General features: G+C 70.9%; 110 protein-coding genes and 3 tRNA genes (1 of these 113 running past the window's edge). 55 read left to right on the forward strand and 58 right to left on the reverse strand.

Annotated features, from left to right (window positions below; all coding sequences use genetic code 11):
- Positions 1-133 precede the first annotated feature (133 nt).
- The 10 genes from dnaA to CVS47_RS00050 all read left to right on the forward strand — a co-directional run bounded on the left by dnaA (position 134) and on the right by CVS47_RS00050 (position 10874).
- Complete coding sequence (gene dnaA / locus CVS47_RS00005) at positions 134-1558, forward strand: chromosomal replication initiator protein DnaA (protein WP_127094246.1); 1425 nt, start codon at positions 134-136, stop codon at positions 1556-1558.
- Positions 1559-2005: 447 nt separating this feature from the next.
- Positions 2006-3157, forward strand: a complete 1152-nt coding sequence (dnaN, locus tag CVS47_RS00010) for a DNA polymerase III subunit beta (RefSeq protein ID WP_127094247.1) — start codon at positions 2006-2008, stop codon at positions 3155-3157.
- 52 nt (positions 3158-3209) lie between these two features.
- Positions 3210-4370 carry a DNA replication/repair protein RecF gene (recF, locus tag CVS47_RS00015; protein ID WP_127094248.1) on the forward strand — a complete coding sequence of 387 codons (1161 nt, stop codon included), beginning with the start codon at positions 3210-3212 and terminating at the stop codon, positions 4368-4370.
- Entirely contained in the window at positions 4363-4893 is a 531-nt protein-coding gene (locus CVS47_RS00020) for a DciA family protein (RefSeq protein ID WP_127094249.1), read from the forward strand. The genes recF and CVS47_RS00020 overlap by 8 nt, the downstream gene beginning before the upstream one ends.
- Before the next feature lie 120 nt (positions 4894-5013).
- The gene (gene gyrB / locus CVS47_RS00025; RefSeq protein WP_127094250.1) at positions 5014-7053 is read left to right on the forward strand and encodes a DNA topoisomerase (ATP-hydrolyzing) subunit B; all 2040 of its coding nucleotides are present in this window, start codon (positions 5014-5016) and stop codon (positions 7051-7053) included.
- Positions 7054-7095: 42 nt separating this feature from the next.
- On the forward strand, positions 7096-9696 hold the full coding sequence (gene gyrA / locus CVS47_RS00030) for a DNA gyrase subunit A (protein ID WP_127094251.1): 2601 nt from the start codon (positions 7096-7098) through the stop codon (positions 9694-9696).
- Positions 9693-10097 carry a DUF3566 domain-containing protein gene (locus tag CVS47_RS00035; RefSeq protein ID WP_127094252.1) on the forward strand — a complete coding sequence of 135 codons (405 nt, stop codon included), beginning with the start codon at positions 9693-9695 and terminating at the stop codon, positions 10095-10097. Before gyrA ends, CVS47_RS00035 begins: the two co-directional genes overlap by 4 nt.
- An 83-nt stretch (positions 10098-10180) precedes the next feature.
- A tRNA-Ile gene (locus CVS47_RS00040) sits at positions 10181-10254 on the forward strand.
- A 15-nt stretch (positions 10255-10269) separates the two neighbouring features.
- Positions 10270-10342: transfer RNA gene (locus CVS47_RS00045), tRNA-Ala, on the forward strand.
- Between the two features lie 97 nt (positions 10343-10439).
- Positions 10440-10874 carry an NUDIX hydrolase gene (locus tag CVS47_RS00050; RefSeq protein ID WP_127094253.1) on the forward strand — a complete coding sequence of 145 codons (435 nt, stop codon included), beginning with the start codon at positions 10440-10442 and terminating at the stop codon, positions 10872-10874.
- Between the two features lie 3 nt (positions 10875-10877).
- On the opposite strand, the gene CVS47_RS00055 is transcribed toward CVS47_RS00050, so the two are convergent.
- Together CVS47_RS00055 and CVS47_RS00060 are read right to left on the reverse strand one after the other, a co-directional pair.
- A complete protein-coding gene (locus CVS47_RS00055) occupies positions 10878-11297 on the reverse strand; it encodes an aminoacyl-tRNA deacylase (RefSeq protein ID WP_127097099.1) in 420 nt (139 codons plus the stop codon).
- A 53-nt stretch (positions 11298-11350) separates the two neighbouring features.
- On the reverse strand, positions 11351-11935 hold the full coding sequence (locus CVS47_RS00060; protein WP_127094254.1) for a DNA helicase: 585 nt from the start codon (positions 11933-11935) through the stop codon (positions 11351-11353).
- 93 nt (positions 11936-12028) lie between these two features.
- On the opposite strand from CVS47_RS00060, the gene CVS47_RS00065 reads away from it, so the two are divergent.
- Entirely contained in the window at positions 12029-12586 is a 558-nt protein-coding gene (locus CVS47_RS00065) for a peptidylprolyl isomerase (protein ID WP_127094255.1), read from the forward strand.
- 18 nt (positions 12587-12604) lie between these two features.
- Complete coding sequence (locus CVS47_RS00070; protein ID WP_127094256.1) at positions 12605-13516, forward strand: rhomboid family intramembrane serine protease; 912 nt, start codon at positions 12605-12607, stop codon at positions 13514-13516.
- Positions 13517-13641: 125 nt separating this feature from the next.
- On the opposite strand, the gene CVS47_RS00075 is transcribed toward CVS47_RS00070, so the two are convergent.
- The gene (locus tag CVS47_RS00075) at positions 13642-13878 is read right to left on the reverse strand and encodes a cell division protein CrgA (protein ID WP_127094257.1); all 237 of its coding nucleotides are present in this window, start codon (positions 13876-13878) and stop codon (positions 13642-13644) included.
- Positions 13879-13940: 62 nt separating this feature from the next.
- Between CVS47_RS00075 and CVS47_RS00080 the strand changes: the two genes are divergently transcribed.
- The 3 genes from CVS47_RS00080 to CVS47_RS00085 are packed head-to-tail and all read left to right on the forward strand — an operon-like array spanning position 13941 to position 15519.
- The gene (locus CVS47_RS00080; RefSeq protein ID WP_127094258.1) at positions 13941-14726 is read left to right on the forward strand and encodes a class E sortase; all 786 of its coding nucleotides are present in this window, start codon (positions 13941-13943) and stop codon (positions 14724-14726) included.
- Positions 14726-14881, forward strand: a complete 156-nt coding sequence (locus CVS47_RS16695; protein ID WP_164734566.1) for a hypothetical protein — start codon at positions 14726-14728, stop codon at positions 14879-14881. The genes CVS47_RS00080 and CVS47_RS16695 overlap by 1 nt, the downstream gene beginning before the upstream one ends.
- A complete protein-coding gene (locus CVS47_RS00085; RefSeq protein ID WP_127094259.1) occupies positions 14878-15519 on the forward strand; it encodes an anthranilate synthase component II in 642 nt (213 codons plus the stop codon). The genes CVS47_RS16695 and CVS47_RS00085 overlap by 4 nt, the downstream gene beginning before the upstream one ends.
- Positions 15520-15534: 15 nt before the next feature.
- Here CVS47_RS00085 and pknB read toward each other — a convergent pair whose 3' ends face one another.
- From pknB to CVS47_RS00120, 7 genes are all read right to left on the reverse strand, one after another.
- Positions 15535-17253 carry a Stk1 family PASTA domain-containing Ser/Thr kinase gene (gene pknB, locus CVS47_RS00090; protein ID WP_206502682.1) on the reverse strand — a complete coding sequence of 573 codons (1719 nt, stop codon included), beginning with the start codon at positions 17251-17253 and terminating at the stop codon, positions 15535-15537.
- A 62-nt stretch (positions 17254-17315) separates the two neighbouring features.
- Positions 17316-19064 (reverse strand): serine/threonine-protein kinase, encoded by a 1749-nt coding sequence (locus CVS47_RS00095; RefSeq protein WP_127094261.1) that lies wholly within the window; start codon positions 19062-19064, stop codon positions 17316-17318.
- Positions 19061-20515 carry a peptidoglycan D,D-transpeptidase FtsI family protein gene (locus CVS47_RS00100; protein ID WP_127094262.1) on the reverse strand — a complete coding sequence of 485 codons (1455 nt, stop codon included), beginning with the start codon at positions 20513-20515 and terminating at the stop codon, positions 19061-19063. Before CVS47_RS00100 ends, CVS47_RS00095 begins: the two co-directional genes overlap by 4 nt.
- 1 nt (position 20516) lies before the next feature.
- The gene (locus CVS47_RS00105; RefSeq protein ID WP_127094263.1) at positions 20517-21902 is read right to left on the reverse strand and encodes an FtsW/RodA/SpoVE family cell cycle protein; all 1386 of its coding nucleotides are present in this window, start codon (positions 21900-21902) and stop codon (positions 20517-20519) included.
- Complete coding sequence (locus CVS47_RS00110) at positions 21902-23140, reverse strand: PP2C family protein-serine/threonine phosphatase (RefSeq protein WP_127094264.1); 1239 nt, start codon at positions 23138-23140, stop codon at positions 21902-21904. The genes CVS47_RS00105 and CVS47_RS00110 overlap by 1 nt, the downstream gene beginning before the upstream one ends.
- A gap of 16 nt (positions 23141-23156) precedes the next feature.
- Positions 23157-23696 (reverse strand): FHA domain-containing protein FhaB/FipA, encoded by a 540-nt coding sequence (locus CVS47_RS00115; protein WP_127094265.1) that lies wholly within the window; start codon positions 23694-23696, stop codon positions 23157-23159.
- The gene (locus CVS47_RS00120; protein WP_127094266.1) at positions 23693-24433 is read right to left on the reverse strand and encodes an FhaA domain-containing protein; all 741 of its coding nucleotides are present in this window, start codon (positions 24431-24433) and stop codon (positions 23693-23695) included. The genes CVS47_RS00115 and CVS47_RS00120 overlap by 4 nt, the downstream gene beginning before the upstream one ends.
- A 264-nt stretch (positions 24434-24697) precedes the next feature.
- Between CVS47_RS00120 and CVS47_RS00125 the strand changes: the two genes are divergently transcribed.
- Positions 24698-24784, forward strand: a tRNA-Leu gene (locus CVS47_RS00125).
- 63 nt (positions 24785-24847) lie between these two features.
- Here CVS47_RS00125 and CVS47_RS16700 read toward each other — a convergent pair.
- The 3 genes from CVS47_RS16700 to pdxH all read right to left on the reverse strand — a co-directional run bounded on the left by CVS47_RS16700 (position 24848) and on the right by pdxH (position 28195).
- A complete protein-coding gene (locus tag CVS47_RS16700; protein ID WP_164734567.1) occupies positions 24848-25510 on the reverse strand; it encodes a pentapeptide repeat-containing protein in 663 nt (220 codons plus the stop codon).
- A gap of 184 nt (positions 25511-25694) precedes the next feature.
- Positions 25695-27428, reverse strand: a complete 1734-nt coding sequence (gene poxB, locus CVS47_RS00135; RefSeq protein ID WP_127094267.1) for a ubiquinone-dependent pyruvate dehydrogenase — start codon at positions 27426-27428, stop codon at positions 25695-25697.
- A 107-nt stretch (positions 27429-27535) separates the two neighbouring features.
- On the reverse strand, positions 27536-28195 hold the full coding sequence (pdxH, locus tag CVS47_RS00140) for a pyridoxamine 5'-phosphate oxidase (RefSeq protein ID WP_127094268.1): 660 nt from the start codon (positions 28193-28195) through the stop codon (positions 27536-27538).
- Between the two features lie 86 nt (positions 28196-28281).
- Between pdxH and CVS47_RS00145 the strand changes: the two genes are divergently transcribed.
- The gene (locus CVS47_RS00145) at positions 28282-28848 is read left to right on the forward strand and encodes a dihydrofolate reductase family protein (protein WP_127094269.1); all 567 of its coding nucleotides are present in this window, start codon (positions 28282-28284) and stop codon (positions 28846-28848) included.
- A 42-nt stretch (positions 28849-28890) separates the two neighbouring features.
- Positions 28891-30252 carry a hypothetical protein gene (locus tag CVS47_RS00150; protein WP_241240373.1) on the forward strand — a complete coding sequence of 454 codons (1362 nt, stop codon included), beginning with the start codon at positions 28891-28893 and terminating at the stop codon, positions 30250-30252.
- 386 nt (positions 30253-30638) lie between these two features.
- On the opposite strand, the gene CVS47_RS00155 is transcribed toward CVS47_RS00150, so the two are convergent.
- The 4 genes from CVS47_RS00155 to CVS47_RS00170 form a co-directional block, all read right to left on the reverse strand.
- Positions 30639-31181, reverse strand: coding sequence for a hypothetical protein (locus CVS47_RS00155; protein WP_127094270.1), 543 nt, complete (start codon positions 31179-31181; stop codon positions 30639-30641).
- Positions 31178-31900, reverse strand: coding sequence for a hypothetical protein (locus tag CVS47_RS00160; protein WP_241240216.1), 723 nt, complete (start codon positions 31898-31900; stop codon positions 31178-31180). The genes CVS47_RS00155 and CVS47_RS00160 overlap by 4 nt, the downstream gene beginning before the upstream one ends.
- 67 nt (positions 31901-31967) lie before the next feature.
- Complete coding sequence (locus CVS47_RS00165; protein WP_127094271.1) at positions 31968-32459, reverse strand: GNAT family N-acetyltransferase; 492 nt, start codon at positions 32457-32459, stop codon at positions 31968-31970.
- Positions 32460-32518: 59 nt separating this feature from the next.
- Positions 32519-33181 (reverse strand): GntR family transcriptional regulator, encoded by a 663-nt coding sequence (locus tag CVS47_RS00170; RefSeq protein ID WP_164734568.1) that lies wholly within the window; start codon positions 33179-33181, stop codon positions 32519-32521.
- A gap of 309 nt (positions 33182-33490) precedes the next feature.
- Between CVS47_RS00170 and CVS47_RS00175 the strand changes: the two genes are divergently transcribed.
- On the forward strand, positions 33491-33697 hold the full coding sequence (locus CVS47_RS00175; protein WP_127094273.1) for a cold-shock protein: 207 nt from the start codon (positions 33491-33493) through the stop codon (positions 33695-33697).
- A gap of 96 nt (positions 33698-33793) precedes the next feature.
- Here the strand turns inward: CVS47_RS00175 and CVS47_RS00180 are convergent, their stop codons facing one another.
- From CVS47_RS00180 to CVS47_RS00200, 5 genes are all read right to left on the reverse strand, one after another.
- Positions 33794-35863 carry a bifunctional lysylphosphatidylglycerol flippase/synthetase MprF gene (locus CVS47_RS00180; RefSeq protein WP_127094274.1) on the reverse strand — a complete coding sequence of 690 codons (2070 nt, stop codon included), beginning with the start codon at positions 35861-35863 and terminating at the stop codon, positions 33794-33796.
- Between the two features lie 50 nt (positions 35864-35913).
- A complete protein-coding gene (locus CVS47_RS16705; RefSeq protein WP_164734569.1) occupies positions 35914-37176 on the reverse strand; it encodes a hypothetical protein in 1263 nt (420 codons plus the stop codon).
- A complete protein-coding gene (locus CVS47_RS00190) occupies positions 37169-37852 on the reverse strand; it encodes an HAD hydrolase-like protein (RefSeq protein WP_127094275.1) in 684 nt (227 codons plus the stop codon). The genes CVS47_RS16705 and CVS47_RS00190 overlap by 8 nt, the downstream gene beginning before the upstream one ends.
- 21 nt (positions 37853-37873) lie before the next feature.
- Complete coding sequence (gene nucS / locus CVS47_RS00195) at positions 37874-38569, reverse strand: endonuclease NucS (RefSeq protein ID WP_127094276.1); 696 nt, start codon at positions 38567-38569, stop codon at positions 37874-37876.
- Between the two features lie 66 nt (positions 38570-38635).
- Positions 38636-39865 carry an MFS transporter gene (locus CVS47_RS00200; protein WP_127094277.1) on the reverse strand — a complete coding sequence of 410 codons (1230 nt, stop codon included), beginning with the start codon at positions 39863-39865 and terminating at the stop codon, positions 38636-38638.
- A gap of 58 nt (positions 39866-39923) precedes the next feature.
- Between CVS47_RS00200 and CVS47_RS00205 the strand changes: the two genes are divergently transcribed.
- From CVS47_RS00205 to CVS47_RS16830, 8 genes are all read left to right on the forward strand, one after another.
- Positions 39924-40982: a LacI family DNA-binding transcriptional regulator gene (locus tag CVS47_RS00205; RefSeq protein WP_127094278.1), complete on the forward strand. Its 1059-nt coding sequence runs from the start codon at positions 39924-39926 to the stop codon at positions 40980-40982.
- Positions 40983-41114: 132 nt separating this feature from the next.
- On the forward strand, positions 41115-44036 hold the full coding sequence (locus CVS47_RS00210; protein ID WP_127094279.1) for a Na+/H+ antiporter subunit A: 2922 nt from the start codon (positions 41115-41117) through the stop codon (positions 44034-44036).
- Entirely contained in the window at positions 44036-44581 is a 546-nt protein-coding gene (locus CVS47_RS00215) for a Na(+)/H(+) antiporter subunit C (RefSeq protein WP_127094280.1), read from the forward strand. Before CVS47_RS00210 ends, CVS47_RS00215 begins: the two co-directional genes overlap by 1 nt.
- A gap of 2 nt (positions 44582-44583) precedes the next feature.
- A complete protein-coding gene (locus CVS47_RS00220; RefSeq protein WP_127097103.1) occupies positions 44584-46140 on the forward strand; it encodes a Na+/H+ antiporter subunit D in 1557 nt (518 codons plus the stop codon).
- Positions 46137-46715 carry a Na+/H+ antiporter subunit E gene (locus CVS47_RS00225; protein WP_127094281.1) on the forward strand — a complete coding sequence of 193 codons (579 nt, stop codon included), beginning with the start codon at positions 46137-46139 and terminating at the stop codon, positions 46713-46715. Before CVS47_RS00220 ends, CVS47_RS00225 begins: the two co-directional genes overlap by 4 nt.
- Complete coding sequence (locus CVS47_RS00230) at positions 46712-46981, forward strand: MrpF/PhaF family protein (protein ID WP_127094282.1); 270 nt, start codon at positions 46712-46714, stop codon at positions 46979-46981. Before CVS47_RS00225 ends, CVS47_RS00230 begins: the two co-directional genes overlap by 4 nt.
- Positions 46978-47382, forward strand: coding sequence for a monovalent cation/H(+) antiporter subunit G (gene mnhG / locus CVS47_RS00235; protein ID WP_127094283.1), 405 nt, complete (start codon positions 46978-46980; stop codon positions 47380-47382). Before CVS47_RS00230 ends, mnhG begins: the two co-directional genes overlap by 4 nt.
- Positions 47383-47671: 289 nt before the next feature.
- Positions 47672-48421, forward strand: coding sequence for an aggregation-promoting factor C-terminal-like domain-containing protein (locus tag CVS47_RS16830; RefSeq protein ID WP_206502689.1), 750 nt, complete (start codon positions 47672-47674; stop codon positions 48419-48421).
- 65 nt (positions 48422-48486) lie between these two features.
- Here the strand turns inward: CVS47_RS16830 and CVS47_RS00245 are convergent, their stop codons facing one another.
- The 4 genes from CVS47_RS00245 to argG all read right to left on the reverse strand — a co-directional run bounded on the left by CVS47_RS00245 (position 48487) and on the right by argG (position 53708).
- Positions 48487-50424 (reverse strand): YhgE/Pip domain-containing protein, encoded by a 1938-nt coding sequence (locus CVS47_RS00245; RefSeq protein WP_127094284.1) that lies wholly within the window; start codon positions 50422-50424, stop codon positions 48487-48489.
- Positions 50421-51422 (reverse strand): hypothetical protein, encoded by a 1002-nt coding sequence (locus CVS47_RS00250; RefSeq protein WP_206502690.1) that lies wholly within the window; start codon positions 51420-51422, stop codon positions 50421-50423. Before CVS47_RS00250 ends, CVS47_RS00245 begins: the two co-directional genes overlap by 4 nt.
- Positions 51422-52072, reverse strand: a complete 651-nt coding sequence (locus CVS47_RS00255) for a TetR/AcrR family transcriptional regulator (RefSeq protein WP_127094285.1) — start codon at positions 52070-52072, stop codon at positions 51422-51424. The genes CVS47_RS00250 and CVS47_RS00255 overlap by 1 nt, the downstream gene beginning before the upstream one ends.
- Before the next feature lie 193 nt (positions 52073-52265).
- Positions 52266-53708: an argininosuccinate synthase gene (gene argG / locus CVS47_RS00260; RefSeq protein ID WP_127094286.1), complete on the reverse strand. Its 1443-nt coding sequence runs from the start codon at positions 53706-53708 to the stop codon at positions 52266-52268.
- A gap of 97 nt (positions 53709-53805) precedes the next feature.
- Between argG and CVS47_RS00265 the strand changes: the two genes are divergently transcribed.
- Positions 53806-55137 carry an LPXTG cell wall anchor domain-containing protein gene (locus tag CVS47_RS00265; protein ID WP_127094287.1) on the forward strand — a complete coding sequence of 444 codons (1332 nt, stop codon included), beginning with the start codon at positions 53806-53808 and terminating at the stop codon, positions 55135-55137.
- Positions 55138-55573: 436 nt separating this feature from the next.
- Here CVS47_RS00265 and CVS47_RS00270 read toward each other — a convergent pair whose 3' ends face one another.
- From CVS47_RS00270 to CVS47_RS00300, 7 genes are all read right to left on the reverse strand, one after another.
- Positions 55574-56329 carry an ABC transporter ATP-binding protein gene (locus CVS47_RS00270; RefSeq protein ID WP_127094288.1) on the reverse strand — a complete coding sequence of 252 codons (756 nt, stop codon included), beginning with the start codon at positions 56327-56329 and terminating at the stop codon, positions 55574-55576.
- A complete protein-coding gene (locus tag CVS47_RS00275; protein WP_127094289.1) occupies positions 56326-57258 on the reverse strand; it encodes an ABC transporter ATP-binding protein in 933 nt (310 codons plus the stop codon). The genes CVS47_RS00270 and CVS47_RS00275 overlap by 4 nt, the downstream gene beginning before the upstream one ends.
- Complete coding sequence (locus tag CVS47_RS00280; RefSeq protein WP_127094290.1) at positions 57255-58127, reverse strand: ABC transporter permease; 873 nt, start codon at positions 58125-58127, stop codon at positions 57255-57257. Before CVS47_RS00280 ends, CVS47_RS00275 begins: the two co-directional genes overlap by 4 nt.
- Positions 58124-59086, reverse strand: coding sequence for an ABC transporter permease (locus CVS47_RS00285; RefSeq protein ID WP_127094291.1), 963 nt, complete (start codon positions 59084-59086; stop codon positions 58124-58126). Before CVS47_RS00285 ends, CVS47_RS00280 begins: the two co-directional genes overlap by 4 nt.
- Positions 59087-59145: 59 nt before the next feature.
- Positions 59146-60648, reverse strand: a complete 1503-nt coding sequence (locus CVS47_RS00290) for an ABC transporter substrate-binding protein (protein ID WP_127094292.1) — start codon at positions 60646-60648, stop codon at positions 59146-59148.
- Between the two features lie 57 nt (positions 60649-60705).
- Positions 60706-61416 carry a DUF1684 domain-containing protein gene (locus CVS47_RS00295; RefSeq protein ID WP_127094293.1) on the reverse strand — a complete coding sequence of 237 codons (711 nt, stop codon included), beginning with the start codon at positions 61414-61416 and terminating at the stop codon, positions 60706-60708.
- Between the two features lie 135 nt (positions 61417-61551).
- Positions 61552-62283, reverse strand: a complete 732-nt coding sequence (locus CVS47_RS00300) for a Pr6Pr family membrane protein (RefSeq protein WP_241240218.1) — start codon at positions 62281-62283, stop codon at positions 61552-61554.
- Between the two features lie 73 nt (positions 62284-62356).
- Between CVS47_RS00300 and CVS47_RS00305 the strand changes: the two genes are divergently transcribed.
- Entirely contained in the window at positions 62357-63643 is a 1287-nt protein-coding gene (locus CVS47_RS00305) for an adenylosuccinate synthase (RefSeq protein WP_127094294.1), read from the forward strand.
- Positions 63643-64932 carry a lactonase family protein gene (locus tag CVS47_RS00310; RefSeq protein WP_127094295.1) on the forward strand — a complete coding sequence of 430 codons (1290 nt, stop codon included), beginning with the start codon at positions 63643-63645 and terminating at the stop codon, positions 64930-64932. Before CVS47_RS00305 ends, CVS47_RS00310 begins: the two co-directional genes overlap by 1 nt.
- Positions 64933-64947: 15 nt before the next feature.
- On the opposite strand, the gene CVS47_RS00315 is transcribed toward CVS47_RS00310, so the two are convergent.
- Positions 64948-66117, reverse strand: coding sequence for an AI-2E family transporter (locus CVS47_RS00315; RefSeq protein WP_127094296.1), 1170 nt, complete (start codon positions 66115-66117; stop codon positions 64948-64950).
- A 117-nt stretch (positions 66118-66234) separates the two neighbouring features.
- Between CVS47_RS00315 and CVS47_RS00320 the strand changes: the two genes are divergently transcribed.
- Positions 66235-66534, forward strand: coding sequence for a chorismate mutase (locus CVS47_RS00320; protein ID WP_127094297.1), 300 nt, complete (start codon positions 66235-66237; stop codon positions 66532-66534).
- 21 nt (positions 66535-66555) lie between these two features.
- Here CVS47_RS00320 and CVS47_RS00325 read toward each other — a convergent pair whose 3' ends face one another.
- The 4 genes from CVS47_RS00325 to CVS47_RS00340 form a co-directional block, all read right to left on the reverse strand.
- The gene (locus CVS47_RS00325; RefSeq protein WP_127094298.1) at positions 66556-66909 is read right to left on the reverse strand and encodes a hypothetical protein; all 354 of its coding nucleotides are present in this window, start codon (positions 66907-66909) and stop codon (positions 66556-66558) included.
- A gap of 210 nt (positions 66910-67119) precedes the next feature.
- Positions 67120-67815 carry a hypothetical protein gene (locus CVS47_RS00330; protein WP_127094299.1) on the reverse strand — a complete coding sequence of 232 codons (696 nt, stop codon included), beginning with the start codon at positions 67813-67815 and terminating at the stop codon, positions 67120-67122.
- Positions 67812-68756: an ABC transporter ATP-binding protein gene (locus CVS47_RS00335; RefSeq protein ID WP_127094300.1), complete on the reverse strand. Its 945-nt coding sequence runs from the start codon at positions 68754-68756 to the stop codon at positions 67812-67814. The genes CVS47_RS00330 and CVS47_RS00335 overlap by 4 nt, the downstream gene beginning before the upstream one ends.
- Entirely contained in the window at positions 68753-69142 is a 390-nt protein-coding gene (locus tag CVS47_RS00340; protein WP_127094301.1) for a GntR family transcriptional regulator, read from the reverse strand. The genes CVS47_RS00335 and CVS47_RS00340 overlap by 4 nt, the downstream gene beginning before the upstream one ends.
- Before the next feature lie 470 nt (positions 69143-69612).
- Between CVS47_RS00340 and CVS47_RS00345 the strand changes: the two genes are divergently transcribed.
- The 4 genes from CVS47_RS00345 to CVS47_RS00360 all read left to right on the forward strand — a co-directional run bounded on the left by CVS47_RS00345 (position 69613) and on the right by CVS47_RS00360 (position 73327).
- Positions 69613-70920, forward strand: a complete 1308-nt coding sequence (locus tag CVS47_RS00345) for a quaternary amine ABC transporter ATP-binding protein (RefSeq protein ID WP_241240219.1) — start codon at positions 69613-69615, stop codon at positions 70918-70920.
- The gene (locus tag CVS47_RS00350; RefSeq protein ID WP_127094303.1) at positions 70920-71849 is read left to right on the forward strand and encodes an ABC transporter permease; all 930 of its coding nucleotides are present in this window, start codon (positions 70920-70922) and stop codon (positions 71847-71849) included. Before CVS47_RS00345 ends, CVS47_RS00350 begins: the two co-directional genes overlap by 1 nt.
- 53 nt (positions 71850-71902) lie before the next feature.
- Positions 71903-72796, forward strand: coding sequence for a glycine betaine ABC transporter substrate-binding protein (locus CVS47_RS00355; RefSeq protein WP_127094304.1), 894 nt, complete (start codon positions 71903-71905; stop codon positions 72794-72796).
- Positions 72797-72934: 138 nt separating this feature from the next.
- Positions 72935-73327, forward strand: a complete 393-nt coding sequence (locus tag CVS47_RS00360; protein WP_127094305.1) for a DUF2256 and DUF3253 domain-containing protein — start codon at positions 72935-72937, stop codon at positions 73325-73327.
- Positions 73328-73386: 59 nt separating this feature from the next.
- Here the strand turns inward: CVS47_RS00360 and CVS47_RS00365 are convergent, their stop codons facing one another.
- Together CVS47_RS00365 and CVS47_RS00370 are read right to left on the reverse strand one after the other, a co-directional pair.
- Complete coding sequence (locus tag CVS47_RS00365) at positions 73387-74253, reverse strand: hypothetical protein (RefSeq protein WP_338142377.1); 867 nt, start codon at positions 74251-74253, stop codon at positions 73387-73389.
- Between the two features lie 39 nt (positions 74254-74292).
- Positions 74293-75147, reverse strand: coding sequence for a hypothetical protein (locus CVS47_RS00370; protein WP_127094306.1), 855 nt, complete (start codon positions 75145-75147; stop codon positions 74293-74295).
- Positions 75148-75278: 131 nt separating this feature from the next.
- Between CVS47_RS00370 and CVS47_RS00375 the strand changes: the two genes are divergently transcribed.
- Positions 75279-76226: a DUF389 domain-containing protein gene (locus tag CVS47_RS00375; protein WP_127094307.1), complete on the forward strand. Its 948-nt coding sequence runs from the start codon at positions 75279-75281 to the stop codon at positions 76224-76226.
- A 10-nt stretch (positions 76227-76236) separates the two neighbouring features.
- On the opposite strand, the gene CVS47_RS16975 is transcribed toward CVS47_RS00375, so the two are convergent.
- Both CVS47_RS16975 and purL read right to left on the reverse strand, forming a co-directional pair.
- Complete coding sequence (locus CVS47_RS16975; RefSeq protein ID WP_277600948.1) at positions 76237-76371, reverse strand: hypothetical protein; 135 nt, start codon at positions 76369-76371, stop codon at positions 76237-76239.
- Complete coding sequence (purL, locus tag CVS47_RS00380) at positions 76361-78730, reverse strand: phosphoribosylformylglycinamidine synthase subunit PurL (RefSeq protein WP_206502691.1); 2370 nt, start codon at positions 78728-78730, stop codon at positions 76361-76363. Before purL ends, CVS47_RS16975 begins: the two co-directional genes overlap by 11 nt.
- An 81-nt stretch (positions 78731-78811) precedes the next feature.
- On the opposite strand from purL, the gene CVS47_RS00385 reads away from it, so the two are divergent.
- The 3 genes from CVS47_RS00385 (at position 78812) to CVS47_RS00395 (ending at position 80986) form a co-directional block, all read left to right on the forward strand.
- The gene (locus CVS47_RS00385; RefSeq protein ID WP_127094308.1) at positions 78812-79366 is read left to right on the forward strand and encodes a hypothetical protein; all 555 of its coding nucleotides are present in this window, start codon (positions 78812-78814) and stop codon (positions 79364-79366) included.
- Between the two features lie 266 nt (positions 79367-79632).
- A complete protein-coding gene (locus CVS47_RS00390; RefSeq protein WP_127094309.1) occupies positions 79633-79971 on the forward strand; it encodes an ArsR/SmtB family transcription factor in 339 nt (112 codons plus the stop codon).
- A gap of 43 nt (positions 79972-80014) precedes the next feature.
- Positions 80015-80986, forward strand: a complete 972-nt coding sequence (locus CVS47_RS00395) for an SRPBCC family protein (RefSeq protein ID WP_127094310.1) — start codon at positions 80015-80017, stop codon at positions 80984-80986.
- 28 nt (positions 80987-81014) lie between these two features.
- On the opposite strand, the gene CVS47_RS00400 is transcribed toward CVS47_RS00395, so the two are convergent.
- From CVS47_RS00400 to CVS47_RS00415, 4 genes are all read right to left on the reverse strand, one after another.
- Positions 81015-81779 (reverse strand): ABC transporter permease, encoded by a 765-nt coding sequence (locus tag CVS47_RS00400; protein ID WP_127094311.1) that lies wholly within the window; start codon positions 81777-81779, stop codon positions 81015-81017.
- A gap of 8 nt (positions 81780-81787) precedes the next feature.
- Entirely contained in the window at positions 81788-82552 is a 765-nt protein-coding gene (locus CVS47_RS00405; RefSeq protein WP_127094312.1) for an ABC transporter ATP-binding protein, read from the reverse strand.
- Positions 82553-82687: 135 nt separating this feature from the next.
- Entirely contained in the window at positions 82688-83050 is a 363-nt protein-coding gene (locus tag CVS47_RS00410; protein WP_127094313.1) for a DUF1048 domain-containing protein, read from the reverse strand.
- Position 83051: 1 nt separating this feature from the next.
- Positions 83052-83381 carry a PadR family transcriptional regulator gene (locus tag CVS47_RS00415; protein ID WP_127094314.1) on the reverse strand — a complete coding sequence of 110 codons (330 nt, stop codon included), beginning with the start codon at positions 83379-83381 and terminating at the stop codon, positions 83052-83054.
- Between the two features lie 131 nt (positions 83382-83512).
- Here CVS47_RS00415 and CVS47_RS00420 point away from each other — a divergent pair, with 131 nt between their 5' ends.
- From CVS47_RS00420 to CVS47_RS00455, 8 genes are all read left to right on the forward strand, one after another.
- The gene (locus CVS47_RS00420) at positions 83513-83701 is read left to right on the forward strand and encodes a hypothetical protein (protein ID WP_127094315.1); all 189 of its coding nucleotides are present in this window, start codon (positions 83513-83515) and stop codon (positions 83699-83701) included.
- Positions 83698-83787, forward strand: coding sequence for a K(+)-transporting ATPase subunit F (kdpF, locus tag CVS47_RS00425; protein ID WP_127094316.1), 90 nt, complete (start codon positions 83698-83700; stop codon positions 83785-83787). The genes CVS47_RS00420 and kdpF overlap by 4 nt, the downstream gene beginning before the upstream one ends.
- 1 nt (position 83788) lies before the next feature.
- On the forward strand, positions 83789-85471 hold the full coding sequence (gene kdpA, locus CVS47_RS00430) for a potassium-transporting ATPase subunit KdpA (protein WP_127094317.1): 1683 nt from the start codon (positions 83789-83791) through the stop codon (positions 85469-85471).
- 1 nt (position 85472) lies between these two features.
- Entirely contained in the window at positions 85473-87626 is a 2154-nt protein-coding gene (kdpB, locus tag CVS47_RS00435) for a potassium-transporting ATPase subunit KdpB (RefSeq protein ID WP_127094318.1), read from the forward strand.
- A gap of 11 nt (positions 87627-87637) precedes the next feature.
- Positions 87638-88243, forward strand: coding sequence for a potassium-transporting ATPase subunit KdpC (kdpC, locus tag CVS47_RS00440; RefSeq protein ID WP_127094319.1), 606 nt, complete (start codon positions 87638-87640; stop codon positions 88241-88243).
- 194 nt (positions 88244-88437) lie between these two features.
- Positions 88438-90978, forward strand: coding sequence for a DUF4118 domain-containing protein (locus tag CVS47_RS00445; RefSeq protein ID WP_127094320.1), 2541 nt, complete (start codon positions 88438-88440; stop codon positions 90976-90978).
- Positions 90975-91652, forward strand: a complete 678-nt coding sequence (locus CVS47_RS00450) for a response regulator (RefSeq protein WP_127094321.1) — start codon at positions 90975-90977, stop codon at positions 91650-91652. Before CVS47_RS00445 ends, CVS47_RS00450 begins: the two co-directional genes overlap by 4 nt.
- Positions 91653-91705: 53 nt before the next feature.
- Positions 91706-92215 carry a gluconokinase gene (locus CVS47_RS00455; protein ID WP_127094322.1) on the forward strand — a complete coding sequence of 170 codons (510 nt, stop codon included), beginning with the start codon at positions 91706-91708 and terminating at the stop codon, positions 92213-92215.
- An 11-nt stretch (positions 92216-92226) separates the two neighbouring features.
- Here the strand turns inward: CVS47_RS00455 and CVS47_RS00460 are convergent, their stop codons facing one another.
- Positions 92227-94347 carry an APC family permease gene (locus tag CVS47_RS00460; protein WP_127097106.1) on the reverse strand — a complete coding sequence of 707 codons (2121 nt, stop codon included), beginning with the start codon at positions 94345-94347 and terminating at the stop codon, positions 92227-92229.
- Between the two features lie 183 nt (positions 94348-94530).
- On the opposite strand from CVS47_RS00460, the gene CVS47_RS00465 reads away from it, so the two are divergent.
- Positions 94531-95616, forward strand: a complete 1086-nt coding sequence (locus CVS47_RS00465; protein WP_127094323.1) for a VanZ family protein — start codon at positions 94531-94533, stop codon at positions 95614-95616.
- 31 nt (positions 95617-95647) lie between these two features.
- On the forward strand, positions 95648-96346 hold the full coding sequence (locus CVS47_RS00470) for a GntR family transcriptional regulator (protein WP_127094324.1): 699 nt from the start codon (positions 95648-95650) through the stop codon (positions 96344-96346).
- Positions 96347-96786: 440 nt separating this feature from the next.
- Here the strand turns inward: CVS47_RS00470 and CVS47_RS00475 are convergent, their stop codons facing one another.
- The 3 genes from CVS47_RS00475 to CVS47_RS00485 all read right to left on the reverse strand — a co-directional run bounded on the left by CVS47_RS00475 (position 96787) and on the right by CVS47_RS00485 (position 100028).
- The gene (locus CVS47_RS00475) at positions 96787-98013 is read right to left on the reverse strand and encodes an amidohydrolase (RefSeq protein WP_127094325.1); all 1227 of its coding nucleotides are present in this window, start codon (positions 98011-98013) and stop codon (positions 96787-96789) included.
- 67 nt (positions 98014-98080) lie between these two features.
- Complete coding sequence (locus CVS47_RS00480) at positions 98081-98527, reverse strand: GNAT family N-acetyltransferase (protein WP_127094326.1); 447 nt, start codon at positions 98525-98527, stop codon at positions 98081-98083.
- A 58-nt stretch (positions 98528-98585) separates the two neighbouring features.
- Positions 98586-100028: an HNH endonuclease signature motif containing protein gene (locus tag CVS47_RS00485; protein WP_127094327.1), complete on the reverse strand. Its 1443-nt coding sequence runs from the start codon at positions 100026-100028 to the stop codon at positions 98586-98588.
- 118 nt (positions 100029-100146) lie between these two features.
- Here CVS47_RS00485 and CVS47_RS00490 point away from each other — a divergent pair, with 118 nt between their 5' ends.
- A complete protein-coding gene (locus CVS47_RS00490; RefSeq protein ID WP_127094328.1) occupies positions 100147-100647 on the forward strand; it encodes a GNAT family N-acetyltransferase in 501 nt (166 codons plus the stop codon).
- 97 nt (positions 100648-100744) lie between these two features.
- Here CVS47_RS00490 and CVS47_RS00495 read toward each other — a convergent pair whose 3' ends face one another.
- The 4 genes from CVS47_RS00495 to CVS47_RS00510 form a co-directional block, all read right to left on the reverse strand.
- On the reverse strand, positions 100745-101281 hold the full coding sequence (locus tag CVS47_RS00495; RefSeq protein ID WP_127094329.1) for an MOSC domain-containing protein: 537 nt from the start codon (positions 101279-101281) through the stop codon (positions 100745-100747).
- A 118-nt stretch (positions 101282-101399) separates the two neighbouring features.
- Positions 101400-101747, reverse strand: coding sequence for a hypothetical protein (locus CVS47_RS00500; protein WP_241240375.1), 348 nt, complete (start codon positions 101745-101747; stop codon positions 101400-101402).
- 160 nt (positions 101748-101907) lie between these two features.
- Positions 101908-103113, reverse strand: a complete 1206-nt coding sequence (locus CVS47_RS00505; RefSeq protein WP_127094331.1) for a LacI family DNA-binding transcriptional regulator — start codon at positions 103111-103113, stop codon at positions 101908-101910.
- A 31-nt stretch (positions 103114-103144) separates the two neighbouring features.
- Positions 103145-104827 carry a glycoside hydrolase family 13 protein gene (locus CVS47_RS00510; protein WP_127094332.1) on the reverse strand — a complete coding sequence of 561 codons (1683 nt, stop codon included), beginning with the start codon at positions 104825-104827 and terminating at the stop codon, positions 103145-103147.
- An 86-nt stretch (positions 104828-104913) separates the two neighbouring features.
- On the opposite strand from CVS47_RS00510, the gene CVS47_RS00515 reads away from it, so the two are divergent.
- The gene (locus CVS47_RS00515; RefSeq protein ID WP_127094333.1) at positions 104914-105435 is read left to right on the forward strand and encodes an adenine phosphoribosyltransferase; all 522 of its coding nucleotides are present in this window, start codon (positions 104914-104916) and stop codon (positions 105433-105435) included.
- Positions 105436-105448: 13 nt separating this feature from the next.
- On the opposite strand, the gene CVS47_RS00520 is transcribed toward CVS47_RS00515, so the two are convergent.
- From CVS47_RS00520 to purS, 4 genes are all read right to left on the reverse strand, one after another.
- A complete protein-coding gene (locus tag CVS47_RS00520; protein ID WP_206502693.1) occupies positions 105449-106384 on the reverse strand; it encodes a 2-hydroxyacid dehydrogenase in 936 nt (311 codons plus the stop codon).
- A 22-nt stretch (positions 106385-106406) separates the two neighbouring features.
- On the reverse strand, positions 106407-107801 hold the full coding sequence (locus CVS47_RS00525) for a hypothetical protein (protein ID WP_127094334.1): 1395 nt from the start codon (positions 107799-107801) through the stop codon (positions 106407-106409).
- Positions 107802-107889: 88 nt separating this feature from the next.
- The gene (gene purQ, locus CVS47_RS00530) at positions 107890-108597 is read right to left on the reverse strand and encodes a phosphoribosylformylglycinamidine synthase subunit PurQ (RefSeq protein ID WP_127094335.1); all 708 of its coding nucleotides are present in this window, start codon (positions 108595-108597) and stop codon (positions 107890-107892) included.
- A complete protein-coding gene (gene purS / locus CVS47_RS00535) occupies positions 108594-108842 on the reverse strand; it encodes a phosphoribosylformylglycinamidine synthase subunit PurS (RefSeq protein WP_127094336.1) in 249 nt (82 codons plus the stop codon). The genes purQ and purS overlap by 4 nt, the downstream gene beginning before the upstream one ends.
- A gap of 257 nt (positions 108843-109099) precedes the next feature.
- Between purS and CVS47_RS00540 the strand changes: the two genes are divergently transcribed.
- The 4 genes from CVS47_RS00540 to CVS47_RS00555 all read left to right on the forward strand — a co-directional run.
- A complete protein-coding gene (locus tag CVS47_RS00540; RefSeq protein ID WP_127094337.1) occupies positions 109100-110377 on the forward strand; it encodes an ABC transporter substrate-binding protein in 1278 nt (425 codons plus the stop codon).
- Between the two features lie 98 nt (positions 110378-110475).
- Complete coding sequence (locus CVS47_RS00545) at positions 110476-111507, forward strand: carbohydrate ABC transporter permease (RefSeq protein ID WP_206502695.1); 1032 nt, start codon at positions 110476-110478, stop codon at positions 111505-111507.
- Positions 111504-112418 carry a carbohydrate ABC transporter permease gene (locus CVS47_RS00550; RefSeq protein ID WP_127094338.1) on the forward strand — a complete coding sequence of 305 codons (915 nt, stop codon included), beginning with the start codon at positions 111504-111506 and terminating at the stop codon, positions 112416-112418. The genes CVS47_RS00545 and CVS47_RS00550 overlap by 4 nt, the downstream gene beginning before the upstream one ends.
- 56 nt (positions 112419-112474) lie before the next feature.
- Positions 112475-112928, forward strand: partial view of a GH1 family beta-glucosidase gene (locus CVS47_RS00555; protein WP_127094339.1) — the beginning only. The gene runs 1004 nt beyond the window's last position; the window shows 454 of its 1458 coding nt (coding positions 1-454); it begins with the start codon at positions 112475-112477; its stop codon lies off the right edge, out of view.

Raw genomic sequence — 112928 nt, forward strand, 5'->3', positions numbered from 1 at the left:
GACACGCGGGGCGGTTCTACAGTGGAGTTTGCTCCCGACGCGCCCGCTGACTAGCGTGGCTCCGGCAGTTATCCACAGGCTCGAGGTCTTCTCGCCGTCGGTCCTGCGGAACATCGATCACCCCGGGGGGGCCATGTCACAGCACGACGCACCAGACGTTCCGATCTGGGCGAAGGTGCTGTCCGAGCTCACGGCCGACGACCGCGTCACGCCGCAGCTGCAGGGCTTCCTCAGCCTCGCCGTGCCGCAGGGCGTCATGGGCGGAACGCTCTACCTCGACGTGCCGAACGACCTGACCGCGGCGCAGATCAACAAGCGCATGCGCCTGTCGCTCATGGAGGCCCTGGCCCGCGTCGGCGACGACGACGTGTCCAGCTTCCGGGTGGTCGTGAACCCCGACCTCATCGATCAGCCGCCCGTCAGCTCCTCCGCGCCCGTCTCGGCTCCCGCGTCGTCGCCGGCCCCGGTGCTCGAGCGGCCCAGTCTCGATGAGCAGCCGGATGCCGCGGCATCCGGTTCGCGGAGCGACACCCGCCTCAACCCCAAGTACACGTTCGACAACTTCGTCATCGGCCAGTCCAACCGCTTCGCGCACGCGGCCGCCGTCGCTGTCGCCGAGGCGCCGGCCAAGGCCTACAACCCGCTGTTCATCTACGGGGACTCGGGTCTCGGCAAGACGCACCTGCTCCACGCCATCGGCGACTACGCCGTCAGCATGTTCCCCGGTGTGCGGGTGCGCTACGTCTCGAGCGAAGAGTTCACCAACGACTTCATCAACTCGATCGCGAACAACCGCGGCTCGGCCTTCCAGGCCCGGTACCGCGACGTCGACATCCTCATGATCGACGACATCCAGTTCCTGCAGGGACGTGCCGAGACGCAGGAGGCGTTCTTCCACACCTTCAACACCCTGCACGACCATGACAAGCAGGTCGTGATCACCAGCGACGTGCCGCCCAAGCACCTCACCGGCTTCGAGGACCGCATGCGCAGCCGCTTCGAGTGGGGCCTCATCACCGACGTGCAGGCGCCCGACCTCGAGACGCGCATCGCGATCCTCCGCAAGAAGGCGCAGAGCGAGCGGCTGCAGATCCCCGACGAGGTGCTCGAGTACATCGCCACCGTCGTGTCGAAGAACATCCGTGAACTGGAGGGTGCGCTGATCCGCGTCTCGGCCTTCGCGAGCCTCAACCGCTCGAGCCTCGACATCTCGCTGGCGCAGACCGTGCTGCGCGACATCGTCGATCAGGACGAGGGCAACGTCATCTCGCCGACGGACATCATCACGGCGACCGCGGCGTACTTCAAGCTGACGGTGGACGACCTCTACGGCTCGAGCCGTTCGCAGGCCGTCGCCACCGCGCGCCAGATCGCCATGTACCTGTGCCGGGAGCGCACGAGCCTCTCCCTCCCCAAGATCGGTCAGCTCTTCGGAAACCGCGATCACACCACCGTGATGTACGCGTACAAGAAGATCAGCGACCTCATGAAGGAGCGGCGCTCGCTCTACAACCAGGTCACGGAGATCACCACGCAGCTCGGCCGCGCCGGCCGCTGAGCAGCATCCGATCATGCCTCTGCGGGCATGACGCTCGTCGATCCCGCATTCGTCGCGCTCCGCACGAGGCGGCCCCGAATCGTCCTTGACAGCGACGTCGGCGGACGCCATCATCGCGTTCTGCACAGTGTGGATAACTTGTGGATAAGTCCGCCGACGAATCACACACCTGTGCACGGATGTGGACAGCGGGTGAATCCGCGCCGACGCGTCGATGATCGGATGTCGACTCCTCCGCAGCGCGTCCACATCTCACACGCGTGTAGTTCCCAGCGGACGACAACGATCCACCGACTTATCCACAGTTTCCACAGCGGTTAAGAAGATGACACTTAACTCTCTGATGAAGCGACGTCGATCACCTCGACGGCGGAGAGCCCGATCCGCTGGCGCGTCTCGGCGCGGGCACTAGCATGGGTAAGCCATGCCGTCGTCGAGGGAGCCCGCGTGAAATTCCACGTCAACCGTGATGTGTTCAGCGAAGCAGTGTCCTTCGTCGTGAAGCTGCTTCCCCAGCGCAACCCCCAGCCGATCCTGGCCGGTGTGCTGATCGAGGCGGGCGACGCCGGACTCTCGCTGTCGGCCTTCGACTATGAGGCCTCCGCACGCACCACGATCGAGGCGACCGTCGATGACCCGGGCACGATCCTCGTGCACGGACGTCTGCTGTCCGAGATCGCCAGCCGTCTGCCCAACGCCCCGATCCAGATCGAGGTCGACGACGACGGCGGGATCCTCCTGAGCTGCGGGTCCGCGCGCTTCACGCTCGCCTCGATGCCGGTGCAGGAATATCCCGCCATCCCCGAGGTGTCGGGAGAGTCCGGCCTCGTCCCGGCCGAGGACTTCGCCACCGCCATCGCCCAGGTCGCCTTCGCCGCCTCGCGCGACGACGTCACCCCGGTGCTCACGGGCGTGCAGCTCGAAGTCAGCGGCACGAGCCTGAGCCTCGTCGCGACCGACCGCTACCGGGTCGCCCTCCGGGAGATCCCGTGGGACGGCGGCACCGCGGCGTCGGCGGAGACGATGACGGCCCTCGTGCCGGCACGGACGCTGCAGGAGGTCGGCAAGACCTTCGCGCACGGCGGCGACATCTCGATCGCCTTCTCCGGGGCGGGCGACCGCGAGATCATCGCGTTCACCGCCGGCAACAAGACGGTGACGTCGCTGCTGATCAAGGGCAACTTCCCGCCCGTGCGGCGGCTCTTCCCCGAGGCCACCGAGCACGCCGCGGTCGTCAACACCGCCGAGCTGGTCGAAGCCGTCCGTCGCGTCGCGCTGGTGCTGGACCGTTCGGCGCCGCTGCGCTTCACGTTCACGACCGACAGCGTGTCGATGGATGCCTCGGGCACGGAGCAGGCGCGGGCCACCGAGTCCGTCGACGCCAACCTCGTGGGCGAGGACGTGACGCTGGGCCTCAATCCGCAGTACCTGCTCGAGTCCCTCTCGGCTGTCCGGAGCGAGTTCGCGCGCATCACGTTCACGTCGAGTGAGAACGCGAACAAGCTGAGCCCGGTGCTCGTCACCCCGCAGACCTCGGTCGACAAGGGCGGCGACGGCTCGTTCAAGTACCTGCTGCAGCCGAACCTCCTCCTGCGCTGATCCGGTTCCTCGTCCCGGAGCGGGTGTGGGTGGCGCCGAATAGGGTGTCACAGTGATCGTGGAGCACCTGAACCTCATCGACTTCCGCAACTACGCGGTCGCCGATGTCGCGCTCGTGCCCGGGCCGAACGTCTTCGTCGGCCGCAACGGCCAGGGCAAGACGAACCTGGCCGAGGCCATCGGCTTCTTCGCGACGCTCGGCTCCCACCGGGTCTCGAGCGATGCGCCGATGGTGCGCGACGGTGCCGATGCCGCCATCATCCGCGCTCGCCTCCGCCATGGCGAACGCAGCGTGCAGCTCGAGGTGCAGCTCAACCGGCAGGGGGCGAACAAGGCGCGCATCGGCGGTGCTCCGGTGAAGGTGACCGAGCTGCCGCGCTATGCGCAGGTCGTCCTCTTCGCCCCGGAGGATCTGCAGATCGTACGATCCGATCCCTCCGCCCGCCGTCGCTTCGCCGACCAGCTCCTCGTGCAGCGCTCACCGCGGCTGGCGGGTGTCTTCGCCGACTACGACCGCGTGCTGCGCCAGCGCACCGCGCTCCTCAAGTCGGCGCGGGCCCGCGGCATACGCGGCGATGCGCTCTCCACGCTCGATGTGTGGGACGACAAGCTCGTCGCGCTCGGCACCGAGGTGATCGTCGCTCGGCTCCGTCTCGCAGAAGATCTCGCCGAACCGCTGTCGCGCGCCTACACCGCGATCGCCGGCGCCGACCACGAGCCGCGCATCGAGTGGGCGCTGTCGGTCGGGGGCGGCGATCCGGAGGAGGACGAAGAGGGCGCGGATGCCGCGGCATCCACTCCCGCGCAGATCGCCGAGCTCTTCCGCGCGGCCCTGACGGCCAAGCGCTCGGCCGAGCTCGAGCGCGGCATCACCCTCGTCGGACCCCACCGCGACGACCTCGTCCTGCGGGTGCGCGGCCTGCCGGTCAAGGGATACGCGTCGCACGGGGAGTCGTGGTCGGTCGCCCTCAGCCTGCGTCTCGCCTCGGCCGACCTGCTCCGCGCCGAGTCGCAGCTCGGCGACCCGGTGCTGATCCTCGACGACGTGTTCGCCGAGCTCGACGCCGATCGCCGAGCCCGGCTCGCGACATTGGCGGCCGACTACGAGCAGGTCATCGTCACCGCCGCGGTCGAGGCCGACGTGCCGGCGGGCCTTCGCGCCCGGATCGTGCGGGTGGAGGCCGGGCGCATCCTGGAGGCGGCGGATGTCTGAGCCGGCAGACGGCGCCGCACCGGCTGCGCGCACCGAGGCGTCCGGCATCGACGACATCCCCGAGACGATCGCGACCTACATGCGGCTGCGCGGCATGGCGCCGTCGCCCCGCCGGTCGCGACGCACCCGCGTGCGCCGCGACGACGAGAACGAGCCGTTCAGCAAGGGTCGCGACCCGCACGGCGTCGGCGACGTGCTCGCCACACTCACCCGGACGGCCGGCTGGGACCCGCAGCTGGCCCGCGAGGACCTGGTGCTGCAGTGGGAGGACGTGGCCGGTGCGGACACCGCGCGGCACACGAAACTCGTCGCGCTCTCCGACGGCACCCTCACCGTCCAGGCCGACTCCACGGCGTGGGCGAAGCAGCTCCAGCTGATGCGCGCGCACATCCTCTCGGAGGTGCTTCGGCGCTTCCCCGAGGCAGGGGTCGAGAACGTCCGCTTCATCGGGCCTGACGTCCCCTCCTGGAAATGGGGTCCCAGAGCCATTCCAGGGCGCGGTCCGCGCGATACCTACGGCTGAGCCACGTCCGGACTCCTCCACAAGCATTTGATCGCGGCACAGAGGCGCAGAACCGGTGCCGGCCTCACGTCTTTGATAGACTGGAAATGACCGACGAACCGATGTGGAGCGCTCGAACCTATGACGTCACTCACCCCCGACAGCGTTCCTGAAGAACCCGAATCGCAGCCCGCACCGAAGGTTCACAACGAATACGGGGCCGACGAGATCCAGGTCCTCGAGGGACTCGAGGCGGTTCGCAAACGACCCGGCATGTACATCGGCTCCACGGGGCCCCGCGGTCTCCACCACCTCGTGCAGGAGATCGTCGACAACTCGGTCGACGAGGCCCTCGCCGGCTACTGCGACACGATCCTCGTCACGATCCTCGCCGACGGCGCCGTGCGCGTCGTCGACAACGGTCGCGGCATCCCGGTCGACGTCCACAAGACCGAGGGAAAGTCGACCGTCGAGGTCGTGCTGACCGTGCTGCACGCCGGCGGCAAGTTCGGCGGCGGCGGCTACGCGGTGTCGGGCGGCCTGCACGGCGTCGGCTCCTCCGTCGTCAACGCCCTGTCCACGCGCCTCGAGGTCGAGGTGCGCCGTCAGGGCTACGTGTGGCGCCAGTCGTACCGCGACGGCGGTGTTCCGCAGGCGCCACTCGAGCGCGCCGAGGAGAGCGACGAGACCGGCACGACCATCACGTTCTGGCCCGACGCGTCCATCTTCGAGAGCGTCGACTTCGACTACGAGACGCTCCGCACGCGCTTCCAGCAGATGGCCTTCCTCAATAAGGGGCTGCGCATCGACCTTCTCGACGAGCGCCCGCAGGCCGCGATCGACGAAGAGGTCGAGCCCGGCACGACCGTGCTCGTGCAGCGGCACGACACCTTCCTCTACGAACGAGGGCTCGTCGACTACGTCGAATACCTCAACAAGGTGCGCCACGCCGATCACGTCAACGAGGTGATCATCGACTTCGAGTCGGAGGACACCGAGCGCAAGATCGCCCTCGAGGTCGCGATGCAGTGGACGACGAGCTACACCGAGAACGTCTTCACCTACGCGAACACCATCAACACACACGAGGGCGGAACGCACGAAGAGGGCTTCCGCGCCGCGCTGACGACGCTGGTGAACAAGTACGCCCGCGCCAACGGGCTGCTCAAGGAGAAGGACGACAACCTGTCGGGCGACGACGTGCGCGAGGGTCTCACCGCCGTCATCTCCGTCAAGCTGTCCGAGCCGCAGTTCGAGGGCCAGACCAAGACGAAGCTCGGCAACACCGAGGCGAAGGCCTTCGTGCAGAAGGTCGTCGGCGACCGGCTCGGCGACTGGTTCGACCGCAACCCGGCGCAGGCGAAGAACATCATCCGGAAGGCCATCGACGCCGCCACCGCCCGGCTCGCTGCGCGCAAGGCGCGCGAGACCGCGCGACGCAAGAGCGTGTTCGAGAGCGCCGCGATGCCCGACAAGCTCAAGGACTGCACGAGCAAAGACCCGTCGATCAGCGAGATCTTCCTCGTGGAGGGCGACTCGGCCGGCGGTTCGGCGGTGCAGGGACGCGACCCGCACACGCAGGCGATCCTGGCGCTGCGCGGCAAGATCCTCAACGTCGAGCGGGCCCGGCTCGACCGCGCGCTCGGCAACAAAGAGGTCCAGGCGATGATCCAGGCCTTCGGCACGGGCATCGGCGAGGACTTCGACATCACCAAGGCCCGGTACCACAAGATCGTCCTGATGGCCGATGCCGACGTCGACGGCCAGCACATCACGACGCTGCTGCTCACCCTCCTGTTCCGCTACATGCGCGGGCTCATCGAGGCGGGCTTCGTCTACCTCGCCCAGCCCCCGCTCTACCGGCTGAAGTGGTCGAACGCCCCGCACGAGTACGTCTACAGCGATCGCGAGCGCGACGCGCTGCTCACCGAGGGCGTCGCCGGCGGGAAGCGCATTCCGAAGGACAACGGCATCCAGCGCTACAAGGGCCTCGGCGAGATGAACGACAAGGAGCTGTGGGAGACGACCATGGATCCGGAGACCCGCACGCTGCTGCAGGTCACCATCGACGACGCCGCCGCGGCCGACGAGATCTTCTCGGTGCTGATGGGCGAAGACGTCGAGTCGCGGCGCTCCTTCATCCAGCGCAACGCCAAAGACGTCCGCTTCCTCGACATCTGATCCCTCGACGAGCTCAGCGACCGGTACACAGAGAAGAATCACATGACTGACGACGCACTGCCCGACGCTCCCGAGCACAATCACGGCCAGATCGACCAGGTCGATCTGCAGTACGAGATGCAGCGCAGCTATCTCGACTACGCGATGAGCGTGATCGTCGGTCGCGCGCTGCCGCGCGTCGAAGACGGACTCAAGCCCGTGCACCGCCGGGTGATCTACGGCATGTACGACGGCGGCTTCCGGCCCGACAAGTCGTTCTCGAAGTGCGCCAGAGTCGTCGGCGAGGTGATGGGTCAGTACCACCCGCACGGTGACGCCCCGATCTACGACGCGCTCGTCCGTCTCGTGCAGCCCTGGTCGCTGCGCTACCCGCTCGCGCTCGGCCAGGGCAACTTCGGCTCGCCCGGCAACCAGGGAGCCGCCGCCCCGCGGTACACCGAGACCAAGATGTCTCCGCTCGCGCTCGAGATGGTGCGCGACATCGAGGAAGACACGGTCGACTTCCAGGACAACTACGACGGGCAGACGCAGGAGCCCACGGTCCTCCCGGCCCGCTTCCCGAACCTGCTGGTCAACGGATCGGTCGGCATCGCGGTCGGCATGGCCACCAACATCCCGCCGCACAACCTCCGCGAGGTCTCCGCCGGCGCGATGTGGGCGCTCGAGAACCCCGACGCCTCCCGCGAGGAGCTGCTCGAGGCGCTCATGGAGCGCATCCCCGGACCCGACTTCCCGACGGCCGCCCAGATCCTCGGCACGCGGGGCATCAAGGACGCCTACCGCACCGGTCGCGGCTCCATCACGATGCGTGCGGTCGTCAACGTCGAGGAGGTGCAGGGACGCACCTGCCTCGTCATCACCGAGCTGCCGTACCAGGTGAACCCCGACAACGTCGCGGTCAAGATCAGCGATCTCGCGCGCGAGGGCAAGATCACCGGCATCGCCGACATCCGCGACGAGTCCTCGGGTCGCACCGGTCAGCGCCTCGTCATCGTCCTCAAGCGCGACGCCGTCGCGAAGGTCGTGCTGAACAACCTGTACAAGCACACGCAGCTGCAGGAGAACTTCGGCGCGAACATGCTGGCCATCGTCGACGGCGTGCCGCGCACGCTGCCGCTCGACGGCTTCGTGTCGCACTGGATCGATCACCAGATCGACGTCATCATCCGCCGCACGCGGTTCCGGCTCCGCAAGGCCGAGGAGCGCATGCACATCCTGCGCGCGCTTCTGAAGGCGCTCGACGCGCTCGACGAGGTCATCGCCCTGATCCGTCGCTCACCGACGGTCGACGAAGCCCGAGGGGGGCTCAAGACACTCCTCGAGATCGACGACATCCAGGCCGAAGCGATCCTGACGATGCAGCTGCGTCGTCTCGCCGCGCTGGAACGACAGAAGATCCTCGACGAGGCCACAGAGCTCGAGGCGCAGATCACCGAGTTCAAGGCGATCCTGGCCGACCCCGAGCGTCAGCGCACGATCATCCGCGACGAGCTCTCGACGATCGTCGACCGCTTCGGCGACGACCGCCGCACCGAGATCCTCTACGGATACGAAGGCGGCATGACCAATGAGGACCTCATCCCCGAGGAGGAGATGGTCATCACCGTCACGCGCGACGGATACATCAAGCGCACCCGCAGCGACAACTACCGTCAGCAGCACCGCGGCGGCCGCGGCGTCAAAGGCGCGCAGCTGCGCGCCGACGACGTGGTCGAGCACTTCTTCGTCACCACGACGCACCACTGGCTCCTCTTCTTCACCGACAAGGGCCGCGTCTACCGCTCGAAGGCCTACGAGGTGCCCGAGGCCGGCCGCGACGCGAAGGGCCAGCACGTGGCGAACCTCCTCGCCCTGCAGCCCGACGAGGAGATCGCGCAGATCCTCGACATCCGCGACTACTCGGTCGCCACCTACCTGGTGCTGGCCACCCGCCGCGGGCTCGTGAAGAAGACACGTCTCCTCGAGTACGACACCAACAGGCAGGGTGGCGTCATCGCCATCAAGCTGCGCCCCGAAGCAGGCGAGGTCGACGATGACGGTGCGGGCGAGGCATCCGATGAGCTCGTCAGCGCGCTGCTCGTCGACGAGGGCGACGACATCCTGCTCATCAGCCGTCAGGGCATGTCGCTGCGGTTCTCGGCCACGGATGAGGCGCTCCGCCCCATGGGCCGGTCGACCTCCGGTGTGCGGGGCATGTCCTTCCGCGAGGACGACAGCCTGCTCTCGGCATCGGTCGCCGCGGACGACGCCTACGTGTTCGTCGTGACGGAAGGCGGCTACGCCAAGCGCACCGCCGTCGACCAGTACCGGGTGCAGGGCCGAGGCGGTCTGGGCATCAAGGTGGCCAAGCTGAACGTCGATCGCGGTGTTCTCGCGGGCGGTCTGATCGTCAGCGAGGACGACGAGGTCTTGGTGGTTCTTGCCAGTGGCAAGGTGGTACGCTCTGCCGTGGCCGAGGTGCCCGCCAAGGGTCGCGACACGATGGGTGTCGTGTTCGCCCGAGCCGGAGACGATGACAAGATCATCGCGATCGCGCGCAACGGCGAGCGTGGCCTGACCGAGGAGACGGAGGCCGCCGCCGAAGACGCGCAGGCAGCCCCCGACGGCTCCGCAGACAGCCCCGAAGGAAGTACGCACGCATGAGCACGGTAGCCGACAAGCTGGCGAAGAAGTCGTCGCACAAGACCAGCTCCAAGCAGGTCCGACTGCGGCTGGTCTACGTGGACTTCTGGTCGGCGGTCAAGCTGTCGTTCCTGGCGGCCGTCGCCCTGGCGATCGTCACGATCGTCACCTTCTTCCTGGTGTACATGGTCATCCAGACGACCGGTCTGGTCGGCAAGGTCGATGAGTTCTTCACGAGCTTCTCCGACGGCGGAGTGTCGATCACGCAGTTCGTCGGCCTCCCGCAGGTGATGGCGTTCGCGGCGGTCGTCGCGATCCTCAACCTGATCGTCGTGACGGTGCTCGGCGCCGTCATGGCCGGCATCTACAACCTGGCGGTGAAGGTGACCGGCGGACTGCTGGTCGGGTTCACCTCCAACTGACGACGGAGCCCGGCCGATTCGAGAAATCGGGTCGCGTCGGGTAAAGTCTGGGAGGTTGACGGCGCGCAGCGTCGCAGCGTTTCGGGGCTATAGCTCAGGCGGTTAGAGCGCTTCACTGATAATGAAGAGGTCCCAGGTTCAAGTCCTGGTAGCCCCACACACAGATCCCTCGGGGGCCTTAGCTCAGTTGGTAGAGCGCCTGCTTTGCAAGCAGGATGTCAGGAGTTCGAATCTCCTAGGCTCCACAGTGAGACGGAAGCCGGCCCGCGGGCCGGCTTCCGTCGTTTCCGGCCCCTCTTCCGCCCCGGGCTGCCGTCGGGCCCCTTCGCTAGGGTGAGCGGCATGGACATGCGGGTCGCGGCGTACGCGGTCATCACCGACGACGCCGACCGCGTCCTGCTCGCCCACTGGAACGAGGGCCGCCGCTCGGCGTGGACGATGCCCGGTGGCGGACTGGAGGCCGGAGAGGACCCCGAGCACGCCGCGCGCCGCGAGGTGCGGGAGGAGACGGGCTACACCGTGGTCCTCGACGCGCTGCTCGGCATCCACTCCCGCGTGATCCCCGCAGGCCGTCGCATCGTTCCGGGCACCGCGGGGCCTCTGCACGCGCTGCGCATCGTCTACCGCGCCCACATCACCGGCGGCCACCTGCGCAACGAGACGGACGGCTCCACCGATCGTGCCGACTGGTTCCCGCTCGACCGCCTCGCGGCGCTGCAGCGCGTCAAGCTCGTCGACATCGCCCTCGAGATGGCAGGGCTCAGCGCGGTCGCCTGAGGCTCAGGACGCCGGCTGCGAGATGTCGGCCACGGTCGCTCCGTAAGCGCGGATCAGGTCGTCGGCGTCGACGAAGAGACTGCGGCCGTGCGCGCCGGCGCCCATGGCGATGCGGTGCCCGACGATCCTCTCGTCGGCGAACACGGGCCAGTCGGTCGAGCTTCCGATGGGCACGATGGTGCCGCGCTCGTAGCCCGTCGCGGCCAAGGCCTTGTCGGGGCTCGGCAGCTGCAGCTTGTTCACGCCGACGACGGCCCGCAGGAGCGGCCACGAGATCGAGCGGTCGCCCGGGATCAGGGCGAACAGGTAGGTGTCGTCGCTGCGCTTGACGACCAGCGTCTTCACGATGGCAGACGCGTCGACGCCCAGCAGCGCGGCAGCCTCGGGGAGGCTGTCGGCTGCTGGGCGTTCGACGATCTCGATCGTCAATCCTCGAGCGGATGCCGCGGCCCGCACTCGTGCGGTCGCGTCATCGTTCACGCGTCGGGGGCGCGCAGCGGGTCGTCGGCGACCCAGAGCTCGTCGTCGGCGCGCAGCGTCTGCCACGCGGCGTAGGCGACACCGGCTGCGGCGGCCACACCGAGGAGGATGGCGATGACGCCGCCGGCGCCCATGCCCTTCTTCTTCGGCTCGAGGCGCGACAGCTGGGCGGAGAGCTTGCGGGTGGCCCGCTTGCCGTACTTGTCGGCGCGCTTGGCGTACTTCTTGCCGTCAGGCAGGGACAGGCCCTTGCCGGCGGCGAGGCGTGCGCGCGTGTCACCCGCGGCGTCCCAGATGGACAGCGCGGAACCGACGACGGCACCCGCGCCGGGGATGACCTTGTCGGACAGCACGCGGCGCGAGACCTGCGCGCTGCGGTCGATCACGGGCTCGGCGTACTTGCCGTAGGCGCCGCGGACGGTGGGCACGATCTCCTCGCGACCGTAGTTGCCGAGCTGGCGGCCGGCGTCACGCACGGCGTGACCCGCCTGGTCGACGAGGACCTGCTGCGACTCCCACAGATCGTTGAGCTTCGACTGGAGCTTGTGGAGTTCCTTCTTGCGCTTGCGACTCAGGCTCACGGGGGCCCTCCCTCTCAGTAAACAGGTTCCCCCATCTTGCCAGACCGACCTATGGGCGGGAGGGGTTGCAGAGATGTCTGGAAGAATGTACGTATGCCTCAGCACACAGCAGTCGCCACCCTGCACACGAACCACGGCGACATCGTCGTCAACCTCTTCGGAGACCACGCACCCCGCACGGTGCAGAACTTCATCGGACTCTCGGACGGAAGCGGGTCCTGGACCCACCCGGGCACCGGCAAGCCCGGCGAAGGCGCCCTGTACCAGGACGTCGTCTTCCACCGCATCATCCCCAACTTCATGATCCAGGGCGGCGACCCGCTCGGTCAGGGCGTCGGCGGACCCGGCTACAACTTCGACGACGAGATCAACGGCGAGCTGAACTTCAACGCGCCGTACGTGCTCGCCATGGCCAACGCCGGCCTGCGTCGCAACGCCATCACCGGCAAGGCCGAGGGCACCAACGGATCGCAGTTCTTCATCACGACGGATCCGACCCCGTGGCTGCAGGGCAAGCACACGATCTTTGGCGAGGTCGCCGATGACGCCTCGCGCGCCGTCGTGGACGCCATCGCGGCCGTGCCCACCGGTGCCGGCGACCGCCCGATCGAGCCCGTCGTCCTGCAGTCCGTCGACATCGCACAGGTCTGAGCCGCTCCGCGGCCCTCGATGACGACTGACGAGTTCCGTCGCAACAGCGACAACTTCTGCTACCGGCATCCTGACCGGCAGAGCTTCGTCCTGTGTCAGCGGTGCCTCCGGACGATCTGTCCGGAGTGCCAGACGCAGGCGGCCGTCGGCGTCATCTGCCCGGAGTGCCTGCGCGACCAGCAGCGCGCGCAGACCCCCGCCCAGGCGAAGGCGCAGCGTCGCTGGCAGCGCTCCACCGTGCGGCCCGTCGCCGTGCGCGACGGCCGTCCGGTGATGACGTACGGCATCATCGCGGTGACGGTGGTGCTGTTCGTCACGCAGCTGATCCCGAACTCGCCGACGCTGCAGCTGTTCGCCTTCAACAGCCTGTTCGTCCTCCCGGGCGGCCCCGCGCCGTTCGAGCCCTGGCGACTGCTCACCGTGCTCGTCACCCACAGCGGCTTCTGGCACGTGGGCCTGAACATGCTCGCGCTGTTCATGATCGGCGGAAGCCTCGAGCCCCTGCTCGGGCGGTGGCGCTTCCTCGCTCTCTACCTGATCAGCGGCCTCGGCGGCTCGGTCGCGGTGGCCCTTCTCGCGCCCGCGACGACGGTGGTCGGCGCGTCGGGTGCGATCTTCGGCATGTTCGGCGCCCTGCTGGTGATCGGCCGGCACGTCGGCGCGAACATCACCGGCATCGCGATCGTGATCGGCATCAACCTGGCCATCTCGTTCGTGCCGCTGCTGATCGGACTGTTCGGCGGTGCGGTGTCGGGCCCGCAGATCTCGTGGCAGGCGCACGTCGGCGGACTCGCGGTCGGGGCGCTGATCGGGCTGATCTTCGCCCGCACGAGATCGGCGCGACGGCGGGGCCTTCAGGTCGGCCTCCTGGCGACGACGACGGTCGGGCTGCTCGCCCTGCTGCTGCTGCCGCCGGTCATCTACGGCTGATCCACCCACCGCGTCGAACAGAGAAGCGCCCGGCTCCGGCCGGGCGCTTCTGCGTTCGTCGAACGATGGATGGTGCGCTTATCCACAGCTTTGTCCACAGGTGGGGACAAATGACAGCGGTGTAATTACCGCCAGCGCGTGGTCATGAGGAACCCGACGAAGGCGATGCCGAAACCGATCACGAGGTTCCAGGGGCCGATGCCGGGGATCGGGAACAGCATGCCGCTCAGGTAGAACACCAGAACCCAGACGAGTCCGAGCAGCATGAGTCCGATCATGATCGGCTTGAACCAGACCGGGTTGGGTGCTGCTTCGCCCTCGCTGCGGTCGACGAGCGCATCGTCTCTGCCAGATCGTGCCATGCGCACCATCCTAACCGCCGAGGAGAAGGGGCGCCGAGAGCCGCCCTGGCTAGACTCCACTCGTGGCAGCAGCAGTGGACGAGGGCGCGCTCCGGCGTCGCGGTCGTCGGCCGCGACACCGTGTCACTTTCTTCGGAGTGGTCGGCGAGCTGCTCATCACCCTCGGCGTCGTCACACTCCTCTACGTCAGCTGGCAGCTGTGGATCGGTGACATCCTCATCGGATCGCAGATGAAGGACGAGGCGCAGTCGCTCTCGCAGCAGTGGGCGGAGGAGCCCGTGGCTCCCCTGCCGTCGGCGACGGGCGGGACGACGCCGGCGGCACCGCCCGCCACCGCCGACCCCCCCGCGCTTCCGGAGCCGGCAGCGGGTCAGGAGTTCGGCGTCGTGTGGATCCCGCGCTTCGGCCCCGACTTCAGCTTCCGGCTCGCGGGCGGAGTCGACACCGCCGTGACGCTCGACCCGATCGGCATCGGTCACTATCCCGAGACGGCGATGCCGGGGCAGATGGGCAACTTCGCCGTCGCCGGCCACCGGGGCAGCCACGGCGCTCCCTTCCAGGACCTCCCGTCTCTGCGCATCGGCGACGCCGTCGTCATCGAAACGCAGGAGGGCTGGTTCACGTACCGCTTCCGCAACCTCGAGTACGTCCGGCCGAGCGCCGTCGACGTGCTGCTCCCCGTGCCGCAGGTCTCCGACATCGCGACCGACGGCAGGTACATCACGATGACGACGTGCAGCCCGCGCTACGGCTCGTCGGAGCGCGCCATCGCGTACGGCGTCTTCGAGTCGTTCACGCCGCGCTCCTCCGGTGCGCCCGTCGCGCTGACCGAGGGGGCCGCCGCCTGATGTACGCCGCCCTGTGGAGAGTGCTGCCCGGCCCGTGGTGGGTGCGGGTGCTGATCCTGCTCGTGCTGGCCGTTGCCGTGCTCTACGGCCTGTTCTTCCACGTCTTCCCCTGGGTCGGCGAGATCGTGAACCCCCAGGAGGTCACGGTCCAGTGACCGCGCCGCGCCCCCGCGTGCTCGTGGTCGACAACCATGACAGCTTCGTCCACACCCTCGTCGGCTACCTGCGCGAGCTCGGGGCCGACACCGACATGGTCGAGGCCGACGCGATCGATCCCCAGGGGACGGATGCTGCGCTCCGCCCCTACGGTGCGGTGCTCGTGTCGCCCGGACCGGGTACACCGGCCCGGGCGGGTGCGTCGGTGCAGGTCGTCCGCGCGGCGGCGAGCCGCGGCATCCCGCTCCTGGGCGTCTGCCTCGGACACCAGGCGCTCGCCGAGGCGTTCGGAGCCACGGTCGCGCACGCGCCGGAGCTCATGCACGGGATGACCTCACCGGTGCGCCATGGGGACGACGCGCTCTACGCCGGCCTGCCCGACCCCTTCACCGCGACCCGCTACCACTCGCTCGCGGTGGTGCCCGAGACGGTGCCCGACGACCTCGTCGTGACCGCGCGGACGGCCGACGGCGTGATCATGGGCCTCCGCCACCGCGAGTTGCCGCTGCAGGGCGTGCAGTTCCACCCCGAGAGCGTGCTCACCGAGGGCGGCTACCGGCTTCTCGGCAATTGGCTCGAGGGCGTCGGCGTGGCGGGTGCCGCCGAGAAGGGTGCGACGCTCCGTCCGCACCGCTGAGCCGGCGCGCTCCGGTCAGGCGCCGACGCAGGAGGTGAGGGTGATAGTCGATCGGATCGGCGCCTCGCCGGGAGCGATCGACTGCGTGGCGACGATCGGGGCCTCCGCGGAGCCCTTGCAGTTCGGATCCTCCGCGACCTCGACGGTGAGACCGAGCTCCGGCGACTCCAACTGGCGCTTGGCCGCGTCGAGCGTGTAGCCGGTGACGTCGGGGAGCACGACGCGACCCGTGGCCACGACCAGGTTCACGACGGTGCCCTTGGCGACCTCCGTGCCGGCCTGCTGATCCGCCGTCAGAACGGTGCCGGCCGCCGTGTCGGGGTCGTTGCGCGGGGTGATCGCGCCGAGGACGAGACCGGAGTTCTCCAGGGCGCCCTTGGCGGCGTCCTGCGACAGGCCGATGATCGTCGGGATCACGCTGGTCTCCCGGCCGCGGGAGACGAGCACCCGCACCTCCTGCTGCGGGCTGAGCGAGGAGCCGGCGACGGGATCGGTGGAGATGACGTTGCCGGCGGGCACATCGGCGTCGGGCTGATCGTCGCGGAACGCGAGGAGATCCTCGTCGGCCAGGGCCTCGCTCGCCCGCTCGAACGTCATGCCCGACACGTCGGGCACGATGCGCGCGTTGGCGGGCACGCCGCCGGCCGGCCGGATCGTGACGACCCAGAACAGCACCGACACCAGGAGCACGGCCAGGATGGCCACGCCGGCCCAGATCCACGCGACCGGAGGGCCGGTCTGCGTGCGCTTCATGGTCGTGTCGGTGCTGAGCTGGCGTAGCGAGCGCGCCGTCTCGGCGGCCTGCCGCGGGTTCGGGCCGTAGAGCTCGCTGGTGAGTGCGCCGAGCTGACGCTTGGACGGCACGCGGCCGTCGATGGTCGCATCCAGCGCCTCGCGGAAGGTCGCAGCATCCTGATATCGCTGGAAGGGATCTTTCGCCAGCGCGCGCAGGGCGACCGCGTCGAGGCCCCGCGACACCGTCGAGACGAGCTCCGACGGCGAGACCGGCGCCTCGCTGACGTGCTGGTAGGCGACGGCGACGGGCGACTCGCCGCGGAAGGGCGGCCGGCCGGCGAGCAGCTCGTAGAGCACGACGCCCGTGGAGTAGAGGTCGGCGCGCGCGTCGACCGGCTCGCCCTTGGCCTGCTCGGGGGAGAAGTACGCGGCGGTGCCGATGATGGCGGTGGTCTCGGCGACGGTCGAGGAGGAGTCGGAGACGGCGCGGGCGATGCCGAAGTCCATCACCTTCACCTGCCCGGCGTCGGTGACCATGACGTTGCCCGGCTTGATGTCGCGGTGCACGACGCCCGCGCGGTGGGAGTACTCGAGAGCCTCGAGGATGCCGTCGACGTAGCGGACGGTGTCATCGACCGGCACCGGGCCCGCGCTGATGATGTCTTTGAGGAGACGCCCGTGGACGAGCTCCATCACGATGTAGGGGATCGGACGGGCGATGCCGTCGGGGCCGACCTCGCTGTCCTCGCCGGCGTCGTAGACGCGGACGATCGTGGGGTGCGCCATGCGGGACGCCGCCTGCGCCTCGAGGCGGAACCGCGTGCGGAACGAGTTGTCGTTCGCGAGGTCGTGCTTGAGGATCTTGATGGCCACCTGGCGGCCGAGCGTGAGGTCGTAGCCGCGGTACACGGTGGCCATGCCGCCGCGTCCGATGACCTCGTCGACGCGGTAGCGCCCCGAAAGCACGCGCGGCTCAGCTGTCACGGTTTCCCCCTGCATGGAACAGCTCCCAGCCTAACCGACGGCCCACCCGGCCCCCTACGGAACCGGGTGGCGCACGGTCAGGGTGTCGGTGCCGCCGACGGCGTGGTGGGGGTGGCCGCGGTGATCGAGCGCTCCGCATTCGGGGACGCGTCGGTCACCCGGTCGCCGCCCGTTCCGCCGGTGCAGGTCACGGTGTACGTGACGATCAGCGCCTGGTTCTCGACGTTGCTCACGACGATCTCGCCGGAGCGGTCGTTCGTGCCGAACGCGGCCTCGGACGACCCGTTCACGGCGAACGTGCCGTTGGTGACGCGGAAGTTGTACGAGCTGACGGTGCCGGTGCCGGACGGGCACTGGTAGCCGCCCCAGGTGACCTGGACGGTGGAACCCGCCAGGACCTTGTCGGGCAGCGTGGCCGCCGTCGGCGGCGTGAGCGGCACCTGGTCCTGGTAGTACGTCAGCTTCAGCTCGCGGTCCTTCGGGACGTTGCCCTGCGGCTCGATCGAGTAGACGGTGTTGACGGCCTCGGCGTTGGGTGCGGCATCCCCGGCGGCGCAGGTGACCGTGGCCATGCCGGCCTGAAGCGCCGTCGCCCGCGCGTCCTCGCAGGACGCGCCCATGAGATTCAGCGCGGTGATGTCGACCGTGTTGGCGGTCTGCGTCGGGATCGGCGACGGCGAGCTGGGCTTGGGCGTGGGCGGTTCGCTCGTGGGCGCCGCGCTCGTGGGGCCGGCGTCGGGCTGCTGGTTGGAGACGAGCGCGAAGACCGTGCCGCCGATCACCAGCAGGAGCAGCACGATCAGGGCGATCAGCGGCCACGTCCAGGGGCTGCGCTTCTTCCGCTGCGGCTCCTCGTCGACGGGGAGGAGCGCCGGTGCCGCGGCACCGGCCGGAAGGAGCCGGGTCGCCTCGGAGGTGGCGGTGGGAGACAGCAGGCGCGTCACGTCGTCCTGAGTGGTCGCTCCCGCTCCCGCGATCGCGGGGATGGCGGCGGCGGCCGCCGCGACGTCGCCGCGGCGCAGCGCGGATGCCGCGCGGGCGACGGCGGCGGAGGAGGACGGCCGGTCCTCCGGCTTCTTGGCGATCATCGCCATGACGAGGTTCTGCACCGGGGCGGCGACCGTCGGCGGGAGCGGCGGCGGCTGCTCGTTGATCTGGGCCATCGCGATCGCGACCTGCGACTCGCCGGTGAAGGGGCGCTTGCCCGCCAGGCACTCGTACGCGACGATGCCGAGCGAGTAGGTGTCGGTGGCCGGCGATGCGGGGTGACCGGAGGCCTGCTCGGGCGAGAGGTACTGGACCGTGCCCATGACCTGGCCCGTGGCCGTCAGCGGCACCTGGTCGGCGATGCGCGCGATGCCGAAGTCGGTGATCTTGACGCGGCCGTCGGGGGTGATCAGCAGGTTGCCCGGCTTGATGTCGCGGTGCACGAGGCCCGCGGCGTGGGCCGCCTGCAGGGCGGCCGCCGTCTGCGCGACGATGTCGAGCGTCTTGTCGGTCGACAGCGAGCCGTCGCGCTCGATGATCGTCGAGAGCGCCTCACCGGGCACGAGCTCCATCACGAGGAACGCCGAGCCGGCCTCCTCGCCGTAGTCGAAGACGCTGGCGATGCCCTCGTGGTTCACGAGCGCGGCGTGGCGGGCCTCGGCGCGGAAGCGCTCGAGGAAGCCGGGATCGCCCATGTACTCGTCTTTGAGGATCTTGATGGCGACCGTGCGGCCGATGACGTGGTCGGTGGCCTCCCACACCTCGCCCATGCCGCCGATGGCGATCCTCGAGTCGAGCTCGTAGCGTCCGCCGAAAGTCACTCCCTGTGTCGGTCTCATCGTCCCAGCACCGCCTCCATGACCTTCTTCGCGATGGGCGCCGCGATCTCGTCGCCGCTGCCCGATTGGTTCTGCCCGCCGCCGTTCTCCACGACCACGGCGACGGCCACCTGCGGATCCTCCGCCGGGGCGAACCCGGTGAACCACAGACTGTAGGGCCTGTCGCCGTTCTCGGCGGTGCCCGTCTTACCGGCGACGTCGACGCCGTCTATTCTTGCATTCGACGCCGCGCCGTCACTGACATTGGCCACCATCATGGCGACCATCTCCGACGCGAGGTCCTCGTCCAGGGCACGCCCGAACTCCGAATCCTCGAACGTCTGCTGCACCGAGAGGTCGGGTGCGATCACCCTGTCCACCATGCGGGGGTTCATGACGACTCCTTCATTGGCGATTCCTGCGGACACCATCGCCATCTGCAGCGGTGTCGCCGTGACCTGACCCTGACCGAATCCGGAGAGCGCCGTCTGGGGGTCGTCCAGCGACGCCGGGTAGCTCGACGGGGTCGAGGTCAGCGGCAGCTGGAACGACGTGTTGAAGCCGTACTTCTGGGCCTCGTCGCGGACGGCCTTGTCGCCGAGGGCCACGGCCAGCTCGGCCATCGGGATGTTGCAGCTGAGCCGCAGGGCGTCGGCGATCGTCACCGTGTCGCCCGGCCCGCAGGTGCCGCCCGAGGCGTTGCTGACGGTGCGGCTCGACTGCGGCAGCTGGTAGATGCCGGGGTTGGGCAGCGTCGACTGGGGCGTGTAGTCGCCCGAGGCGAGCGCCGCCGACGCGACCACGAGCTTGAACGTCGATCCCGGCGGGTTCAGATCGCCGCCGATGGCGCGATTGAAGAGCGGATGCGACAGGTCGTCCTCGAGCTCCTGGTACGTCGCGTTCACCTGGTCGGCGCTGTGCGTCGCGAGGGCGTTCGTGTCGTAGCTCGGACTCGTCGCCATCGCCAGGATGCGACCGGTCGACGGCTCGATGGCCACGACCGCGCCCTGCATGTCGCCGAGCGCGTCGAAGGCCGCCTGCTGGACGCCGGCGTCGAGGGTCAGCTCGACGTTCGAGCCGCGCGGCGGCTGGCCGGTGAAGAGGCGCTCGACCCGCGTCAGGAACTGCGCGCCGCCCGTGCCCGAGAGCACGCCGTTGAGGGCGAGCTCGATGCCGGTGGCCGAGCCCAGCGCGGGGTTCGTGTAGCCCGTGACCGGCGCCCACACCGCGGGGTTCTCGTAGACGCGCTGCCAGCTGTAGATGTCGTCGGAGGGGACGGACGAGGCGATGGCGGCGCCGCTGGCCACGATCGACCCGCGCTGCACCTGGTAGCTGTCGTAGAGCGCGCGCTTGTTCGCCGGGTTCTGCTGGAGGGCGTCGGCCTGCACGACCTGGATCACGCTCGTCGAGACGAAGAGGGCGACGAACATGAGCAGCATCACGATGCTGAGGCGCCGGAGTTCCTTGGTCATGTCAGCCGATCACCACCCGGGGTCGGCTGCGCACGACGTCGGAGATGCGCAGGAGGAAGGCCACGATGATCCAGTTGGCCACGAGTGACGAGCCGCCCGCGGCCAGGAACGGCGTCGTCAGACCGGTCAGGGGGATGAGGCGCGTGACGCCGCCGACCATGATGAAGACCTGCAGGGCGATCGTGAACGACAGCCCCGTCGCCAGCAGCTTGCCGAAGTCGTCCTGACCGGCGAGGCCGATGCGGACGCCGCGGCTCGCGAAGACCATGTACAGGCAGAGGATCGCGAAGACGCCGATGAGGCCGATCTCCTCGCCGAGGGCGGGGAGGATGTAGTCGCTCTCGGCGACCGGCGTGAGGTACGGCCGTCCCTGGCCGAGACCCGTGCCGATGAGGCCGCCCTGGGCGAGACCGAAGATGCCCTGGACGAGCTGGTAGCTCGGCCCGTCCATGCGGTCGGGGTTGAACGCGTCCAGCCAGTTGTCGAAGCGCGCGCCGACATACGGCAGCACGCGTGACGCGAGGAAGGCGCCGGCCGCCGCGAGCACGACGCCGATGACGACCCAGCTGGTCTTGCCGGTCGCGACATAGAGCATCGCCACGAACATGCCGAAGATGAGCAGGCCGGTGCCGAGGTCGCGCTGCAGCACGATGATGCCGAGCGACACGAGCCACAGCACGAGCAGGGGGCCGAGCTCACGCGCGCGCGGCCAGGTCATGCCGAGGAAGCGCGTGCCGACGGACGACAGGCTCTCGCGCGTGCGGACGAGATAGCCGGCGAAGAAGATGGCCAGCGCGATCTTGGCGAGCTCGCCGGGCTGGAACGAGAAGAAGCCCAGCGACACCCACACGTCGGCGTTCGCGTCGGTGCCGAGGCCCGGAACGAACGGCAGCAGGAGCAGCCCGACGCCGATGAAGCCCGACACGTAGGTGTAGCGGAACAGCACGCGGTAGTTGCGCATCGCCACCACGACGATGATGGCCGCGACCACCGCGATGCCGGCCCAGGCCAGCTGCCGCGTGGAGAACGCGTTCCACCCGTGACGCCCGCCCGCGACATCCAATCGGTAGATCATCGCGATGCCGAGTCCGGTGAGCAGCGTGGCGATCGGGACGACGAACGAGTCGGCGTCGCGAGCCCGCAGGCGCAGCACGATGTGCAGGGCGATCACCAGCGCGGCCAGTCCGCCGCAGTAGATGAGGAACTTGGGGTCGATGACGCCCGCGGCGCCGAGCTGCACGAGAGCGACGGCCGAGGCGGTGATGACGAGGGCGAACACGAGCAGGCCGAGTTCGCGGTTGCGCTGGGTCTGCGGGCCGCGGATGCGGCGCAGCGCACGGACGACGGCGGTGTCGGTCGACACCTGTCCGGTCGAGGTCGCGGTCATCACTGTCCTCCTGAGGCGGTGTCGCGGAGGCGGTCGACGATGCTCCGCGCGTCGTCGAGGGACTGTGCGGTGATGGTGCCCTCCACGGTGCCGCGGGTGAAGGACGGCAGGTCCTCGAGGTCGATGCCGGTGTCTTCGTAGATCGACGACAGCGCGATCGGGCCGAGGTTCTGCTGCACGCCGCGGTAGATGGCCACGGTGCCGCGGTCGGCGCCGACGAAGAACCGCGTCTGGGTCCACTGGTAGGCGACGACCAGCCCCCCGATGAGGAGCGCGATGACGACGACGAGGCCGACGATCCAGCCGATCCGCCGGCGACGGGCGCGGCGGCGGTCCTCCTCGATGAGCTCCTCGAGGAACTCGGCGGCGGGCTCGAAGTGAGTCGGCTCGTTGGCGGCCTGACGGTTCGGGTGCAGCCAGTTGCCGCGACCCGAGCGGGCGGCCGGCACCTCGATGCCCGTGGGGTTGGAGGCGGAGCCGACGATCGTGGGCGTGCCCGAGAAGAGCGGATGCTGCCCCCCGACGTCGACGATGACGATGGTGACGTTGTCGGGGGCACCGGCATCCAGAGCCTGGCGCAGAAGCGTGTCGGCGGTGCGACCGGGTGCGAGACCCTGCGCGAGCGCCTTGGCCGTGTGCGGGTCGTCGACGACGCCCGACAGCCCGTCGGAGCAGAGCAGCCAGCGGTCGCCGGGCTGCGTCGGCATGATGAACGTGTCGACCTCGGGGTCGGGGTCCATGTCGCCGAGCACGCGCATGAGCACCGAGCGGCGCGGGTGGTAGCGGGCCTCCTCCGGCGTGATGCGGCCGGAGTCGACGAGGCGCTGCACGAAGGTGTGGTCCGTCGTGATCTGCGTGAGGGCGTCGTCGCGGTAGAGGTAGACGCGGGAGTCGCCGATGTGGGCGAGCACCGCGAAGCCGTCGACCATGATGAGGGCGCTGACGGTCGTGCCCATGCCCGCGAGCTCGGGGCGCACCGCCACGGTGTCGATGAGCTCGGTCGCGACGTCGCCGATCGCGTCCCTCAGCGCCGACTCCGCCTGGGCGGTGGAGCCGTAGGTGACGTCCAGGCTCTGCAGGCGTCCGATGGCGATGGAGGAGGCGACGTCGCCGCCGGCGTGGCCGCCCATGCCGTCGGCGACGGCGAACAGGTTCGATCCGGAGTACCCGGAGTCCTGGTTGTTGGAGCGCACCTTGCCGGTGTGCGAGATCGCGGCGCTCGAGCCCTGGAAGACCATGAGGAGGAGGTCGCCGCTACTTCCGCAGCTCGAAGGTCGTGGCGCCGACCTTGATGGGTGCGCCGACGGTCACCGGCACGGGCGAGGCGACGCGGGCGCCGTCGTGCCAGGTGCCGTTCGTGGAGTCGAGGTCCTGCACCATCCACTGGTCGCCCCACAGCACGAGGCGCGCGTGATGGCTCGAGGTGTAGTCGTCGCGGATGACCAGGCCCGACTCGCTCGAGCGCCCGATGGTGAGCGGCTCGGTGCCCAGCGGCAGCTCGAGCCCCGCCTTCGGTCCGCTGGTGATGACGATGCGCGACACGGTCGAGGTCGTCGCCATGCCGCCCTTGGCCTCGGACCGGGGGGCCTTCGCGGCGGCGACGGGCGCCACCGGTGCGGTCGCGCCGGCGCCCTTCGCGGCGGCAGGGGCGGGAGCGGCGGCGGCGGGCTCCGGCATCCGCCGCACCTTCACGCCGAACAGGTCGGCGCGGAGCGAGTAGACGACGGCGAAGACGAACGCCCACAGCACCACGAGGAAGCCGATGCGCAGGAGGAGGAGGGTGAGTTCGCTCATGACCGGAACCCTCCGTCGCGCATGTCGTAGGCGCGGGTGGCGTCGGCGGGCGAGGTGGTCGGCCGTGGCGGCGTGGCCTGGGCGATCACCCGGAAGACGATGTCGGTGCGGCCGATGGTGACGGTCGAATCCGGCTCGAGCGGCGCCTCGGTCACCTTGCGCCCGTTGAGCTGCGTGCCGTTGGTGGAGTTCATGTCGCGCACCATGGCGCGCTCGCCGTCCCAGAGGATCTCGACGTGGCGGCGGCTCGTACCGGGGTCGGGGATCGTGATGTCCGCGTCGCTGCCGCGGCCGATCACGGTGCGCGACGCGGAGAGCGGATGACGCGCGCCGTCGATGTCGACGACGCCGCGCCACGCGACGCGGCCCTGCGCGGTCTCGGACTCGACCCGCAGCGTGCCGGTCGAGAGCGCGTCGTCGCGGGTGAGGGCGATGCTCACCGGACCGGCGAAGGAGTACCCCTGCGCCCGGGCGTGCTTCTGCACGAGCGCGTCGAGCTCGTCGCCGAGCGCCGGGCCGATGGTGCGCATCTTCTCGTCGTCGGCGGGGGAGAGGCGCACCGTGAACGTGTTGGGCGCGAGGATGCGGTCGCGACTGACGACGGCGGCCTTCTTGTCGAGCTCGCTGCGCAGCGCGGAGGCGATCTCGACAGGCTGGATGCCGCTGCGGAAGGTCTTCGCGAACGCGCTGTTGACGGCGCGCTCGAGTCCCTTCTCGAAGCTGTCAAGTAGTCCCACGGGGCTCCTCAGGCAGGCGAAACAGTGCGGTGGTGCTCATCATCTCCGCTGCACAGCCGTTCCTCCGGCTCACATCGGTTCGAGCGCTCAGGGGTCTGGGCGTCCTGTGCAGTGTAGCCAGGCCCACGGGGACTTTCCTGGAGGCTGTCGCTCTCCCGGCTGCCCGGGCCCGCGGCATCCGGCGGGCATCGGGGGCGTCGAGAGGGCGCGGAGTGCGTGATATCCTCGGGAAGTTGAGTTCGGCGGTGCCCGCATCACCGACTCGCGCGAGTGGCGGAATAGGCAGACGCGCTGGCTTCAGGTGCCAGTGTCCGAAAGGACGTGGGGGTTCAACTCCCCCCTCGCGCACCACCGTGAAAGGCCCCCGGGAGACCGGGGGCCTTTCGCATGCCCGGCGGCGGCGCCGTCGGCCGCTCAGTCGCTGACGTCGATGCCGCGGTCTGCGGCGAGCAGCGGTGCCAGCTGGGCCAGCTGCGAGGAGGAGATGGTCGCTCCGCGCAGGGCGTTCAGTCCGGCGATGTCGCTCAGGTCCGCTCCGCGCAGGTCGACGTGCTGAAGGGTCGACTGCTCCACGAGGAGGCGCCCGATCCGCGTGCCCGGCGCGGCGAAGCGGGTGATCTTCGACTGGCCGACGTCGAGTTCGTCGATCATGCAGTCGGTGAAGGCGACGTCCTGCAGGCTCGACCCGCGCAGATTGACGAAGCCGAGGCGGCAGTTCCGGAAGTGCACCCCGTTCCACGACGATTCGTACGCCTCGATCGATCCGGAACGGGAGGCGTCGACCTCGACGTCGCGCCACGTCCCGCGGGCCGTGGTCCAGATCGGCGCGTCGATGCCGGCCATCGCCAGCTCGGAGAGGTGCGCGTACCGCAGGCCGAGCGTCGACGCGCGCAGGGCGCTCACGCGGCAGGCGGTCAGCTCGGCGCTCTCCAGATCCACCGCGTCGACCGAGATGTCGGTGAACGACCGGCCTTCGAGGGACGCGCGCGGGCGGAGTTCGTCGCTGCGCCCGGGGGTGAGATCGTCGAGGACGAGCGGGTCGAACGATGGCGCGGTGAGGGTGGGACGCTTCGGCATGGGGCTCCTGAATGGCTGCGGGCCGGCACGGGGGAACGAGCCTAGCCAGCCGCGGTCCGAGCTGCGGGCGTCGGGGTCGCGCCGTGCTCGTCTGACGCTCCGTGCGGGAACGCTGCAGAGGTGTCGACGATTCGCGTCAGGTGAGCTTCACCGGAACGCGGCGGTGGCGACCGCGGCGGCGGTGCTAGTTGAACAGGCGACGCCAGACGTTCGTGTCGGCCAGGTCGAGGAGCTCATCGCCGCGGCCGGAGAAGACGGTCCGCAGCGCGTAGAGGGCGAAGCCCTTCGCCTGCGCCACGGTGATCGACGGAGGGATGGTCAGCTCCTGACGGGCGACCACGACGTCGATGAGCGCCGGCCCCGGCTCGTCGAACGCGCGCTTCAGCGTGGCGGCGAGATCACTCGCCTTCTCCACGCGATAGCCCGCGATGCCCGACGCCTGCGCGATGGCCGCGAAGTCGGTCTCCACCAGATCCGTGCCGTAGGTGACGGTGCCGGCGGCCTTCATCTCCAGCTCGACGAAGTTCAGGGACGAGTTGTTGAAGACGACGACCTTCACGGGCAGGTCGTTCTGGCGGATCGAGAGCAGCTCGCCCATCAGCATCGAGATCCCGCCGTCGCCGGCCAGCGCGATCACCTGGCGGTCCGGTGCGGCGGCCTGGGCGCCCAGAGCGTGGGGCACGGCGTTGGCCATCGACCCGTGGCTGAAGGAGCCGATGAGCCGCCGATCGGGGGTCATCCTCAGATAGCGGGCCGCCCACATCACCGGGGAGCCGACATCCGCGGTGTAGATCGCGTCCTCGGCGGAGAGCTCGTCGACGAGCTTCGCGACGTACTGCGGATGGATGGGCGACCGGCCGTCGTCGTTCGCCAGCTCGTCGAGCTGATGCCGTGTGGAGCGATAGTGCTTCAGGCTGTCCTTCAGGTGCGCGTCCGAACGCCCTGCTCGCACGAGCGGCGCGAGCGCCCGGGCCGTCTCGCCGACGTCGCCGACCAGGCCGAGGTCGATGGGCGTGCGGCGACCGAGCTGCTCGCCGCGGACGTCGACCTGGATGACCGTCGCCTTCTCGGGGTAGAACTCGCGGTACGGGAAGTCGGAGCCGAGAATCAGGAGGGCGTCGCAGCGCTCCATCGCCCGGTAGCCCGACGCGAAGCCCAGCAGGCCGGTCATCCCGACATCGAAGGGGTTGTCGTACTCGATGTGCTCCTTGCCGCGGAAGGCGTGCACGATCGGCGCCTGCAGGGCCTCGGCGAGGGCCATCACCTCGTCGTGCGAACCGGCGACGCCGGCCCCGGCGAGGATCGTGACGCTGCCCGCGTCGTTGAGCAGGCCGGCCGCCGCGGCGAGTTCGTCCTCGCTCGGCAGGACGCGCGGGCGGGTTGCCCGGATCGGCGCCGAGGGCCGGCGCTTCGGGGCATCGCGGTGGAAGATGTCGCCGGGCACGACGACGACGGCCACACCGTTCTTCTCGACGGCGGTGCGCATCGCGGTCTCGAGCACCCAGGGGAGCTGCGCGGGGTCGCCGACCAGCTCGACGTAGTCGCTGCACTCGCGGAAGAGCTCCTGCGGGTGGGTCTCCTGGAAGTAGCTGCTCCCGATCTCCGCGCTCGGGATGTGCGAGGCGATGGCCAGGACCGGCACGCGGCTCCGCTGCGCGTCGAAGAGGCCGTTGATGAAGTGCAGGTTGCCCGGACCGCAGCTGCCCGCGACGACGGCGAGCTCGCCGGTGACATGCGCCTCGCCCGCGGCGGCGAACGCCGCCGCCTCCTCGTGGCGGACGTGCCTCCACTCGAGCTCGCCGGAGCGGCGGATCGCGTCGGTGAAGCCGTTCAGCGAGTCCCCGGGCAGTCCCCACACGCGCGTCACCCCCGCGCGCACCAGGGTGTGGACGAAGAGATCGGCGACGTTCTGACCCATGCGACCACCGTACGTCCGACGGGCGGCCGATCCCCTCGACGATTGTCGAGGTTCGGGAACCGCGTCGCGCACGGATCCCGGAACGCCGGCACTCCGGATGCCGCGGCTCAGGGCTGCAGGCGCTCCAGGCTCCAGGGCTCATCCGCACCGGGGGTGCGGAAGAAGACGAGCCGGTCGTGCAGCCGCGACGTGCGGCCCTGCCAGAACTCGACGCGGAACGGCCGCACGCGGAAGCCGCCCCAGCGCTCGGGCCGGGGCACGTCGGAGCCCTCGGGATACTGCTGCTCGAGCTGCGCCACGCGTTCTTCGAGGTCCACACGGGAGCCGATGGGCCGGGACTGCTCGCTCGCCGTCCCCGCCACCCGGGAGCCGTGCGGCCGCGAGTACCAGTAGGCGTCGGACTCGGCGTCGTCGACGGGTGCGACCTCGCCGGTCACGATCACTTGACGATGAAGGCTGTACCAGGGGAAGAGCAGCGTGGCGATCGGGTGTGCGGCCAGGGCTCGGCCTTTGCGCGATGACTGGTCGGTGTAGAAGACGAAGCCCGTGTCGTCCACACCCCGCAGCAGCACGGTGCGGCTCGAGGGGACGCCGTCCTCGCCGATCGTGCCGAGCACCATGGCGTTCGGCTCGTAGACATCGCGATCGGCCGCCTCGACGAGCCACGCTTCGAACTGGACGACGGGATCGGCCGCGATGCCGGCCTCTTCGAGGCGCTCCGCTCCGTAGTCGGTGTGGCGGGAGAGGGCGTCGCGGGGATCGGTCACACGATGACCCTAAACCGCTCCTGCGCGGCCGGGCCCGCCGTTAGCCTGGTGCGCGGCAGACGGAGAAGAAGCAGAGGAGAAGTGTCATGCGGCAGCTCATCGTGACGGGATTCATGTCGACGGACGGGGTCATGCAGGGACCCGGCGGCGACGAGGGGTGGCGCAACGACGGCTGGACCTTCAAGGCCGTCGACTTCGACCCGAGCGCGTACGAGATCAAGGGGCGCGAGCAGGGGGAGGCGACGGCGCTGCTGCTCGGGCGCCGCAGCTACGAGCTCTTCGCGCCCGTGTGGCCGGGCATGGTCGACGACTTCGCCGGCTACAACGCGATGCCGCGCTACGTGGTCTCGCGCACGCTGGAGACGGACGACGACCGCTGGCCCGCGACCGTGCTGCGCTCGCTGGACGACGTCCGCGCGCTCAAGGAGACCGAGGGCGGCCCTATCCTCGTGCAGGGCAGCGCCGAGCTCGGAGCCGCTCTCGCGGACGCCGATCTCGTCGACCGCTACCACCTGCTGGTCTTCCCCGTGCTGCTGGGTGCGGGCAAGCGCTTCTTCAGCACCGCCGACCGCGACTGGGTCAGGCTGTCGCTGGTGGAGCACGCGGTGTATCCGAACGGCGTCCAGAAGCAGGTGTTCGACGTCATCCGCTGACCCGGACGGGCGGCCGCTCGCTACGGTGGTGCCGTGCGGACGATGATCGTGATGGCCGGGCGGCTGCTCCTCGCGCACGGCCCCGCCCTCCTCGCGTGGTACCTGGCCGGCACCCTCGGGCGCTATCTCGGCATCCAGCTCGCCGGCTACGTGGGCGGGTACACGGCGCTCGGCGGCATCCTTCTCCTCCCGCTCGCGATCCTGGCGAAGCTGGTCAGCCTCGTCGCGATGTTCCTGGTGCTGAGAGACGGGATGCCGCGGCTCGGCGTCATCGCACCGCCGCCCGCCGACGGGCGGGCGCGTCGGGAGGCCTTCCGCGACGCGCTGCTGTCGGCCACGCTGCCGTTCATCGCCGTCTACGCGGTGCTCGGCTTCCTCGTCGAGGACGTCGCCTCCTATCTGAGCGTCGCGCTCGCCGTGAAGGTGGATCGCGACACGATCGGCATCCTCACCGGCACGGACGTGGACACGTCGGGCGCCGTGGCCGACCTCACGTGGGAGCCGTGGACGATCGGCGTCGTCGCCCTGGCGTTCGCCGGCCGCTGGGCCTGGAAGCGCTGGCAGGCGCAGCTGCCGCGCTGGACGTCGGTCGGCGCGACCTACCTCGAGGGACTCTGGGTGTTCCTCTCGGTGTACTTCATCGGCGAGGCGCTGGGTCAGGTGTCGGCGTGGGTCGACTCCCGCCAGGCGATCGCGTGGCTGGGCGAGGCGCGCGCGTGGGTGGGCGGCTGGTTCGCCCCGCTCGGCTGGACCTGGGACGCGGTGCTCTGGCTGATCGGTCAGGCCGGAGTCGTCCTGCTGGTGCCGCTCGCATGGCTGACCATCGCCGGCGTCGTCTACGGCCAGGCCGTCGTGCCGCAGGGCGTGCGTCTGCGCGGCGAACTGGTCACCCGGGCGCGGACACGGTACTCCAGCGTGCCGGCGCGCCTGCGTCGTCGCCTCACCGACATCGGCGCGGGGATGGGCGCGCGGTTCCGTCCGATCTGGCGGGCGATCGTGCTCATGTGGCGCGGCGGTCCCGTGCTCATCGGCGGCTACGTGCTGCTGTACGTCATCCTCCTGCTCGCCGGCCAGGTGCTGCGCATCGGGGTCACGCGCGTGGTCGGCCCTCAGGATTTCGAGACGTTCTGGCTCGTGGCCGGCACGCCGCTGTTGCTGATCGTGCCGCTCGTGATCGAGCCCCTGCGCACGGTGCTGATCGCCAGCGCCTACGACTCCACGATCGGGGCCCTCATCGGCGCTCCGGTGGTCGAGTCGGGGCATGAGGAGTCAGGGCACGATGACGCCGAGTCGCAGGAAGCCCGGCAGCTCGTCAGCGAGCGCGAAGTCGAGGCCGAGCGGGCCGCTGACACTGTCGGGCAGGAGGTAGGGGACCTCGATGGTGAACGGAGCGGTCGAGTCTGACGGGCACACCGTCGGGTTCCGGTAGTCCCAGTCCACGTCGCCGAGCGCGTTCTGCCAGCGCCGCTGCATGCCGTCGGGCTCACGGAGCGCGGGCACGTCGCACCCCAGCATCTTCCCGTGCGGGTCGACCGGCACCTCCACGACCAGGAGGCGACCATCGGCCGGCAGGTCGTCGTCCGGTCCGGGGGCCTGCGACCGCACGACCGCCGGGCCCCACGTGCCTCCCGCATACTCGACGGTGTCTCCCGCGGCGACGGTCGTCGCGAACACGGGCTGCGCCTGATTCATCTGCCACCACTCGACGCCGGAGATGGTGAGCCCCGTGACGGGCAGCAGCACCGCGACGGCCCCGATCGCGAGCGCATTGCGCCGCCACCACGCCCGCGTCATCGCGCCCACTCCGTCTTCCGGAGCTCCACATCGGTGCCGCGATCGAGTGCCGCCAGATCGACCGGCACGCGCACGACCGAGTCGAGCCGCGTCTCCTCGGAGAGGCCGAGCTCGATGACCCCCGAGCGCTGCGCGACGTCGGCCGGGATCTCGAAGGCGATGCTGCCCGACCTCGGCAGTCCCACGCTCAGACCCGTTCGGAAGATCGAGGGCGGCCGTTCGCTCGCGCGGTAGCGCACGCCGTCGACGATGAGATCGGCGTGCCCCAGCAGCGAGCCCTGCTCATCGAGCAGCGCCTGCGCCGTGACGTCCGCGACCACCCACGTGCCTTCGGCGCTCCAGCCGCCGGCCTCGGCGCGGTCACCGAGGCGCACGTCGGTCACGGAGGCTTGAAAGGCTCGTCCGGAGAGGGGGGAACCCAGCGCTCCGGGCACCTCGAACGGGGTCACCGCTGCGTCGTCGGACGGCGTGATCTGGATGACCGCCCAGGCCGCGACGACCAGCGCCAGACCGATCGTCCACACCAGCCACGGCTTCATCCGTCGCCGCCGTCCTGGGCGGAGGCGTCGGCTCCGGTGCCCACGTCCGTGACGTCGACCGCCAGCCGCGCGGCGGCGACCGGGCTGTCCCACCACTGCCCGTAGGTGACCAGCTGCCCGGTGCTGAGACTCATGTCACGGAGTACGACGTGGAGCTCCTCGCCGTCGGACACCGAATCGGCGTCGACCGCCCAGGTCAGGACGAGCTCCGCGGGCACGCCGGGCTGGAGGTAGGGGGAGTTCGTCGCGTCGTCGAGCCGGGCGACGGCGTCCGCCGGCACGTCGCCGAGCTCGTCGATGCGGACGGAGCCGATGACGCCTTCCCTGCCGCTCGGGCCGCTCGACGCGGCGAGGGCGCGATCCCACTCGTTCTCGACGGTCAGCACGACCGCCAGCACCCGCTGGCCTGCCTCGACGGAGACACCCGCGTCGCTCAGCTCGTCGATCAGCACCGCGCGCTCGACGGTGAGGGAGAACTGGTCGTTGCGGTGCGTCTCACCGGCGCGCAGCTCGGGGAGCGGGGGAGCGGCGACCGCCGAGAGTCCGCCGAAGGCCGCCGTCACGCCGAGGAAGCAGGCGGTGAGGATGCCGGCGAACCACCCGGTGGGCACGCGATCGGCCCAGGCGACGAGCCGTGTCCGAGCGCCCGCCGGACGGGGATCGGGGGCGCCGGAGCCGTCGTCCGCCGGACCGGCGGGGGCAGGGGGCGGTGCGCTCACGGCCACATCCTAGGGCGGCGGCGAGGCGCCGAGCACCGCGCGACGCGCGCGGCGGCGAGGGCGTCGCTCAGTTGCCGTCGAGCGTCGGCAGCAGCGCGAAGACGATCTCCTCCACGTTTCTCCCCACGCCGGGGGCGTAGGCGTCGTTGCGCGAGATCTCGGCGAACCCCGCACGCCGGAGCGCGGCGACGGAGGCCGTGTTGAGCGCCGCCGCGCGGGCGTAGAGGGGGCGCTCCGGTTCGAGCGCGATGAGGAGCTCGATCACGGCGGTGGCGACACCGCGGCCCCACGCGTGGCGCGCGATCCAGTAGGTGATCTCCCGGTCGCCGTCGACCGAGAAGGTGCCGGCCGTGCCGGCGAAGCCGCCGTCCTCGGTGACCACCTGCACGCGCGCCGACGGGTTCGCGCGGTTCCGTGCCATCCAGGCGTCGAAGCTCGCCCGGTCGTCGGGGTCCTTCGCCGTGAAGGCCGCTCGCGCGATGCCCTCCGGATCCCGCATCATCTCGAAGACGGCGTCGAGGTCGTCGTCGGCGATGTCGCGCAGTTCGATGTGGCCCACGTGCCCACGCTACCGATCACCCGCGACAGGCAGAACCCGTTCCTCCGGTCGGCCGGGATTCAGGATGCCGGATCCGGCACGTCCGCGCGGACGTACATGCCCAGCAGCACCTGCTCCGCCGCGACGGCATCGCGGATCTTCACCGCGTCGCGCAGCTCCGCGAAGCGATCCGCGAGAGCGGGGGTCGCGGAATCCGGGGTCTTCTGCTGGAGGTTCCGCTGCAGGGTGAGGCCCGCCTCCCGCATGACGGCGGCGAAGATGCCGTTGCGTGAGGCCCGGATGACCTGCTGGTAGAAGACGACCTGGGCGCCGAGCGTGGCCATCGCGTCACCGGACCGAGCTGCCGCCTCGAGGGCCTCCGCCAAGCCGATGAGCGTGCCGTGCGTCTCGTCGTCGCATCGCGAGAGGGCGAGGTGCAGTGCGTCGCCCACGATGAGCGCCATGAACTCGCGGGTCTCGTCGAACGCCGTCGCGGGGGGAGCGGTCACGCGGGTCCAGCGGTTGGCGGAGACCTCCACGAGCCCCATCCGCTCCAGTCGCTGCAGCGCCTCGCGGATCGGCGTGCGCGAGACGCCGAGCATCTGGGCGAGCTCGACGTCGCGCAGTCGATCGCCCGGGCGGAGCCTGCCCTCGAGGATCGCCTTTCCGAGCACGCGGAAGACCTCGTCGCCCAGGACTGCGCCTCGGGTGTCGAGCGGTTCGAAGGAAGTGTCCATGCTCATCGGCGTGGGAATTCTATGGCGCCATCGACGGATAGCCGTGAGGGGGCGCGCTGTACACCGATATATCACTAGAATCATGCTGTCGCGCTCAGCGTGACCTATCCGGGGGGATACATCGGCGCCCGGGTCCGTGCGCTCTGCCGGGCCCGGGCGTCGACTTGTTCCGGCAGCCTCGGTCCGGCCCGCGGCGCCGCGCGTCGTGCAACGGTTTCGTCACATCAGCCGCCGGACGGTGCGCTCGGCGGGCAGGGTCATTAGCGTGAAGGTCATCCGCGCGCCAGGTGCGGATACTCAGCAGAACGGCACGGAATGAGCACGCAGGGCACGGTCAAGTGGTTCAACTCGGAGAAGGGCTTCGGCTTCATCGCTCCCGATGACGGCAGCGCGGACGTCTTCGCCCACTACAGCGCCATCGCGGCGAGCGGCTACCGCTCGCTCGAGGAGAATCAGCGCGTGGAGTTCGACGTCGCACAGGGTCCCAAGGGCCTGCAGGCGGAGAACATCCAACCCCTCTGAACCACGCGAGCGGCGGTGCCAGGACCTCGTCCCGGCACCGCCGCTTTCTCGTGCCCGCGTGCAGCTCCGGGCGACACGCGGCCGCCCAGACCCCGCTCAGCCCTTGCCGCGGACGAGCTCCAGGCCGGCGCCGGCGAACTGGCGCACGGTCGCGTCGGGGAGGAACGCGCGCGTGAGCGCGGCGCCGATGGGGATGAGATCGCCTTCGTCGTGGAAGAGCAGGTACATCGTCTCGAAGCGCGGGTTGAACTTCATCTTGAATTTGTGGAGTGACTGGAAGCCGTAGACGGGCTCCAGCGACTCGGCGAGCTTGTCGCTCAGCTCGGCGATCATGCCGGCCCCCGGCGGGTACTCGTGCGCGAGCGGAGCGCCGGAGAGCGACATGATCTTCGCGCCCTCCTCCGAGAACTGACGCGCCGAGGCGCCGAGCAGGTACTCCATCACCGGGCCGAAGCCGCCCTCGCGCCGACGCATGAGGTCGAGCGTCCAGCCGTGCACCGCGCCGTCCGCGCCGTAGACCGGCAGCCATGACAGGAACCCGTCGACGTCGCCGCTCGGGGAGATGGCCAGCGCCAGGCGCACCTCCGGGTCCTCCGCCTCGGTCAGCGTCCCCAGCGTGAATCCCATCTCGGGCAGGCCCTTGTCACCGACCCACATCTCCGAGATCGCCCGCAGCTGCTGCCGGATGCCCCACGTCTCGTCCTTCAGGTGCGTCAGGCGGAACGTCATCTCCTCGCGGCCCGCGCGGTTGAGGGAGGAGCGCACGGAGTTCCACTGCTTGCCGGTGAACTGCACCGGCAGGTCGACGATCGTGTCGTCCGCGACGACGATGCTGCGCCAGATCGGCGGGACGGCATCCCGCGTCTCCTCGCTGGAGCTGAAGAAGCAGGGCGTCAGCCCCGCCGCCTCGGTCATGGAGATGAACTCCGTCACCGACTGCGCGCGCGTGCCGGCAGGCCCCAGCGGGTCGGCCAGGGCGACAGCGACGCCGGCCCGGCGCTGGTAGACCACGATCCCGTGCGTCGTGCGCACGTACTCGTTGTTCTCCCACGTCGACATCCAGGACAGGGTGCCGCCCCCGTGCGCGTGCAGCATCTCCTTCACCTCGTCGACGGTGGGCGGGCTCTGCGCGCCCAGCTTGGACTTCCGTCGCGCGGTGAAGGCGTGCCGGATCCAGAGGAGGTAGATGAACATGAGCAGCCACAGCACCGTCGACCCGGCGGTGAGGCTCGGGTCGCCGCTGAGGACCACCTCCGTGCCGTCGTGACCGAGCAGCAGCACCGCGGCGATGACCAGCCCTCCGGTGAGGAGGTTGAAGCTCGCCAGGATGATGGAGACGATCCACGCCCAGCGGCGGCCGTGGAACAGCCCGTTCGCGACGAAGAGGATGATGGCGGCGTCGATGATGATGTCGACCCACGACCCCTCTCCCGGGTCGGAGTACCCGAACGGCCCCTCCGTGGGCACGAGCAGCACGATGATCTGCGTGGCGCCGAGGGCGAGCATGACCGTGAAGGCTGTCACGCGCTGCTCGCGCACCGTCGAGCGCTGCACCCGCAGCGACCGGTCGACGCTGAGCACGAGCAGCGCGGCCAGCACGTGCTCGACGTCGGCGACCGACCCCCAGTACAGGAGGGCGACGAAGAGGAAGGCGAGGAAGACCACCCAGGCGCGCAGGCGCCACGGGGCCACGAACAGCCCGATCGCCGCGGCGAGGCACGCCATGGTGCCGCCGGACGGACCGACGTCCAGCACTCCCGCCTGCAGCTGAGCCCACGGCCAGGGGAGGAACGCCCCCACCCACAGGAGGAGCGCGGCGGCGAAGACGGCGAACAGCTGGCCGATGCCGAAGTAGGCCAGGGCGACCCGGGAGCCTCGCTTGAACTCCAGGAAGGCCATGCCGGCGAACCCGAGGATCGTGAGGATGTAGACCCACGGGAGATTGACAAAGAACGTCCCGGTGATCGGAGTCCAGAAGCGCCCCTCCTCCAGGGCGGGGAGCCCGTAGGCCACCTGCGGGAAGAGATCGCTGTCCTGGAAGGGCGACCACAGGCCGCCCCAGATCACGCCGGTGACGAGGATCGCGGCGATGAGGGAAAGAGTCGCCGGGATGCGGGACACGACACGCAGGACCGGGGGACGAGGGCGCGACACGGTGTCGGTCATGGTCACACGATAGCGGTGGGCATCCCCGGCGACACGGGAGTCAGGTCCCGTCAGCCGCGGCGGGCGTAGGCGGCCAGGTCGTGCGCGAACTCCGCGGCGCGCAGCGCCCGTCGGGCGGCGTCCAGCGCCTCGACCGGGTCCTGCGCCTGACGGGCGGCGGCGAGCTCGGACTGCGCGGTGCTCAGGCGCATGCGGGCGTCGGCGCCGGCCCGTGCGTGGGAGACGGCGCTCTCCGCACGCGCGACGGCGTTGCGCGCCGCTGCAAGGGTGCCGGGGAGCGCCGTGCGGGCGCCGCGGAGGCGCTGCTGCGCCGTTCGCGCGTCGCCCAGCGCCATGTCGAGGCGGTCGCGGGCGCGGGCGATGCCGTCGATCGTCGCGGTGGGTCGGCGGAAGGCTGCGGGCTCGAGGGCCGTGGCCGCGGCACCCACCTCGCGCATCTCGGCGGCGAGCCGGTCGGCGGCGTCGGGTTCGAGCGAGCTCCGCAGGGCCTCGGCCTGGCGCAGCGCCGTCCGCAGCACGTCGAGCTCGCCGGTGACCGCGAGGGCCGCCTGGGTCACGAGCCGGTGCCGCTCCTCCACGGCGCGCGCCTCGGCCTGCGCCTGCCGCAGCGCCCGCTCGGCCTCGCTCAGGTCGGGCAGGGCGGTGACCGTGGGGTCGCCGGCCTTGCGTCGTGCACGCTCGAGGTGCGACGTCGCGGCGTCGGCGTGGGTGAGGGCCGCGCGGGCGGCGGCCGCGGCATCCGTCCACTCGGACTCGTCGAAGCGGGACCGCAGCTCGTCCACGAGCGCGCGGAGGTCGCCGGTGCTGCCGCGCAGGTCGTCGAGACGAGCGGATGCCGCGGCCACCCGATCGGCTGCCGAGACGTTGCCGCGCACCCACTCGGCGTGCTCCGCGGCGGCGCGGTCGAGGATCGCCCGCGCCTCGTCGACGCGGGAGCGCAGGCGCCGGGACGTGCGCGTGACCTGGTCGGGATGGGGGGCGGGCTCGGCCGAGACGGCGCGGTACTCCTCGAAGGCCTTGTCGCGCACGTGCTGGGCGGTCATGCGCGCCCGGCGCAGGGACTGCGGGGCGTCGCCCCCGTAGAGGGCGCCCGACAGCCCCACCTCGAGGTCGGCCTCCTCGATCGCGTCGTCGAGCGCGACCAGTGCCGAACCTGCCCCAGCGCGCTCGCCCTCGGCGGCGGCCTGTGCGCGCGGACTGCGGCGCGCCCGGCGCAGCGCGACGACGAGCACCGCGATCAGCAGCGCGGCGACGGCGAAGACGATGACGGCCGGGATGATCCAGCCGAGCGCGTCGGCCAGGGCGTCAGGCATCCTCGTCCGGGATCAGCAGGAGGCGGCGGAGCTCGTCGACCGAATCGACGGCGGCCTGTGCGCCGTCGGCCTCGTGGGGCCAGCTGAACCCCCAGCGGACGAAGATCACGGGCACGCCGTGCGCCGCGCCACCCTCGACGTCGTGGTGCCGGTCGCCGATCAGCACGGGCCGGCTGACGTCGATGCCCTGCGCCTCGAGGCGCCGCAGCGCCTCGGCGACGATGTCGGCCTTCTCGCTGAGGCGCTTCTCGTCGATCGACGCGCCGACGATGACGGCCAGCTGGGGGGCGAGATCGAAGTGCTCCATCAGGGCCTGCACCTGGATCTCGGGCTTGCTGCTGGCCGTGGCCTGGGGCACGCCCGCGGCGGCGAGATCGGCGACGAGGTCGGCGATGCCGGGGTAGAGGCGTGCGCCGGTCGTGTAGCCGTCGTCGCGGCCCACCTCGCGATAGACGGCGACGGCCTCGGTGGCCTGCTCCGGCGTCATGCCGAGCTGCTTCTGGAACGTCTCGAACATGGGCGGCCCGATCCAGTGGACGAGCTCGGCCCGCGCCACCGGCGGGTGGCCCAGGCGCTCCATCGTGATGCCGAGCCGGCGGAGGATGCCGTCCGAGGCATCCACCATCGTGCCGTCGACGTCCCAGAGGATGCAGGACCAGGGGGAGTGCGACGCCATGCCCCTACGCTACCCGTCGGCTCAGAACAGCCGGGGGGCGCCGGAGGCGACGCCCTTCATCTCGTCGTAGTCCAGGGTGACGCAGCGGATGCCGCGGTCCGCCGCCAGCACGCGGGCCTGGGGTTTGATCTCCTGCGCCGCGAAGACGCCGGTGACCGGGGCGAGGTGCGGGTCGCGACCCAGCAGCTCCAGGTAGCGGGTCAGCTGCTCGACGCCGTCGATGTCGCCGCGCCGCTTCACCTCGACCGCGATCGTGCCGCCGGCGGGGTCGCGCAGGAGCAGGTCGACCGGGCCGATGGCCGTGGGGAACTCTCGGCGGACGAGCGTGAGGCCCTCGCCGATGGTGCCGACCTGCTCGGCGAGGAGGCGCTGGAGGTCGGCTTCGACGCCGTCCTTCTGCAGCCCGGGGTCGATGCCCAGCTCGTGCGAGGAGTCGTGCAGCAGCTCGTAGATGCGCACGAGGAGCGAGTCGCCGGTCTTCGCGTGCGTCACGCGCCAGACCTCCTGAACGCCGGCGGCGACGTTGTCGCCGTCGGGCGTCTCGACGGTGAGCGTGCAGGGCGGGCTCATCCAGTTGAGCGGCTTGTACGAGCCGCCGTCCGAGTGCACCAGCAGACTGCCGTCGCCCTTGTGGACGAGGAGGCGCGTGGCCAGAGGCAGGTGCGCGTTCAGGCGACCGGCGTAATCCACGGAGCAGCGGGCGATGACAAGACGCACCCGATGAGCCTACCCGCGGCGGCCGGTGGGCATCGCGGCGGCGTGGGCGTCGGTGCCGAGGGTGGCTCAGTGCGCCGCGTGCCCGGCGCCGACCTTCGACCCGGCGATCGGCTTGGCCGCCCCCGAGGCGAGGCCCGACATCACGATGAGTCCGACGATGATCCAGAGGGTGGGGAGGATGCCGATCGAGTGGCTGATCCAGCCGAGGAGCGGCGGGCCGCAGAGGAAGGCCAGGTAGCCGATCGTGGCGGCGGCCGAGACCGAGGCGGCGGCCTTCGTCGGGTCGTCGGCGGCGGCGGACATGCCCAGCGGGAAGCCGAGCGAGGCTCCCGCGCCCCACAGGGCCACGCCGACGAAGGCGACCGGCAGCGACGGCGCGAGGATGAACAGCACCAGACCGACGGCGGCAGCGACCGACAGCACCCGGAGCGTCCAGACGCGGCCGATGCGGTCGACCAGCGGTCCGCCCAGGATGCGGAAGACGGTCATCGCGACCGAGAACACCGTGAGCGCGACGGCGCCGACGGCCTCGGTCTCGGCGTGCCCGTCGACCATGGCGATCGTCAGCCAGTCGTTCGCGCTGCCCTCGGCGAAGGCCATGCCGAGCATGATGATGCCGATCGCGTACGTGCGCGGATCGCGCCATACGACGAGCGACTGCCGCAGGCGCTCGCCGCGGCCGGGCGCGGCGGCCTCATCGGTCGGCACCGCATCGTGGACGGGAACGGCGCGGAGGGCGAGGAGGCCGGTGATGATGACGGCGATGCCCACCGCCCCCAGGTGCAGGCCGACGCCCACGCCGCCGGCCGCCATCGCGATGCCGACGCCGGCGCCGGCGACCGTGCCGAGGCTGAAGAACGCGTGGAAGAGGGGCATGAGGGTGCGACCGAACGCCTGCTCCACCGCCGCCGCCTCGACGTTCATCATGACGTCGGTCGAGCTCATGCCCAGGCCCATCAGCGACAGCCCCACCGCGGTGACCGCGTAGGACTGCGCGACCTGCACGCCGAGGCCGGCGATGATGACGCCCGCCGCGAAGGTCAGGATGGTGAAGAACATGCCCCGCCGGGCTCCCCAGCGCACGACGATGAGGTTCGCCAGCGACAGGCCGATCAGCGACGTCGCGCCGGACACGAACAGCAGCACGCCGACCTCGAAGTCGTTGATGCCGAGATCGACCTTGACGGCCGGGAGACGGGCCGCCCACGACGCGAAGCCGAGGCCGGTGGCGAAGAAGATCGCGAAGATCGCGGTCCGCCAGGCGACGAGCTGGGGCCGGCTGAGGGCGGAGGTCATCGCACCAGGCTACCGAATCGATTCGACGGGCGGAAACCCGCCGGGCTAACATCCTCGTGTGAGCACTCGCAGAGCCACCATCTCCGATGTCGCGCGCGCGGCCGGGGTCTCGCCCTCGACGGCGTCGGTGGTCTTCAGCGGCAAGACGCCCGTGTCGGAGGCGACGAGCCGTCGGGTGCGCGAGGCCGCGGAGGCGCTCGGCTACAGCGGCCCCGACCCGCGCGCCGCCTCGCTGCGGCGCGGTCGCTCGGGCATCGTCGGCGTCGTGCTCGAGGAGCACCTGGGCGCGGCTTTCCTCGACCCGGTGACGCGTCTCACGATGGACGGCCTCGCCGAGGCCGTCGCCCCGCTCGGGGCCGGACTGCTGCTCCTCCGCGACGGCCTGGGCGCAGCATCCGCCGCCTCGGCACCCACCCTCACGACGGCGCCTGTCGACGCGGCGGTGCTGATGGGCTGCAGCGGCTCGCTGCGGGAGTCGCTCGCGGCCGTCCTCGCGCGACGGCTCCCGGTCGTGGTGCTGGAGGGCGATGCCGGCGACGACGTGCCGCAGATCCGGCTCGACAGCCGCGAGGCCCAGCGCCAGGCGGCCAGCCACGTGAAGGGCCTCGGGCACACGCGGGTCGCCATCCTCACCCTGCCGACCACGGTCGCGCGTCGCCGCGGCTGGCTCGACGCCGGGGCTGCCGACCGCATCACGGTGGACGTCACCCGCGACCGCCTCGCCGGAGCCCGCGATGTCTTCCCCGGCGCGCCGGCATACGCGTCGGCGGGCAGCTCGATCGACGAGGGCCTCCGCGCCGGCCGGGAGATGCTCGGCGCGGCCGATCGCCCGACCGCCGTGCTCGCGCAGAGCGACGTGCTGGCCGCCGGCATCATCCGCGCGGCGGAGGAGGCGGGGCTGCGGGTGCCGGAAGACCTCAGCGTCACGGGCTTCGACGGTGTGGTCGTGGACGGCCTCGCGCCCTACGAGCTGACGACGCTCGTGCAGCCCGCGACCGACAAGGGCCGCGCGGCCGGTGAGGCCGTCGCGGCCATGCTCGAGGGCCGGGTGGCGGCATCCATCCACTTCACCTGCCGTTTCCGCGAGGGGAACACGACGGGTCCCGCGCCGGTCTGAACGTGATGCCGCGCGAGTGAGCCCGTTCCACCCGGCGGATCCGCAGGTCGCCCGCCCGTAGAATGGGTGTCAGACCCCGATCGCCCGTGCAGCGCTTCCCCTCCGCTGCCGACGACCTTGAGGAGGCCGCGGATGCTGGCACTCCTCGGCGCGTTCGCGGTCATCCCGATTCTGCTGCCGTGGCTCGTGTCCCGCATCGGCGCCCGGGCGTTCTACGTCGCCGCGGCGCTGCCGGTGATCGCGTTCGCGCACACCGTCTGGCTCGCACCGCTCGTGCAGTCCGGTGATGTGCCGTTCGAGGCATATGACTGGATCCCGGCGCTCGGCATCCAGCTCTCGATGCGCATGGACACCCTCGCCTGGGTGATGGCGCTGGTCGTCACCGGGGTCGGCGCGCTCGTGATGATCTACTGCCGCTGGTACTTCCGCGGCAAGAGCGACGGCGTCGGGCAGTTCTCCGCCGTGCTGCTGGCCTTCGCCGGCGCGATGTACGGACTCGTGCTCACCGACGACCTGGTCGTGCTGGTGATGTTCTGGGAGATCACGAGCATCCTGTCGTACCTGCTGATCGGGTTCTACAACCGACGGGCCGCGAGCCGCCGCGCTGCGCTCCAGGCGCTCCTGGTGACCACGCTCGGCGGGCTGGTGATGCTCATCGGCGTCGTGCTCCTCGTCGTCGACGCCGGGACGAGCAGCCTGTCGACGATCCTCGCCGAGGCGCCCACCGGTCCGATGGTCGACGCGGCGCTGATCCTTCTGCTCGTCGGAGCGCTCAGCAAGTCGGCCATCTTCCCGTTCCACTTCTGGCTGCCCGGCGCGATGGCCGCTCCCACGCCGGTGAGCGCGTACCTCCACGCCGCGGCCATGGTGAAGGCCGGCATCTACCTCATCGCCCGCCTCGCCCCGGTGTTCGCCCTCGCGGCGCCGTGGCGTCCGATCGTCATCTCGCTCGGCGTGTTCACGATGATCCTGGGCGGACTGCAGGCGCTCCGCGAGGCGGACCTCAAGCGCATCCTCGCGTTCGGCACCGTGAGCCAGCTCGGCATGCTTACCGTCGTGCTCGGCTACGGCACCCGTGACGCCGCGCTCGCCGGCCTCGCTCTGCTGGTCGGCCACGCGCTGTTCAAGTCGGCGCTGTTCCTGGTCGTCGGCGTCATCGACCGCCAGCTGTCCACCCGCGACATCAACGAACTGAACGGACTCGGCCGGCAGGCGCCCGTGATGGCGGTCTTCTCGTTCATCGCCGTGGCGAGCATGGCCGGCATCATCCCCACGATCGGCTTCGTCGCCAAGGAGGGCGCCCTGACCGCGCTGCTCGAGGAGACGGCGGGCGGCTCGGCGTGGGGCCTGGTCGCGCTCCTCGGCATCGTCCTCGGCTCCGTGCTGACGATGGCCTACGGCGCGCGGTTCCTCTGGGGCGCCTTCTGGACGAAGAAGGACAGCGGCATCGACCGCACCGAGTGGCCCGATCCGCCTATCGGCTTCCTCGCCGCACCGGTGCTGCTGTCGGGGCTGTCGATCGTGGCCGGAGTCGCCGCGCCCGCCATCGACGGCGCGCTCACCCCCTACGCCGACACCGCGCCGGTCGCGACGCCGGGCGTGCCCGCGCCGGACCACCCGTACCACCTCGCGCTCTGGCACGGCCTCGAGCCGGCGCTCTTCATCTCGCTCGGCACCGTCGGCGTGGGGCTCGTCGTCTTCCTCCTCACCCGCGGCTGGACGGCGCGCGCACGCGTGCTGCCCTTCACCGCCAACGAGGTCTACAACGCCGCCCTCCGCGGCATCGCGCGCCTGTCCGTGCTCACGACGAGCCTCACGCAGCGCGGATCGCTCGCGGTCTACGTCGGCACGATCTTCGTCGTGTTCGTCGCCGCCGAGGCCACGGCGCTCATCGCGGGCGGCGGCTGGGAGGCCCGGCTCACGCTCTTCCAGACGCCGATGCAGCTCGTGGCCGCGCCGCTCATGATCATCGCGGGCGTCATCGCCGTGCGGGCCCGCAAGCGCTACACCGGCGTCGTGCTCGTCTCGGTGACCGGGCTCGGCATGGTGATCCTCTTCGCGACGAGCGGGGCGCCCGACCTCGCCGTCACGCAGGTGCTCGTCGAGACGGTCACGCTGGTGGCCTTCGCTCTCGTGCTGCGGCGGATCCCCGCGCGCCTGGGCGAGCACAACGCCTCCGTCCTCCCCGTCCTCCGCGCCGTCGTCGCCGCCGCCGTCGGGCTCACCATGGCCGCGATCGCGATCATCGCCACGTCCTCGCGCGTCGCGACGCCGATCTCGGAGCGCTTCCCCGAGCTCGCCTACGAGCTCGGCCACGGCCGCAACGTCGTCAACGTCGCCCTCGTCGACCTCCGCGGGTGGGACACCATGGGCGAGCTGTCGGTGCTCATCCTCGCCGCGACGGGCGTGGCATCCCTTGTCTTCGTGACCCACCGCGCCGACACGCTGTCGGACTTCACCGCCCCGCTGCCGCGCACGCGCACGCGGCGTCCGCTCGTGGAGACGGCGGAGGGCGTCAAGCCCCGCACCGACGGCAGGCAGCGTCAGGCGTGGCTCGTCGGCGGACAGCGCGTGAAGCCGGAGAACCGCTCGATCCTGCTCGAGGTGATCGTGCGGGTGCTGTTCCACTCGATCATCGTCGTGTCGCTCTACCTGCTCTTCGCCGGCCACAACCTGCCCGGCGGCGGCTTCGCCGGCGGCCTGGTCGCGGGCATGGCGCTCGTCATGCGCTACGTCGCGGGCGGCCGGTACGAACTGGGCGCCGCCGCGCCCGCCGACGCGGGTCGCCTCCTCGGCATCGGCATGAGCCTGGCGGTCGCGTGCGCCGTCGTGCCGCTGCTGTTCGGCGCCGCGCCGCTCACCAGCACCTTCTTCGAGGCCGACCTTCCGGTCATCGGCCACATCGAGTTCGTCACCTCCACGATCTTCGACGTCGGCGTCTACCTCGTGGTGATCGGGCTCGTGCTCGACGTGCTGCGCAGCCTCGGCGCCGAGGTCGACCGCCAGGCGCAGGCCCAGACGGCCGCCGGAGTCCGCCCGGGGGTGAGTGCCTGATGGATGCCTCGCTCGTCCTCATCGTCGTGATGGGCGTCCTCTTCGCCTGCGGCGTCTACGCGATGCTCGAACGCAGCCTCACCCGCGTGCTCATCGGCTTCCTCCTGCTCGGCAACGCCGCGAATCTGCTGCTGCTGATCGTCATGGGCGAGCCCGGCCTCGCCGCCTTCTCCGGCGACGGCGATCCGGAGCAGCTGTCCGACCCGCTGCCGCAGGCCCTCACGCTCACCGCGATCGTGATCACCTTCGCCGTCTCGGCGTTCCTGCTGGCGCTCATCTACCGCTCGTGGCAGCTGGGCCAGGCCGACACCGTCGAGGACGACGCCGAGGACATCGCCGTACGCCGCCGCGGTGTCGAGGACGAAGACGACATGGACGACGAGTCCGAGACCGAGTCCGACGACGCCGCGACCGACTTCGTGGGCATGGAGACGTCCCCCATCACCATCATCGGCAGCCGCGAGTTCTCCGGACTCCGCGACGACGCGCCCACCGACAGCCCGGCCGCCCGTCAGGCCGACCGTCCCGAGGGAGGCGCCCGATGAGCATCAGCGCCCTCGTCCCCCTGCTGGTCACCCTTCCCCTGGTCGGCGCGGCGATCGCGCTCATCGCCGGACGCCACCGCCGCACGCAGGTGTTCGTCTCCACCATCACGCTGACGCTCGTGCTCGTCGTCGCGTCGGTGCTCCTGTACGCCGTCGACGCCGGCGGCCAGCCCATCGCGGTGTCGGTCGGCGGGTGGCCGATCCCGTTCGGCATCGTACTGTACGTCGACCGACTGGCGGCGCTGCTGGTCGTGGTGTCGAGCGTCGTGCTGCTCGCGGTGCTGCTCTTCTCGGTCGGTCAGGGCGCGGCCGACGGCGACGACGACACTCCGGTGTCGATCTTCCACCCGTCGTATCTCATCCTGTCGGCGGGCATCTTCAACGCCTTCATCGCCGGCGACCTGTTCAACCTCTACGTCGGGTTCGAGATCCTGCTCGTCGCCTCATACGTGCTCATCACGCTCGGCAGCACCGAGTCGCGCATCCGCACCGGCGTCGTCTACATCGTCGTCTCGCTGGTGTCGTCGATCCTGTTCCTGGCAGCGATCGCGATGATCTACGGCGCGCTCGGCACGGTGAACATGGTGCAGCTGTCGGAACGCATGACCGAGCTGCCGCAGCAGACCCAGCTCGTGCTGCACCTCATGCTGCTGCTGGCCTTCAGCATCAAGGCGGCGGTCTTCCCGCTGTCGTTCTGGCTGCCCGACTCCTACCCGACAGCGCCGGCACCGGTGACGGCGGTCTTCGCGGGACTCCTGACCAAGGTCGGGGTCTACGCGATGATCCGCACCGAGACCGAGATCTTCCGCGACAACGACGTCAACACGCTGCTGCTCATCGTCGCCCTGGCCACGATGGTCGTCGGGGTTCTGGGCGCCCTCGCGCAGGCGGAGCTGAAGCGCATCCTCTCCTTCACGCTCGTCAGCCACATCGGCTACATGGTGTTCGGGCTGGCGGTGGCGACCCCGGCGGCGATCGGGGCGACGATCTACTACATGGTCCACCACATCGTGGTGCAGACGACCCTGTTCCTCGCCGTCGGTCTCATCGAGCGCCGGGCCGGGTCGACGTCGATCCTCAAGGTGAAGGGGCTGATGCGCGCCGCCCCCGTGATCGCGGTGCTGTACTTCATCCCCGCCATCAACCTCGGCGGCCTCCCGCCCTTCTCCGGCTTCATCGGCAAGTTCGCGCTGTTCGACGCGGCGGCCGAGGTCGGAACGCCCCTGATGATCGTCCTCATCGTCGGCGGCATCGTCACCTCGCTGCTGACGCTCTACGCCCTCATGCGCGCCTGGAACCTGTCGTTCTGGCGCGAGGAGGACGACTCGGCCGAGACCGAGTCGCGCATCTCCTACCTCGACGGGTCGGACGGCGCCGCCGTGCAGACCGAGCGCCGCGTCATCCCGCGCATCATGACGGCCGCGACCTCGGGGATGGTCGTCGTCACCATCGCGCTCACCGTCTTCGCCGGCCCGCTCTACGCGGTGTGCGAGCGCATCGGCGCCTCCCTGCTCGACCCCGTCTCGCTCGTGCAGCTCGAGAAGGAGGCCGGCCGGTGACGCCGCAGGTCTCCGGGGCCCGCCTGCTGTGGCGCCAGCTCCCGTTCCTCCTCTGGCTCGTCGCCCTGTGGATGCTGCTCTGGGGCCAGTTCACGATCGTCGCCCTCCTCACGGGCCTCGTCGTGGCGGTCTTCGTGACCCGCGTGTTCCGGCTGCCGCCCGTGGAGCTCTCGGGCCGGGTGAACCTCTGGTACGGCCTGGTGTTCGTGCTGTCGTTCCTGTGGGCGCTCGTGCGCGGGTCGCTGACGGTCGCCTGGCAGGTGCTGAATCCCAGGGCCTACCCCGGCACCGCCATCATCGCCGTGCCGCTGCAGACCGACGACGACCTGATCATGGCGCACGTCGCCGTGACGGCGTCGCTGATTCCCGGGTCGCTGATCGTCGAGAGCGACCGCGACCGGCGCATCCTGTACCTGCACGTCATCGGCGTGAAGGACAGGGAGGCCGTCGAGGAGCAGCGCCGCAGCGTGCGCCGCTGGGAGAGCCGCATCGTGCTCGCCGTCGGGTCGAAAGCCCAGGTCGAGCAGCTCGAGAAGGATCCGCAGCTGCATCGTCCGGCGGGGGGAGCGTCGTGAACATCCTGCTCGTGATCGTCTACGTCGTCTTCGCGGTGGCGGCGCTGCTGACCCTGTGGCGGATCGTCCGCGGTCCGTCGATCCTCGACCGTGCGGTGGCCTCCGACGTGCTGCTCACCGAGGTGCTCTGCCTGCTCGGGGCTGAGATGGCGATCAACCACCACTCGCGCTCGCTGCCGGTGATGCTCGTCATCGCCGCCGTCGGCGTCTTCGGCTCGATCTCGATCGCCCGGTTCGTGGCGAGGAAGGACGACGCCCAGCGATGAACGCGCTCTTCTCCGTGACTGCGGATGCCGCGGCCCCCGGTGTGCTCGACGCCGGGCTGGATCTCGTGTCGCTGCTGCTGATCCTCGCGGGCGCCCTCCTCTGCCTCACGGCGGCGATCGGGCTTCTCCGCTTCCGCGACGTGCCCACGCGCCTGCATGCGGCGACCAAGCCGCAGGTGCTCGGCCTCATCCTCATCTGCCTCGCGGTCGCGCTGTCGCTGCGCTCGTGGCCGGTCGTGGCGTTCCTCGTGCCGGTGGTGCTGATCCAGCTCGCCACGGCGCCGCTGTCGGCGCACATGGTCGGGCGGCAGGCCTACCGCAACGGCACCGTGGCGCAGCGCGACCTCGTCGTGGACGAGCTCGCCGAGTCACGCGAGACGCCGCCCGCCGCCGGCGGCTGACCCGCTCTCAGGGGCGACCGATCCAGCCTGGCCGGCCGTTCCACGTCGCCGGCACGCGATGTCCTTTGCATGCAATCGCAAGGACTCGTGGAGGACACGCCCAGAAACGGCACCTAACGTGAACGGGTCCGCCGCAGCATCCCGATGCGGAGGACGCCCTGCCCGCTCTCTCCCGAGGAGTGGTCGCCTCGCCGGCGGCCGTGGTGCGGGGCTGCCAGCCTGACGGCCGCGCGTCCGCGCGCACTCCTTCCTCGGAGCAGCCTCAGGGAAGCCCGATCATTGGAGCCCCGTGCGCCTACGCACTCCCGCGCGCGCGAAGAGATTCGCCATCCCCGCCGCCGTCGCCCTCGCCGTCATCGCCGGCGTCGCAGTCCCCGCCGTCTCGGCCGTCGCCGCCGTCAACGCCCCGCAGGCCGCGGTCGTGGCCTCGCCGCAGCGGGCCGTCGACCAGGACGCCGCGTTCTACACGACGATGGCCCGGGCGGTGAAGCAGTCCGCGGAGGGCAAGGTCGACACCTCGCTGCTCGACACGCAGCTGGCCAACCTCACCGATCCGTCCTCCCTGCCCGAGTCGTCGGTCACCGCGCTCACGCGCCTGGTGCGCGAGACGTCCTCGAAGGTCGTCAGTCAGGTCGCCGCCGTCAACGCGCAGCTCGCCGCCGAGGCGCAGGCCGCCGCGGAGGCCCAGGCGGCAGCCGAAGCGGCTGCGCAGGCCGCCGCGATCGCCAACTCGCCCGACGGCGCCCGGGCGACCGGCGCGTCGATGGCCGCGTCGCAGTACGGCTGGGGCGCCGACCAGTTCTCGTGCCTCGACTCGCTGTGGACGAAGGAGTCGAACTGGAACTACCAGGCGTACAACGCCGACGGCGGGGCCACCGGCATCCCGCAGGCACTCCCCGGCGACAAGATGGCCTCGGCCGGGTCCGACTGGCAGACCAGCGCCGCCACCCAGATCGCCTGGGGTCTCGGCTACATCTCCTCCGTGTACGGCACGCCGTGCGCCGCGTGGGGTCACTCGCAGTCCGTCAACTGGTACTGAGCGCACGAGGGCCGCGGCGATCCTGAGGGATGCCGCGGCCCTTTCGCGTGCGCCCGACCCTCCGGTCAGCCGATCAGGCTGGGCTGAAGATCCCGCAGGGTCCGTCGTCGTGTCATGCGCGACACCCCGATCGCGGTCAGCACCAGTGCCCCCAGCATCCACGTCAGAAGCACGGCCAGATCGCCGCTCACCCGGCTGAGGTCGCCCCCGTACATGACCTGCCGCATCGCGTCGACGACATAGCCCATCGGCAGGACGTGGTGGAGTGCGGCCAGCGGCGCGGGCAGGGTCTGCCAGGGGAACGTGCCGCCCGCGGTGACCAGCTGCAGCACCATGAGCACGAGTCCGAGGAACTGACCCACCGAGCCCAGCCAGACGTTGAGCGCCAGGATGATCGCCGCGTACGTGAACGACGCCAGCACGAGGATGCCGAGGGTCGCGAGCGGGTTCGCGAACGAGAAGCCGAGAGCGAGGGCGAGCACGCCGAAGAGTCCGAGCATCTGGAGCCCCCCGAAGAGGGCGGGCGTCGCCCAGCCCGCGAGGGTCACCCGCAGCGGGGAGTGGAGCGCCGTGACGGCGCGGCGCGAGACGGGCTTCACGATGAGGAACAGCGCGTAGATGCCGATCCAGCCGGCCAGCGCGGCGAAGAAGGGTGCGAGCCCGGCGCCGTAGTTCTGCGCCGGCGCGAGGGTCGCCGCGTCGACCGAGACGGGCGCGGCCAGTGTCGAGGCCTGCTGCCCGCGGGTGGCGGCGTCGGTGTCGGGAAGCTGGTCGATTCCGCTCTGCAGGCCGTCACGCAGCGTCGTCGCGCCGTCCTCGAGCTGTCCGAGTCCGCCGTCGAGGCCGGAGATGCCGTCCCGCAGCGCCGCCGCGCCGTCGGCCGCCGAGGCCGCGCCGTCGCGCAGGGAGGCGCTGCCGGTGGCGAGCTGGGCGCTGCCGGTGGCGACCTGAGCGCTGCCGCCCGCGACCTGCTGGGCGCCGCTCGCCACCTGCTGCGCGCCGGCATCGAGCCGATTCACCTGGCCCACGGCGGCCTGGACGCGGTCGTCGACCGCGGTCACGCGCTCGCCGATCGGGTCGAGCCGCGCGAGGATCTCGTCGATCACGGCGGGGTCCACCCCGCGGTCGGCCAGGCGCTGGGCGATGTCGGCCCGCACCTGCGGGACGAGCGAGGTGACCTCGGTCGCGGCGTCGCCCACGCGCTGGGCGATGTCGTCGATGCGCGCGGTGCCGTCGGCGACCTGCGCGCTGCCGTCCGCGACCTGTCCGGCGCCGTCGGCCGCCTGGGCCGCGCCGCGGGAGACCTGGGCGGCGCCGTCGGCAAGGGTCGCGGCGCCGTCGCGGAGCTGCGCCGTGCCGTCGGCCAGCTGCGACGAGCCGGCGACGAGCTGCGCGGAGCCGTCCCGGGCGGAGGCGAGCCCGTCGACGAGCTGTCCGGCGCCGGTGGTGGCGTCGGTCAGCTGCACACGGATGGTGTTGAGCGCGTCGAGCAACGTCAGTCCGGCCTCCGCGACGACCTTCTCCGTCACCGTCGAGCGGATGCGCTCCACGGTCTGGGTGCCGATGGTCGTGGCGAGGTAGTTGTTGGCGTCGTTGGTGCGCAGGTGCAGGGTCGCGGGCCGGGGATCGTTCGTCGAGATGGAGGCGATCGCGGTGGTGAAGTCGGCGGGGATCTCGACGGAGAAGTCGTAGACGCCGTCGTCGAGTCCGGATGCCGCGGCCGCAGCATCCACGACGTGCCAGTCGAAGGAGCCGCTGGTGGTGAGCTGGTCGGCCACTTCGTCGCCCAGGTTGCGTTCGGCGCCGTTGAGGGTCGCACCGGTGTCTTCGACCACGAGGGCGACGGGCACCTGGGAGAGGCGTCCGTAGGGGTCCTGGTTCGCCCAGAGGTAGAGCCCGCCGTAGACGATGGGCACGGCGAGCAGCGCGATCAGTGCGATGACGGACATGCGCGTCGCGGTCAGGCGGCGGAACTCGGCCGCGATCATCGCGGGAACCTTCATGAGCGGTTCTCCTCTTCGGTGGTGCCGGGTGCGTCGTCTGCGGTGGGGGCGGGCTCGGGTGCCGGCTCGCGCTCCGGCTCGGCGTCCGGTGCGGGTGCGGGCTCGGGCTCGGGTGCGGGCTCGGGTGCGGGCGCCGGCTCGGGTGCGAGTGCCGGCTCGGGTGCCGGTTGCGGCTCGGGGGCTGGGTCATCCTCCGGTGCGACGGTGGGCGCCTGCTCCGGCTCGGGATCAGGCCCACGGTCGTCTGCCGGTGCCGGTGCCGGTGCCGGTGCCGGTGCCGGTGCCGGTTCCGGCTCCGCGCCCATGAGCGATGCGCCGCCGCTCTGCGCGAAGGCGGCCTGCCGCTCCGACACCTCGCCGAGCGCCTCCGTGACGAACTCCTCGCCCGCGGCGATGTCGTCGATCGCGGTCTGGTGGTCGATGGCCCATTCCGACGCGCGTCCGGCGATCACGAGCACCGCGGCGCCACGGTCGGCGTACTCGTGCAGCAGTCGCCACCACATCAGCGGCGCCCCGCCGTGGCGGTCGGGGGCGACGACGACGAGGCCGTCGACACCCGGGCGGAGGAGGGCGAGCTCGCACAGCATCCGGAGTCTGTCCTCGGGCGAGACGTCGGCGAGGGGCGTGGAGGCGAGGTCGCGCAGACCGCGATCGGCGAGCCACGCGCGCGCGGCGAAGGGGTCGGCGCGGCGGCCGGCGAACATGAGCTCCTCGCCGACGAGTCCGGCCACCGAGACGTTCGGTGCCGGCTCGCTGACGGCGGGGGCGTCGACGAGGGCGACGCGACGACGGATGCCGCGGCTGTCGGCCGTCCCGTCGAGGGTCACGGTGCCGCTGTCGGGCCGCATGCGTCCGGAGGAGAGGAGGCCCAGCACGGTCGGGCGCTGCTCGGTCTCGGCGACGGCGAGCGTCACGGTGCCGGAGGAGAACGTGAGGGACGTCTCGGGGAGTGCTTCGCCGCGGCGTCCCTTGCGCACCCGGTCGAGCGAGACGCGCATCAGTCGGCGTCCGCGACAGGGGTGCTCGCCGGAGCGGCGAGGAGGTCGGGGTGGTCGGCGAGGAGCTCGATGCTCTCGCGCCAGGACAGTCCGGCGATCGACAGGGTCGAGCGGACCGCGAGCGACTGCGCCTCGGGCGAGGAGGCATCCACGCGCATGATCACGGTGCGTGCCGCCTCCTCGACGAGCCGGGCGAGCGTGGGCGCGGCGACGTCGGTGCGGAGCGTGCCGTCGTCCTGGCCGCGGCGCACGACGTCGACGACTGCGCGACGCAGGGGTGCGAGGGCGTCGGCCGTCTCCTGCACGTGGGCGTCGTCCAGCGCGATGGCCGCGATCACCTGCACGTGTGCGGCTTCGGCCCACAGCTGGGCGGCGAGCCGGGCGAGGGCGACGCGGGCGTCGCGGTCCTGCACGCGGACGGCGATCGCGTTGAAACGCTGGGCGCCGGCGGCGATCAGGTCGCGGACGAGCGCATCGCGGTCGGCGAAATGGCCGTAGAGCGCGCGCCGTGAGAGGCCGGCCGTGCGCGCGATCGCGTCGACCGAAGCGCGCGGGTCGCCGGCGATCGTCTCGGTGGCGGCGGCGAGGATGCCGGCGCGGTTCTGCACGGCGTCGCGCCGCGGGCGTCGCTCGGAGGAAGTGGTGGTCACGTCCTCGAGTGTACTCTAACGTGCACATGCTTGTGCAGTTTTATAGATGCGTTCACAACCCGGCACGCGCGGCCCGCTCAGGAGTGCCCGGAATCAGGTATGTCACGAGAGTCAGGCCGGACGCCGCGGCATCCCCTGATGCTCGTGACATCCCTGATTCCGGCGACACCTTGAAGGAGCCGGACCGCCGGGGTCAGTCGGTGCCGGAGTCGAAGGCCGAGCCCTCGGAGGCCTCGTCCACGGCGTCGGCGAGACGCTCGCGCTCCGACGAGTAGCCCGACGCGTGCTCGATGATGTCGTCCGCACCGCCCTGCTGGAGCTCTCCGACGAGCTCGGCGGTGGCGCCGCCGATGAGGCCGAGGCCGGCGTACTGCTCCAGGCGGGAGCGCGAGTCGGCGATGTCGAGGTTGCGCATCGTGAGCTGGCCAATCCGGTCGACGGGTCCGAAGGCGGCGTCGCCGACGCGCTCCATCGACAGCTTCTCGGGGCCGTACGACATGTGCGGCGCGACGGTGTCGAGGATCGTGTAGTCCTCGCCGCGGCGCAGGCGCAGGGTGACCGTGCCGGTGATCGTCGATCCGACCCACTTCTGGATGGACTCGCGCAGCATGAGCGACTGCGGCTCCAGCCAGCGGCCCTCGTACATGAGACGGCCGAGGCGGCGACCCTGCTCGTGATAGGTCGCGAGGGTGTCCTCGTTCAGGATGCCGTTGACCAGGCGCTCGTACGCGATGAACAGCAGGGCCATGCCCGGTGCCTCGTAGATGCCGCGCGACTTCGCCTCGATGATGCGGTTCTCGATCTGGTCGCTCATGCCGAGGCCGTGACGACCGCCGATGCGGTTCGCCTCGAAGACGAGCGCGACCGGGTCGGGGTACTCGACGCCGTTGAGCGCCACCGGACGGCCGCCGTCGAAGGTGACCGTTACGTCCTCCGTCGCGATCTCGACCGCGGGGTCCCAGAACCGCACGCCCATGATGGGCTCGACGGTCTCGAGCGAGACGTCGAGGTGCTCGAGGGTCTTCGCCTCGTGGGTCGCGCCCCAGATGTTCGCGTCGGTGGAGTAGGCCTTCTCGGCGGAGTCGCGGTAGGGGAAGCCGTGCGCGACGAGCCACTCGCTCATCTCCTTGCGGCCGCCGAGCTCGGTGACGAAGTCGGCGTCGAGCCACGGCTTGTAGATGCGCAGCGCGGGGTTGGCCAGCAGGCCGTAGCGGTAGAACCGCTCGATGTCGTTGCCCTTGTAGGTGGAGCCGTCGCCCCAGATGTCGACGCCGTCCTCCTTCATCGCGCGCACGAGCAGCGTGCCGGTGACGGCACGGCCGAGCGGCGTGGTGTTGAAGTAGGTGCGCCCGCCGGAGCGGATGTGGAACGCGCCGCACGCGAGCGCCCCGAAGCCCTCCTCGACCAGCGCGCGCTTCGCGTCGACGATGCGCGCGACCTCCGCGCCGTACTCCAGCGCGCGGTTCGGGATCGAGGCGATGTCGTCCTCGTCGGGCTGGCCCAGGTCGCCCGTGTAGGTGCAGGGCACGGCGCCCTTGTCGCGCATCCAGGCGACGGCGACGGAGGTGTCGAGGCCCCCCGAGAAGGCGATGCCGACGCGCTCGCCGACGGGCAGGGACTGCAGGACCTTGGACATGCTCCGAGTTTAGCCAAGCGGCCGCGGCGCCCCCGTTCCGTGCTCGGCGGAACCCCGGTGCTGGCCAAGCCGCCGGCCGTGACCTAGCCTGAGCCCCATGGCTCCGAACACCGCTGTTCGCCGGACCCTCGCGCGCTCCGTGGTCGCGCTCGCCGCGGCATCCGTCCTCGCGATCGCCGCCGCCACCCCCGCGTCGGCGCTTCCCGCCGACGAGCTCGGCGTCTTCCCGACGTGGACGGTGAGCGGATCGGCGGGCGCCTACACGGCTGCCCCGGACTTCGCCGCCTCCGCCGGCTCCCCGGCCGCGACCCTCACCTCGACCGCGACGACGGTCACGACCGCGAGCGGCGCGAGCGCGTACCTCAACGCGGCCACGGCCTTCGGCGCGGAGTTCGGCTCGACCCGCCTGCAGCCCTATGTCACCCTCTCCGCCGCCCGGGGCGGGGGGAACTCGACCACGTTCCTCTCCTTCGCCGACTCCCCGCCCGCCGGGTGGGGCATGGCGCTCGGCGACGTCGATGCCGAGTGGATCGTCGTGCAGGCGTGGGCGGATGCCGCGGGCACCGTTCCGCTGCCGATCGCCGATCTCGGCTTCCGCGGGGCGGAGAACTACTGCGGCTCCAGCCCCCGGCCGGGAACCTGCACCACGGCGCCCTTCACCGATGCGCCGGTGTGGGTGACCGCACCGGAGGCGTTCGACGGCATCGACTACGTGCCAGGGACCCTGCGCGGCAACAGCCTCCCGGGCGCGCCGGCGCCCTCCCGTGACACCTCGGGAGCCTACGGGTGGTTCACGCCGTCCGCCGCCGTGCGGGCGATCACCCTCACCCTCGGCGTCCGAGACGGCGCGCCCACGTCGCAGCTGTGGCTGGCCGCCCCCGCGCCGAAGGTCACCGTGACGGGCACCGTCGCACTCGCCGACGGCACGGTGCCCGAGGGCACGGCGGTGCAGATCGAGGATGCCGCGGGCACCCCGCTGCTCGACCTGCAGGGCGAGCCGGTGGTGGTGCCGGTGGACGCCGACTCGGGCGCGTTCACCGCAGAGCTCGAGGAGTCGGCGGACGGGTACCAGGCGCAGGTCCTCGTCCCGGAGGGATATGCGGCGCCGCCGCCGATCGCGATCCCCGGCGAGCCCGAGGGCGACGACGGGTCGATCGTTCTCGCGCCGATCGTCGTCGAACCCGTCGTCGACCCGTCACCCGAGCCGTCCAGCCCGGCGCCGGTGCCGTCCAGCCCTGCGCCGGTGCCGTCGCCGAGCACGCCGGCGCCCGCGCCGAGTTCGACGGCGACGGGGATCGGCGGCGTCACGCACCTCCCCGACACGGGAGCGGACGGCGATCAGGTGCTGTTCGCCGGGCTCGCCGGCGGTGTCCTCCTGCTGGCCGGGATCGCCGCCGCGATCATCACGCGCCGTCGCCGCACCAGCTGAACCCTCGGCCGTGCCGCGGCTCCCTGCTTTCGCGGAGTGGCCGCGGCGCGGCATCCGCTCGCCTTCAGGTGACGCTTCCTGCGGGAATCAGCGCGCGGTTCCCGCAAAAAGTGTCAGTGAAGCCTCGCAGTGGCCGGAGTGTGGCATCCGCCCCTTCAGGTGACGCTTCTTGCGGGAATCAGCGCGCGGATCCCGCAGCAGGCGTCAGTGAAGCCTGGCAGTGGCCGCGGCGCGGCATCCGCTCGCCTTCAGGTGACGCTTCCTGCGGGAATCAGCGCGCGGATCCCGCCGCAGGCGTCAGCTAAGCCGCGCCGGCTGACGACTGGACGCGCTGGCCCACCGCAGCGCCGCAGCGTCTCGCCTTCAGGTGGCCCTCCGTGCGGAGATCAGCGTGAGATTCCCGCAGCAGGTGTTAGATGAGGGACAGGCGCGACGCTCAGCGCGGCAGGCGCGGAACGGCGGCGACGAGGGCGCGCGCGTAGTCGGTCGCCGGAGACGACAGGATGCCGCGGGTCGGCCCCTCCTCCACGACGCGACCGTCGCGGAGCACGACGGTGCGCTCGCAGACCGCCGCGACGGCGCCCAGGTCGTGCGAGACCATGACGATCGCGAGGCCCTGCTCGGCCCGCAGGCGGGCGAGCAGGTCGATCACCTGCACGCGGGTCGTGACATCCAGCGCACTGACCGGCTCGTCGGCCAGGAGCACCCGCGGACGGGAGACGATCGCACGGGCGATGGCGATGCGCTGGCGCTGGCCGCCGGAGAACTCGTGCGGGTACCGGTCGCGCACGTCGACCGGCAGCCCGACCGAGGTCAGCGCCTCGGCGACCCGGGCGCGGGCGTCGTCGCCGCGGGCGAGGCGCAGCGCGCGCAGCGGCTCCGCGACGGTCTGCTCGATGCGCAGGCGCGGGTCGAGCGAGGAGTACGGATCCTGGAACACCGGCTGCACACCTGCGCGGAAGCGGCGCATCGCCGCGCGGTCGCGCACGCGCAGCGGCGAGCCGTCGAAGAGCACCTCGCCGCGGGACGGCACGTCCAGCCCCAGCAGCAGCCGCAGGATCGTCGACTTGCCCGCGCCGGACTCGCCGACCAGGCCGACGGCGCCGCCCTCCTCGACGGCGATCGAGACACCCTGCAGCACCGGCCGGGAGCCGTAGGCGAAGTCCGCATCCCGCAGGTCGAGCACGCTCATGCGGCACCTCCGTCCGACCCGCGACCCGCGGCATCCGAACCGGGCACGGCACCCTCACCGGGCACGGCATCCGACGCATCCGCACCGGGCACGGCATCCGCAGCAGCCGGACCCGCGGCATCCGCATCCGGCACAGCACCCGACGCATCCGGATCCAGCGCGTCGTCGAGAGCGCGGGCGCTGGCGACGAGGGCGGCGGTGTACGGATGCTGCGGCGCCCACAGCACGTCGCCCACCGGTCCGCTCTCCACGACGCGGCCGCCACGGAGCACGGCGATGCGCTCCGTCATGCGAGAGACGACCGCGAGGTCGTGGCTGACGAACAGCAGCGCCATGCCGCGCTCGGCCACGAGCCGCTCGAGGAGGGAGAGCACCGCGTCCTGCACCGTCACGTCGAGCGCCGTCGTGGGCTCGTCGGCGATGAGCAGGCGCGGCCGTGCGGCGAGGGCCATCGCGATGGCCACGCGCTGGCGCTGACCGCCGGAGAGCTCGTGCGGATAGGCGCGGGCGATGCGCGGGTCGGTCAGGACGACCTCCGCGAGGGCCTCGCGGACGGCGTCGCGCAACGCCGCCCCGCGCAGCCCGAGGTGGCGCCGCAGCGGCTCGGCGATCTGCGCCCCGACGCGCATCAGCGGATCGAGGGCCGTGAGCGGCTCCTGGAACACGACCTGCGCGACCGGCCCGCGCAGGGGTCGCAGCGTGCGGTCGCCCGCACCGACCACCTCGTGGCCGTCGAGCAGCACCGACCCCGAGACCCGCAGCGCGTCGGGCAGCAGCCCGACGGCGGCGAGGGAGGTCAGCGACTTGCCCGACCCCGATTCGCCGATCAGCCCGACGCGGTCGCCGGGGCCGACCGCGAGCGAGACGTCGTCGACGAGCACGGTGCCGGCGGCGCGGACGGTGAGGCCGGAGATCTCGAGCAGGCTCATCGCGCCCTCCGCCTGGTCGGGTCGGTGAGGTCGCGGAGGCCGTCGGCGAGGAAGTTGACCCCGAGCACGAGCACGATGACGGCGATGCCGGGGGCGATCGCGCCGACCGGGGCGGTCAGCACCGTGCCCTGCGCCTCCTGCAGCAGGCGGCCCCATGACGCGTTGGGCGGCGGGGCGCCGAGACCGAGGTACGACAGGCTCGCCTCGGCGAGCACGGCGACGCCGAACTGCAGCGCCAGGCTCACCATGAGCGTCGGCGCGATGTTCGGCAGCACGTGGTCGCGGACGACCGCCCAGGTGCTCGCGCCGCTCGTGCGGGCGGCGGTGACGAACTGCTCCTGGAGCACCCGGCGCGCGAGGATGCGGCTGAGGCGGGCGACGACGGCCGACATGGCCAGACCGATCGCGAGGATCGCCGACCACAGCGACGGTCCCTGCACGGCGACGACGAGCATCGCCAGCAGCAGCACGGGGAAGGCGATGACCACGTCGAGCGCGGCAGAGAGCGTGTCGTCGAGCCACGGGCGGGCGAGGGCGGTGAGCACGCCGATGAGGGTGCCCAGGATGCCGGAGATCAGCACCGCCCCGAGGCCCACCACGAGGGCGATCCGGGCGCCGACCATGAGCTGCGAGAGCAGGTCGCGTCCGAGGCGGTCCGTGCCGAGCAGGTGCGCGGCGCTCGGAGGCGACAGGCGTCCGCCGCCGAGCTCGGACAGCGGGTACGGCAGCCACACGAGCGACACGAGGGCGATCACCGCGATGAGCGCGGTGAGGGCGATCCCCAGCACGAGCGTCGGCTGACGTCGACGGGCGCGGCGGCCGAGGGCCGCGACATCCTCGACGATCTCAGGCGTGACGACCTCGCTCATCGGTTGCCCGAGACGCTCGTGCGCAGGCGCGGATCGACGAGGCGCTGCACGATGTCGGCGGCGAAGCCGACGAGCAGCACGAAGAGGGTGCTGACCACCAGCACGCCCTGGATGTTCGCGAAGTCGTGCTGCTGGATGCCCGTGAGCAGCATGCTGCCGAGTCCGGGCAGGGTGAAGACGCTCTCGACGACCACGGCGCCGAGCAGGGTCGTCGACAGCTCGATGCCGAGCACCGCGATCACGGGCACCGCGCCGTTGCGCACGCCGTGGCGCAGCAGCGCCTCGGTGCGGCCGGCGCCGCCCGAGCGAGCGGTGCGCAGGTAGTCGCTGCCGAGCACGTCGAGCGTGGCCGAGCGCACGTAGCGGCTCAGCGACGCGCTCATCACGATCGCGATGGTGATGACGGGAAGGGTGAGGGAGCGCAGCGCGTCGGCGGGATCGCGCCAGTCGCGACGGGGGAAGCCGCCGGAGGGGAGGAGGCCGAGCTGCAGGGCGAAGATCCACACCAGCACCACGCCGACCCAGAACACCGGCACGGCGACGCCGAGCTGCGAGAACCCCGACAACGCCACCCCGTACCAGCGGTCGCTCTTCACGGCGGCGGTGATGCCGACGACGAGCGACACCAGCAGCGCGAGGCCGAAGGCGAGCAGGGTGAGGGGGATCGTGATGACCATGCGCGCGGCGATCTCGTCGCCCACCGGCCGACCGCTGATGAACGAGTCGCCGAGGTCGAAGCGCACGAGCTGCCCCGCCCACGTGGCGAACTGCTGCAGCAGCGGCTGGTCGGATCCGACCTGTGCGCGGGCGGCGGCGATCTGCTCGGGCGTCGCGTCGACCGAGAGCAGCGCGTTCGCGGGGTCGCCGGGCAGCAGCCGCAGCAGCACGAAGATGACGATCAGCGCCACCACGAGCGAGAGCGCGAGGAAGGCCGACCGGCGCAGGAGATAAGAGGGCATGGGATCCGAAATGCGGGATGCCGCGGCCGCGAGGTGCGGCCGCGGCATCCCGCGTTCACTCAGGACAGGACGATGTCGTAGACGTAGAACTGCGAGTTCAGGCCGTTGACGGGGTAGCCGCTGAGGTCGCTGGAGGCGACCACGATCTGAGGGTAGAGGTAGAGCCAGGCGCTCGCCGCGTCGGCGGCGATCTGCTCGTTCACCTTGCGCAGCAGCTCGGTCTGCTCGTCGGTGGACGCGGCCTGCTCGGCCTCGCTCACCCACTGCGTCACCTGCGGGTTGTCGTAGCCCCAGTAGAAGTCGGGGTTGCCGTACCAGACTACGTCGCGGTCGTTGACGTGCTCCTGGAGCGTGGCGGTGAAATCGCGCTCCTGGAACACCTTCGTGTACCACTCGTCGGCGCTGATCGTGTTGATCTCGACGGTGATGCCGACCTCGGCGAGCTGGGACTGGAGGAACTCCGCCACGGCGGGGTGCGGGTCGTAGCTCGGGGTGTCGAGCGTGAAGGTGAACCCGTCGGCGTAGCCGGCCTCGGCGAGCAGCTGCTTCGCGAGGGCGGGGTCGTAGGGGTTCACGTCGGTGAGGTCCTCGTACCAGGGATCGGTCGGGGGCACCATCGAGCCGATGAGCGTGCCATAGTCGCCCCAGATCGAGGAGAGCAGCTGCTTCCGGTCGATCGCGGAGTAGACCGCCTTGCGCACCTGCGTGTCGTCGAACGGCGCCACGCGGTCGTTGAAGGCGAGGAGCTCCTTGGTCGTGGAGGTTCCCTCGCTCACCGTGTACGCGTCGTCGCCTTCGAACTGGGTCAGGGCGTCGGGGCTCTGGATGCTGGTGATGATGTCGATCTCGCCGGTGCGCAGCGCGTTGGCCTCGGCCGTGGCATCCGTGAAGTAGGTGAAGACGACCTCGGCGTTCTCGGCCGCCTCGCCCCAGTAGCCGTCGAAGCGCGTGAGGGTCAGGGTGCTGCCCTGGCGCCACTCGTCGAGCGTGTACGGGCCGGTCCCGTCTTCCTTCGCGGTCAGGTCGCCGGCGTCGGTGTTGACGATCCAGACGTAGCTGAGGTTGTACAGGAACGAGATGGAGCGATCGGCGAGCGTGAAGACCACCGTGCGGTCATCGGGCGTCGCGATGTCGGCGATCTTGCCGAAGCTCGACTTGCGGGCCGACTTGGAGTCCTCGGCCGTCACGGCCTCGACGCTGTTCTTCACGTCGGCGGAGGTCAGCGCCTTGCCGGAGTGGAAGGTGACCCCCTCGCGGAGCGTGATCGTGTAGGTGAGGCCGTCGTCGCTGACCTCGGAGCCCTCGGCGAGCAGCGGCTCGACCTGGCCGTCATCGGTGAGCCGGAACAGGCCCTCGTATACGTTGCCGTTGAACGCCTCGGTGATGCCCTGGCCGCCGCCCTGCGTGTTGCTCAGGTTCTGGGGCTCGTAGAGCGAGCCGACGGCGATCGTGGCGTCGGTGCTGTCGCCCGACGTAGAGGCGCTGCCGCCGCCGGCGGCGCAGCCGGCGAGCACGAGTGCTGCGGCGACGGCCGTCGTCAGGGCGATGAAGGGTCTTCTCATGGGCGTGCTCCAGGTGCGGTGATGCGGGGGGTGCTGTGGTGTGGGGGATGCCGCGGCTCAGGCCGAGTAGATGTCGAAGCCGTCGCGGAACACGACGTTCTTCTCGCCCGCGCGCACAGGGAACGCGAAGCGGTTCGAGGCCGGCGGCAGCGGGCAGTTGTACTGGGCGGAGAAGCCGCACGGCGGGACGAAGGCGCGGTTGAAGTCGAGCGTGACCGGGATCGGGCCGTCGGGGGAGGCCGCGGCATCCGTCTCCACGAACAGGAAGCGCCCGGAGCCGTACGTCTCGACGCCGTTGGTCTCGTCGCCGAAGACGAGCAGGAGGGTGCCGCCGTCGTCGAACGCGGCCAGCGTGACGTCCTGGCCCTCGATCGTCGCGTGGATGTCTCCGGGGACGACCAGCTCGCGCGTGCCGCCGTTGTCGCGGATGTGCTCGAACGGCACCGTGCGCCCGAGCGAGACGGGGGTGAACTCGCCGAAGACGACCCACTCCGGGTCGTAGGGGTAGGCGTCGATGCGGTCGAAGGCGCGGATCGCCGGGGCGTCGGCGTCCCAGAACCGCAGGCCGTGCTCGGGCGCGCCGGTGTCGAGGTGCGTGCGCGTGAGCGGCGTCACCTGCACGGTGGGGGCCGCCGAGGCGCGCGCGGCCTCGATGTCGGGCAGGTCGCCGGTCCAGCGGGTCTCGACGAGGGAGAGGTTTCCGGTCGCGGACGTCACCGCGCGGGTGCGGTCCTGCAGCCAGGAGGCGTGGTCGTCGGATGCGGGCATGGTGGAACCATTCTCGTTTTCGCGGGGGAGGGTGACGCAATCGGGCGTCATGAAGGGCAATACCGGGCGACGCCCGGGTATTCCCGCCCCGCGGACGCCGTCAGCTTTCGCCCAGCGACCGGAGTTCTTCCCTGCTCAATCGGACAGGTGCGTCCCCGTGCGACGCCGCCACCAGACGACGAACGAGCCGACGACGAGGAAGGCGATCGAGATGATGATCACGTAGATGACGACGGAGCCCCAGCCGCCCGGGTTGTTCGGGTTCAGGAACGGGTACGGGTACCAGAAGGGCTGGCCGTTGCCGGGGTTGGTGATGAGCGGGCCGCGGAGCAGCGTGTAGACCACCCAGACGATCGGGAACACGATGATCGCCAGCACGCGCGACCATGGGAGGGAGCGCCGCGCCGGGCCGAGGAAGAGGTCGGCGAGGAGGAAGAGGGGGCCGACGAGGTGCAGCGTCTCGTTCGACCACGGGATCGGCTCGCTGCCCTGCGGCAGCGTGATGCTGCGCAGCAGGGTGTTGTAGACGATCCCCGTGATGATCATGTACGTCGACACGCAGGCCACCGCGGTCGCCAGCGCGGCCGGCTCGATCAGGCGCGTGCCGGCGTCCTCGAACTGCTCGCGAGCTTGCCTGCGGGTGAAGAACCAGACGACCGAGATCAGCAGCACGATCGCCGCGAGGACGTTGGAGAGGATCGTGAAGAAGCTGAAGAAGTTCGTGACGATCGTGAGCATGTCCTTGCCGTCGGCTGCGGCGGCGCTCAGCGACGCGCCGAGCTGGGCGAACACGGCGGCGAGGATCACGACGGCCATCAGCGCGCGGAGCACGGTCCACAGGCGCGCCCAGGCGAGGGTGCGGGTCATGGGCTCACCATATCTGCCCGGCTCCGCGCCTCGGTAGGATGGGGTGTACCGTCCGCGACACGGGGGAGCACCCATGCCAGGCATCGTCATCGTCGGAGTGCAATGGGGGGACGAGGGCAAGGGCAAGGCCACCGATCTCCTCGGTGAGCGCACCGACTGGGTCGTCAAGTTCAACGGCGGCAACAACGCCGGCCACACGGTGGTGATCGGCGACGAGAAGTACGCGCTGCACCTGCTGCCGTCCGGCATCCTCTCGCCCGGGGTCAACCCGGTCATCGGCAACGGCGTGGTCATCGACCCGGAGGTGCTCTTCGCCGAGCTCGAGGCGCTCAACGCCCGCGGTGTCGACACCAGCCGGCTCAAGGTGAGCGCGAACGCTCACCTCATCACGCAGTACCACCGCACGCTCGACAAGGTGACGGAGCGCTTCCTCGGGAAGCGGATGATCGGCACGACCGGCCGGGGGATCGGTCCGGCGTACGCCGACAAGATCAACCGCGTCGGCATCCGCGTGCAGGACATCTTCGACGAGAACATCCTGCGCCAGAAGGTCGAAGGCGCCCTCGACCAGAAGAACCACCTGCTGGTGAAGGTCTTCAACCGCCGCGCGATCGCGGTCGACGAGATCGTCGAGGACCTCCTGTCCTACGTCGAGCGCCTGCGCCCGATGGTGTGCGACACCGGACTCCTCCTCAGCGGCGCGCTGGACGCCGGCGAGGTCGTGGTCTTCGAGGGCGGCCAGGCCACGATGCTCGACATCGACCACGGCACCTACCCGTTCGTGACGAGCTCGTCGGCGACCGCCGGCGGGGCCTCCACGGGCTCGGGCATCGGACCCAACCGCCTCGACCGCATCGTCGGCATCGTGAAGGCGTACACGACGCGCGTCGGCTCCGGACCCTTCCCGACCGAGCTGTTCGACGCGAACGGCGACTTCCTGCGCTCGCGCGGGTTCGAGTTCGGCACGACGACCGGCCGCCCGCGCCGCGTCGGCTGGTACGACGCCCCGATCACGCGCTACGCGACGCGCATCAACGGCATCACCGACCTCGTGCTGACCAAGCTCGACATCCTCACGGGTCTCGAAGAGATCCCCGTCTGCGTCGCCTACGACGTCGACGGCGTGCGCTACGACGAGGTGCCGGTCAATCAGTCCGACTTCCACCACGCGACGCCGATCCTGGTGAACCTCCCCGGCTGGAAGGAGGACATCTCCACGGCCCGCACGTTCGAGGACCTCCCGAAGGCGGCGCAGGACTACGTGCTGACGCTCGAGGAGATGAGCGGCACCCGCATCTCGGTCATCGGCGTGGGCGCTGCCCGAGATGCGGTGGTCGTGCGCCACGACCTGCTGGACTGATGAGGTTCTGGCTCGGCTCGTACACGTCCGACGCCGGCGGTCGTGCCGCCGGCATCGGCGCGCTCCGGGCCGGTGAGCCCGACGTCGCGTCGGCCGGCGGTCCGCTGTCCTTCGTCGGAACCGCTGCCGCAGCGGCGTCCCCGTCGTGGCTGGCGCAGCATCCGACCCTCGACGTCGTCTACGCGACGCTCGAGCACCGCGGACAGGTGGCGGCGTTCCGCCGGACCGGCCTCGACTCCTTCGTTCCGCTGGGCGCGCCGGTCGACGCGGGCGAGGCCGTCTGCCACGCGGCCGTGGCTCCCGACGGCCGCACGCTCGTGGCCAGCTGCTGGGGCGACGGACGCGTGGTGCGGATGAGTCTGGATGCTGCGGGCACCCCCGCCGCGCCCGTGATCGCCGCCGCAGCCGCCGATCCGTTCGCGGGTCCGGTCGATCCCTTCGCCACCACGGGCGACGGATCGGCGGGGGAGTCGTTCGGGGGCGCGGAGGGTGCGGCCCTGGCCGCCGGCCTCTTCACGGTCCCGGGCATGGGCGTCGGGCCCTCCGCCCTCGACGCGGAGCTCGCCGCGGCATCCCGTGCCCTGCGCGCGGCCGCGGGCGACGAGTACGGGCACCTCGTGCCCGAGTACGACCTGGCCGAGGACGCGGTGGCCGAGGCGGCGCCGCCGGTCGCCGGGGGCGTGCCGGAGCGGGTGTCGCGCGCGCACGCGGCGGTGTACCTCCCCGACGGGCGCGTCGCCACGACCGACCTGGGCTTCGACCTCGTGCGGTTCTGGCGGATCGGCTCGACCGGCATCCGTATCGACGGCGAGGTCGTGCTGCCGCGGGGATCCGGTCCGCGGCACATGGTGCTGCACCCGAGCGGGCACCTGCACGTGCTCGCGGAGTATTCCCGCGAGATCTTCACCCTCGCCGCCGGCCCCGACGGGCGCTGGCGGCTGCTCGGCGGCATCGCCGCCTCCGCCCTGACGATGGACGGAGACACCGGTGCGGAGCTGGCGCGCTCGCACGACGGGCAGTTCCTCTACGCCGGCATCCGCGGTTCCGACACCATCGCGACGCTGCGCGTGCGCGGCGAAGGCGATCGGCTGGAGGCCGTCGCGCTCGTCGACGCCGGGGTGACGTGGCCGCGCCATCACCTCGTCTCGCGCGACATCCTGCTCGTGGCCGGGGAGCGCTCCGACGACGTGGTGTCGCTCACCCTCGACATCCGCACGGGCGTGCCCGGTCGGGTGCGCTCGCGCACCGAGGCGCCGTCGCCCACGCGCATCCTCCCCGCGCGGCGCTGAGCCGCGGCATCCGGGTCAGATCTTGGCGTCCTGCTTCGGCAGGAACACCTGCTTGATGATCAGCAGGATCGACGCCGTCACGGGGACGGCGATGAGGGCGCCCAGGAGTCCGAGCAGGGTGCCGCCGATGAGCGCGCCGATCACGACCAGTGAGCCGGGGATCGAGATCGCCTTCGACATCACCCGCGGCGTCAGCACGTACGCCTCGACCTGGATGTAGACGAGGTAGGCGATGCCGAAGATCAGGGCGGCCACGGGGCTCGTGAACAGCGCGAGGACGGTGCCGAGGATCCAGTAGAGCACCGGGCCGACCAGCGGGATGATCGTGATCGCGAACGCGATCACGCCCATCAGCAGGGGGAACGGCAGCCCGAGGAAGAGGTGCAGCAGGAAGGCGACGACGGAGTTGAAGAAGGCCAGGATGACCATGCCCATGAGGTAGCTGCCCACGGAGTCGGTGATCTGGGTGGTGAGGTCCCGCACGCCCGCCCGGTTGCGGGCCGGCGCGAAGCGGGTGAGCGATTCCTTGATGGCGGGCAGCGACGCCACGAAGTACAGGGTCAGCACGACGACGATGAGAGCGCCCGAGATGGCGGTGGCGATGTTCGCGCCGACCTTGAGGATGCCGCCGGAGATGGCGGCGATGTTCGCGGGGTTGGTGGCGAAGGTCTGCAGATCGTTGACGAGCGAGCCGAGGCCGTCGCCGAAGATGCCCTCGAGCCAGTGGAAGACGTCGGAGTTGCGGAAGTCGGAGATCGTGGCCGGGATGCTCTGGATGAAGCCGGTGACCTGATCGACGAACGTCGGCACGACCAGCCACAGCAGCCCGGCGATGAGGGCGCCGAACACGACGAAGACGATGGTGATGCCCCACGGCCGGGCGATGCCGCGGCGGGCCAGGAACTTCACGATGGGGTCCAGGCCGAGCGCGGCGAACATGGCCAGGGCGATGTAGATCAGCACCGTGGAGATGCTGCTGACCGCGAAGCCCAGGACGAGCGCGAGCAGTCCGCCGAGCGTGAGCAGGAAGCCGGCCGCGAAGGGGCTGTCCAGGTGCGCCCAGAACGGCCGGCCGCCCCGGTCGGTGGCCGCCGTCGCGGCGGCCATGACCTCCCCGGTGTCGGTGCTCACGCCGGGCGAGTCGGCTCCGGGCGAGGGCGAGGGGGCGGGGGTGGCGTCGGTCATGGACACACTCTAGGTCCGCGCGCCGGAGCGGCCCGGCGGCGTGCGGGCGCGGCACCCGGTGTGACGCCGGGAGGTCATGGCGCGGGGCGCTATCGTCGGGAGTCCGAGGAGGATGCCATGACCGACACCGCTGATCCGACGATCACCCTGCAGCGCCTGCGCGCGAGCATCGACAACATCGACGCCGCCCTCATCTTCATGCTCGCCGAGCGCTTCCGCTGCACGCAGCAGGTCGGCGTGCTCAAGGCCCAGCACGGCATGCCCGCCTCCGACCCCGACCGGGAGCAGACGCAGATCGCGCGGCTGCGCAGTCTCGCCGAAGACGCCGACCTCGATCCGGAGTTCGCCCACAAGTGGTTCACATTCGTGGTGTCGGAGGTCATCCGCCACCACCGGAGCGCGGCCGAAGGCGCCTGAGCCTCTGCTTCGGCGGCGACGTCAGAGCGTGATGATGCCGGTGTCCGCGCGCCGGGCGCCCGGCTCGGGCACACGCTGCGCGACGCCCTCGCGGGCCAGTGCGGCGCGGCGGCGGGTGATCGCGATCATCCACTCCGCCGCGGTGGATCGGCGAGGACGCCCCGCGGCGGTCTCCCAGATCTCCACGAACACGTCGGCGAGCACCGTCTCGGCGACCCGCCGGTCGGGGATGAGAGCGATCAGCAGTCCGAAGACCTTCGGCGACAGTGCGTCGTACAGGCGCGTGAGGCACGGCGCGTCCCCGGCGCCGATGCCGTCCAGCAGCGCCCCGAGGCCGCTGTCTGCGGCGGAGTCTGCGGCGGCGAGGGGGTCCATTGAAGGATCGTGACATGTCGGCCTCGGGAAAGATGCCGCTTGCTTCACGACCCCCGCTCGGGTAGGCGCCGTCCCGTCGCCCTCCGAGGAACCCGCGAGACTGCAGCGGGGCGGCGAGACCACGGGGCTCACCCTCGGTCTCGCCGCCCTGATGCTGTCTCGCGGGCCCAAATGCTGTCTCGCGGGAGGGCGGAGCGATCGTCGACGGGCTCAGGGCACCGCGCGACGGAGGGTGAGGAACGAGGATGCCGCGAGAACCGTGATCAGAACGAGACCCCACACCGCCAGGCCCAGGGCGCCCAGCGCGACGAACCTCTCGGTGACCGCCGGCCACGATCCGGTGGCGGTGATCAGCCAGGCCAGCGCCACCAGCAGCGCGGCGGTGCCGATCAGCGTGGCCGTGGTGGCCAGGGCGCCGAAGCGCTTGTAGATGGTCGCCGCCCAGAAGCCGACGACGAAGAACAGCAGGGCGATGGCGAAGAAGACGACGCCCGCGCCGAGCGGTCCCGCCTCCCACAGCCAGGGCAGGTAGAAGAAGTACCCCTCGATGCCCCAGCCGCGGGTGGCCTGCTCCACGAGCCCGCCGATGACGAAGATCACCGACAGCAGCACGGAGGTGATGCCGGCCGTCACGAGCGTGCCGATGTAGAACTCCCGGCGGGTGACGCTCATCGCCTGCGAGAACGGGAAGGTGAGGGTCAGCGCCTGCACGCCGACCACGCCGAAGTACCACAGCGGCGCCTGCGCGCCGCCGCCGTACTTCGGGGTGGTCACGCCGACCGAGAAGAGCAGCTCGTACACGGCGAAAGCGATGGCGAACGAGCCGAGGAGCACGATCACGGGCACCCAGATGTAGGTCTGCCGGTTGATCAGCTGCATGCGGACGACATTGAGCGTGCGGGTCATCGTCCCGCTCCTTCCTGCGCGGAGGCGCGTGCGGGCGCCGGGTGGTCGGACGCGTCGGCGGGGTCGCCGGACGCCGAGTGCTGGGTGGTGCGGACGATCAGCTGCTGCAGCGACACCGGCGCGACGTCGAGTCCTGCCTCCGCCAGGCGGCGACGGTCCTCGGGGGTCAGGGCGCCGAGCACCGTGACCGACACCGTGCGGCCGAGGCTCTCCCGGTGGACGACCTCGCGGGCGGCGGTGAAGGCCTCGACGGCGGCCACGTCGCCGACGATGTTCGCCGCCCGTTCGCGCACCGACTCGGTGTCGTCGTCCATCACGATGCGGCCGCGGTCGATCACCAGCACGCGCTCCAGCAGGTTCGACACCTCGTCGATCAGGTGACTCGAAAGGATCACCGTGCGCGGGTGCTCGGCGTAGTCCTCCAGCAGACGGTCGTAGAAGATCTGCCGGGCGACGGCGTCGAGTCCCAGGTAGGGCTCGTCGAAGAAGGTGATGTCGGCCCGCGCGGCCAGCCCGATCACGACGCCGACAGCCGAGAGCTGACCGCGGGACAGCTTCTTGATGCGCGTCTTCGCCGGAAGCTGGAACTCGTCCACCAGCCGGTCGGCGAGCTCCTGGTCCCAGTGCGGGAAGAACAGCCGGGCGGTGTCGAACGCGTGCTTCGGCAGGGCGTCGTCGGGGTAGCGCTGGCTCTCGCGCACGAAGCAGATGCGGCCGAGCACGTCGCTGTTCTCGTATGGGTCCTGCCCGAAGACGCGCACCCGGCCCGACGTGGCGAAGTTCTGGGCCGTCAGGATGGACATCAGGGTGGTCTTGCCGGCCCCGTTGCGGCCCAGGAGACCGGTGATGCTGTCCTTCTCGACCGAGAACGAGACCTGGTCCAGGGCGAGCGTGTCGCGGTAGCGCTTGGTGAGGCCCTCGACCTCGATGACGGCGCTCATGAAGCGCTCCTTCCGGTGATGGCGGATGCTGCGGCGGCGCGATCGCGGATGAGCGCCGCGAGGTCGTCCGGGCCCAGCCCGAGCTTGCGCGCCTCGACCAGCAGCGGATCGACGAAGCGGTCGCCGAACGACGTGCGCCGGTCGGCCAGCAGCAGTTCGCGCGCACCGGGTGCGACGAACATGCCGACGCCGCGTCTCTTGTAGAGCACGCCTTTGTCGACGAGCATGTTGACTCCCTTCCCGGCGGTCGCCGGATTGATGCGGTGGAACGCGGCGAGCTCGTTCGTCGACGGCGCCTGGCCCTCCTCGGACAGGCTGCCGTCGATGATCGCGTCTTCGACGCTCTCGCTGATCTGCAGGAAGAGCGGTCGGCCTTCGTCGATCACGTGCACCTCGTTCGGTGGTTAATTACTTGACTAACTAACCATGCAACGCTCCTTCCCCGCCTGTCAACCCCGATCTTCGATAACGGACGTGTAACTCTGCGGAAGGGGATGCCGCACCGCGCTCGAGCCGCGGAAAGACGCGGTCTGCGGCGGTCTGCGGGAATGATTTGCGCGCTCGCGCCGCGCTTGTTATCACGGGCGCGTGTGGCCGTCTTCAGCGAATCGGTCAACCGGTCATCAGGATTTGCCAGCTTCGCCGACCCGTGGAACCGTTGACGAGTCCCGAGAGGGATGTCAACCCCGACCAGTCCGCGGACGCCGGTGGCCAGCGAAGCCAGACCGACGTCCGTACGGTCGGCGGTCCCTCCGCGGGTCGGATGCCCGCGGCCCGGAATCTGCCCCGACGGGGCGCCGGACGGATCGCCACCCGGGCGCGACCCCGCGGCGCCGTGCGCGCCGCCGAGGTGCATGTGACCGCTCCGCCTGCCATCGAGGCCCGAGGCCTGTACAAGGTCTTCGGCCGCAATCCCCGATCCGCCGTCCAGCGCCTGTCCGCGGGCGCGTCCCGCCGCGAAGTGGCCGACGCCGGGACGGCCGCCGTCATCGACGCGTCCTTCACGGTGCGCACCGGTGAGATCTTCGTCATCATGGGCCTGTCCGGCTCGGGCAAGTCCACCGTCATCCGCATGCTCAACGGGCTGCACGACACCACCGCCGGCGAGATCGTCGTGTCCGATCAGTCCATCACCGAGCTCTCCCCCAGCCGCCTGCGAGCCCTGCGGCGCGACCGCGTCTCGATGGTCTTCCAGCACTTCGCACTTCTGCCGCACCGCACGGTCGCCGACAACGTCGCCTACCCGCTCGAGCTGCGCGGCATCGGCAAGGCCGAGCGTCTGGCCCGGGCCGAGGAGATCCTGACCCTCGTCGGACTCGAAGGCTGGGGCGACACGCTGCCCTCGGCCCTGTCGGGAGGAATGCAGCAGCGCGTCGGCATCGCCCGAGCGCTCGCCGCGGACACCGACATCCTGCTCATGGACGAGGCCTTCAGCGCCCTCGACCCGCTCATCCGCCGCGAGATGCAGGAGCAGCTCCTCGAGCTGCAGCAGAAGCTCCGCAAGACCATCGTCTTCATCACGCACGACCTGAACGAGGCGATGTTCCTCGGCGACCGCATCGCGGTCATGCGCGACGGGCGCATCGTCCAGATCGGCACTCCCGAGGACATCCTCACCGACCCCGCCAACGACTACGTGGAGCAGTTCGTGCAGGACGTCGACCGCGCCCGCGTGCTCACGGCGGCGCACGTCATGGAGCGCCCGCGCCCGGTCGTGTCCGTCTCGGCCGGCCCCCGGACGGCGCTGCGCCAGATGCGCGACGCGTACATGTCGGCCGCCTACGTGACCGGACGCGACCGGGTGCTCCAGGGCATCGTGACCGACCGCGATGCCGTGAAGCTCGTCCGCGCCGGCGTCACCTCGCTCGAGTCGATCCTGCGGCCTGTGCCGCAGAGCGTGAGCGAGGACGACGTGCTGATGAACCTCTTCGTCCCCGCCGTCGAGTCGCCGCTGCCGCTGGCCGTGCGCGACGAGCAGGGCCGGCTCACGGGGGTCATCCCGCGCGTCACGCTGCTGGCGGCACTCGGTCCCGGGCCAGGTGCCACGGAGGAGGTGACGCTCCCGCAGCAGCCCGTGCCGGCCGAGGTCATCGATCGGCTCCTGGCCGAGGGCGACGACGCCGCCGACGCGTCCAGGGCCGACGGGCGAGAGGCGGTGCGCTGATGGACGGGTTCCGCATCCCCATCGGCTCCTGGGTCGACGCCGGCGTGGACTGGGTCCGCGACAACCTCGACGGTCTCCTCACCGTGATCGCGGTGACCGTGCGCTGGCTCGTCGAGTCGCTCACCGATGTGCTCCTGGACGCTCCGATCGTGATGGCGATCGTCGTGGCGGCGCTCATCGGCTGGCTGGTGCGCTCCTGGCAGCTCGCCGTGGGAACCGTGGTCTCGTTCGCCCTCATCCTCGGCATGGGCCAGTGGGTCACCTCGATGCAGACGCTGGCGCTCGTGCTCGTCGCGACGGTCGTCGCCGTGGCGATCTCGGTGCCGCTGGGCATCTGGTCGGCGCGCAACGACACGGTCCGCGCGGTCATGAAGCCCGTCATGGACTTCATGCAGACGATGCCGGCCTTCGTCTACCTCATCCCCGCGATCACGTTCTTCAGCATCGGCGTCGTGCCGGGGCTCGTCTCGACCGTCATCTTCGCCCTGCCGCCCGGCGTCCGGCTCACCGAGCTCGGCATCCGCGGGGTCGATTCCGAGACCGTCGAGGCCGGGCACGCCTTCGGTGCCACGCCCGGACAGATCCTCCGCGGCATCCAGCTACCCCTGGCGATGCCGACGATCATGGCCGGCGTCAATCAGGTGATCATGCTCGCCCTGTCGATGGCGGTCGTGGCCGGCATCGTGGGCGCGGACGGCCTGGGCAAGGAGGTCGTCGAGTCCATCTCGACGGTCAACCTCGCCAAGGGCGTGGAGGCGGGGCTGTCCGTGGTCATCCTCGCGGTCTACCTCGACCGCGTGACGGCGGCGCTGGGCACTCCGTCGGCCTACCGCTCCTCCCTGCTCGGCGTCCTTCGACGCCGCCGCTCCGCGACCACCCCCAACCGGGAGACTCCCGCCGCCGCCCCGCACCCCGCACCCGTGGCGTGACGCCCGGCACTCCCTCCTACGAAACCGACGACGACATGCGAAAAGGACGACACATGAACACGCGACACCTCACCGGAACCGTGGCGCTCGGCGCCGTGGCGGCACTGGCCCTCGCCGGCTGCGCGAGCGGCAATGCCGCGGCGGGCGGCTCGGGCGACGCCGGGGACAAGGGCACGATCACGCTCGGGTTCCTGCCCTCGTGGACCGATGGCCTCAGCACCGCCTACCTGCTGGAGAACAGGCTCGAAGGCCTGGGCTACACGGTCGAGATGCAGACCCTCACCGAGGCGGGGCCGCTGTACACGGGTCTGGCCCAGGGCGACATCGACATCTACCCGTCGGCGTGGCCGGAGCTCACGCACGCTTCCTACATGGAGAAGTACGGCGACTCGATCGAGGATCTCGGCGCGTACTACGACGACGCCAAGCTCACCATCGCGGTGCCCGACTACGTCGACATCGACTCCATCGATCAGCTCGCCGGGCAGGCCGATCGCTTCGGCGGCCGGATCATCGGCATCGAGCCGGGCGCGGGGCTGACGAAGCAGACGCAGGAGAGCATGCTGCCCGGATACGGGCTGGACGGCGAATACGAGCTCGTCACGTCCTCGACGGCGGCCATGCTCACCGAGCTCGACAACGCCATCACCGCACAGAAGGACATCGCCGTGACCCTGTGGCGTCCGTTCTGGGCCAACGACGCGTACGACGTGAAGGACCTCGCCGACCCGGACGGCCGCATGGGCGAGCCCGAGGCGCTGCATTTCCTCGGCCGCGAGGGACTGGGCGAGGAGTACCCCGACATCGCGGAGCTCATCGCCGGCATCCGCCTGGACGACGAGCAGTACGGAGCGCTCGAGGACCTCGTCGTGAACGAGTACGGAGAGGGCCGTGAAGCCGAGGCCGTGCAGGCGTGGCTCGAGCAGTATCCCGACGTCATCTCCTGACGCGTCGCGCTGACGTGCGACCCCATCCCCGAAGGGGCACGGCCGTGTGCCGCGTCCTCCCGGGGATGGGGTTGTCCGCGTCGTCCCTCGGAGACGTGGCGCGGCCCCGCGGCATCGTGGGCGCGGGAGGATGGAACCATGGCACGCTCCCGGGGTGCGACGGCGGTCCCGCCGCCCAAGACGTGCGCCTCGTGCGGGCGCGAGATGCAGTGGCGCAGGAAGTGGGCGTCGAACTGGGACGAGGTGCGCTACTGCTCCGACGCCTGCCGGCGCCGGGGGGTGGGCAGCGTCGACGAGCGTCTGACCGCGTCGATCCGCGAGCTCCTGGCCACGCGCGCCCAGGATGCCACGATCTGCCCGTCGGAGGCGGCACGCGCCGTCGGCGGCGAGGAGTGGCGCGACCTGATGGAGCCCGCCCGTCGCGCCGCGCGGCGGCTCGTCGCGGAGGGCGAGGTCGAGATCACGCAGCGCGGCACGGTGGTCGACCCGTCGACCGCGAAGGGCCCGATCCGCATCCGTCGCGCACGCTGACCGCAGCGCACGCTGACCGCCGCGATGCGCGACGTCGCGCGCCAGCGACGTGCCGGCGCTCAGCGCGAGGGCTTGGGGTGCACGACGCGGCCGGGAGCCGTGACCGGTGCCGCTGCTGACGGGCGGGGGGATGCCGGGGGCACCGGCTGACGCTCGGCGTCGGCCTTCGTCACGCCGTCGGCGGTGGCCGCGGCATCCGTCGTCGAGGCGGCCTGTCGTGCGGACGCGGCATCGGTCGTTCCGGTGGTGAGCTCGAGCGCCACCTTCTTCTCGAGCACATCGATCGCCTCGTCGGAGACGGAGATGAGCCCGTCGAGCTCCTCGCGCACGCGGCGGTAGGCGAGCTGGCGCTCGGCAGGGGTGGCCGCCTGATCGATGGCGACGGTGAGCAGCTGTTTCGCGGTGTCGAGACGCTTGCGCTCGGATTCGCTGAACGAGGAGTCGCGGATGCGCCGCGCGTCACGTTCGGCGACGTCGAAGGCGACCTCGTAGTCGGTGACGGCGGCGCGGTACTCGGCCAGCTGGTCCTTCGCGATGCGGACGTCGACGGAGTCGGGGCGCAGACCGTCGGCGATCTTCTTGGCCCGGAGGAAGGCCGCGGTCAGCGGCTGGCGGCCGTCGCTCATTGCCGGGAACGCGATGAGCTTCGCGACGTCGAGCTCGTAGTCGAGCCAGCGGTGCGTGACGTCGTCGTGGGCGGCGAAGAGCTTCTGCAGCTGCTGGCGGTGCGGCGCCTCGGCCTCTGGCGCTGTGGCGGGCGCCGTGGCGATCGCGCCCGTGCGCACGCCGCGCAGCTCGGCCTTCGCCCGCATGACCTCGAGCCGGCGCTCATGCCGTGCGCGGGCTCCGCGCTCCCACGCCTTGGCGGCACCACCGGCGACCCCCATCAGGGGGAAGATGATCCACCAGAAATTCCACCACTCCACGGGCCCATGCTAGACCGCGCCGTCGCGGGGGAGTCCGGATCAGGGACGCTTGTCAGGTCGCCGTCCGCCCCACGCGGCGGCGGCCCGGGCGACGGCCTCCGCGGTGCGGGATGCCCCGTCCCAGATGTCCTTGGCGACGTCACCCCAGGCCTCGCCCCGGCCATCCGCGTCGCCGGTGCCCGCGGCCGAGGGCCGCGTGCGCCCGCGGGCCTCCTGCTCAGCGGTGTCGAACGTCTGCCGCAGGCGCCGCACGGCATCGCGGTAGGCGGCGTAGGCCGACGGCGTCGTGCGGGCGTCGGGCGCCGACGGACGCAGCCACTGCGCCTGCGACTGGGCCTGCAGGAATGCCGACAGGGCCGGGTTCCGCACGTCGCTCATCGAGGGGTACGCGATCGCCAGGGCGGGATCGGTCTCGTAGGCCATCCACCGCACGAGCACGGCGTCGTGCTCGTGCATCAGGCGGGTCAGCGGGTGGAACTCGCGGGCGGATCCGGCCGGAGGCATCGTCGAGCGGGCGGCCTTGACGGCGGCCCGGCGCGCGCGGACGTCGGCCGCCGACGCCTTAACCTCGCGCTGCGCCACCTGCAGCCGGCGCTTGGCCCCGGCAAGTGCAGCCGGCACGACGGACTGCGCGCGGGTCTGATCGGCCTGGAGCCGGAGCAGGTCGGCCTGCGCGGCCTGCACCTCGGCGCGGCCGCGGACCGCGGCATCCCGCGCCTCCTGGAGATCGTGCAGCGCGGCATCCAGTTCCAGACGTCGCGCGGCTCCGCGCGGCATCGCCCGGTGCGGCTTCAGACGACGGTTGGCGCGCAGACCCACCCACGTCGCCGCTCCGCCGGCCACGGCGGTGGGGGCGACCCACCACCACTGAGCCAGGAGGAGCAGCGGTTCCATCTCCTCATGCTAATCGCCGCCCCTGCGGGGAGCACAGGGAGATGCGCGACGGCACCGCGGGCAGCGAGCCGAGGCCTCCTGGTCGGCGCGCCGGAGCGCGCACGCATCCCCCGGCCATCGAGGATGACTCCATGCTCTCCGTGCGCGTGACGCTCCCGGCATCTCTTCGCGCGCCGATCGAGCGCGATCTGCGCAGCGACCCCGCGGTCGCCGACCTCGCGGTCATCCCCGGCGCGGCGCTCGACGGCGCGGGCGATCTGCTCGTGTTCGACGTCGCCCGCGAGGGCGCGAACGGTGTGATGCGGATGCTGCGGAAGGCCGGGGTGCCGCGAGAAGGCTCGGTGGTCGTGAGCGAACCCGTGGCGATGCTCTCGGACGCGGCAGATCTCGCGGAGCGCGTCACCCCCGGTCATCCGGCCGACGGTGTCGTGTGGGCTCAGCTGGCCGACCGCTCCCGCGAAGACTCCCGCCCGTCCTGGAGCTTCTTGACGTTCCTCCTTCTCGCCACCCTGATCGCCGGGATCGGACGATTGCTCGATCAGCCGATCCTCATCATCGGCGCGATGGTGGTCGGTCCCGAGTTCGCGCCAATCGCGGCCATCTCGTACGCGGTCGTGCGGGCGCGACGCGGAATCGCGGGCGCCGCGTCCCTCACGCTCTTCGGAGGCTTCGCGGTGTGTGGACTCGTCGCGTGGGGTGTCTGGGCGATCGTCTACGCCACAGGTGCGTTCAGCTTCGCGCAGGCGACGACGGGCCCGCAGACGCAGTTCATCGTGTCGCCCGACGGGTGGTCGTTCGTGATCGCGATCCTGGCGGGCATCGCGGGCGTCCTGTCGCTCACGAGTTCGAAGTCGTCGGCCCTCGTGGGGGTGTTCATCTCCATCACGACCGTTCCCGCCGTCGGCACCCTCTCCCTGACGCTCGCGGTGGGTGCCTGGGAAGAGGCGGGGGCGTCGCTCGTGCAGCTCGTCCTCAACCTCGCGGGGTTGCTGATCGCGGGCACGGCGACCCTCTTCGTGCAGCTTCGCGTCGGGCGCTGGGTTTCCGATCGGGTACGCGAGCGCCGCGCGGTCGGCTGACGCCGCCGGGTCAGCCGAAGAGGAGGGCGATGACGGTGGCACCGCCGCCCACCAGGATGAGGGCGACGATCACCACCCACGCCACGATCTTGACTCGGCGCTGGCGCACGGCGTCGAAGCCGGCGTACTCGTCGTCATCCGACACGGTTGTCCCCTTCCGCGGGCTCGGTCACGGTCGGACCGAAGGCGGCCGGCAGCGTCGCCGTCGACAGGGCGCGCAGCTCCGGCGTGGTGAGCGTGAAGACGTCCTGCACCTCGAGGGCCGAGGCGCCGTCCTCTGCGACGTCGGTGACGCCGATGCGCAGCACGGGGTAGCCGCGGCCGTCGCACAGTCCGCGGAACTTGACGTCGTCCTCCCGGGGCACCGACACGATGACGCGACCGGTGGACTCCGCGAACAGGGCGGCCGCAGCATCCACCCCGTCCCGCTCCATGATCTCGCGCAGCCAGACGCGGGCTCCGATGCCGAAGCGCATCACGGCCTCGGCGAGGGCCTGGGCGAGACCGCCCGACGACAGGTCGTGGGCGCTGGAGATCAGCGACTGCTGCGACGCCGCGTGCAGCAGCTGCGCGAGGCGCTTCTCCTGCGCGAGGTCGACGGCCGGCGGGCGTCCGCCGAGGTGGCCGTGGATGGTGCCGGCCCACTGCGATCCGCTGAGCTCGGTGGCGGTGACGCCGAGGAGGTAGATGTTCTCGCCGGCATCCTGCCAGCCGCTCGGGACGCGGCGGGCCACGTCGTCGATGATGCCCAGCACGCCGACGACCGGGGTCGGGTGGATGGGCACGTCGCCGGTCTGGTTGTAGAACGAGACGTTGCCGCCCGTGACCGGGATGCCGAGCTCGAGGCAGCCGTCGGAGAGTCCCTCGACGGCCTGGCTGAACTGCCACATGACCTCGGGGTTCTCGGGGCTGCCGAAGTTCAGGCAGTCGGTCACCGCCGTGGGGATCGCCCCGGTGACGGCGACGTTGCGGTACGCCTCGGCGAGGGCGAGCTTGGCGCCCTGATAGGGGTCGAGCTGGCAGTAGCGGCTGTTGCAGTCGGTCGCGATGGCGAAGCCCAGGCCCGTCTCCTCGTCGACGCGCACCATGCCCGCATCGTCGGGGAAGCTCAGGGCGGTGTTTCCGAGCACGAAGTAGTCGTACTGGTTGGTGACCCACGACGTGTCGGCGAGGTTCGGGCTCGTCAGCAGCTTCACGAACTCGTCGCGGAGCGTCTCGGGGTCGCTCGAGCGGGGGAGGGCGGCGGCGGAGTCCTCGCGCAGCGCGTCCATCCAGGTCGGGTACGCCACCGGGCGCTCGTACACCGGGCCGTCGACGGCGACCGTCGAGGGGTCGACGTCGACGATGCGCACGCCGTGCCAGTCGATGACGAGGCGTCCGTCGCCGGTGACCTCGCCCAGCACGCTGGTCTCGACGTCCCACTTGCCGACGACGGCGAGGAACGCGTCGAGCTTCTCGGGCGCGACGATGGCCATCATGCGCTCCTGCGACTCCGACATGAGGATCTCCTCGGCCGTGAGCGAGGGATCGCGCAGCAGCACGTCGTCGAGCGAGACGTGCATGCCGCTGTTGCCGTTGGCGGCCAGTTCGCTGGTCGCGCACGAGATGCCGGCCGCCCCGAGGTCCTGGATCGCCTCGACGAGGTCGTCGCGGTAGAGCTCGAGGCAGCACTCGATGAGCACCTTCTCGGCGAAGGGGTCGCCGACCTGCACGGCGGGGCGCTTGGTGGGACCGCCCTCCGAGAAGGTGTCGGAGGCGAGGATGGATGCTCCGCCGATGCCGTCGCCGCCGGTGCGGGCGCCGAACAGCACGACCTTGTTGCCGGCGCCGGAGGCGTTGGCGAGCTTGATGTCCTCGTGACGCATGACGCCCACGGCGAGCGCGTTCACGAGCGGGTTGGCCTGGTAGACCGAGTCGAAGACCGTCTCGCCGCCGATGTTCGGCAGGCCGAGGCAGTTGCCGTAGAACGAGATGCCCGACACGACGCCGTGCACGACCCGTGCGGTGTCGGGGTCGTCGATGGCGCCGAAGCGCAGCTGGTCCATGATCGCGACCGGGCGCGCGCCCATCGAGATGATGTCGCGGACGATGCCGCCGACGCCTGTGGCCGCCCCCTGGAACGGCTCGATGTAGCTGGGGTGGTTGTGCGACTCGACCTTGAAGGTGACCGCCCACCCCTCGCCCACGTCGACGACGCCCGCGTTCTGGCCCATGCCCACCATGAGGCGGGTCTTCATCTCCTCCGAGACCTTCTGGCCGAACTGGCGGAGGTAGATCTTGCTCGACTTGTAGGAGCAGTGCTCCGACCACATGACGGAGTACATCGCCAGCTCGCCGCTCGTCGGGCGACGGCCGAGGATCTCGCGGATCTGCGCGTACTCGTCGGGCTTGAGGCCCAGCGCGCCGTACGGCTGCTCCTTCTCGGGAGTGGCTGCGGCGTTGTCGACGGAGTCGATGACGGGAACGGATGCCGCGGCCGCGGCGGGTGCTGAGGGGCTGGTCACGCGGCTGAACTCCCGGATCGAAGGTTGCGCCCCCAGTCTAGGCGCGCGGCCCGGCGAGGACCGTCCCGCTAGCGTGGGGTCATGCTCGACGTGGAGTACGCCAGAGACCTCATCTTCATCGGAGTGCTGTTCGGAGTGGCCGCCTTCGTCTGGGCGGGGTGGGGCCAGGAGCGGCCGCCGGCCGGTGTGCGGTGGCGCGTTCTGCTGGGTGCGGTGCAGCTCGCCGGACTCGGCCTGGTGGCGATCGGGGTGCCCCCGCTCATCCGATTCTGGGGCGCCGACACCGCGCTCACCCCCGACAACCCTGCGCTGCTGGGGTACATCGTCGTGTTCTGGGTCGAGGTGGTCGTCATCGTCGTGCTGGCGATCTGGCTCATCCGCACGAAGCGGGCGCAGGCGGTCGCCCCCATGGTCCTTATCGTCGTCGGCGTCCACTTCTTCCCGCTCGGGTTCGTCTTCGGGCAGGGCATCCTCTTCGTGGCGGGAGCCCTCGTCACGGCTGCGGGAGTCGCCGCCCTCGTGTGGCGCCGGCGTGACGTCGCCCCGAGCTTCTGGTGCGGCATCTTCGCAGGCCCCGTCTTCGTGCTGATCGGCGCGCTCGCCGCCGCCACGGGCCGCGCCGCGGTCGGCGCCTGAGTCGCGGCCGCACCGCCCCCCTGTCCCCGCGGCCCGCACCGTCCCCCTGTCCCCCCGGCCCGCGCCTACCCCTGCCCCGCGAGACGTCGCAACACGCCGCACCGCTCGGCGAACGCGCGGCGTGTTGCGACGTTTCGCGAGGGCGGCCGAGGGGCGAGGGCGGCCGAGGGTGCGGGTGGCCGAGGGTTCGGGCGGCCGACGGGCGGCCGACAGGTGCCGGAAGCGGGTGTTGACGAGGCCGTGCGGCCGCGCTAACGTACAACCAAATGGTTGTAGAACACGAACTCAGCGATGCCGACGTGGACCGGATCTTCCGGGCCCTCGCCGACGCGACGCGGCGCGACATCCTGCGCCGCACCATCGACGGCGAGCAGTCGGTCTCGGCGCTCGCCGGCGAATACGAGATGAGCTTCGCCGCCGTGCAGAAGCACGTGGCGGTGCTCGAAGCCGCCCACCTCATCGTGAAGCGGGCAGAAGGAAGGGAGCGCCTCGTGCGCGCCGATCCGGACACCATCGCCCGAGCCCGATCGCTCCTGGCCGAGTACGAGCGTCTCTGGCGCTCGCGCATCGACCGCCTCGACTCCCTGCTCGCCGAAGAAGACTGACGACCGGATGCCGCGGCATCCACCACGCTCGAAGGAGAACGCCATGCCCGTCACATCCGTCACGACCGACCCCGAGGCCCTCACCCTCACCCTCGTCGCCGACTTCCCCGTCGCGCCGCAGCGCGTGTGGAAGGCGTTCACCGATCCGCGCCAGCTCGAGCGCTTCTGGGGCCCTCCGGGGTGGCCGGCCACGTTCACCGCCTTCGACTTCGCGCCCGGCGGCGTGGCGACCTACCGCATGACCGGACCCCGCGGCGAGAGCGCGGGCGGCCGGTGGGAGTTCACCCGCATACAGGAGCCGACCTCGTTCGAGGTGCTCGACTCCTTCGCCGACGTGGACGGCGAGCAGAACCCCGACATGCCGGCATCGCGCATGACCTTCTCGTTCGAGGAGACGCCCGACGGCTCTCGGCTGCAGAGCGTGACCCACTTCCCGTCGACCGAGGCGCTCGCGCAGCTCGTGGCCATGGGAATGGTCGAGGGTTCGACGATGGCGATGGCGCAGCTGGACACCGTGCTGCAGGATCTCCGCGAGTACGCGCAGGGCAAGGGCACCCGCACCGAGATCCTCAGCGACCAGCACGTGCGCATCACGCGGCTGATCGACGGACCGCGCGAGCTCGTGTGGCGCGCGCACCACGACTCCGAGCTGATGAAGCAGTGGCTGCTCGGTCCCGACGGATGGACCATGCCCGTCGCCGAGGTCGCCACGGAGGTCGGCGACTCGTACCGCTACGTCTGGGAGCCGGTCGGCGGCGGCGAGGGCTTCGGATTCGAGGGCGAGCTCGTCCACGCCGAACCCGGGCGCCGTGCCGTGACCACCGAGCGCATGATCGGCATGGACGGCCCCGGCACCCTCAACGACCTGAGCCTCTACGAGGAGGACGGCGCGACGCTGCTGACGCTGCTGATCGAGTATCCGGATGCTGCGACCCGCGACATGATCCTCGCGACCGGCATGACGGAGGGCATGGAGACGTCCTACGCACGACTGGAGTCGCTGGTCCTGGCCTGACGCCGGGACGCGATCCGCCGCCGCCGGCTCAGCGCACGCGGCGGCGGTGGATCGCCATCGCGGCGATGAACGCCACGGCGAGGATGCCGACGCACCACGCCAGCGCGATCCAGAGGTCGGCGCCGACCGGCTGCCCGGCCAGCAGCGCCCGGATGCTGTTCACGATCGAGGTCACCGGCTGGTTCTCGGCGAACCAGCGCACCGGCCCCGGCATGGTCGTGGTCGGCACGAAGGCCGAGCTCAGGAACGGCAGGAAGATCAGCGGGTACGAGAACGCGCTCGCGCCGTCGACCGATTTCGCGGTGAGCCCGGGGATGACGGCGAGCCAGGTGAGGGCGAGCGTGAACAGCGCGAGGATGCCGATCACGGCCAGCCATCCGAGCACGTCCGCGGACGAGCGGAACCCGATCAGCAGCGCCACCCCCACCACGACGGCGAGCGAGACGAGGTTCGCGGCGAGCGACGTGAGCACGTGCGCCCACAGCGTCGCCGATCGCGCGATCGGCATCGACTGGAACCGCTCGAGGATCCCGCCCTGCAGATCGAGGAACAGCCGGTACGCCGTGTACGAGATGCCCGAGGCGATGGTGATGAGCAGGATGCCGGGGAGCAGGTAGTCGACGTACGAGCCACCCGTGTCGGTGGCGATGGCCCCGCCGAAGACGAACACGAACAGCAGCAGCAGCGCGATCGGCATGATCGCGGTGGTGATGATCGTGTCGGGACTGCGGAGGACGTGGCGGAGCGATCGCCCCGTCAGCACGGCGGTGTCGCCGAAGAAGTGCGTGCGCATGATGCTCCTCAGGATTCGTGGCGGATGTCCGGGCCGACGAGCGCGAGGAAGATCTCCTCCAGGCTCGGCTGCTTCTCGACGTACTCGATGGTCGCCGGGGGCATGAGCGCCTTCAGCTCCGCCAGCGTCCCGTCGGCGATGATGCGTCCCTCGTGCAGCACCGCGATGCGGTCGGCGAGCTGCTCGGCCTCCTCGAGGTACTGGGTGGTGAGCAGGACGGTGGTGCCGGCTGCCGCGAGCTCGCGCACCGCGCGCCACACCTCGATGCGCGCCTCCGGGTCGAGCCCGGTCGTGGGCTCGTCGAGGAACACCACGGCGGGGTCGCCGATGAGGCTCATGGCGATGTCGAGCCGGCGCCGCATCCCTCCCGAGTAGGTGGCGACACGGCGGCCCCCGGCATCCGTCAGCCCGAAGCGGGAGAGGAGGCGGTCGGCGATGCCGCGGGGGTCGGCCTGGTGGCGGAGTCTCGCGACCAGCACGAGGTTCTCGCGACCTGTGAGCACCTCGTCGACGGCGGCGAACTGTCCGGTGAGGCTGATCGCGGCACGCACCTCGGCGGGCCGGGCCGCGACGTCGAGGTCGGCGACGACGGCCTCACCGGCGTCGGCGCGCAGCAGGGTCGACAGGATGCGGATGACGGTCGTCTTGCCCGCCCCGTTCGAGCCGAGCAGGGCGAAGATGCTGCCGCGGGCGACTTCGAGGTCGACCCCTCGCAGCACGGGCACGTCCGTGTAGGCCTTCTCGAGGCCGCGGACGCGGATGGCGGTGGACATGTCTCTCCTTCGGTCGAGTCACGGGTGAAGCTGTTTTCGGGCGCACTCGTCCACCGCGTCGGCGCGGTCGCGCTGAGCGTGCGGGCGGAGTGGGGCGCGGATGCCGCGGCCGCGGCATCCGGAGTCGTCAGGGGATCAGCGCGAGGACTCGGCCTCTGCCCCGGCGATGGCATCGCGCAGGCGGGTCTGCTCGGAGCGGATCCAGCTGCCGCCGCCGTAGTTCTCCATGAACGTGTCGGCGAAGGCGACGGGGTCGTCTCCGACGACGTCGCGGATCGGGGTGGCGTCGGCCGCACTCTGCTCGAGCAGGTCGCCGAGGTCGTCGAGCATGCGGATCAGGCCGGCGCCGTCGTTGCTCGGGCCGAGGTGCAGGAGGTACCGCTCGAGTCCCGCCGCGGCGGAGCGGTAGGGCGCGGGAAGCTTCTTCATGCGCGCCTTGTAGGCGAGGTAGCGCTTCTTGTCGCTCAGATCGCCGACGATCTTCTCGTACCAGGCCATGTCAGTTCCCTTCGATCCGCAGGTGCTCGAGCCGGTCGGCGAGCGAGCCCCAGGTGTTCCAGAAGTCGGCGAGCTGATCCCGCCCGGTGGTGTTGAGCGCGTAGACCTTGCGGGGCGGACCCTTCTCCGAGGGGACCTTCTCCACGTCGACCAGGCCGCGCTGCTCGATGCGCAGGAGGAGCGCGTAGATCGTGCCCTCCGCGATGTCGGCGAACCCGCGCTCGCGCAGGTCGGCCGTGATCTCGTATCCGTAGGCGGGACGCCGGGCCAGCACGGCCAGGACGATCCCCTCGAGGACGCCCTTGAGCATCTCCGTGTCCTGCTTGCCCATCGCGACCTCCTCGCTACTCAGTGTTGCTGACTACCACTACATAGTAACGCCGAGTACCGGTACTTAGCAATACCGAATACCGGTACCCGTGTGGATCCCGTGAGGGCGGCGCGCGCGGGCGTATGGATTCCGTGAGGACGGCGGGATGCGGCATCCGGCGGGTATTGCATCGAAGCCGTGCCCCGCACAGGGCACCCGCGTGCCCTGCCGCGGTCATCGTCTTCTCAGGAGTTCCCGTGCTCGATGTGGTCTTCATCGTCGCGACGCTGGCGCTGTTCGCGCTCGTCGCCCTGGTGGCGAAGGGGGTCGAGAAGCTGTGATCGTCTTCACCGTCATCGCCGCCGTCCTCGCCCTCGCCGCCGTGGTCTACCTGGTGGTGGCCCTCGTGCGTCCCGAGAGGTTCTGACGTGGACGCCGGTGTCATCTGGTCGATCGTCCTCACGAGCGCGACCCTCATCCTCGCCCTGGGACTGGCCTACCGCCCCCTCGGCGACTACATCGCCCACGTCTACACGTCGGCCAAGGACTCGCGCATCGAGCGCGCCACCTACCGCCTGATCGGCGTCGACGCGGCGGGCTCCCAGACATGGCAGGCGTACGTCCGCTCCGTGCTCCTGTTCTCGGTCGTCGGCGTCGTGTTCGTCTACGCGATCATGCGCCTGCAGCAGTTCCTGCCCTACTCGCTGGGACTCGGCGCGCCGAGCGAGGCGCTGTCGTTCAACACCGCGGTCTCGTTCGTCACCAACACGAACTGGCAGTCCTATTCCGGCGAGGCGACCCTCGGCTACACCGTGCAGTTCGCCGCGCTCGCGGTGCAGAACTTCGTCTCCGCCGCCGTCGGCATCGCCGTGGCCGTCGCGCTCGTCCGCGGCTTCGCCTCGCGGCGCAGCGGCGTCATCGGCAACTTCTGGGTGGACCTCGTGCGCGGCACGTTCCGGCTGCTGCTGCCGATGGCGGTGATCGCCGCCGTGGTGCTGCTGGCGGGCGGCGTGATCCAGAACCTCTCCGGCGCGACCGATGCCGCGACCCTCACCGGTGCCGCGCAGTCGCTCCCGGGCGGCCCCGTCGCCTCGCAGGAGGCGATCAAGCTCCTCGGCACCAACGGCGGCGGGTTCTTCAACGTCAACTCCTCGCACCCGTTCGAGAACCCGACGCCGTGGACGAGCCTGTTCCAGATCTTCCTGATGCTCGTGATCCCGTTCTCGCTGCCGCGCGCCTTCGGCCGCATCGTCGGCGACGACCGCCAGGGCTACGCGATCCTCGGCGTCATGGCCGCGATCTTCGTGGCGTCCACGGCGATCCTGACCGCGCTCGAGGCCGGCGGGGCGGGCACGGCCCCGCAGCTGGCGGGCGGTGCGATGGAGGGCAAGGAGGTGCGGTTCGGCATCTTCGGCTCGACTCTGTTCGGCAGCACGAGCACGCTGACCTCCACCGGAGCGGTGAACTCCATGCACGACAGCTACACCGCCGTCGGCGGCATGATGCCGATGCTCAACATGATGCTCGGCGAGGTCGCCCCCGGCGGCGTCGGCTCGGGACTGTACGGGATGCTGGTCCTCGCCGTCCTGGCGGTGTTCATCGGCGGACTGCTGATCGGCCGCACGCCGGAGTATCTGGGCAAGAAGATCGGGCCGCGCGAGATCAAGCTCGCGAGCCTCTACATCCTGGTCACGCCGACGCTCGTCCTGGCCGGCACCGCCCTGAGCTTCGCGATCCCCGCGATCCGCGCTGACGTGGAGGCGACGTCGATCTGGAATCCGGGCGTCCACGGCCTGAGCGAGGTGCTCTATGCCTTCACCTCGGCCTCGAACAACAACGGCTCCGCCTTCGCGGGCCTGACCGCCAACACCCCGTGGTTCAACACCGCGCTGGGTGTGGCGATGCTGCTCGGACGCTTCCTGCCGATCGTGCTCGTGCTGGCGCTCGCCGGCTCGCTGGCCGCGCAGGACAAGGTGCCGGCCACCGCCGGGACGCTCCCCACCCACCGGCCGCAGTTCGCCGGCCTCCTCGCGGGCGTGGCGGTCATCGTCACCGCCCTCACCTACTTCCCGGTCCTGACCCTGGGACCTCTCGCCGAAGGACTCTCCTGACATGTCCACCACCCTCACCCGCGCCGCTGCCCCCGAGCCCATCGCCGACCCCGCGCCCCGGCGCGCGTTCAGCGCCGCGCAGATCGTGCAGGCCGTCCCCGGAGCGCTGCGCAAGCTCAACCCGGCGTCGCAGTGGCGCAACCCCGTCATGTTCCTCGTGTGGGTGGGCGCCGCGCTCACCACGCTGATCGCGATCGCCGAGCCGCTCCTGGGCGGTCCGGAGTCGTCCGGGGGTGCCCCCGTGCCCGCGGGCTTCACGTGGGGCATCGCCGTCTGGCTGTGGCTCACGGTGTTCTTCGCGAACATCGCCGAGTCGGTCGCGGAGGGGCGCGGCAAGGCGCAGGCCGCCACACTCCGCAAGACCCGCACGAGCACCACGGCACGCCGCGTGGTCGCCTACGATGCGACGGCGGATGCCGCGGCATCCGCTGCGACCGTCGAGGACGTGCCCTCGGGCGACCTCCGCCTCGGAGACGTCGTGCTCGTCACCGCGGGCGAGCTGATCCCCGGCGACGGCGACATCGTCCACGGCATCGCGACGGTCGACGAATCGGCCATCACGGGCGAGTCGGCGCCCGTCGTCCGCGAATCCGGCGGCGACCGCAGCGCCGTCACCGGCGGCACCCGCGTGCTGTCGGACCGCATCGTGGTGCAGATCACCTCGAAGCCCGGCGAGACCTTCGTCGACCGCATGATCGCGCTGGTCGAGGGCGCGTCGCGCCAGCGGACGCCGAACGAGATCGCGCTCAACATCCTGCTCGCGAGCCTGTCGATCGTCTTCGTCATCGTCGTGCTGGTGATGAACCCCATCGCCTCCTACGCCGCCTCGCCCGTCAGCATCCCCGTGCTGATCGCCCTGCTGGTCTGTCTCATCCCGACGACGATCGGCGCGCTGCTGTCGGCGATCGGCATCGCCGGCATGGACCGGCTCGTGCAGCGCAACGTGCTTGCGATGTCGGGGCGCGCCGTCGAGGCCGCCGGCGACGTGACGACGCTGCTGCTCGACAAGACCGGCACCATCACCTATGGCAACCGTCGCGCGAGCGAGTTCGTCGCGATGGCCGGAGTGGACGCCCGCGAGATGGCGGAGGCGGCAGCGCTGTCGTCGCTGGCCGACCCCACTCCCGAGGGCACGTCGGTGGTCGAGCTCGCCGCCGTGCAGCAGATCGTCGCGACGATGCCGCAGGGCGCCGTCGCGGTGCCCTTCACCGCGCAGACCCGCATGTCGGGTCTCGACCTCGCCGACGGCACGCAGGTGCGCAAGGGCGCGGGGTCGGCGGTGCTCGCCTGGCTCGACGCCGCGGGCTCGCCGGTCGCGGGCGCGCTGCGCACGCAGGTGACGGCCGAGACCGACCGCATCGCCGGCTCGGGCGGCACGCCGCTCGTGGTGGCCACTCTCTCCGAGGCGGGCGCGGGACGCGTGCTCGGCGTCGTCCACCTCAAGGACGTCGTCAAGGACGGTCTCCGCGAGCGCTTCGAGGAGCTGCGCTCGATGGGCATCCGCACGGTGATGATCACCGGCGACAACCCGCTGACGGCCAAGGCGATCGCCGCCGAGGCCGGCGTCGACGACTACCTCGCCGAGGCCACCCCCGAGGACAAGCTGGCGCTCATCCGGCGCGAGCAGGAGGGCGGCAACCTCGTCGCCATGACGGGCGACGGCACGAACGACGCCCCGGCGCTGGCGCAGGCCGACGTGGGCGTCGCGATGAACACGGGCACGTCGGCGGCGAAGGAGGCCGGCAACATGGTCGACCTCGACTCCGACCCGACCAAGCTCATCGACATCGTCCGCATCGGCAAGCAGCTGCTCATCACGCGCGGCGCGCTGACGACGTTCTCGCTGGCGAACGACGTCGCGAAGTACTTCGCGATCATCCCCGCCATGTTCATGGGCGTCTTCCCGGGGCTTGCCGCCCTCAACGTGATGCAGCTGTCCTCACCCGCCTCGGCGGTGACCAGCGCGATCATCTTCAACGCGATCGTCATCGTGTTCCTCATCCCGCTGGCGCTCCGCGGCGTGAAGTACCGCGCCGCCGGTGCCTCGCAGATCCTCAGCCGCAACCTGCTCGTCTACGGGCTCGGCGGCGTGATCGTCCCCTTCATCGGCATCAAGCTCATCGACCTCGTCGTGAGCCTCATCCCCGGCTTCTGAAAGGCCCCGACATGCGCACCACCCTGCGTACCTCCGGCGTCGCCGTCCGCGCGATGCTCCTGTTCACCCTCGTCCTCGGCGTCGGCTACATGCTCGTCATCACCCTCATCGGCCAGGTCGCCCTGCCCGCGCAGGCGAACGGCTCCCTCGAGCGCGACGCCGACGGCACCGTGATCGGCTCGCAGCTGATCGGGCAGTCGTGGACCGATGCCGACGGCGCGGCCCTGCCCGCCTGGTTCCAGTCGCGGCCCTCGGCCGCCGGCGACGGCTACGACGCCGCGGCCTCGAGCGGATCGAACCTCGGCCCCGAGAACGCCGACCTCATCGCGGCGATCGAGGAGCGGAAGGCCGCGGTGACCGACCTGGACGGCGCCGGATCCATCCCCGCCGACGCCGTCACCGCCTCGGGCTCGGGGCTCGATCCCGACATCTCCGTCGCCTACGCGCGGCTGCAGGTCGACCGCGTCGCCGCGGCCCGCGGCATCCCGGCATCCGACGTCGACGCCCTCGTCGACGCGCAGGTGCTGCCCCGAGACCTCGGCTTCCTCGGGGAGCCGCGTGTCAACGTGCTGGCCTTGAACCTCGCCCTCGACGCGCGCGCGCCCCTCGCGCGCTGACAGAATCGCCCCATGCGACCCCTCCCCTGCGTCCGCGGCCTCCGACGGCCGTGCGGCGGAGCCGTCTCGCGCGGTGCGGCCGTTGCGCTCGCGGGATCGCTCTCGCGCGGTGCGGCCGTTCCGCTCGCGGGATCGCGCTCGCGCGGCGGAGCCGTTGCGCTCGCGGGACGCCTCTCGCCCGGCGGAGTCGTCTCGTGAAGCGCGGGATGCTGCGGGTGCTGCTGGGCGCCGCTCCCGGCGTCGGCAAGACGTACGAGATGCTCGAAGAGGGGCGCCGGCTCCTCGGCGAGGGCCGCGACGTCGTCATCGCGGTCGTCGAGACCCACGGCCGGGTGGCGACCGCCGCGCAGGCGGAGGGTCTTCCGGTGCTGCCGCGCCGGACGGTCTCGCACCGCGGCGTCGACCTCGACGAGCTGGACCTCGAGGGTCTCCTCGAGCGGCGCCCGCAGCTCGCGCTCGTCGACGAGCTCGCGCACACGAACGCGCCGGGCTCGCGCCACCTCAAGCGCTGGCAGGACGTCGAGGAGATCCTCGACGCGGGCATCGACGTCATCACCACCGTCAACGTGCAGCACATCGAGTCGCTCGGCGGCGTCGTCGAGAAGATCACGGGCATCGCCCAGCGCGAGACCGTGCCCGACGCCGTCGTGCGCGGCGCCGATCAGATCGAGATCGTCGACCTCGCGCCGCAGTCCCTGCGTGACCGGCTCGCGGCCGGCTCGGTCTACCCGGCCGAGCGGATCGACGCGGCCCTCTCGAACTACTTCCGCCTCGGCAACCTCACCGCGCTGCGCGAGCTCGCCTTGCTGTGGCTGGCCGACGAGGTCGACAGCGCACTGGAGTCGTACCGCACCGAGCACGGCATCGACGGCGCGTGGCAGGCGCGCGAGCGCGTGGTGGTCGCGCTGACCGGAGGCTCGGAGGGGGAGACCCTGCTGCGCCGCGGTGCCCGCATCGCCGCCCGCTCGTCCGGCGGCGAGCTGCTCGCGGTGCACGTCACCAGCCAGGACGGGCTCCGCGCGGAGGCGCCGGGGGCGCTCGCGGCCCAGCGGCTCCTCGTGGAATCCCTCGGCGGCACCTACCACCAGGTCGTCGGCGGCGACGTCGCGCGCGCCCTGGTCGCCTTCGCGCGCTCGGTCAACGCGACGCAGGTCGTCGTGGGCGTGAGCCGCCGCGGCCGGCTGTCGGCGGCGCTGACCGGACCCGGCATCGGCGCCACCGTGATCCGCGAGTCGGGCGACATCGACGTGCACATGGTGACCCATGCGGCCGCGGGCGGTCGCGCGTCGCTTCCGCGCCTGAGCGGGGCGGCCCTCAGCGTGCGCCGTCGCATCCTGGGCTTCGTCGTGGCGCTCGCCGGCGGGCCGCTGCTGTCGTGGCTGCTGCTCGCCCTCGGCGCCGAGGACTCCATCACCACCGACGTCCTGGCCTATCAGCTGCTCGTCGTCATCGTCGCGCTCGTCGGCGGGCTGTGGCCCGCCGTGTTCGCCGCCGTGCTCTCGGGCATCACCCTCGACTTCCTCTTCATCGAGCCGCTCTACACCGTCACCATCTCCGACCCCGAGCACGCTCTGGCGCTGGTGCTCTACGTCGTGATCGCTCTGCTGGTGAGCCTCGTCGTCGACCAGGCGGCGCGACGGGCGAGGGCCGCCCGCCGTGCGCTTGCCGAATCCGAGCTGCTGGCCACCATCGCCGGGAGCATCCTCCGCGGCGAGAGCGCCGTGCCCGCCCTCGTCAGCCGCACCCGCGAGGCCTTCGCGCTCGCCGGCGTGCGCCTGCTGGACGCCGAGGGCGCCGTCATCGCGACCGACGGCGAGCCGGTGCGCGGCGACGTCGACGGCGCGGCGGCGGTGCGCCTCCCCGTCACCTCCGGATCGGGACCGACCGCGATCCTCGAGTTGCACGGACGCGTGCTGGATGCCTCGGAACGGCGTCTGCTCGACGTCATCGTCGCGCAGCTCGCGTCGGCCCTCGAGCGCTCCACCCTCACCCGCACCGCCCGGGAGGCCAGCGCGCTCGCCGAGACCGACCAGGTGCGCTCCGCGCTCCTCTCCGCGGTGAGCCACGACCTGCGCCGGCCGCTCGCGGCGGCGGTCGCCGCGCTCGGCGGCCTCCGCGCGGCAGACGGGCACCTCTCCGACGAGGATCGCCGCGAGCTGCTGGCCACCGCGGACGAGAGCCTCACGACCCTGACCACCCTCGTCACCGACCTCCTCGACGTCAGCCGCATCGAGGCGGGCGTGCTGGGCGTCTCGGTGCAGCCGACCGATCCCGCCGCCGTCATCCTCGGCGCCGTCGACGAGCTGCACCTCGGCCCCGACGACGTCGAGCTGGCGCTGGACCCCGACCTCCCGGCGCTCGCCGCCGATCCGGTGCTCCTGCAGCGCGTGGTCGTCAACGTCCTCGCGAACGCCCACCGCTTCGCGCCCGAGGGCACGCGGGTGCGCGTCACGACCAGCCGTCTCGGCTCACGGGCCGAGATCCGCGTCGTCGACCACGGGCCGGGGGTGGAGCCCGATCGCCGCGGCGAGATGTTCTCGCCGTTCCAGCGGCACGGCGACACCGACAACACCACCGGCCTCGGGCTGGGGCTCGCGCTGTCGAAGGGCTTCGCCGAGGGGATGGGCGGCACACTCACCCCCGAGGGCACGCCGGGCGGCGGCCTCACGATGGTCATCGGTCTGCCGGCGGCGACCGCGCCCACCGGCGCCGTGTCGACGGGAGGCCTGCGGTGAAGATCCTGATCGCGGACGACGATCCGCAGCTCGTGCGCGCGCTCCGCATCACCCTGTCGGCCCACGGCTACGAGGTCGTGGCCGCGGCGGACGGCGAGGCGGCGGTGACGCTCGCCGCCCAGCACCACCCCGACGTGGTGCTCCTCGACCTCGGGATGCCGAAGCTCGACGGCGTCCGGGTGATCGAGGCGCTGCGCGGCTGGAGCGACGCCCCGATCCTGGTCGTCTCAGGTCGCACCGGCTCGGCAGACAAGGTCGAGGCGCTCGATGCCGGCGCCGACGACTACGTCACCAAGCCGTTCCAGATCGACGAGCTGCTCGCGCGGCTGCGCGCCCTCGGGCGGCGGAGCGCCGCGGCATCCTCCCCGTCGGAGCCGGTCATCGGCTTCGGCGACGTCGTGGTGGATCTCGCCGCGAAGGCGGTGACGCGGGCAGGCGTCCGCGTGCACCTGACGCCGACGGAGTGGCGGATGCTGGAGTTCCTCGCCCGCAATCCGGGTGTGCTCGTCACACGTCAGACGCTGCTGAAGGAGATCTGGGGCAGCGAGCAGGTCGCCGACTCGGGCTATCTGCGGCTGTACATGTCGCAGCTGCGGAAGAAGCTCGAGCCGGATCCCGCCCGTCCCGTCCACCTCCTCACCGAGCAGGGGATGGGCTACCGCCTCGTTCCGTGACCCGCCCGCGGCGCCCGCGGAGTCGCGAGCGTCGCGTGGGAGAGGATGGGGCGATGGGCACACCACCGCAGCGGATCGTCGTGATGGGAGTCTCGGCGTCGGGCAAGAGCACCGTCGGGCTGGCCCTCGCCGCGGCCCTGGGCTGCGCGTTCACCGATGCCGACGACCTCCATCCGGCTGCCAACCTCGCCAAGATGGCCGGGGGCACGCCGCTCACCGACGAGGACCGCCAGCCGTGGCTGACCGCGGTGGGACGGGCGCTGGCCGATGCCGATCGCATCGTGGTGGCGTGCTCGGCGCTGCGTCGGGTCTACCGCGATCGGATCCGGGAGGCCGCACCCGACGCCTTCTTCGTCTTCCTCGACGCCGACGCGACCGTGCTCCATGCGCGCATCGCCGCGCGGACCGGTCACTTCATGCCGCCGGAGCTGCTCGATTCGCAGCTCGCCCTGCTCGAGCCGCTGCAGTCCGACGAGGCGGGCGTCCGCATCGACGTCGACGGCGCCCCGCTCGAGGTGGAGGCCGCCGCGATCGCCGCGGTGCAGCATCCGCCCGTGGGCTGACGCCGTCGGCTCTACGGCCGGTTCGCCGCGTCGCCCCCGCCGTTCGCTGGCGGTCCGCCGTCGCTGCGGGAGTCCGCCGTCTCCGGCGGTCCGGCCGGACGCGACGCGCGGAGATGCTTCGGCTGCGGCACCTGGCTCGGACGTCCGCCGCGCTCCTGGCCGGGCAGCGGCCGCGAGCGGCGGCCGTAGATGAGCTCCGACGAGTCCAGCAGCCACGGTACGAGGGTGATCGAGACGCCGTGCACGAGCATGAGCTGGTTGGCGATGCGGCGCGAGCGGCGGTTGTGCAGGATCGACTCCCACCAGTGCCCGACGATGTACTGGGGCAGGTAGACGGTGACCACCGCGCTGCCGTTCTTCTCGCGGTACTTGTCGATGAAGGTGGCGACGGGGCTCGCGAACATCCGGTACGGCGAGTCGATGACCAGCAGCTGCACGGGGATGCGGTGCTCCTGCCACTGGCGCTGCAGCTCGTCGGTCTCCTCCTTCGTCGTCGACACGTGCACGGCGAAGGTCTTCTCGTGCTTGGCGGCCAGCGCGTAGTCGATGGCCTTGATGACCGGCTTCTGCAGTCGGTTGACGAGGACCATGGCGACGTCGCCCGACGAGCCGAAGTGGGTGGAGTCGTCGACGGCGATCTCGTGCTCGACGTCGCGGTAGTACCGGTTCACGCCGATCATCAGCGTTGCGAGGATCGGGATGGCGATGAACACGAGGTAGGCGCCGTGGGTGAACTTGGTGATCGTGACGATGAGCAGCACGAACACGGTGAGGGCGGCGCCGGCGGAGTTGATGACGAGTCCCGCCCGGGCGCTGCGGCGCGTGGAGGCGGCGCTCTCCTGCGCCGCCGCCTCGGGGCTCAGCGCCTTCAGCTCCCGCATGACCCGGCGCCAGTGCCGCACCATGCCGATCTGGCCGAGCGAGAACGACACGAACACGCCGATGATGTAGAGCTGGATCAGCGTGGTGAGGTTCGCCTGGTAGACGACGAGCACCACCACGGCCGCCAGACCCAGGATGATCATGCCGTTGGAGTAGACGAGGCGGTCGCCGCGCGTGTTGAGCGCCTTCGGCGCGTAGCCGTCGCGGGCGAGCACCGCTCCCAGCAGCGGGAAGCCGTTGAACGCCGTGTTGGCGGCGAGGAGGAGCACCAGGGCCGTCGCCGCCTGGATGATGTAGAACGGGATCGACCCCATCCCGAACGTCGCGGACGCGACCTGGGCCATCAGGCTCGGCTGCGGCTGCGTGCAGTCGAAGCCGATGAGATGGCAGGGGTTCTCGGCGTAGTGGACGCCGGCGACCAGGGCCAGCAGCGTGAGCCCGGCGAAGAGGATGATGGCGATGGTGCCCATCAGGGTCAGCGTCATCTGCGCGTTGCGGATCTTGGGCTTCCGGAAGGCCGGGACGCCGTTGCTGACCGCCTCCACACCGGTGAGGGCGGAGCATCCGCTCGAGAAGGCTCTCAGGATCAGCAGGATGATCGCGGCCTGACTGAGACTCTCGGCCTGCACGGTGTAGCCCGCGCTGGCGGCGACGGGCGCGTCGCCGAGCAGCATGCGCGCGATGCCCACGACGATCATCAGGAGCACGGATCCGATGAACACGTAGGTGGGGATCGCGAACACGAGCGAGGCCTCGCGGACGCCGCGGAGGTTCACCACGATGATCACGATCACAAACAGCACGGCGAGCTCGACGCGGAAGGAGTTGAGGAACGGCAGCGCGGAGATGATGTTGTCGACGCCGGAGGCCACCGACACCGCGACCGTCAGCACGTAGTCGACCAGGAGAGCGGATGCCACGACCACGCCCGGCACTTCGCCCAGGTTCTTCGACGCGACCTCGTAGTCGCCGCCGCCCGAGGGGTAGGCCTTGATCAGCTGGCGGTAGCTGATGACGACCACGATGAGGAGCACCACGACGGCCGCCGCGACCCACGGGCTGAAGGCCAGGAAGCTCAGCCCGCCGATCAGCAGGATCATCAGCAGCTCCTGCGGCGCGTAGGCCACGGAGGAGAGTGCGTCGGAGGCGAAGATGGGCAACGCCATCTTCTTCGGGAGGAGCTGCTCGTCGAGTTTCTCGCTCGTGAGGGGCTCTCCGATGAGGATCCGCTTCGCTATCGGCGTCTCCATGGCCGCGTCGCGGCTCTCGTTGGTCACGGCGGGACATTACGCCCCTGCGCGCGCTAATGGCAATCCGACGGGCGGCTCGTCACCCATTCGTCACTTGCATGGCGTCCAGGAGTAAGGTTCGGCGGATTCCGCGCTCGAAGCGGGGTGCGCGGGGGCGCGGCGGGGCGTCCGTAGACTCGGCCCATGAGGGATCAGGTCGCGCTCGGTGCACTCGCCATCGTCGCCGGAGTCCTGGTCGGCATCGTGCTGTTCGTGCCCTTCGTCGCCGTGTCGTACCGGCGCCGCGGCGGGCTGACGTTCGGACGATTCGCCCTCTGGTTCTCGCTGCTCGTGTACGTCCTCGCGATCTGGACCTACACGCTGCTGCCGCTGCCTTCGCCGGAGTCCATCCGCTGCGCGGGGGTGAACCTCGATCCGCTCGACTTCGTCGGCGACATTCGGGGTGCGATCTCGCGCGGCAGCCCCCTGACCGACCCCGCGGTCCTGCAGCTCGTGCTCAACGTCATGCTCTTCCTGCCGCTCGGCTTCTTCGTGCGCGGGCTCTTCCGCCGCGGCATCCTGGTCGCCCTCCTGTCCGGCTTCGGGCTCTCCCTGTTCATCGAGTGCACGCAGCTGACCGGAGTCTGGGGGCTCTACCCCTGCGCCTACCGTGTGTTCGACGTCGTCGACCTGATGACGAACACCCTGGGCGCGGTGCTGGGCGTCACGCTCGCCCTCCTGCTTCCGCGCGCGATGCGCGTGCGCGACGGCGAGCGGATCGACGCCGATCGGCCCCGACCGGTGACGTCGCTCCGGCGATTGATCGGGATGCTGTGCGACCTGCTCGTCGTGGGGCTCGGCAGCACCGCGATCCTGCTCCCGTGGCAGATCGTCGATGTGCTGCTGCGGGGAAGCGACGCCGCGGCCGACGACGACGCGATCGCGCAGCTCGTCGCGAACCTCGTGCTGATCGTGGTCACCCTGACCTGGACCCTCGTCACCGGACGCACCCCCGGCAACGCTGCGGTGCAGCTGCGATACACCGGATCGCGACTCCCCTCCGCCCTCGCGCGCATCGTGCGCTACGTCGGCGGCATCGGCGGGTTCCAGCTGCTGAACCTGCTGCCCGGCGAGTACGGCAGCTGGCTCGTGCCGCTCTTCGTGCTGGTGTCGTTCATCCTCGTCTTCCCGACGCGCACCCACCGCGGACTGCCCGGCCTCGTCTCGGGTCAGCGGCTCGTGGACGCGCGCGCCGCCGACGAGCGGGAGCCCGTCGCGGCCGACTCGTGATCTCCCCACCTCTTCGTCGGAGAACGCCCCTGTGCGCGCCCCTGCCCAGGAGTACGGTGTGACCATGGCGGCCCGTGTGACGCCCATCGCCCAGGAGCTGTTCGACGGATTCGCGAACAGCTCGGCCGTCCACGTGTTCACGGAGCTTCTCGGGCTCATCTTCGACGGCACGCTGCCGCCCGGCTCGGCGGTGAGCGAGAACGACGTCGCCCGCCGCGCGGGGGTCTCGCGCACGCCGGCGCGCGAGGCGGTGCAGCGCCTGCGCGAACTCGGGATCGTCGAGACATCGGTGGGTCGGTCGTCGCGGGTGGCGGTGATCACCGAGACGCGGCTGCGACAGACGCTCGTCGTGTGGGACGCCCTGTTCGCGGCGGTCCTCGAGGAGGTCGTCCCGGTGATCGACGACGAGGACCTCGCCGCGATGGAGGAGGCGACGCGGGTGTTCCGGATCGCCGCCGACCAGGGCAAGGTCTCCGAGGCCGCCCAGGCGAACTTCGACCTCTACGCAGTCGTGGTCGGGCGCTCCGGCAATCCGCCGCTCATCCGCACGATCGCCTCGATCGTCTACCTCGTCCGCCTCGGGGGCCAGTCGCTGCCGCGATGGATCGACGCGGACGTGCTCGAGGCGGCGCAGCACGACCTCATCGCCGCCCTCCGGCGACATGATCTGGCGGCGTCACGGGCCGCGGTCCGCTCCGCCGCGGGGTTCCAGCTGCCTCCCGACGACTGAGACGGCCGCGCGCGGCGCAACACTCTCATCGCGTCGGCTGGAGTTCTGCTGAACGAATCCACAGGACTGGCCGCAGGTGTCACCGCGGGGCGGCAGGTGGCTGCATACTTGTGTACAGGCAGACGGGAGAGCGGCCGGATCGAAGGATCACCGACCTGTGGGGGGTCGGGAGCTGCTCGGGGGACCGGCTGAAGAACTCCGTCCTCACCGGCGTCGTCTCTGGGGGATGACGCCGGTGGGAGCACGGAGGACGGGTGACCGGGGGTCGTCTGAAGATCGGCGGCGATCCGGGGAGATGGCCGTTCGGGATGATCGGGGAATGCGGCGGGTCTGGGGAGACCGTCCGCTCAGCGGCCACGCCGGTGCGCGTCCGGGGGGACGTCACCGGCGGGCCGGCCTCCGTGACAGCGGGCTGGGGAACCGCCGTCCGGAGCGGCTGATCAGGCCGAAGCGTCCGCCAGGAACTCGCGGGCGGCGACGACGAGGTTCTCGACGCCTCGGTTCAGCGTCGGCTGCAGCACGGGGGCGAAGAACGGCGAGTGGTTCGTCGGGATGTCCCGCTCGATGGTGCCGGCGGCCGCGGCATCCGCGTACTTCTGGGGGTCGACGCCGCCCCAGAACCAGTACACGAGGGGAGCGCCGGATTCGCGCGCGAACCATGAGACGTCTTCGCTGCCCGTGAACATGCCGGGGTCGACGACCGCGCCCTCGCCGAACTCACGGCGGAAGGCCGCGGTGATGCGGGCCGTCGCGTCGACGTCGTTGATCGTCGGCGGCAGGGTGTGGTCGGTCACGATCGTGGGCTGTTTGACGGCGCCGGATGCCGCGGCTTCCGCCCGCACGACCCGTTCGACCTTCTCGAGCACGCGCTCGCGGGCTGTCTCGTCGGGATAGCGGAGGCTGAGTTCGAGCTTGGCCTCGGCCGGGATGATGTTGTTCTTGAGTCCGGCGTGGATCGAGCCGACCGTGACGACGGCCACGTCGCGCGGGTCGATCTCGCGCGAGACGACCGTCTGGAGGCGCATGATCGTGGCGGCGGCCATGACGATGGGGTCGATCGTCGAGTGCGGGCGCGAGCCGTGTCCGCCGCGGCCGAAGAGCGTGACGGTGAGGCCGTCGGATGCGGCCATCTGCGTGCCCGGGCGGACGCCCACGGTGCCGGAGGGCAGCGGCGTCACGTGCTGGCCGAGGACGACGTCGGGCGTGGGGAACCGGTCGAGCACGCCGTCGGCGATCATCGCCTGCGCGCCGGCGCCGTACTCCTCGGCGGGCTGGAACACGGTGACGATCGTGCCGGTCCACTCGTCCTTCGTCGCGACGAGGCGCTCGAGGGCGCCCAGCATCGCGGTGACGTGCATGTCGTGGCCGCACGCGTGCATGACGGGGACCTCGTTGCCCGCGGGATCCGTGCCGCGCGCGGTGCTCGCATAGTCGAGTCCTGTCTGCTCGGGCACCGGGAGGGCGTCCATGTCGGCGCGCAGCCAGACGACGGGCCCGGTGCCGTTGCGGATGACGGCGGCGATGCCGGTGCGACCCACGCCCTCTTCGAACTCGATGCCGAGCTCACCCAGCCGCTGGGCGATCACGCCCGCCGTGCGCGTCTCCTGGAACGAGAGTTCGGGGTGTCGGTGCAGGTCGACGTAGATCGCTTCGAGGTCCAGAGCCATGCGGTCGAGCCTACTCAGGGTCTCAATGGCGCCGACCGTCCTCTGTACGCGGTCGTGCGCGCTCTGCTCAGCCGAGGGCGATCTGGTAGTGGATCATGCCGCTGCGGCGCGCGACGCGGTCGTAGAGGGCGCGGGCGGCCGCGTTGTCCTCGGCGGTGAGCCAATAGACCTTGGCCGATCCGTGCTCCTCCGCCCACACCCGCACGTGCTCGATGAGCGCCGCGCCCGTACCGCCGCCGCGAGCGTCCGGCGAGACGAAGAGGTCCTCGAGGTAGCAGTAGTCCGTTCTGGTCCACGTGGCGGCGTGGGTGAGCCAGTGCACGATGCCGATCGCGCGGCCATCGTCGTCGCGGGCGATCGCTCCGTGCAGCTCACCGTTCTCGTCGACGATCCGCGCCAAGGTGGACTCCGTCGTCCCGTCGTCGATCGTGCTCTCGTAGAAGTCGAGATACCCCTTCCAGAGCGGCAGCCACTCGTCGCGGTCTGAGGCTTCGATGGACGAGATGCGGACCATCCGCCGAGCCTAGCGACCCACTTCGACGGGGTTCTGCCCGCGGAGGTCCAGGTGTCCATCACGCCGCCTCGAATCGCCGCGGTGAGCGGGAGCGGAGGCGCTCGGGTGGCGGGATGACGCCCGTCGTCCGGTCCGCCGGTTCCTGCCACCAGTACGTGTCGACGCCGCTCTGCGGATGACGCCGGCGCACGATGCGAGCGCCGCGATTGTGCAGGTCGAGGTGGTGGAAACGGCACAGAGGAACGCCGTCGTCGACGTCGGTGCGCCCGTGGTGTTCGTACCAGTGGTCGATGTGGTGAATCTCGCACCAGGAAGGCGGAGCCGAGCATCCACGGCCCACGCATCCGCCGTCACGCACGCTGATCGCCACGCGCTGCTTCGGGGTGAACGTGCGCTGTTCTCGTCCGACATCCAGCGGCCTGCCGCGGACATCGGTCGTGATGACCCGTGCTCCGGCATCGCAGAGGTACTTCTCCGCGACGTGACGGGGGAGCGTGTCTCCGCCGTCCTCGAGATGCGCGACGCCCGCGTCTTCCTGCGTCAGCACCGTGGACTCGACGATGACGCGCACTCCCGGCTGACGGTCGCCGAATGCCTGATTCGGATCGACGGCTGCGCCGACGCGCAGCACGGCCATGACCAGGTCGTACTGCAGTTGTTCGTTGCTTCGAGGATCGCGCGCCGCCGAAGCCGTCTCCGCGGCGGGGCCGCCGGCGTCGACGAATCGCGGACCGCGCCGCGGGCGCAGAGCCGCGTCGCCGATCGCGTCGATCCAGGCCGCGCTCTCGTCGTCGAGCGTGAGGTGGGCGTGCTGCTGCCCTGCGGCGTCGGCCCACCGGCGGAAGGACCGCGCCGCGAAGCGCTCGTCGAAGCGCAGCGTCACTCCGCGCGGGTCGAGGCGGTCGCGCGCGATGCGCGCCGCGTGACGCAGGTCTTCGACGGACAGCTCGCCGGCGTCTTCGAGTAGCGTCTCGGTGGATCGTGCCCATGCCGCGGGCAGGACAGCCGGATCGCAGTCGGCATAGCGATCGACGGGCGGATCGCCCATGCCGACGCGGATCGCCTCGTGCTGCGCGGTCGTGATGCGCCCCTCGGTCAGGGCCGTCCGGAGAAGAGTCCGCCAGCGAGGAGCGGCATCGCGGTCGCCGGACAAGCGGTCTCCGGTGCCGATCGGCGAGCCGTCGGTCGCCGCGCCGCCGGCAGGGAGCAGGCCCTCTCCCGCCTCCCCGAGCAGGTCACGCCCCGTGCGCAGCGCGCGCGTCACATCGGATCGCGACTGCCCCGTCATGCTCTGCAGCAACGACGTCGCCGACCGGTGCCCGTTCCGTCGCGCGAGTCCCGCCGTACCGCGATCGCGGTCGGACCGCTGATCGACGACCGCGGCGGCGGCCGCCAGCACGAGGTCGACGTTCTTACGCACCTCGGCGGCATCCGCGATCAACGAGACGAGCGTCTCGTCGTCGAGTGCGTCCAGCGGCCCGCGCCCCGCAGACCGACTCACGCGCGCGACCGCACTCGCCATGCGAGCGACTGCGGCTACGACGTCTTCCATAGAACAAATATACGAAGGACCTCCGACATCGAGGCGATTGTTGGGAAGGGGCGGCTACGCTCCGGAGATGCATGCGACCGGGAACACCGCGCCCTTCCGCATCCGACCGGCATCCTCGGCGGACGCGGACGACATCGCCGCCGTGCACACGACGTCGTGGCGCGAGACCTACGGAAGCATGGTCGACGACGACGTCGCCACCAGCCGGTGGTTCGACCTCGGCCGCCGCACGGAGATGTGGCGCGCCAACTTCGCCGACGGAACCTACACGCCGCACGTAGCCGTCGATGAGCGCGGGATCGTGGGTTTCGGGGCCGCGCGCCCTGCGCCCGAGCCCGACGCCGTGCGGCCGGAGGAGCTCACCATGCTCTACGTTCTCGCGCGGGCGCACGGCACGGGAGCGGGGCAAGCTCTCCTCGACGCGGCGCTCGCCGACCGCCCTGCATACCTGTGGGTGGCCGCCGACAACCCTCGCGCGCGGGCGTTCTACCGACGCAACGGGTTCGAGCACGATGGCGTGGAGTCGACCTTCGGCCCCGTCGGCGTCACGCACCGCCTCGTCCGCTGACCGCGGCAGAGAAGGAACCGGGAACGCGCCGCTTCGTCCGCTGACCGTGGCAGACAAGAAGCGAAACGTGCCGCCGATCAGACACCACCCCCCACGCTCACACCGCCCGCAGCGCCTCCCGCGGCTGTGCCGGCAGCTCGACCTCGATGGCGTCGCCCGGCCGCACGACTCCGCCTGTCAGCACGATCGCCATGACGCCGGTCTTCTGCATCAGGGTGCCCGCGGCATCCCGGGTCACGAGCTGCTTCATCAGGCCGGCCTCGAGACGATCGATCTTCGTGCACGGATTGCGCAGGCCGGTGACCTCGACGACCGCGTCGTCGCCGAGCCGCAGGCGGGCGCCGCGCGGCAGGCCGAGCAGATCGATGCCCGACGTCGTCACGTTCTCGCCCAGGTCGCCGGGGGCGACGTCGGCCGTCACCTCGTCGAACAGCTCCTCGTGGATGAGGTGCACCTGCCGCAGATTGGGCCGCTGCGGCCCCCTCCGCTTGTCGAAGAGATGCTGCACCGTGGCTCCGAAGTGCGCGTCGCCCTCGACGCCGAGTCCCTCGACCAGCGTGATCTCCTCGCGAGATGGCTTGCTGAAGCGGTGACGCTCATCACGGCTGACGGAGATGACCCGGGCGTTCGACATGTCTCCAGTGTGCCCGCGCGAAGAGGCTCAGCCGCCGCGCGACACATGCGCCGTGCCGCGCACGACAGGCGCCTCGCCGCGCACGACAGGCGCCTCGCCGCACACGACCGCGCGCGGCTCAAAGCGAGTCGATGTAACCGTCGTAGTCGAAGTCGATGTCGTTCTGCCCGACGTCCTGCTTCGCGCCCCGGTCAGCGGGGTCGGCTTCGGTTGTCCTCTCCCGACGGGGGTAGAGGTGGTGCGAGGTGAGACGCTGCACGGCCGCCGAGAAGTCGGGGGTCTCGCCCTCCCAGCTCGCCGGCGAGGACAGCACGTCGTTGCCGACGCCGATCACCAGGTCGGCCTCGCCCACCTCGCCGCCGGATCCCTCGATGAGGATGGGGATCCGCACCGCCTCTGACGCACCGGTCTGCGCCACGGCAGCCGTCAGCGTGACGAGGGCCCCTGCGACGTCGTCGGTGGTCATCACGGTTTGACCGGCATAGGTGACACAGCGCATGCATCCACTTTCCGGCACGGCCCGCCGCCGGAAGGGCGCCTTGCGAAACGGGGAAGCGTCGGGTACAGCGGCCCCGAAGCCGCAGGATCGGCGGATGCTGCGCCTCGCGGGCGTCGGCGCGACCGGGTCAGTTCGGCGCGGGCCCCGTCGAGCCGCGCTGCACGAGACGGAACGGCAGCGGCGCCGGAGCGACCGTGCCCGCTCCGCGTCGACGGCGGGAAGCCTCGGCGCGGGCGTCCGTACCGGTCGCAGGTGCCGGGCGCCGCGGGTCGAGGACGCCCAGCATCGCGGCGGCCGCACGCTCGCCCTGCTCCCGCGGACCCTGGTCGATCGTCGTCAGGCCGAAGAACTCGCCGAGTTCATGGCCGTCCACGCCGAGGATCGACACGTCTTCCGGCACGCGGAGCCCCAGATCGCGTGCGGCGAGCAACGCGCCGATCGCCATCTCGTCCGATGCCGCCAGGATCGCCGTCGGTGCCGCCCGTGCCGTCGGTCCGGGGATCGACTCCGCAGATCGCCGCGCCGCCCTCGAGCTCGACCCCGAACCGGAACCGTCGCCCCCGCCGGACCCCGCGAGCGCGCCGCCCCCGCTGGACCCCGCGAGCGCGTCGCCCCCGCCGGACTCCCCGAGCAGCCGCGTCGCCGCACGGTGTCCGCCGGCGACCGTGAAGTCGGCGGGCTCGAACAGATCCGCGCGGGCCGGGACCGCAGCATCCTGCAGCGCCTGCTCGAACCCGCGACGGCGCTGGGCGGGCACGTGGAAGTCGAGGTCGAACTCGGGGCGCGCTCCGATGTGCGCGATCCTCCGGTGGCCCAGCGAGAGCAGGTGCTCGGCGGCGAAGCGTCCGATGGCGACGTCGTCGACCATGAGCGTCGTCATGCCGGCGTGCGGGCCGCCGAGCGCGACGAGCGGCAGGCCGAGCTCGGCGAGCCGCCGCGTCTCCTCCTCCTCGAGGGCGATCGACACGCAGATCACGCCGTCGACGCGCTGGCGGCGCACGAACGTCTCGAAGACGCGCCGCCGCTCGACCGGGTCGTCCGTCACGCTGTAGAGCGTGATGTCGTAGCCGCCGCGCATGAGCTCCGCGGCGATGCCCGCCAGCACGGTGCTGAAGAACCAGCGGTCCACGTAGGGCAGAAGCACGCCGATGTTGCGCGCGCGGCCCGAGGCGAGGCTCGACGCCGACGCCGACACGACGTAGCCCAGCACCTCGGCCGCCGCCCGCACCCGCGCGCGGGTGACGGGTGAGACGTGCCCGCGGCCGCTCAACGCGCGCGAGACGGTGGCCGTCGACACCCCTGCGGCACGCGCGACGTCGTCTATGCTCACCATGGCATATGCCCCGGATGCCGCCTCGTGGCTCCTAGCTCTGCTCGAGCCACACGGTGGTGTCGGCCGGGATCGAGCCCGCGTCGACCGGCCCGCTCGACAGGATGACGCGCCCCTCGGGAAGGGGCACCGCCGCTTCGCCGAGGTTGGCGATGACCGTCACGCCGCTGTTGGTGAACGCGAGCACCTCGGGTCCGAGGTCGTCGATCCACGCGAGCTTGCCGGAGCCGAGCGACCGCGCACGGCGCTCCGCGAGCAGGTCGCGGTAGAGGGACAGCGTCGAGTCGGGCCGATCCTGCTGTACGTCGCGGGCGAGCGTCGCCCACTCGGCGGGCTGCGGCAGCCAGCTCTCGCCGTCCGGGCTGAAGCCGTACGCGGGGGCTTCTGCCGCCCACGGGATCGGCACGCGGCAGCCGTCGCGCCCGTAGCGCTCGCCCTTCGTGCGGAACCACGTGGGGTCCTGTCGCGCTTCGTCGGGCAGGTCGATGACCTCGGGCAGGCCGAGCTCCTCTCCCTGGTAGAGGTAGGCGGAGCCGGGCAGGGCGAGCATGACGGAGGTCGCGGCGCGGGCGCGGCGCAGGCCGACCTCGGGGATCGGCTGGCCTTCAGACTTCGGCCCGATCCCTGAACCCTGCGGGTTCTCGGCCGTCAGAGCGAGCCGGGAGGCGTGACGCACGACGTCGTGGTTCGACAGCACCCAGGTGCTGGGGGCGCCGACCGCGGGGTAGGCGCGCAGCGACTCGGTCACGACGGCACGGAGAGCCGCAGCATCCCAGTCCGTCTCGAGATACTCGAAGTTGAAGGCCTGGTGCATCTCGTCGGGGCGCACCCAGAGCGAGGTCTTGGCGATGGTGGGGAGCCACGCCTCGGCGCAGAGCGCGCGGTCGCCGTCGTACTCGGCCAGCACCTCATGCCAGTCGCGGTAGATCTCGTGCACGCCGGGCTGTCCCCAGTAGGGCACGGACGCCTCGTCGCCGCCCATGGAGCCGGCGTCGGGATCCGGCGTGTAGTCGGGGAGGCCCGCCTCCTTGACCAGTCCGTGGGCGACGTCGACGCGGAAGCCGTCGGCGCCGCGGTCGAGCCAGAAGCGCAGCACGCGGCGGAACTCCTCGCGGACCTCCTCGTTCGACCAGTCGAAGTCGGGCTGCGACGTGTCGAACAGGTGCAGGTACCACTGGCCGGGCCTGCCGTCGGGGTCGGTGGTGCGCGTCCATGCCGGACCGCCGAACACCGACTCCCAGTTGTTCGGCGGGAGGTCGCCGTCGATGCCGGTGCCGTCGCGGAACATGTAGCGCGCGCGCTCACGGCTTCCCGGCGCGGCGGCCAGAGCCTCCTGGAACCACACGTGCTGGTCGGAGGAGTGGTTCGGGACGAGGTCGACGATGATCCGGATGCCGCGGGCATGGCTGGCCGCGAGCATCGCGTCGAAGTCGGCGAGCGTGCCGAAGAGCGGATCGACGTCGCAGTAGTCCGACACGTCGTAGCCGGCATCCTTCTGCGGAGACCGCTGGAAAGGGCTCAGCCAGATCGCGTCGACGCCGAGCTCCTGGAGGTCGTCGAGATGGGCGGTCACGCCGGCGAGGTCGCCGATGCCGTCGCCGTTGGTGTCGGCGAAGGACCGCGGGTAGATCTGGTAGATGACGGCGGTGCGCCACCACTCCGATCCGGGGGTCTCATCCTGGGCGGGCGCGGCGACGGTCAGCTCGGGCGTGCTCATCCCTCCACGCTAGTGGAAGCGCTTGCACATTCAGGCCGCCGCCGTCCCGGCCAGAGGGAACCGGGACGCGCGCGTAGGCTGGCGCGGTGCCGACCACCGAAGCCCTCGACCGCGCCGAAGCCCTCATCACGACGATCCCCGACTATCCCCAGGAGGGCGTGCTCTTCCGCGACATCACCCCGCTGCTGGCGGATCCGCGGGCCCTGGCCGACGTGATCGCCGCGCTGTCCGAGCCGTTCGACGGGCAGTTCGACGTCGTCGCCGGCATCGAGGCGAGGGGGTTCATCCTCGCCGGAGCGGTGGCGATCGCCGCAGGCGTGGGTCTCGTGCCGATCCGCAAAGCGGGCAAGCTGCCCCGGCCCGCGGCATCCGTCGCCTTCTCGCTCGAGTACGGCGAGGCGGTCATCGAGATCCACGACGACATCGCCCCCGGCACGCGCGTGCTGCTGGTCGACGACGTGCTGGCGACGGGTGGGACGCTCTGCGCCGCGCACGAGCTGGTCGCCGCGGTCGGCGGCGAGGTCGTGGGCACGGCGGTGCTGATGGAGCTCGAGGCCCTCGGCGGACGCGCGATCGTCGGCGACGTGCACACGGTCTTCACCGCCTGAGTCCTACGCGCCGTCAGCGCTTGTCGATGACGACGTTGAGCGGCTCCTCGCCCGCCGCCATCCGCTCGATCTGGCGCTTCACGAGTCGCGCGATCCGCGGGCGCATCGCGCTGGACGCGCCGCCGACGTGCGGCGCGATGAGCACGCCCGGCAGCGTCCACAGCGGGTGGTCCTGCGGCAGCGGCTCGGGGTCGGTGACGTCGAGCGCGGCGCGGATGCGCCCGCGGCCGACGTGCGCGACGAGCGCCTCGGTGTCGATGAGCGGTCCGCGGCCGACGTTGACCACGAGCGCCCCGACGGGGAGGGCCGACAGCGCGGCGTCGTCGACGAGGTGGCGGGTCGCGTCGCCGCCGGGGAGGCTGGCGATGAGGATGTCGGCGGTGGCCAGCAGCTCCGGCAGCTGGTCCATGGCGTGCACCCTGACGCCGTCCTCGTCGCGGGCGGTGCGGGCGACGGCGACGATCTCGACCTCGAAGGGCGCGAGCCGGGCCGCGATGGCCTTCCCGACGCCGCCGTAGCCGAGCAGGAGCACCCGGCGATCGGCCAGGCTCGCAGTGGTCTCGGGCGCCCACCGGCCCTCGGGCTGCGCGCGCACGAACTCGGGGATGTGCCGCTGTGCCGCGAGCGTCAGGGCGAGCGCGAGCTCGGCGGTGGAGGTCTCGTGGACGCTCGAGGCGTTGGCGAAGACGTAGCCGTCGGGCAGCAGGTCCTCGACGCCTTCGTAGCCGATCGACTGGCCCTGGACGAGCTCGGTGGTCACGCCGTTGAGGGCCGACAGCACGTGGTGCATCGACATGTAGGGCGCCACGACCAGATCGATGCGGTCGCGCGGGGCGGGCTCGGTCATCGACCACACCATCAGCTCGACGCCCTCGGGAAGCGGCTGCAGGTCGCCGGCGAGCTCGTCGGACGGCACGGACACGGACAGGGGGCGGATGCCGGAAGTCATCCGTCCACGCTAGCCGCCGGTGCTACTGCCAGATCACGGTCGGCGTCGACTGCGTCAGGTCGACCGTGGCGCCGGCGAGGATCGGGGCGTCGACGATGTCGCACTCGCCGTTCGCCTGCCCCTGGGTGCAGTTGGCGGCCGCCGCGACCGCGCCGATCACCCCGCCGTGCGCGAGCGCGGGATGCGTCGGGTCGAGCACCGGCACGATCGCGGTCAATCCCGCCTGCGCCTCGAGGGTCAGCGTGCGGAACACGGTGCCGTCGTAGAGCGTCGTGCCGTCGGAGAGGGTGGGCGCGAGATCGAGTCCGCACCCCGAGGCGAGTGCCCGGGAGGCCAGGCAGGCGTTGACCGCGGCGGCCACGGCGGTCCGGTACGCCTGCACGCCGGCATCCGTCAGCGAGGGCACGACGTCCGGCCCGACCGTGGCCTCCTCGGGGCCGGTGACCGTGACGGCGGCGTCCGCCGGGACCGTGTAGTCGTCGCCGCCCATGGTCAGCGGATAGGTGCCGGGGAAGGCGTCGAGGGTGCCGTCCGTGAACGCCACTCCGGCGAGCAGCACGGGCAGCCCGGCGAACCGGGAGCCCAGCTGCACCTCGGGCACGTCCGCGATCGTCCACACGGCGTCTCCGTCGGTGTCGGTCACGTCGTAGGTGGCCGTGACGGGCGTGCCGCCGAGGGAGTAGCTGACACGGACCTGACCGCTGTCGCCCCAGAGGGGATCGGCCGTCGCGCTGATGCCGGTGAGCGGAGCGAGCGCCGCCGAGGCCGCCAGGGCGTCGTCGGTGAGCAGCCCGCCGGTGGGCGCGCCCTGCACGAAGGTGAGCGCGCGGGCGGCGTCGCCGGAGGCGATGGCGGTGAAGTAGTCCTCGACGGATGCTGCGGCCGCGACGCCGTTCGCCTCCGCTGCGGCCCGGGCGTTCTGGTACAGCAGGAACGCCGTGAGCCCCGCGGCCACGAGCAGCACCGCGGCGATGACGATGCCCCAGATGAGGCCGCGCCGCCGGCGCCGTTTCGGCGGGGGTGCCCACAGCACCGGGCGGCTCAGCTCCGCCAACGGGTCCGCGGTGATTCCCGGCGTGAGCGTCGCCGTCTGCGATGTCTGCGCGCGGTCGGCCTGGGAGCGCGCCGCCTGCGCGCGCGCATCGGCCTCGGACTCCGCGAGCGACAGGTCGGCGCTCCGTGCGTGACCCGCGGCGCGCTGCGCGGCGCGCGTCGCCGGTTCCCGGGGCGGCGCCGGCGCCGCGGGCGCGGTCGGCTCGGCGGTGAGGGTGACTGCGTGGCCCGCCGTATCGGCGAGCGGCGACCGCGTGGACGTGGAATCGGATGCCGCGGCTCGCGGTGCCGGCGCGCCGGAGGGGCTACCCGTGGCATCCGTCGATCGCTCGCGAAGGGCGTCATCATCCGCGTTCGGAACCACGTGTCAACCCCCTTCCGCGATCACCTTAGCGTCAGGAGCGATGTGCGACCTGACGGCGGCGATGCCCTGCGCCAGGAGAAGCGGAGGGTCAGGCGGCGGCGTTCACGACGGCGGTGATCGCCGATTCGAAGAACGTCCGGCCGTCTTCACCGGAGCGCATGGCCGAGGGGGTGTCCGGACCGAATCCGGCCTCGACGGCGTGCTCGGGGTGCGGCATGAGACCGACGACGTTGCCGCGCTCGTTCGCGAGGCCGGCGATGTCGTCGAGCGAGCCGTTGGGGTTCACGCCGAGGTAGCGGAACGCGACGAGCCCCTCGCCCTCGACCCGCGCGAGCGTCTCCGCGTCGGCGATGTAGCCGCCGTCCGCGTTCTTGAGCGGGATGACGATCTCCTGGCCGGCCTCGAAGCCGCTCGTCCAGGCGGTGTCGGCGTTCTCCACGCGCAGCCGCTGGTCGCGGCGGATGAACTGCTGGTTCGCGTTGCGGATCAGTCCGCCCGGGAGCAGACGCGCCTCGACGAGCATCTGGAACCCGTTGCAGATGCCGAGGATGGGCATGCCGCGACCCGCAGCATCCTTCACCTCGCTCATGATCGGCGCGAGCGCGGCGATCGCACCTGCGCGCAGGTAGTCGCCGTAGCTGAATCCGCCGGGCAGCACGAGCGCGTCGACGCCGTCCAGATCGTGCGAGCCGTGCCACAGCGCGACCGCCTCGGCGCCGGCGAGGCGCACCGCGCGCTGCGCGTCGCGGTCGTCCAGCGAGCCGGGGAACGTGATGACCCCGACGCGGACGGTCACTCCACGACCTCGATGCCCACGACGTCCTCGATCACGGAGTTCGACAGGATGTCCTCGGCGATCCGGCGTGCCTTCGCGAGAACGTCCTCGCCGACCTCGCCCTCGACGGTCAGCTCGAACCGCTTGCCGATGCGGACACCCGCGAACTCGTCCATCCCGAGGCGGCTGAGCGCTCCGGATACGGCCTTCCCCTGGGGGTCCAGGAGCTCGGCCTTGGGCATGACGTCGACGACGATGGTGGGCATGGGCCAGCTCCGGATGTCGCGGGAAGGGGTCGCCGCCAGTCTACGGGCGTGACGCGCCCCGTGAGGAAACGCGCGTCCCGAGGCGCTCGTCTCCGCCCGTCGGCACCGTGACACAACCGTGACCTGTTCGTGGGAGCGCTCTCTTGACCCTCATGGGAGCGATCCCATAACGTGAGGGCTCACATTGTGAGAGCGCTCCCATGGGGGACCGCGGTCACCTGTGCGCAAGACCCACCTGACAACACAAAGGAGTGACAGTGAACACCTCTGCCTTCCGGAGGACGGCCCTCGTGCTGGCCGCCGCATCCACCACCGCCCTCGTCCTGGCCGGCTGCTCGGCGGGCGCGACGCCCGCCGCGTCCGGCGGATCCGGTGACGAGAAGATCACGCTGACGATCGCGACGTTCAACAACTTCGGCTACACCGACGAGTTCCTCAAGAAGTACACGGACGAGCACCCGAACGTGACGATCGTGCACAACAAGGCCGCCGAGTCCGGCGACGCCCGCAAGAACTACTTCCAGAAGCTCGGCAAGGAGGGCCTCGCCGACATCGAGGCCGTGGAGGTCGACTGGCTCTCCGAGGCCATGCAGTACTCCGATCTGCTGGCTCCGGTGCCCGACGACCTCAAGGGCCGCTGGCTGGACTGGAAGGAAGCCGCCGCGACCGACCCCGAGGGCAACCTCATCGGCTACGGCACCGACATCGGCCCGCAGGCGATCTGCTACCGCTCCGACCTGTTCGCCGCCGCCGGTCTGCCGACCGAGCCCGCCGACGTCGAGGCGCTGTTCGACGGCGACTGGAACACCTACTTCGACGTCGCCGACCAGTACAAGGCGGCCACCGGCAAGGCCATGATCGACTCGGCCAACTCCGTGCTCCAGGGCATCGTCAACCAGATGGAGTACACGTACGACAAGCCCGACGGCGAGGTCATCGCGACGACGAACCCCGAGATCGAGGACACGTACGCCACCGTCATCGACCGTGCGGTGCCCAACGCGGCCTACTCCAAGCAGTGGGGCGACGACTGGATCGCCGCCTTCCAGGACGACGAGTTCGCGACCGTGCTCTGCCCCGGCTGGATGCAGGGCATCATCGCCGGCTACGCCCCCGAGGTCTCCGACTGGAAGATCGCGAACACGTTCCCCAACGGCGGCGGCAACTGGGGCGGCTCGTACCTGACGATTCCGGCCAACGGCAAGAACGTCGCCGCGGCGCAGGAGCTGGCCGCCTGGCTGTCCGCCCCCGAGCAGCAGGTCGAGGCGTTCGTCAACGTCGGCGCCTTCCCGAGCCAGTCCGAGGCCTACTCGATCGACAAGCTGACGGGCTACACCAACCCCTACTTCGGCGAAGCAAAGACCGGTGAGATCGGCGCCGACCGGGCCAAGGCCGTGACCGTGCGCCCCTTCAAGAGCGCGAACTACTACAAGTACCACGACGCCCTGCAGAACGCGATCAACCGCGTGTTCGACGGCACCGAGGACAAGACCACGGCGTGGAACACCTACGTCGCCGAGGTCGAGGCCTTCTGACGAATCGATGCTGCGGGTCGCGCCATGCGGCGCGGCCCGCAGCATCCGCCCCTCGGGGCACTCGCAGACCGCCAGAGACACACGACAGGGAGACCCACGTGACCGTGACCGAAACCCGCGCGAGGACGTCACCGGAGCCGCGCACGCCCCCTCAGCGGGCGCCCCAGACCAAGAGCGTCCTCACGTTCCGCAACCGGCTCAGCCGGTGGGACTTCCGCTACTCGCCCTACGTCTACATCGCCCCGTTCTTCATCCTCTTCGCCATCATCGGGCTCTTCCCGATCGTCTTCACCGCCGTCATCTCGTTCCAGGAATGGGATCTGGTGCGCAACTCGGGCACCTTCGTCGGCTTCGAGCAGTACCTGTGGATCCTCAACGACCCCAAGTTCTGGACGGCCCTGCGCAACACGTTCAGCATCTTCCTGCTGTCCACGATCCCCCAGCTCGCGCTCGCGATCGTGATCGCGGCGATGCTGGACCGCAACATCCGCGCCAAGACGTTCTGGCGCATGAGCGTGCTGCTGCCCTACGTGATGGCGCCGGTCGCCGTCGCCCTGATCTTCAGCAACATGTTCGGCGACAACCACGGCCTCGTGAACAACGTCCTCACCGACCTGGGCATGACCGCGATCCCCTGGCACACCGACCCGTTCTGGAGCCACATCGCCATCTCCACGATGGTCAACTTCCGCTGGACCGGCTACAACGCGCTCATCCTCCTGGCGGCGATGCAGGCGGTGCCGCGCGAGTACTACGAGGCGGCCACCGTGGACGGCGCCAACGCCCTGCGCCAGTTCGTCAGCATCACGCTGCCCTCGCTGCGCCCGACCCTGATCTTCGTCATCATCACCTCGACGATCGGCGGCCTGCAGATCTTCGACGAGCCCCGCATGTTCGACAACACGGGCGAGGGCGGGGCGGCTCAGCAGTGGCTGACGATCACCCTGTACCTCTACAACATCGGCTGGGGCCAGTTCAACTTCGGTCGCGCCGCCGCCCTGGCGTGGATCCTCTTCATCATCATCCTGGCCATCGGCCTCATCAATCTCGTCATCACGCGACGCCTCGTGCGCGATGACGGCGGACGCGGCGTCGTGCGGCCCCGGCGTCGGAAGGGAGTCCGGTCGTGAGTGCTGTCAGCACCCCGCCTCTGGCGGTCATCGAGGAGAACCTGCCCAACGCGGGCCGGCGTCGCGCCGAGCGCACGACCCGGATCCGCGGGATCCGGGCGGGCAAGACCGTCTACATCGGTCTGGGCGTCGTCGTCCTGTCGGCCGTCTTCCCCTACTACTGGTCGTTCCTGATCGGCTCGGGGACGCCGTCGACGATCAACGACCCGAACATGTCGTGGCTGCCGGGCGGCAACTTCATCTCCAACGCCCTGTCGGTGGTGAACGATCCGGCCGTGAACTTCTGGCTCGCGCTGTGGAACTCGATCTTCAGCTCCACCCTCATCGCAGCCTCGGTGGTGGTCTTCTCGACGCTGGCCGGCTGGGCGTTCGCAAAGCTGCGGTTCCGGGGCGGCAAGTGGCTGCTCGCCTTCGTCGTGGCCACCATGGCCGTGCCGATGCAGCTGGGCGTGGTGCCGCTCTACATCCTCTTCTCCGACCTCGGCTGGACCGGGCAGATCGGCGCGATCATCGTGCCGGCGCTGACGAGCGCCTTCGGGGTCTTCTGGATGACGCAGTACCTCAGCCAGACGGTGCCCGACGAGCTCATCGAGGCGGCACGCGTGGACGGGGCATCCATGATCCGCACCTTCTGGACGGTCGGCGCGGTCGCCGCCCGTCCGGCCGCGGCCATGCTGTTCCTCTTCACCTTCGTCGGCGCGTGGAACCAGTTCTTCTGGCCGTTCATCGTGCTCGACCGGCAGAGCCCCACCCTCCCGGTGGCGCTGTCGCTCCTCCAGGGCAACTACTTCGTGGACTACTCGATCGTGCTGGCGGGCGTGCTGCTGTCGACGATCCCCCTGCTGATCCTGTTCGTGTTCGCCGGCAAGCAGCTGGTGAGCGGCATCATGGCGGGGGCGGTGAAGGGATGACGACTTCCCTCGATACGCTCGTCGCACGTCGCTCTCCTGAAAGGACCACGGTCCCGATGCCCTCCCTCGCACGCCCGTTCCCCGAGTCGTTCCTCTTCGGAGCCGCCACCGCCGCCTTCCAGGTCGAGGGGGCCGCCCACGAGGACGGTCGTCGCGACTCGATCTGGGACGCCTTCTGCCGCGTGCCCGGCGCCGTGATCAACGGCGACGACGGCGAGGTGGCGTGCGACCAGTACCACCTGTATCGCGATGACGTCGCCCTCATGAAGCGGATGGGGCTCCAGACGTACCGCTTCTCGACGTCGTGGTCGCGCGTGCGCCCCGACGGCGGCCCCGTCAACCCTGCGGGCGTGGACTACTACTCCCGTCTGGTCGACGAACTGCTCGGCGCCGGCATCCTGCCGTGGCTCACGCTGTACCACTGGGATCTTCCGCAGGCACTGCAGGACGGGGGCGGCTGGACCGTCCGTGACACCGCGGAGCGCTTCACCGAGTACGCCCTCGACATGC

It is taken from the genome of Microbacterium lemovicicum, from assembly GCF_003991875.1.
In the GTDB taxonomy this organism is placed as follows: Bacteria; Actinomycetota; Actinomycetes; order Actinomycetales; family Microbacteriaceae; genus Microbacterium; species Microbacterium lemovicicum.

Bases quoted from the DNA above. Each gene is read 5' to 3' on its own strand.
- CVS47_RS00465 (WP_127094323.1), top strand. From the start codon at position 94,531: ATGAGGGATCAGGTCGCGCTCGGTGCACTCGCCATCGTCGCCGGAGTC.
- CVS47_RS00375 (WP_127094307.1), top strand. From the start codon at position 75,279: ATGCTCTCCGTGCGCGTGACGCTCCCGGCATCTCTTCGCGCGCCGATC.
- CVS47_RS00115 (WP_127094265.1), bottom strand. From the start codon at position 23,696: ATGAGCGAACTCACCCTCCTCCTCCTGCGCATCGGCTTCCTCGTGGTG.
- CVS47_RS00095 (WP_127094261.1), bottom strand. From the start codon at position 19,064: ATGAGACCGACACAGGGAGTGACTTTCGGCGGACGCTACGAGCTCGAC.
- CVS47_RS00455 (WP_127094322.1), top strand. From the start codon at position 91,706: ATGGGCACACCACCGCAGCGGATCGTCGTGATGGGAGTCTCGGCGTCG.
- CVS47_RS00155 (WP_127094270.1), bottom strand. From the start codon at position 31,181: ATGAAGCCGTGGCTGGTGTGGACGATCGGTCTGGCGCTGGTCGTCGCG.
- CVS47_RS00245 (WP_127094284.1), bottom strand. From the start codon at position 50,424: ATGAAGGTTCCCGCGATGATCGCGGCCGAGTTCCGCCGCCTGACCGCG.
- CVS47_RS00355 (WP_127094304.1), top strand. From the start codon at position 71,903: ATGAACACGCGACACCTCACCGGAACCGTGGCGCTCGGCGCCGTGGCG.
- CVS47_RS00070 (WP_127094256.1), top strand. From the start codon at position 12,605: ATGACGACTGACGAGTTCCGTCGCAACAGCGACAACTTCTGCTACCGG.
- CVS47_RS00290 (WP_127094292.1), bottom strand. From the start codon at position 60,648: ATGAGAAGACCCTTCATCGCCCTGACGACGGCCGTCGCCGCAGCACTC.
- CVS47_RS00285 (WP_127094291.1), bottom strand. From the start codon at position 59,086: ATGCCCTCTTATCTCCTGCGCCGGTCGGCCTTCCTCGCGCTCTCGCTC.
- CVS47_RS00410 (WP_127094313.1), bottom strand. From the start codon at position 83,050: ATGGCCTGGTACGAGAAGATCGTCGGCGATCTGAGCGACAAGAAGCGC.
- CVS47_RS00065 (WP_127094255.1), top strand. From the start codon at position 12,029: ATGCCTCAGCACACAGCAGTCGCCACCCTGCACACGAACCACGGCGAC.
- CVS47_RS00215 (WP_127094280.1), top strand. From the start codon at position 44,036: ATGGATGCCTCGCTCGTCCTCATCGTCGTGATGGGCGTCCTCTTCGCC.
- CVS47_RS00325 (WP_127094298.1), bottom strand. From the start codon at position 66,909: ATGGACCCCCTCGCCGCCGCAGACTCCGCCGCAGACAGCGGCCTCGGG.
- CVS47_RS00500 (WP_241240375.1), bottom strand. From the start codon at position 101,747: ATGACCACCGACGACGTCGCAGGGGCCCTCGTCACGCTGACGGCTGCC.
- kdpB (WP_127094318.1), top strand. From the start codon at position 85,473: ATGTCCACCACCCTCACCCGCGCCGCTGCCCCCGAGCCCATCGCCGAC.
- dnaA (WP_127094246.1), top strand. From the start codon at position 134: ATGTCACAGCACGACGCACCAGACGTTCCGATCTGGGCGAAGGTGCTG.
- CVS47_RS00275 (WP_127094289.1), bottom strand. From the start codon at position 57,258: ATGAGCCTGCTCGAGATCTCCGGCCTCACCGTCCGCGCCGCCGGCACC.
- argG (WP_127094286.1), bottom strand. From the start codon at position 53,708: ATGTCCAAGGTCCTGCAGTCCCTGCCCGTCGGCGAGCGCGTCGGCATC.
- CVS47_RS00395 (WP_127094310.1), top strand. From the start codon at position 80,015: ATGCCCGTCACATCCGTCACGACCGACCCCGAGGCCCTCACCCTCACC.
- CVS47_RS00250 (WP_206502690.1), bottom strand. From the start codon at position 51,422: ATGCGCGTCTCGCTCGACCGGGTGCGCAAGGGACGCCGCGGCGAAGCA.
- CVS47_RS00210 (WP_127094279.1), top strand. From the start codon at position 41,115: ATGCTGGCACTCCTCGGCGCGTTCGCGGTCATCCCGATTCTGCTGCCG.
- CVS47_RS00295 (WP_127094293.1), bottom strand. From the start codon at position 61,416: ATGCCCGCATCCGACGACCACGCCTCCTGGCTGCAGGACCGCACCCGC.
- mnhG (WP_127094283.1), top strand. From the start codon at position 46,978: ATGAACGCGCTCTTCTCCGTGACTGCGGATGCCGCGGCCCCCGGTGTG.
- CVS47_RS16705 (WP_164734569.1), bottom strand. From the start codon at position 37,176: ATGCCTGACGCCCTGGCCGACGCGCTCGGCTGGATCATCCCGGCCGTC.
- CVS47_RS00460 (WP_127097106.1), bottom strand. From the start codon at position 94,347: ATGGAGACGCCGATAGCGAAGCGGATCCTCATCGGAGAGCCCCTCACG.
- CVS47_RS00475 (WP_127094325.1), bottom strand. From the start codon at position 98,013: ATGGCTCTGGACCTCGAAGCGATCTACGTCGACCTGCACCGACACCCC.
- CVS47_RS00280 (WP_127094290.1), bottom strand. From the start codon at position 58,127: ATGAGCGAGGTCGTCACGCCTGAGATCGTCGAGGATGTCGCGGCCCTC.
- purS (WP_127094336.1), bottom strand. From the start codon at position 108,842: ATGCCCACCATCGTCGTCGACGTCATGCCCAAGGCCGAGCTCCTGGAC.
- CVS47_RS00370 (WP_127094306.1), bottom strand. From the start codon at position 75,147: ATGGAACCGCTGCTCCTCCTGGCTCAGTGGTGGTGGGTCGCCCCCACC.
- CVS47_RS00360 (WP_127094305.1), top strand. From the start codon at position 72,935: ATGGCACGCTCCCGGGGTGCGACGGCGGTCCCGCCGCCCAAGACGTGC.
- CVS47_RS00520 (WP_206502693.1), bottom strand. From the start codon at position 106,384: ATGACTTCCGGCATCCGCCCCCTGTCCGTGTCCGTGCCGTCCGACGAG.
- CVS47_RS00105 (WP_127094263.1), bottom strand. From the start codon at position 21,902: ATGACCGCGACCTCGACCGGACAGGTGTCGACCGACACCGCCGTCGTC.
- gyrA (WP_127094251.1), top strand. From the start codon at position 7,096: ATGACTGACGACGCACTGCCCGACGCTCCCGAGCACAATCACGGCCAG.
- CVS47_RS00335 (WP_127094300.1), bottom strand. From the start codon at position 68,756: ATGAGCGCCGTCATCGAGGTCGAGGGCCTCACCAAGCGCTACCGCGAC.
- CVS47_RS00415 (WP_127094314.1), bottom strand. From the start codon at position 83,381: ATGGGCAAGCAGGACACGGAGATGCTCAAGGGCGTCCTCGAGGGGATC.
- CVS47_RS16700 (WP_164734567.1), bottom strand. From the start codon at position 25,510: ATGCCGAAGCGTCCCACCCTCACCGCGCCATCGTTCGACCCGCTCGTC.
- kdpC (WP_127094319.1), top strand. From the start codon at position 87,638: ATGCGCACCACCCTGCGTACCTCCGGCGTCGCCGTCCGCGCGATGCTC.
- CVS47_RS00300 (WP_241240218.1), bottom strand. From the start codon at position 62,283: ATGACCCGCACCCTCGCCTGGGCGCGCCTGTGGACCGTGCTCCGCGCG.
- CVS47_RS00170 (WP_164734568.1), bottom strand. From the start codon at position 33,181: ATGAGCATGGACACTTCCTTCGAACCGCTCGACACCCGAGGCGCAGTC.
- gyrB (WP_127094250.1), top strand. From the start codon at position 5,014: ATGACGTCACTCACCCCCGACAGCGTTCCTGAAGAACCCGAATCGCAG.
- CVS47_RS00305 (WP_127094294.1), top strand. From the start codon at position 62,357: ATGCCAGGCATCGTCATCGTCGGAGTGCAATGGGGGGACGAGGGCAAG.
- CVS47_RS00480 (WP_127094326.1), bottom strand. From the start codon at position 98,527: ATGGTCCGCATCTCGTCCATCGAAGCCTCAGACCGCGACGAGTGGCTG.
- CVS47_RS00385 (WP_127094308.1), top strand. From the start codon at position 78,812: ATGCTCGACGTGGAGTACGCCAGAGACCTCATCTTCATCGGAGTGCTG.
- CVS47_RS00190 (WP_127094275.1), bottom strand. From the start codon at position 37,852: ATGGCGTCGCACTCCCCCTGGTCCTGCATCCTCTGGGACGTCGACGGC.
- CVS47_RS00180 (WP_127094274.1), bottom strand. From the start codon at position 35,863: ATGACCGACACCGTGTCGCGCCCTCGTCCCCCGGTCCTGCGTGTCGTG.
- CVS47_RS00330 (WP_127094299.1), bottom strand. From the start codon at position 67,815: ATGACCCGCACGCTCAATGTCGTCCGCATGCAGCTGATCAACCGGCAG.
- CVS47_RS00265 (WP_127094287.1), top strand. From the start codon at position 53,806: ATGGCTCCGAACACCGCTGTTCGCCGGACCCTCGCGCGCTCCGTGGTC.
- CVS47_RS00490 (WP_127094328.1), top strand. From the start codon at position 100,147: ATGCATGCGACCGGGAACACCGCGCCCTTCCGCATCCGACCGGCATCC.
- pknB (WP_206502682.1), bottom strand. From the start codon at position 17,253: ATGCAGGGGGAAACCGTGACAGCTGAGCCGCGCGTGCTTTCGGGGCGC.
- CVS47_RS00495 (WP_127094329.1), bottom strand. From the start codon at position 101,281: ATGTCGAACGCCCGGGTCATCTCCGTCAGCCGTGATGAGCGTCACCGC.
- CVS47_RS00310 (WP_127094295.1), top strand. From the start codon at position 63,643: ATGAGGTTCTGGCTCGGCTCGTACACGTCCGACGCCGGCGGTCGTGCC.
- CVS47_RS00270 (WP_127094288.1), bottom strand. From the start codon at position 56,329: ATGAGCGTGCTCGACCTGCGGGATGCGGACTTCGCCTACGGCTCCCGG.
- CVS47_RS00050 (WP_127094253.1), top strand. From the start codon at position 10,440: ATGGACATGCGGGTCGCGGCGTACGCGGTCATCACCGACGACGCCGAC.
- CVS47_RS00035 (WP_127094252.1), top strand. From the start codon at position 9,693: ATGAGCACGGTAGCCGACAAGCTGGCGAAGAAGTCGTCGCACAAGACC.
- CVS47_RS00320 (WP_127094297.1), top strand. From the start codon at position 66,235: ATGACCGACACCGCTGATCCGACGATCACCCTGCAGCGCCTGCGCGCG.
- CVS47_RS00200 (WP_127094277.1), bottom strand. From the start codon at position 39,865: ATGACCTCCGCCCTCAGCCGGCCCCAGCTCGTCGCCTGGCGGACCGCG.
- CVS47_RS16695 (WP_164734566.1), top strand. From the start codon at position 14,726: ATGTACGCCGCCCTGTGGAGAGTGCTGCCCGGCCCGTGGTGGGTGCGG.
- CVS47_RS00175 (WP_127094273.1), top strand. From the start codon at position 33,491: ATGAGCACGCAGGGCACGGTCAAGTGGTTCAACTCGGAGAAGGGCTTC.
- CVS47_RS00100 (WP_127094262.1), bottom strand. From the start codon at position 20,515: ATGACCAAGGAACTCCGGCGCCTCAGCATCGTGATGCTGCTCATGTTC.
- CVS47_RS00390 (WP_127094309.1), top strand. From the start codon at position 79,633: ATGGTTGTAGAACACGAACTCAGCGATGCCGACGTGGACCGGATCTTC.
- CVS47_RS00315 (WP_127094296.1), bottom strand. From the start codon at position 66,117: ATGACCGACGCCACCCCCGCCCCCTCGCCCTCGCCCGGAGCCGACTCG.
- CVS47_RS00400 (WP_127094311.1), bottom strand. From the start codon at position 81,779: ATGCGCACGCACTTCTTCGGCGACACCGCCGTGCTGACGGGGCGATCG.
- CVS47_RS00150 (WP_241240373.1), top strand. From the start codon at position 28,891: ATGATCGTGATGGCCGGGCGGCTGCTCCTCGCGCACGGCCCCGCCCTC.
- CVS47_RS00075 (WP_127094257.1), bottom strand. From the start codon at position 13,878: ATGGCACGATCTGGCAGAGACGATGCGCTCGTCGACCGCAGCGAGGGC.
- CVS47_RS00145 (WP_127094269.1), top strand. From the start codon at position 28,282: ATGCGGCAGCTCATCGTGACGGGATTCATGTCGACGGACGGGGTCATG.
- CVS47_RS00405 (WP_127094312.1), bottom strand. From the start codon at position 82,552: ATGTCCACCGCCATCCGCGTCCGCGGCCTCGAGAAGGCCTACACGGAC.
- CVS47_RS00505 (WP_127094331.1), bottom strand. From the start codon at position 103,113: ATGGTGAGCATAGACGACGTCGCGCGTGCCGCAGGGGTGTCGACGGCC.
- CVS47_RS00110 (WP_127094264.1), bottom strand. From the start codon at position 23,140: ATGGTCTTCCAGGGCTCGAGCGCCGCGATCTCGCACACCGGCAAGGTG.
- poxB (WP_127094267.1), bottom strand. From the start codon at position 27,428: ATGGGTCAGAACGTCGCCGATCTCTTCGTCCACACCCTGGTGCGCGCG.
- CVS47_RS00350 (WP_127094303.1), top strand. From the start codon at position 70,920: ATGGACGGGTTCCGCATCCCCATCGGCTCCTGGGTCGACGCCGGCGTG.
- CVS47_RS00510 (WP_127094332.1), bottom strand. From the start codon at position 104,827: ATGAGCACGCCCGAGCTGACCGTCGCCGCGCCCGCCCAGGATGAGACC.
- CVS47_RS00020 (WP_127094249.1), top strand. From the start codon at position 4,363: ATGTCTGAGCCGGCAGACGGCGCCGCACCGGCTGCGCGCACCGAGGCG.